The following is a 115,343-nucleotide window of genomic DNA, read 5'->3' on the forward strand; positions in this document are numbered from 1 at the left end:
CGACTTGTTAGATGTAAGCAGGACTGTGCGGATTAAATACCGCCTCAGCAGAGGCACTCAATGTGATATGACATCGCATCTGAGTATAAAGTGAGTGTTGTTACATTAGGCCTAAGGAGATCTAAGCCACATGTTGTCAGTGAATGATTTAGTGATTACAAATTTTATCTGCTGCTGTTGTAATACCACCTTCACTAGGGATGAACTTACCTTTGCCTTCTAAAAACTCAATAAGCATCTCAGCGTCCATCTCCGCTGCAGAGCAGGTATGATAACGAGTATCAGCACCAAAGTTAGTATGCATTAACGTTTTAAGCTCTTGCTTTGTTAACGCAGAGCCATGGGTTAGCATCAATTGCATAACTTGATGGCCGTGTACTGATCCAGACATTGTATCTCCAATTAAGGTGTAAATTTATTATACTTTATAGCTTATTTTTTTTTCATAAATACAGATCTCACCCACAAGATCCGAAAAAATATTTTTTTGATGCCCGGATTAAAAAATGATACGGCATACCCACTACATCTGTATAAACGATACCCGTAAAATAAAAAATTAATATTCAACTTAGCATAGCTTTGCGAATAAATATTCGATGAAATCAGCCGTCAGAGTGATGATAAATTTAGCGGCATCTGTTGATTTATTAACGGCCTTTTGCATGGCTTTCGCTTTCTTTTGAGCTTTTTTCGATCTCTGCAAGTGCTGAATAAATTGCTTGAAAGATAAGCCTGTCAGCCTCCACAGTGTCATTATCAGGAACATCCCAGGCCATAATTTCGCGATATTTTTCGACGACTTTACGAATATCTTCAGTGATATTGTCTTGGTAACGTTCAATTTCTATATTTTGTATATCAGACATATAAATACACCTTAACCATAATAAGTTAGAACACAGGAGCTTGAACCGGAACGATTAATATTTCACAACGACTATGATTTTGAACATAATGCGCCACTGAGCCCAATAACTTGTTTATGCCTTTTTTCTTTTTTGCCCCAAAAATGGCTAAATCAACATCTTGTGCTTCCAAAAAAGACACAACGCCATAATTTATCTCACCACAAATTACTTTGGTCTCTATGGGAAAATCGGTATCCAAATCGTTTACAAACGCTTTCATCTGAAACTGAGCAGCATCAATAGCTTTTTTGTTTTGATCTTTGATGATATCTAGATCAACAACGTTGTAGCCCACTGGATCGCCATAGAGTGTATAAGCGAGTACTTCTGGAACAACATTGAGTAATGTTAACGAAGCTTGATAGTAGTTAGCTAATTCTATTGCGCGTTTGCATGCATGCTTTGAATACAAGGAAAAATCCACCGCAACCACGATATTTTTATAGGGGTGTAATTGTTCCACCGCCTTTTCAAACTCTTGTTTTTCACGTAACCAGTCCCATGCTTGTTGCAGATTTTCTCTGTTAAAATAACGCACTTCACTAGATATTAAAAAAGGCTTCGCGATTAACGCCATCCAATGTTCCCAAGACTTATCGCCAACCATCGCAATGCGATCAAAATCACTAAGATGTTTCATACCAAACTTAACATCATCTATGGCGGCATCTAAATCCCAGCCGGAAAAATTATCAAACTCAAAAAGTAATGAGATTTTGCCTAATCGTTTAATTTGCGTTTCAAGTTGAGGTAAAAAATTCTGATAATCTGCATCAGTTAATTGTCCTGAAGCTCGTACAGCAATGATATTAGCATCAAATACAGGGATAAATTGCAACATAGGATTTTCCTTCTTTTGCGGATAGTTCACATCCAGAATCAGTTAAAACACACTACTCACTAACTTCATCTTAAAACCTTTTTTTATAGAGCTTATTGATCAATGACAACATTTCAGAATGAAACGTTTCATGATGTTACAATTTAGTGTATTGAATTTGCTCTTACCTTTCCTGATTATATACCAGCTTCAAAAACCTCACGGCCTTGGGTCTTGCCCTGTCTTTGCCATGAGCTCTTCGTGTTCATCATCACGCGCCTCATGGGCCAGGAAACTCGGAGGACCCATCTAAGCCATTGAAAGAATAATTAATTGCATTTTAATTTTAGCAACTCTATCAAGGCTTCAGCAAGTTCTTTTCCTAGAGTCTTATTTAAGCTAATTATAGCGCATGTTCAGCATTTATTTATGCCTGTTGCTGATGCTCAGAGAGATGTTCATCCGTTGTATATTCTTGTCGTTGTTATTTAATTTTTTTTCAAACCCATAAATTGAGCCATGTTTGAATCCATAATATTTGGTTAATCACATCAATGGTAAACCTAGAAAACGAAGCAAAACGAAGCAAAACGAAGCAAAACGAAGCAAAACGAAGCAAAACGACGAAGCCTAAAACACCCATCGCACTCATCCTATAAGATAACTTTTGATACTTTTATTTCGATAGCTTTTATCTTTATTCAAACGTACAAATTGAACGGGATTTATCAATAGGTTGGGCTCTGAAAAGTTTAATTTAAGCAATTAGGTAGATTCAAAGCAGCACAAACTGTTTGATAACAATAAAGGGGGGAGTAAGAGGTATTATTTGAAAATTAAGTTTTCAGCACCCAACCATCGTTGCCGGTTTGTTGAGCCTTATCGTGGTTTCCGCTCTCGATTTTCAAACAGTGATCAACATACGTCATACGCACTAATGCTGCAGCTTGGCGAGTAATGTTGGATTATTTTAATAGAAAATATCGGGATAATCTATTGTGGTGTTTTGGGTTTTATTAGCCTAGGGTAGAGATATTGTATTTGTTGTTTCAACATATAGCTGATTTTTAGCAACTGTTGAATGAATGTTAGGAAGTTCACATCATGCCCCATCCGCAGTTACTGCAACAACTTCAAGACGTTGTAGGTCAAAATCAAATCATTATAAATAAGCAAAAATCACGCCGATTTCGCTTTGGTTGGCGAACTGGCGGCGGTGATGCGCTTGCGGTGCTCAAACCGCAGTCTCTGCTGGTGTTATATAAGGCCTTGCAAGTGTGTGTTAACCACAAAGTTATTATTATTATGCAAGCGGCTAATACAGGGTTAACAGAGGGCTCCACACCCAGTGGTGATGATTATGACCGACCTATTATTATCATCAATACGTTGGCAATGGATCAAGTTTCTTTATTGGAACAAGGTCAACAGGTTTTAAGTTTTCCAGGGGCAACCTTGTTCAGCCTAGAGACGTTGCTAAAACCAATTAAGCGTACGCCTCATTCGGTGATTGGTTCTTCGTGTTTAGGAGCATCCGTGGTCGGTGGCATAGCCAATAATTCGGGCGGCGCGTTAGTCAAACGAGGTCCAGCGTATACTGAGATGGCGTTGTTTGCGCGGGTTGATGAACAGGGTGAACTACAACTGGTTAATCATTTAGGTATTGAGCTGGGTGAGACTCCTGAAGAGATATTAACCAATTTGATGACGGGTAATTTTGCTAAGGAAAACTTGGCGCCAAGCGATGCTCAGCGTTCAGATACAGAATATCAGCACCGTGTCCGTCAGGTAGATGAAAACAGCCCTAGCCGCTACAACGCCGATCCAAGGCGTTTATTTGAAGCCAGTGGCTGCGCAGGCAAGTTAGCTGTTTTTGCGGTCAGGTTAGATACTTTTGCCGTTGCTGAGCAAGAGCAAACATTTTATGTTGGCACTAACGATCCCTTAGTATTGGGCAGGCTCAGACGGGAAATTTTACAACAATATAAGCATTTACCAGAGGTGGGCGAATACTTACACAAAGATATTTTCGATATCTCTGCCCAGTATGGCAAAGACACATTTTTGAGTGTGAAACACTTAGGCACGGATCGTTTACCTAAGTTGTTTGCATTAAAAGGCCGAATAGATGCCGTGTGTAAATCGTTACCCTTTGTGTCTTCTCATTTAAGTGATTGGCTTATGCAACTTGCCAGTCGATTTTTTCCGCAACATTTACCGCCGCGTATTTTGCAATATCGAGCCAAATACGATCATCACTTAATTTTGAAAATGAGCGAGCAAGGTATTGCAGAAGCGAGAACTCATTTGACTGGCTTTTTTGCCGAGCAAGAAGGTGACTTTTTTGAATGTGATGCACAAGAAACACAAGCTGCCGTTTTAAACCGTTTTGCAGCCGCAGGTGCTGCTATGCGCTACCATACCTTATATCAAAAAGACGTAGGTGATTTATTGTCGTTAGATATAGCACTAAGACGGGATGATATTGACTGGTTAGAACAACTTCCGGAAGCATTGGAACAACAGCTTGAAATGAAGCTCTACTATGGGCACTTTTTCTGTCACGTTTTTCATCAGGATTACATTTTGAAAAAAGGTGCAGATCCTAAAGAAGTGAAGAAAAGCATGCTTGAATTGCTCAATAAACGCGGCGTTAAATACCCTGCTGAGCATAATGTGGGCCATTTGTATGAAGCAGAGCAAACTCTTAAAGACTTTTATTTAACTCTCGACCCAACCAATACATTCAACCCCGGTATTGGTAAAACTGAAAAAAACCAGCGTAATTGTAGTTGCCAACATTAATCTGTTGCCAAGATCCCGTTCCTTATGCAAAACAGCCCTCTACACAAAGGGGGCTGATATTTACCTAAGAATTGATGTCTGTTCACAGAGTCTAACTATTACAACGACTTTCGCATTGGAATACAATCCAAACGGATCCCCCGCGGTGAATGATAAGTTGACACTTCATCACCAACAAAACCACAGGCGCGATAAAATGATGCGGCATTTAGCGTGGATTCGAGTTGTAATAATTCAAGACCGTTCTCCAAGGCTCGGCATTCAAGAAATACCAACATTGACTTTGCAGCCCCTTGTCCAAAATTGTCAGGGTCGACAAAAATAGCGTCTATCATGCCCGTTTCAAGATTAACTTTACCGCATCCGATAACACGATCCTTGAATAGCGAAACATAGAAGTTCGCTACAATATCATTAATCAATGCCTCAGAGATGTCGCCTTGTGTCCATAATGCCAACTGCGATGAGCTGTAAAATCCGATGCATTTTTCAATAATAGCTCGGTTTCTCATGGTGTAAATAGATTGAACGTCAGACTCTAGCGCTTTCCTGATTATCATCGTAAATGACCTTGAATTAATGATCTCATGAATGTGATTTATTGACTTGATAACCGGCATCAATAATTGAATAAATCACATTCCAGCATTAACAACATAACGCTTAGCGCTTGTTTTAACAACTGTATTACTCATTAGAACTAGTCTGCGTTATCTAAAACTAAACCAATAGATTAATCGCGTTACAGCCAAGCTTAAAGCTGCAATAATAATGCTATGCGCAGTAACAGATTGATTATTCGACTACGTTATCCGCTTCATGTTTAATTTACTTCTAATAGGATTTACCGATGCGCGCTTTTGTAGTTCGAGCCAGAGCGGCTCCAGTTGATAGTCAGCAGTTTGTGGCGAGTATAGGCCAAGAGGCCCATACTGAAATTTTAGCCCATACCTTAATGAACACCATCTTTGTGGCCCAGTCTCATCGGGATGATGTTATTGTTTATTTAGTATTAGAAAGCACCCAAGATTTTTCTCGCACCATCTGTTTCCGTTCAGGTGAACTGGGTCATATAGGCGGCTTCCATGAGCAAAATTTAACCAATAAAATTGCCAAAGCCTTAACCGCGTCAAAGGGCATGACGAAAGAGCAATTGCGTGTGGTTGAGCCCGGCATTACGGTACGCACTGTGAGTTTTGAAAAGCTAGTGCAAGAGTTAGCCGAAGAATATCAACTGTATATGTTGGAGAAAAAAGGCACCCCAGTGCGTGACATAGAGTTTGCACATAATCCTTGTTTTCTACTCACCGATCATATTCCTATGCCTAAAAAGAGCTTTAATAGCTTAAAGCGACTCGGTACTCAACATATAAACTTAGGGCCAAAAATGCTATTCGCGTCTCAATGCGTGGTGTTAATCCATAATGAGTTAGATATACGGTTGTAAATCAATACGATTGGATCAAGGACCTGCAGTTGATGGATAATTTACGTCAATTAACGCTAAGCTTGTTGAGCTTACATAACAGACAAATCCTATCAATAAAGCTTAAACCTTAGTCTCCGTCGTCCTTGCTTTCTAATGGATGTCTTACCTTTTTGGCAATTTATTATGCCCTATTCCGCTACCTTGTGGATTGCCGCAGGTATGCGGTGACTTATGGCTTCCGACATCACTCAGTGGCATTACGATATGCTCATACCCGCTAATTTTTTCGTCAAGAATGCAAAATTAGATTTTGACGCCTCTCAAATAACCCGCCCAGGTCCCAAACAACACCGAAAGCCGACGAGATAAAACACTAAGTCGAAACGAGATTTGCGGCTGATGTTAAACGCTAACTTTTTAGAATGAGTCCGTGATGAAGTGGTTGATGTTCAAGACCCACACATTCGCAACCGTGTTATATTTATTGATGGCCAAACTCTTGAGCTAAACTGATGAGTTAAATGTTAATGTTGCGCAAAAGATAGCAGAAATGCGCCGGGTTATAATCTTTAGCGTAATGAAGGTTATGGTTTATTTATTGCTTGAAAATTCCACGCAAGTAGCGAGTTTGATAAGGGTTTATTATCCCTTGAGATAGCCAAGTGATCAGCCACGTTAACAACCTTTTTATCAGCTTGTACCATAATGCCGTTGTTGATCAAATCGGCATTAATGTTTAGGCTTAAATAAAATAAAATCTTGTTAATTCAAGGCTGTTTTGTTACAAATGCACTAGATTAAAAAAAATTAACGTTAAGGAATAACGAATGGATTGGTATGTAAAGGTTTTAAAACAGTATTTCGATTTTAGCGGCCGAGCACGTCGTAAAGAATACTGGATGTTTGCACTGATCAGCATGATCATTAGTATTGTGCTGACCTTATTGGATATGGGTGTGGGCTTATACAGTGAACTTTATGGTGCTGGATTATTGAGTTCTATTTATTCACTCGCCATCGTCATTCCAAGCATCGCAGTGAGTGTTCGTCGTCTTCACGATACTGACCATTCTGGTTGGTGGTTATTATTAATGTTTATCCCGCTGCTTGGTGCATTAATTCTGCTCGTCGTGATGTGCTTTAACAGTAAAGATGATAACGAATACGGCCCGAATCCAAAAGCAGAACCAAACCTTGGTGAGAGTGATGACTTAGCCGTTTAATCTTAAGTGATTCACTAACAGAGATTAGCATCACTCATTAAAAAAGAGCATGGTCATTGACTATGCTCTTTTGGTATCTGCAGCCAGCTTTATCACTATAAAACTAGGTTTTAGAGGGCATTAGCTTAGTCACACCATTGATCACTAATACCGCTAAACCACCAGCAACAACACCAAATAGTGCATTCAACACGCTTGGGGTTAATAACCCTAAAAAGCCACCTACAACACTCACTTGGCTTACCAGCGTTTCTGCATGCGCAATCCATTCAGATACCAGATGAATACCGTGAGTTAAAATACCGCCACCAACCATAAACATGGCAATAGTACCGACAAATGTGAGAATTTTCATTAAGTAAGGGGCTGCAGATACTAATCCTAATCCCAATTTATGCCCTATTCCACTGGGCTTACGTTGAGCAAGATACAAACCAAGGTCATCAATTTTAACAATCCCTGCCACTAGGCCGTATACGCCTATCGTAATCACAATGGCAATAACGCATAAGGTTAAAAATTGCCCCATTAGGTCCATGTGTGCAGCAACACCTAAACTAATTGCGATAATTTCAGCGGATAAGACAAAGTCGGTGCGAATCGCCCCTTTTATTTTTTCTTTTTCGAATGCTGCTAAGTCTTCGATATCAGCTTTTGCTTTGGCAACCACCGCATCGTCATCGACCACTGGTACACGCTTATGTGTTAGTGAATGATAGACCTTTTCAAAGCCCTCATAACATAAAAACAAACCACCAAACATCAATAAAGGAGTAATAGCCCATGGAATAAACGCACTGATCAGCATGGCCATCGGCACCAAAATGACTTTATTGCGAAACGACCCCATGGCGACGGCAAACACGACAGGAAGCTCTCGCTCAGAGGCAACACCCGATACTTGCTGCGCATTTAACGCTAAATCATCACCCAGAACACCAGCGGTTTTGCGTGCCGCCACTTTGCTCATTGCCGCTACATCATCCAAAATAGTGGCAATATCATCTAATAGGGTTAATAAACTGGCACCTGCCATAAAAAGACTTATCCTTTTAAATCAATCAGTTGGTTGATTTTTACTTATGTCATACATCGTTTAGAGTAAACACATGGGAACACTTAAACCCGTGATATTGACCTAGTGTTGATACTCAAAATACTACTCAGTACACGTTAAGTCAGTGAGTCGTCTTCTACCATCACACCACAAGAGCTATGTAACACTAAATGGTTTTTGATTAATCGCTGACAGGCCTCTTAACCACAAGTTAATAAGGCTAATATATGCCTATTTTGAGTACTTAAGTTACTGGCATTTTTATCAACGTTAGCATTAAGCTCTTTGGCAATAGCTTGAAATGGCTGACGCGTGTCTAAATTTACCAATGGACTATTCATTAACGCACCAGACACGGTCAACTAAAACACGCCATCACAGTAAGTTATATCAATAGAAGTGGCTTTAAATGCCATTTTTATAGCTAACCTTCTATGAATAGTGCATTTTGGTAAACAAAACAACCAAGATAAATAACTTAACATGGTTGTTTTCATTATATCCCTGACGTTATAACCCAAGCTCGCTGAGTAAGTCATCAGCATCGTCGACAACAAGGCCTTTTACATTGGGATCATTGAGTACATCTTGTGATTTATCTGATTTAGCTTGCGCTTTTTGACCGTGAGTTTCGATTAATGAGTCAAGATCAAATTCCTCATTCATTTCAAAGTCTGCAGATCGAAGAAACTCTGTTTTATCCATGGCAAATTCAAGATAAAAAATATGGTTATTTTCAGTCCTAAACGACACTCTTCTCGCGACGGCGTTATCGAGGTTAGTATCGACTGAAATCGTTAATTCTTTATTAATCGTCAACATTTTAGGCTGACTTTGGCTAATGGATGTTTGTAATTCTTTTGATATTTTACCAATAAAATCACCCAAAATCTGGTTCATTAATTCGCCCATTACATTGCTCACATCATCAGAAGTATGTGAAAACGCTAATTCCGTTTCAGGCATTCCCATGTTGAGCATATAACGGCGATAAATTTCAATAGCCGCTGCCGCAGAAAAGTTGATCACAACCAAGCCAGAAAAACCACCATCGAAAATAGAGAAACAACCCAAATCAGGTTTTAAGCGGGTGCGAGAAATACTTTGAATCATCCCAGCATGACTAATTTGGCTAGCACTCGTGCTAGAAAGAACATGAGACACTGAATGACAAAGCTTAAGTAGAATATCGTCATTGTTGACGATAGAAGATGAATTCATAGCATTAATACCTTTTCGTTAATTACACTAATCTTGCGGGTAAACCGTAAAAAAATCAAAATTAAAACAATTGCTTAGCACATTAATTAACCAAACAACGTTAATATTCAACTAACCAGTTGATAAAAAACAGCTTTAACCAATTCACTACCTTATGCTTACAAATATAAAATATGCAGTTTGTTCACAAAAACAATCTTTTACGCTTATTTTTTTTAATATTTTCATTATAATCCCATTACTTTGTATTGATAGTTTAAAATAGGACTGATAATGATTAGATTATTGAGACGCCTAACCATTTTAAAGCGATTATTTATTATGTTAGCTTTAGCCGCTTTAGGTACAGTGGTTTTCGGTTCTTTTTCCATTAATGAACAATACAATCATTTAATAGAGCAAAAGTTCAAACAGCTCACCGGACAAGTCAACCAATTAAGTAGCACGCTTGATGCCTTTAAGCTTGTTAATCCTGATGCAACGGTCGAATTATTAAGCCAGTTTGTTAGTGACATTAAGGTCTCTGAGCATCAAGCGTTTATTGTTGTCGATAATCAAAATAATATTATTGTTAATCCACTAAACCCAAGATCAATCAGTAAATCCATCAACAACTTGGCGGCAAATGATGCTTCAACGCCTTATCAACAGCTAATCACCACGGCAAAACAACACCAAACAGCCCAAGCAAAGTTTGCGGTTGTCGATCAACAAAATCAACCGCAAACGGTACTTGCCGCAGCACAATATTATCCAAAACTTGAATTAACGCTAATCACCCAAGCAAACGTCAACGATGTCAATAACAGTATGACAGGTATCATTATTGACTATTTCATTATTATGATGATGATTGCAGTGCCTATTTTTGCGTTCTTTTTATTGCTTAATCATTCCATTACCCAACCTCTTAACGTCACAATCGACGCGATGGAACAAATCGCCAAAGGTGAAGGCGATTTGACTCAACGCTTGTCGACAGAAGGCAATGATGAAGTCGCCAAACTAGCCGATGCGTTCAATCAATTTGTGATTAAAATAGCTAATATGGTTGCTAATTTACAACCTCTTGGGCATACCTTAAATAATGAAGCTGTGCATTTATTAGATACTGTAAAATTATCGAATCAAAGCGCGAACCAAGTGCACAGCGAAACTCAAAGTGTCGCCGCTGCGATTAACCAAATGCTATCGACGAGCCAAGAAATGGCTCGAAACACTCAAGATGCGGCAGACGGTGCCAGCAATGTGAAACATCAAGCCGAACAAAATCAACAATTGATGCAACAAACAGTTGAACAGACAGAAAGTTTAGTCGGTGAGCTACAACAAGCAGAAACGGTGTCGTTAACCCTCAGTCAATCATCTGCTGAGATTGGCAGCATCCTTGACGTGATAGGTAGCATTGCAGATCAAACTAATCTACTTGCACTGAATGCCGCCATTGAAGCTGCACGCGCAGGTGAACATGGCCGAGGTTTTGCTGTAGTCGCTGATGAAGTGCGTGCGTTGGCAAACAGGACTCAGTCTTCAACCAATGAAATCAATAAAATTATTAACCAGATCCAGACAGGTATTCAATCGGTTATTAACAGTATTACTAACACACAGCAACATTCTGCTCAGCTGCAATCAAAAGCTGTGCAATCAAGTGATGCGATTATCGCAATTTTAGCGCTTATCGAAAATATTAGTAGCATGACAGCGCAACTCGCCAGCGCCACAGAAGAACAAGCACTCGTCACCGAAGACATTAACATTAATGTCAGTACGATTTCTGAACTCACCGAACTATCGTTAACAGCTAACGAAACCCACAGTCAGGCAGCACAATCGTTGCAAACTATTAGTGTAGATATGAGTCAGACACTAGGACAATTTAAAATATAATTTAATTCGATCAACTCATTACACAAACAAAGGCTTTCCACGGTTGATATTATACCCATCAGCATGGAAAGCCTTAATGTTACTACCCTCACCCTCGCCGTCTTATCGACAAACAATATTGGCTTATAGCCATGGTCTATATCAACATCACAGCTCATTTCGAGTCGAACATCGCTTTTAGCTATTATGACTTTAGGGTATATTATGCCTATTAGATTAAATAGCTGAGTTCTACAAGGTATCATTTAACCAATAAGCTAGTGGATATTTCGACTAGCTTATTGAAATATTGATATTTAATCCGATGAGTATTTAGTTGTCATTCATTACAGAGTATGTTGTCTATGTATCAAAAAACGGTCACCATTGTTGCTCCTCACGGTATTCATACCCGCCCAGCGGCATTACTGGTTAAAGAGGCAAAAGAGTTTGATTGCGACGTCATAGTCGAATGCAATGGTAAGCAGGCCAGCGCCAAAAGTTTATTCAAGTTACAAACATTAGGTCTATACCAAGGTGTGTCAGTGACGGTATTTGCTTCCGGTGAACACGCCCAAGCAGCCGTTGACAAAATTGCCTCACTGCTGATGACTCTGAGTTAATTAGAGTTAATTAGAGTTAATTAGAGTTAATTAGAGTTAATTAGAGTTAATTAGAGTTAATTAGGACAACCATAGTTAATAGGACAGCGATATGTCAATCAACGGAATAGTAGTATCTGCAGGCATCGCTTTTGGTAAAGCACTGACTATCACCACTCAACTGCCACCACTGGATTTTAAACTTCTCTCTATTGAACAAATTGACCAGCAGCAACAACAGCTAACACAAGCCATTAATCACCTTATTGCTCATTTACAACACTGCCAACATCACCTGTACCCAGATGGTGATAATTTCCAACTTATTGATAGCGATATTATGTTGCTTGAAGATGAGGAACTACAACAGCAACTTCATCAACATATTCGTCAATTTAAAGTCGGTGCCGCCGTTGCTGTTGATCGCATTTTTAATCAACATGCAGCAGAAATGTCGGCATTAGATGACCCTTATTTGGCTAATCGCAGTGTTGATATTATGTGTTTGGCTAAGCGCTTAACCAGTGCGTTGCACGGGCACTTACAATGGGATTTATCGACCCTTGCCGAAGACACCATATTACTGGCTGATGATTTAACCCCTGCAGAATTTGCCATATTGCCACTAACTCACATCACCGGGCTGATCCTAGAGTCTGGAGGTCTAACAAGCCATACTGCTATTTTGGCTCGGGCAGCAGGGATACCTGCATTACTCAATTATCAATTTTCACAAACCAAAGACGTCATTGACGATGGCACTCAGCTTATTTTAGATGGTATGTCAGGTGAATTACATGTTGCCCCGTCAGCTGACGTTTTTGATCAATTAAAGCAGAAACAACAACAAGAATTGCTGCGTCGCCAAGCATTGATGATTTATAAAGATAAACCCAGTCAAACTCGCGACGGTCATAAGGTCACTTTGCTGGCCAATGTGGGCAACCTGAGTGAAATATCTCATGTCACCGATGTTGGAGCCCAAGGTATTGGCTTATTTCGTACCGAATTTTTACTGATGAATGCCAAAGCTCTGCCAGATGAACATCAACAATATAAACTTTATTGCGATGCCCTTCATAGCTTACAAGGTGAAGTGCTTACCATTCGAACGTTTGATATTGGCGCCGATAAAGAAATTCCTTTCTTGCCTCAAAACAACGAAGATAACCCTGCCCTTGGCATTCGTGGCATTCGCTATAGTTTGGCACACCCAGAGACCTTTATTACTCAAGTGAAAGCCGCCCTTCGCGCCGCTAATCATGGCCAAGTTCGATTAATGTTTCCGATGGTAAGCCAGGTAGAAGAACTTGACGCCGCCTTTTTGTTAATTGAACGCGCTAAATCCGAGTTGAACGAGCAAGAAAAAGGTTTTGGGGCTCTCAGCTACGGCATTGTGGTTGAAACCCCAGCAGCAGTTCTGAACCTGCCAAGTATGTTGCCATTACTCGATTTTGTCAGTATCGGCACCAATGACTTAACCCAATATACCTTAGCGGCCGATCGCACCAATCCGCATTTAGCTAAACAATACCCACCACTGTCACCGGCAGTAATACAACTTATTGCCTTAACGATTTCCCACTGTAAACACACTCATGTCAGTGTTTCATTGTGTGGTGAACTTGGCAGCGATCCACAAGTTCTGCCCTTATTGGTAGGACTTGGGCTTGATGAGTTGAGTATCAATCCTGCTAATTTATTAGACGTAAAAGTGGCATTGATTGAAGGTAACTACACCCATTTTGTTAACCATGCACAACACATCGCTTTGTTAACTCGCATTACTGATATTCGTGAAGCCATTAACGCTTTTTCACTCGATTGCGACCAATCACACGAATAAAGTAGGTAAAGCTGGCAGAGCCGTTTACACTTAACCGCATAAAAAAATGACTAACAGGGGCTTGTTCTTATGGGATTTTTAAGCCGAATACGGCGATTGATTTCTGGCCAACCACCATTGACGGGCGGTATAGCTATTTATGCACCAGTATCGGGTGATATTGTTGCAATTGAAAAAGTACCCGACGTGGTATTTGCTGAAAAAATTGTTGGCGATGGTATTGCTATCGACCCTAAGGGCGAATTTATGGTTGCCCCAATTGATGGCACCATTGGTAAAATTTTTGAAACCAATCATGCGTTCAGCATCGAGTCACCCCAGGGGCTAGAATTGTTTGTTCACTTTGGTGTTGGCACCGTTGAGCTCAAGGGTAATGGTTTTAAACGTTTAGCCGAAGAAGGTCAGCAAGTCAAAGCAGGTGAAGCCATTTTGGCTTTTGATCTGGCCTATTTGCGCGATAAAGTCGACAGTCTATTGACCCCTGTGGTGTTGGCCAATATGGAAGATATTAAGCAATTAGATAAAGCCCAAGGTAGTGTCATTGCCGGTAAAGATATTATTTTTACTGTGCAAATGTAACATCATGTTGGCCCGATCTATTTTAACGACATAGTTCACCGACATAGTTAACTGCCATAGTTAACCGATAATGCTAATGGTTATTGCTAATGGTTAGCGACACATTAATATGCAACCGCACGCTTAAATTAGCCTAGGTTGCAAATTATGAAATCGCCCCAAAACGCCGTCTTAGGCTTGTTCAAGCCGCTTCACAATGCCACAATGTTGTTAAATGCATTCACTGATATCCATCTTACATAAGGCACTTTTCAGGCTTATTTTGAAAGCCAAACCTTACTATTACAATCCAATCGACATTAATGGAGTATTCTTTTGACCTTATACGGCATAAAAAATTGCGATACTGTTCGTAAAGCGCGCAAATGGCTTGAAGCCGAAAAAATTGATTACACGTTTCACGATTTTCGGGAAGACGGTCTAAGTGAAACCACGGTAGCGCTGTGGGCTAATATCGTCGGTTGGGAAACCCTGTTTAATAAACGAAGTACCAGTTTTCGTGGCTTAAATGATGCCGAAAAAAACGATCTCACTCAAGACAAGGCTATCGCATTGATGGTGCAACACCCTACGCTGATCAAGCGCCCAGTTTTAGTTAACAAGGATAAATTGCTGATTGGCTTTAAAGCAGCAGAATATCAAATGTGGTTCGCATAATGAATAATGACGTAGTTGAATTAGCAAAAGATCTGATTTCACGCCCATCGGTAACGCCATTAGATGAAGGTTGCCAAACGTTGATGGCCAATCGTCTTGCCGCCATTGGCTTTAACATTGAGCCAATGGTATTTGAAGACACCACTAACATGTGGGCAAGACGTGGCAATAGCGACCCTGTTTTTTGCTTTGCTGGCCATACCGACGTGGTACCAACAGGCGATCTCAATCGTTGGCACACTCCACCGTTCGAACCCACCATTATTGATAATTATTTACATGGTCGCGGCGCTGCCGACATGAAAGGCTCATTGGCGGCGATGATTATTGCTACCGAACGATTTATCGCCAAACATCCAGATCACAATGGCTCTATTGCTTATTTAATTACCAGTGACGAAGAAGGTCCGTTTATTAACGGTACTACGCGCGTGATTGATACCCTCGAAGCCCGTAATGAAAAAATGACTTGGGCGTTAGTCGGCGAGCCCTCTTCAACGCATAAATTGGGTGATGTGGTCAAAAATGGTCGCCGAGGCAGCTTAACAGGCAACTTAACCGTCAATGGTATTCAAGGTCATGTAGCCTATCCACATTTAGCCGATAATCCTATTCATAAAGCGGTTCCTGCACTAACTGAACTCGCACAAATGCATTGGGACAATGGCAATGAGTTTTTCCCACCCACCAGTTTTCAAATCGCTAACATCAATGGCGGTACGGGCGCATCAAATGTGGTTCCAGGTGAGCTAGCCGTCATGTTTAACTTCCGTTACTCCACTGAGGTGACCGCAGAAGAGTTGATCCAACGGGTAGTGAGTATTCTTGATGCACATGGCTTAGATTATGATATCAACTGGATTTTTAATGGCTTACCGTTTTTAACCGGTGACGGTCCATTACTTGACGCTGCGCGTGAGGCAATTCGTGAAGTCACAGGTTATCAAACCGATCCACAAACCACAGGTGGTACTTCAGATGGACGTTTTATCGCCCCAACGGGCGCACAAGTGTTGGAATTAGGCCCCGTAAACGCCACTATTCATAAGGTCAACGAATGCGTAAATGTGGCCGACTTAGAGATATTGGCCAATTGTTATGAACGCATTTTGGAAAAACTACTGTGCAAATAAGTCCACGGCAGCCCTTGGTCGATATTGCTTGCGAGCAAGCGTCACTTTATGGTTTAGATGATGAAAATCTAGTTGCTATTGGGCAATATTTACTGGAACAGCGCACTGCAGCTGCATTTAACCAGCTGCAAAATGCGGCATCAGCGGCAGGGTTTGATTTGCAAATATGCTCGGCATATCGACCATTTGATCGCCAATTGAGTATTTGGAATGCAAAAGCTTGTGGCCAACGTCCTTTACTCGATAAAACCTCAAATCCCGTAGAGTTTACTACCCTCACGCCACAGCAACTAATTGATACTATTTTGATATGGTCTGCATTACCTGGTGCCTCGAGGCACCATTGGGGTACAGATATTGATGTATATGATGCCAATAGTATTACCCAGCAAGCGTTACAATTAATCACAGCAGAATACTCAGGCAATGGTCCTTGTGCTCCATTGCACCAGTGGCTCAATTTACACGCTGCTCAATTTGGGTTTTATTTCCCGTATCAGCCTCATTTAAGCGGTGTTAGCCCAGAGCCTTGGCATATAAGTTATTTCCCCGTTGCTAATGAATTGTTAGCGCAATTTAGCGCGGTTGAATTAGCAAAAGTGTTGTCTGCTGCAGAAATATCGTTAAAATCATCATTACTTGAACGACTAACCGAGTTAGTTAATCATTACGTTTTTTTTGTTGCGCCCTCTCCGGCTTAATGCCTGTGCGTACGTTCCCTTTGAATGAGTCTGTTATGTCCACTTTAATGCCCCATAAAATAATTGATAATCAGCCACTGTATTACTCGGATGAAGGCCATGGACCTGTGGTTATTTTTTGTCATGGCTTACTCGCAAACAGTCATATGTGGCGAGCACAGATCGATGAATTATCAACACAGTATCGTTGTATCGCCATCGACTTTTGGGGCCATGGTCAAACGACGACTATCCCAGAGACGACTCAAAATTTGCAAGATGTGGCCCAACATGTATTAACACTAATGGATATGCTCAATATTCATTCGGCCGCCATCATAGGCCATGGCAGTGGCGGCGCCATTGCGGCAGAACTGATTTTACATGCCCCAGTTCGTATTAATGGGCTGGTGATGTTAAACAGTTTTGTTGGATTTGAACCGCAAGTCAATTGCATTAAATATCAAGGGTTAATGGCTGAAATAGCCAACAAACAAGCAATATCATCGGAGCTTGCACAGACTATTAGCGGCTTATTTTTCAGTAAAGACATTGAGCAATTAATCACCCAAGATGCCACGCTTACGGCCGAGATAGAGCAATTCAGCACTGAATTAACCACTTATTCCAGCGCGCAAATTGCCGCGTTACTTAAATTTGCCAACATGGCCATCTTTAAACGCGATACCCTCGAATTTGTCGAATCGCTAACATTACCCACATTAGTGACGGTTGGATTAAGCGGCCATTTGCGTACCGCACTGGAAAGTTATTTAATGCATGACTCCATCGATGGCAGTCAATTAGTCCACATAGAACAAACGGGTCACTTAGCTAACATCGAAAAACCGACTATTTTTAATCAGCATCTTATTGATTTTTTGAGTAAAATTAATTTTAATTAATCACTTAAATGGATAGACCAGATCCACCGATATTGCTGATATAATCGAGACAAATGACATATAGTCTGTAATGCGTTACCGGCGAAAACGACCTAATTTGAGCACCAATGAAACTTCTTCAACCTTTATTTGAAAATAATCGCCGTTGGGCTGAACGGATCAACAAAGAAGATCCCACCTTTTTCGAAAAATTAGCAAAACAACAAAATCCTGAGTACCTGTGGATTGGTTGCTCTGACAGTCGAGTGCCTTCTAATCAAATTATCGACTTATTACCGGGTGAAGTATTCGTTCATCGTAATATCGCTAATATGGTGATCCACACTGATTTAAATTGTTTATCGGTGCTGCAATACGCTGTTGATGTGCTGAAAGTAAAGCACATTATGGTCGTTGGGCATTATGGCTGCGGTGGTGTGCGTGCGGCAATGAATCAAGAGCGATTGGGGCTGATTGACAATTGGCTTGGGCATTTGCGTGATATTCATCGTTTTCATTGTGCAGAACTTGAACCCATGACTGAGCAACGGCGTTTTGATCGTCTTTGCGAACTTAATGTTATAGAACAAGTGTCAAATGTCGTGTCGACCAACATAGTCCAAGAAGCATGGGATCGCGGTCAGGATGTAGCAGTACATGGTTGGATTTACGGGGTTAATAACGGATTACTCACCGATTTAGACGTGACCATTGACCGTCTTCATGGCCGAAATTTCGCATAACGGCTCCTTCTATCTGCTTTTACACTTTATCAATAGGTCGTTTATTTAGTAGGCCTTTGTTTATTGTTATTAAAAATATGCAATAAAAGTCGCGAACCACCACTGAAGGACGTTATAATCATCCCGTTTATTTAGCGCTACTATGCGCAGAATTTTTAGGAGATGATTTCCATGCCTGGTTTTGAATTATTTGGTCCTGAAGAAAAGCAGGAAGTTGCTGACGTGATGGAGAACGGTTTTACCTTCCGTTACAATTTTGACCATATGCGCAATGATCGCTGGAAAACCCGCGACATGGAGCAATTACTTTGCGAAAAGATGAACGTTAAACACGCTCATCTAGTATCAAGCGGTACCGCTGCATTACAAACGGCAATGGCAGCAGCGGGCATTGGTGCTGGCGATGAAGTCATTGTTCCTCCATTTACCTTTGTCGCCTCTGTTGAAGCCGTGTTTATGGCCGGTGCTGTACCCATTTTTGCTGAAATTGATGAAACATTGTGTTTATCTCCAGAAGGTATTGAAGCGGCAATCACACCACGTACCAAGGCGATTAACCTGGTTCACATGTGTGGTTCAATGGCTAAGATGGACGAAATCAAAGCAGTATGTAAAAAGCATAACTTGGTGATTTTAGAAGACGCGTGTCAAGCCATCGGTGGCAGTTATAAAGGCCAAGCATTAGGCACAATTGGTGATGTGGGTTGTTACTCTTTTGACTCAGTCAAAACCATTACCTGTGGTGAAGGTGGCGCGATTGTGACCAACAACAGCGAGATTTATAACCATTCACATATGTTTTCAGATCACGGTCATGACCATGTAGGCAATGATCGCGGTGCAGAATCGCACCCAATGATGGGGTTGAATTTCCGTATTTCTGAAATGAATGCGGCAATGGGTTTAGCACAGTTACGTAAGCTTGATAAAATCATTGCTATTCAACGTAAAAACAAGAAAACCATCAAAGATGCTATGGCTTCTATCGCAGAAATTACATTCCGTGAAATTCCTGATCCAGAAGGTGATTCAGCAGGCTTCTTAACATTTATGATGCCAACGGAAGCTCGCACTCAAGAAATTAATAAAAAGCTCGCAGCCAACAAAGTTGATGGTTGTTTTTACTGGTATGTTAACAATTGGCATTATCTTAAAAATTGGAAGCACATCCAAGAGCTTAACGCTCCTGCTGCGTTACCCATTATGTTAATAGCCGATCGCCCAGATTACACTAAGGTGCTAACGCCTAAGTCTGACGCTATCATCAGCCGCACCATTTCGATGCTGATAAAATTATCTTGGACCGATGAGCAAATTGCTGAGCGTATTGAGAATATTAAACGTGCTTTCGCCTAGCATTAATGTCTCTTGGTCAGTGATAGCTGAGAGCACTTTTTACAGAATTTATCTCAATGGAGACACTTGTAATGAGTTTTAAAAATTTTAAATGTGTACCAAAAATGATCTTTGGTCGTGGTTCATTTGTACAACTTGATGTTGTATTAGGTCAAGAACGACAAGACGTAAACGATTTTGTTGTTTTTCTTGTCGATGATGTCCACCAGGGCAAACCACTGGCTGACCGCGTGCCAACTAAAGCACACGACTTAGTTATCTACGTTAACGTAGATGATGAGCCAACCACAGAACAAGTTGATGGTTTAACGGCACAAGTTAAAGCATTTAACAGCCAATTACCTGTGAGCGTCGTCGGTTTAGGTGGCGGTTCAACCATGGATTTGGCTAAAGCGGTATCGTTAATGCTAACTAACCCTGGTAGTTCTTCTGAATACCAAGGCTGGGATTTGATTAAAAACCCTGCGATACATCATATTGGTATTCCAACGGTATCGGGTACTGGTGCTGAAGCGTCACGTACTGCGGTATTGTGCGGACCGGTACGTAAGCTAGGGTTAAACTCTGATTACACCGTATTTGATCAAATCATTATGGACTCTGAATTAATTGCAGGGGTTCCAACAGATCAGTGGTTCTATACCGGTATGGATTGCTTTATCCACTGCGTAGAGTCATTACAAGGTACTTATCTTAACGAGTTTGCTAAAGCCTTCGCTGAAAAATCGATGGATTTATGTCGTCAAGTGTTCTTAAACGACCACCCAGAAAAAGATGACAAATTAATGATGGCATCTTACATGGGCGGCATGAGCATTGCTTATAGCCAAGTAGGTGCATGTCATGCTGTATCTTACGGTCTCGGGTATGTGCTGGGTTATCACCATGGTATTGGTAACTGTTTAGCCTTTGATGTGTTAGAAGAGTTCTACCCTGAAGGCGTGACTGAGTTCCGTAAAATGATGAAAATTCACATCATCACTCTGCCGAAAAATATCTGTAAAGATTTACCAGATGAAACTATCGCTAAGATGGTTGCCGTCACCAAGAGCATGGGCCCACTTTGGGACAATGTGTACGGTAAAGGCTGGGAAGAAAAAGTTACTGATGAAATGCTAACGACGTTATTCCGTCGTATATAATAAACGATACATTTAGTCATAAAGGGCTCTTATGAGCCCTTTTATTTATTGTCTACACCATTGTCACAACCACAAGTAGGTCATATTAATGAACGTTACTCTATTAATCCCTGCACGTTATGGTTCAAGCCGTTTCCCGGGTAAACCACTCGCCCCGATTAATGGTAAACCCATGATCCAACACGTTTATGAACGAGCCTCATTAGCAAGAGGGGTAGATAATATTTATGTCGCTACTGATGACGACCGGATCAAAGACGCGGTTGAATCTTTTGGTGGTAAAGTGGTAATGACCAGCCCAGATGCGGCTTCAGGTACCGACCGTATTAACGATGCCATCGAGCAACTTGGTCTTAGTAATGACGATTTAGTGATTAACTTGCAAGGCGATCAGCCGCTGATTGATCCAATATCAATTGAACAAATCATTACGCTTTTTGAACGTCACCCTAATGAGTTTGACATGGCGACCTTAGGTTTTGAAATTGTCGATAAAGGTGAGTTAGACGATCCATTGCACGTTAAGATGGTATTCGATAATCACCATAATGCATTATATTTCTCACGAGCCCGCATTCCTTTTGGTCGAGATACTAACGACTACCCTGTTTACAAACATTTAGGTATTTATGCATACACTAAGCGTTTTGTGAATGCCTTTGCTAAGTTGCCTTTAGGTAAACTTGAAGACATCGAGAAATTAGAACAGTTACGCGCACTGGAATATGGTTACAAAATTAAAATCGCCATCAGTGCATTTGACTCACCAGAAGTTGATACCCCAGAAGATATTCGCAAGTGTGAGCTACGTTTGGCCGTCGACTAAGCAATAGATATGGATCTAGCCTGCGCTGGCTTAACAGCAAGGCTATAAAATATCAATATTAAACAGGAGTTTACAATGAGTTTAGAAGGCTATGAAGTATGGCTAATTATCATTTTAGTCCTAGGTGTTATCGCGAGTAATATTGCAGTGTTGAAATATTCGGCCAAATTTAAAATGCCTCAATTTGGTGAGCATAAAGGCAAAGAGCTTAACCCTGAGCAAAAAAATAGTTCAGAAGAACTTGATAAAGAATCTTCTACCAAAGAAGGCAAAGACAGTAAAGACAGTAAAGACAGTAAAGACAGTAAAGACAGTAAAGACAAAACACTATAGTGGCCGATTGTCGTATGCCTCAGCAAGCACTGTACAAATAGCATATTGTACATATAAACACTTATACATCTCACACCTAAACCACATAATAAAAAAGCTAACACCATAATAGGGTTAGCTTTAATTTTTATACAACGGGTTAGGCTACTGTATCAGGATTAATGCCCCCATTCGCAAGCGCTATTCAGAGTCGAACTTGACTCGTCGTTGCTCTTGGTTATTCGGCCAAGCATTTATCACCGCTTTCACTAACGACGCTAGCGGTATGGCAAAAAAGACTCCCCACACGCCCCATAAGCCACCAAATACCAACACAGCGGCAATAATCACTACCGGATGTAAATCCACTGCATCAGAAAACAATAGCGGTACCAGCACATTGCCGTCTAACGCCTGAATAATGCCATAGCCTAATATTAAGTATCCAAATTCAGCACTGAAACCCCATTGAAAAAAAGCCACTAACGCAATTGGTAATGTAACCAACGTGGCACCAACATACGGGATCAATACAGACAATCCAGTCAACACACCTAGTAACGTAGAATAACGCAGCCCCATGATGGCAAAAAAGATATAGCTGGCTACGCCTACAATGACAATTTCAATCACTTTACCACGAATATAGTTGAAGATTTGTTGGTCCATTTCAAACCATACTTTTCGCGCTAAACCGCGGTTAGTAGGGAAGAAACGTTTGCTACCTCTCAGCAAAAGGTCTTTGTCTTTTAAAAAGAAAAAAACCAATAATGGCACTAAAATGGCGTACACCATTAACACTAGTAATGACGCAGAATAACCCAGAATTTGTTTACCTAAATCAATAAGATGCTGTGTATCTAGCATTTTATTGATTTCTTCCATCATCGAATCAAGTTGCGATGCACTGACAAATTTAGGATAATCTGCACTAAACTCTCTAACGATTAGCATTCCCTTATCGATCATAGAGGGTAAATCAGTGACCAATGACACCCCTTGACGCCAAATACTGGGTACCAAACCTAACATCAAAATGAGCATCAAACTTAAAAAAACCACCAACACTATCGTTGCGGCGGCGGTTCGACTGATCCTCAGCCGCGACATTTGTGCCACCGGCCACTCAAGCAAAAAGGCTAACACCAAAGCAACGAGCAAGGGCGCAAGTAATCCGGCACCAAAGTACAATGCAAGACCTATCCCAATAATGATAAACATTAACGTTATGGCTTGTGGATCACTAAAACGGGTTTTGTACCAATCAGTTAAAAATTCCAGCATTGAAAAACCTTTTATATAAACAATATCAATTTGTTTTGGTGATGATAAATGACAAACAATGCGATTGATCTGCAATGATTTCAATACCAAAACCCATTTTTTTTATCAACAAGGGAACATCTCGGCGTGAACCAGGGTCAGACAAGAGTACATGTAATTTTTCATCCAGATCCATTTGCTTCAGTAAAAGTTTTACTTTTACCAAAGGATAAGGACAAACATAGGGTGTTAAATCAATTAAAATCATTATCAACTTGCTTTAAACAATCTAGGGCTATTATCCTAGTTTGGACAATAAACCACAAGCAATGTAAATTAAGCATTCTTGTTGGTTAAGATTAAATTTTCGATTCAATCATCATAAAGGTTCCGTTTGCGTAAATTATCATTATTGACCTTTTCAAAAACACTGGCCGCTAGTGCTATTAGCGTTTTGTTTGCTGCCAGTATTGGCCACAGCTTTGCCAATAACGATCTTCCTGATCTTGGCACCGCAGCGGTCAATACTTTTAGTTTAGAAAAAGAAACCGTTTACGGTGATGCCTATATGCGCGTTATACGTTCTTCGGCACCCGTGCTCAGTGACCCGGTGCTGAATCAATATTTATCAGAACTGGGAAATAAGCTGGTTGCTAATGCCACTGGAGTAAAAACACCCTTTTACTTTTTTTTACTGCGCAATGATGAAATCAACGCTTTTGCTTTTTTTGGTGGTCATGTTGGAGTACATAGCGGATTATTTTTAAATGCCGATACCGAAAGTGAATTAGCATCGGTATTAGCCCACGAAATTTCTCACGTCACCCAACGACATTTAGCTCGCTCACTTGAAGCACAAGAAAAGAGTTCGACGGCGACTATTGTGGGGATGTTAGGGGCTATTTTATTAACGATTGCCGCACCTCAAGCCGGTATGGCTGCGCTAGCAACAACTCAAGCATTAGCCACACAATCTAAAATTAACTATACTCGGTTACATGAAAAAGAAGCCGACCGTATTGGAATGCAAATTCTTGTAGATGCTGGATTTGATCCCAATGCTGCCGCTACATTTTTTGGTCAACTTGCTATTCGCTATCGCTTTACCACGACGCCACCGCAAATGTTACTGACACATCCGTTACCAGAATCACGTATTACCGAGGCGCGTAATCGCGCGGCTCAGTACCCTAAACATAATGTTCCTAATAGTTTAAACTTTCAGTTAGCTAAAGCCCGTATCCAAGTACGCTTTTCCAGTTTTAGTGATGATGCAGCGTTATCTTTGTTTGATCAACAACTAAAAAAGAACGAATACTCTTTTAAAGAGGCTGCACTCTATGGCAAAGCCTTAGCACTTTTCCGTTTAGAGAAATTTGATCAAGCTGAAGTCATTATTGATGGGTTACTTAAACAAGATGACAATAATCTGTTTTACATCGACACCAAAACAGACTTATTAGATCAGAAAAAAGATTTTGCGGGGGCGATAGCATTATTAGAAGCTCAACGGAAATTAAAACCGACCTCACAAGTGGTCAACGCTAACTTAGCCAATATTTATGTTCAGGCAGATCAGCCTAAAAAAGCTATCCCGCTGTTAGAAGAACTGATATTTTTCGATAAACAGAACATGTTGCCATATCAAATTATGGCTGATGCATACCGTAAGCTAGACAACAAAGCACTTGAGTATTACAGCAATGCTGAACTGATGGCCTTATCGGCGAACTATAAAGGTGCGATTGACCAACTCAATTATGCCTATCGCTATTCCGATGGCCAAACCTTACAACTGGCGCGAATTGAAGCGAGAATAAGGCAGTTTAGACAAGCGGATAGAGCTATGGAGGCATTAAAATAGCTGCGATAATCTAACCTTATAAGCAATTCTTTGATAGAATAATGACAAACAATAAACCCACTTATTGTTTGCCATTTTTTTAATGACGGACTATGACCATGACAACCACAAAAACGACGATACTACATAACCCGCGCTGTTCAAAAAGTCGTGAAACATTGGCATTGCTGCAAGCAAATAATGCCGATGTCACTGTTGTTGAATATTTAAAGACGCCACCCACTACCGCAGAAATCCATACAATATTACAGCAACTTGGCTTAACGGCTCGCCAACTTATGCGCACCAAAGAAGACGAATATAAAGCTCAGAATTTGGCGGATACATCGTTATCGGAAGCTCAACTTATCGCTGCAATGGTAGCAACACCTAAATTAATTGAGCGCCCTATTGTGTTAGCGAACAACAAAGCTGCCATTGGTCGTCCACCTGAAAATGTTTTGTCTATTCTTTAACGAGTAAAATAATGACTTCACAAACCTTGTTTCAACTAAGTCGAATTGGTTACCTTGCATTACTCTTGTTGCTCAGCGGCTGGTTTATTCAACAAGGTATAAATGGAACTTACTCGCTAGGATTCAGCTTAATATGGATTTTACCTTTATTGTTGCCGCTAAAAGGTATTTTAACGGGTAACCCATACACTTATGCATGGGCGAGTTTTATTCTGTGTTTGTATTTATTACATGGATTAACCCTAGCTTATGTCACCACTGACGCCCTTGTTTTTGCCCTAATTGAATCGGTGCTTATTTGCGTACTACTTGTCAGTTTTCCGTTTTATGCCCGCATACGTGGCCGAGAGTTGGGATTAGGGTTAAAGAAAAAATCTGAGCAACAATAACCAACCTTCATTTTTGTTGCCTCACTAAGCGCCTTCGGGCGCTTTTTTGTTAGTTGCATTTATACAAAACAGCATGCTACATTATTTTGCTAACAGGGTGTTATAAAAATGTATTTTTAAATAATAATAAAATAGACAGGGAGGTTTAATGAAGTTATCGCAAAATTTAGGGATCTACAGTCTTTTAGCCAGTGCCATACTAGTTAGCGCCTGCGGAGGAGATTCAGACAATAACAATCCAGGTGTACCTACCTCATCCACTTTCGAAATCTGCAGTGAAAATATTACTTATTCCATTGCCGACACAAACTCTCAACTGACTTTTATTCTTGAACACGATTATGCCAAAGACAAACCAGGTAGCATTATTGCCAGTATCAATGAACAAGACAGTATTGGAAAAACATTTTTGTGGCAGCAGATTTCAGGACCCAGTCTTGAACTTGCTGCAGTTAATAGCCAAGTATTAGCATTCACACCCACAAGTAACCAAGATTACGCTTTTAAAGTGACGGTCTCTGGCGATAACATCAACATTGAAGAAACGGTATCAATTACTGCCGATTCTAATGACAATCTTTTACGCATTAATAGCGATCATCAAATGGTGAATAGAACTGATGCGAGTTTGCGTATACAGAATATAAACGGCCAAGTACCTGAAAATATCAGTTGGTGCATGTATCCGAGTGCTAATAATAAAGCCTTTACCAACGTGGATTTAAGTGACATAAATAGGCCGTTTTTTGTTGCGCCAAACGTCGATACCGATCAACTATTCAGTCTTAAAGCTACTGCCACATTTGACGGCCAAACCATTAGTGATGACGTCAATTTACTCGTAACCAAAGAAAAAACCACCCCATCGGACGCCTACTTCAGCTACCCCATTGCACGAATGCACCCTTACAAGCCTGACTCACCATATGCAAACCAACTAATCTCTTGTGTTTACTCGAACCAATTCGTTGATCCATGCAACATCATTAATGAGTTGCCCTTTATTAGCCAAGATACCAATCTCGATCCTATCGATACGATTATGGACAGAGTGGTCGTGTCGCACGACTGGATGGGGGCAAACTTTGAAGCCTATTTACGTACACAAACTCATAATGATTTTGTAGAATTGTTGCAATCAGTGACTGCTGTCGTCATCAGTTACGATATCAGACCAGCCTTTTATACTGGTTTTATAGGAGCAATATATCTTGATCCTGAATACCTGTGGCTAACTTCTGCCCAGCGAGATACGATTAATGAAACGCCTGATTATCGCAGCAACTTTGGTGAAGACCTGAATTATTTATCTCCCTATCGTTATGTTAAAGATAATGCTTATGCAAGTGAATACATAGAAAAAGGTAATCGCATCAACCGCACGATTGACAGCATGTCTTATGATTTAGCTGATTTGCTCTATCATGAACTGGCTCACGCAAATGATTATTATCCACAAAGCATGCATGCAAATTTGCAAGGTCCAACCTTAGAAAATGATTTTAATCGTCGGTATGATGGTAAAGAGATGACATCAGACCAACTTAACATTCGCTATCCATTAACCAGTAATGAGATGTATGGTCTTGCAAAAGTAAATTATGCCGGTGAATCTGCAAATAACACCCAAAAAGCCTATACTCCAAGTGATGTAGCACTATTTTTCTCAAGTGACCTCGCCAACGATGATTATGCTTATTCGTCAAGACGAGAAGATGTTGCCATGCTATTTGAAGAAGTGATGATGAGCCATCGATATGGTATTTTGCGTGATATCGCCATTACTGACAAACCAGAAATTGAGACAAGCTCGACGATTGTGGTTGAATGGGGCCAACGTGGTCGAGTCGGTCAACCAGAGTTATACGATCGTGCTAGTTACGTCTTAAGCCAAATGTTACCTGAAATAGAGGTAAAACAAGTGATGGATGGTTTACCTGCGCCAGTAGCGTTAGTTAAAGGCCAAACCTGGGCACAAAACTTGCTACTAACAACTGATCCATCAAAATCTCCACAGAAAATCTCATCACAAACTGAACAAAATACTGTTGACACTAGGGGCTGTTGATCTTTCACATTGGCAGCCAAATTATAGAGCAAGCTAGAGCCAGCAGGCTTTCAAAATTAATTTTCAATTTATCATAGCGGGTAGCTATCGCTCTAAAATGCTTGAGCCGAGCAAAAGCATTTTCAACTAAATGCCGATATTTGTATAAACACCAATCGATATCGCCATTTCCTTGCTTCGAATTTTGTCTTCTAGGGATCACTGGCTTTGAACCACATTCACGCACTTTATCTCTAATCGCTTCACTGTCGTAGCCTTTGTCTGCAATAATAAAATGACTTTGTGGCAATAGTTCAATAAGGGCATTAGCTGCTTTGCTATCATGAACTTCTCCACCTGTAACAATGAATTCTATCGGTAAACCATAGCTATCTACCGCGAGATGGATTTTGCTTGTATTACCACCACGACTTAACCCAATTGCTTGATTTTCATCAGATGATGCACCTGAACTGTGTTGATGGGCTTTTACATAACTTCCATCAATAAATTCCCATTCAGTATCACTATTAGTCGATAATGTTTTGAACAGCCTAAGTAAAATACCTTTTCTTGACCACAGTAAAAATCGACGGTAAATGGTATTCCATAAGCCAAAATATTCAGGTAAATCTCGCCAAGGGCAGCCAACACGCAATCGGTAAAGGATACCTTCCATCGTAAATCGATGCTCTTGCTTGTTATAAACTCTATCATCAAGCAGAATAGCTTTTAGCTTCGACCACATCTCATCAGTGAGCATTAATCGGGGCATGGTAATCTCGTTGTATTTGTTTTTGGCGAAGTGAATTATACGAGATTACCTTCTTCGCACAAAATTCAAACAAAGATCAACAGCCCCTAGACCATTGCAATTTAGTGGCAGTGATCACGTGAAGCAATAAGCCATTGACTCACGCAATAAAAAACGCCAAATGAATGCATTTGGCGTTTTTTATTGTCTAATCGGATAGACTGATGGCGATAATTTTATGTCTAATGAATTAAACCCTAAGGCATTAAAGGCTCAGCATCTCTTTAATAAACGGGATGGTTAACTTACGTTGATGCACCATCGAAGCTTTATCTAATTTATCGAGTACATCAAACAAAGAACGTAAATCACGCGCCATTCGAGTCAGTAAAAATCGTCCTACGTCATCTGACAACTGCAGTCCTCGCATTGCCGCTCGGCGTTGCAAAGCAACTAGTTTTTCGTCGTCTGCCATCGGTTGAAGTTGATAAATTAAGCCCCACTGCATACGAGAAACCAGATCTGGCAACAAAAAACCCGTTTCAGAAGGTGAAGCTTTGCCGCTGACAATCAGGCGGCAATCTTGTTGTTCAGCAATACGATTATACAAATGAAAAATCGCTTCTTCCCATATAAGGTTACCCGCTATCGCTTCTATATCATCAATACAAATCAATTCAAGAGATTCTAGGCCCTCAAATAATGCCGGTGAAATGCTTGCGTGGATACCTAATGGAATATAGAGAGTGCGGCGTTCCGAGTCATTAGCATGGGCGCAGGCAGCATGCATTAAATGTGTTCGGCCTGATTTTTCAGGACCATAGACATATAAAGAAGAAGCCAACCTCCCCTCAGCACTGGCTTGAAGTTTTTGGATCAACTCGTCGTTACCCGAAGCCGGGTAATAACTTTGGAAGGTTTCATCGTCAGGTAAATAAACGGGTAAAGATAATTGTCTTGGTGAGTTTTGTGTCACTCAGATAGGTCTCAAAATCATAAACGAACTAACACTATTATATACCTAAGTCGCTCAATTATGCGAGTTTCAACGACAAACCTGCACATAACGAGTCTTGGTACAGTATTTAACCCTGCACTATTACAATGTACCGCGCACCAGTAATACTTATTAGCCCAACCATTGATAAATCAATTTAGGTTTGGTGTTGTCAGTCTTAGACTCATAAAATGACTCTACACTGCCCTTTGTATCTAATTGTGATAGCCGACTATCAATATTAAGCAGCCGCTGTAAATCGTCTACACTACTAAACAACGCTATCGAGTAAGTAGCAGAATCCCCCTTGAACTGGCTAAGCTTAATCGACTTTACTGCACTGAGCTGACGAAGGTAGGTCTCAACATGCACCACTTGAGTAATGTTATTTAACCCAGTAAAGCTGACTTGTGTTGCAACATCATTACCTGTAGAGGCGATTGCATACTGGCTAATATAATAATCGGCCAGAATGTTCATCATTTGTTTAGTCGCTTGTTTATAATCAGCAGCATTACCTTGTTGTGAAATTAATGCTTGTAACACGCCATTAGTTCTATTTTTATCAAATAATTTAAAGGAGAAATGGACATTACCGCCTTGAGTGTCCACATTCGCAACGGCAAAGTAATCCGCTTGATAACGCGCAGATGCATTGGCTAATACATCAGTAAACATCCCTCGTACATCAGTGATACTCACTTGCATAACATCATCCAAGTCCATAATCGGCAGCAATAATGGTATGCCTTTATTAGTAGACTCTTGAGCCAACTCAATACGAATATCTGCCGAAGAAGCATCAGCTAACACAGTCGGTTCATTGTTCTCATTGACAGACATCCATAACAGGGTCAAGGGTCGCTGACTACCCCAAACAGGTAAACCTGCTTGACGTAACGTTGAAATAATCCGTTGATGGTCAAAACTGGCCTTGAGCATTAGCTCGCCATTTTTCTCATAATAACCATATTGAGTCAAAATGACTTCTGGTGTATTAATTTGAGCCTTAACCAATGGATTTAACACCACGCTAGGCAGACCAGAATTTTTTATGAAAACGGCAGCTAATGCCTCTTTGAGGCCGTGATCTTTAACATCGTTTGCGCGTGAGCTTACCGCAATATCCGCTTCATCAAGCTTGCCGACTTCTGCAGCTTGCACGAGCGCGATTGAGGTAAGCGCAAACAGGGGTAACACAATGAGATTAATTAGTTTTTTCAGCATCTGATAACATAAACGCAGCAAATAAAAGTAGGCAAATTATATCATAATAAAATTTCATCGAGTAATAGATAACGAAAACTCTTTTTTGCACAAACATATTGAAAGGAAGTGATTGATCTTTTGAGATAAATTTTACAACAGTTTATGGCCGTTTTATCCAAGGCAACGTTTATGGTGTGTCGATGTTCGAGATGAATAAGTGATAATGCAGTAGAAAGAAGCCACAAACGCTGCCGGAGGGTTCGGCTAAACCGCGGTAATGATGTTAAGCAAGTGTCTTTGTAAGCTAGGGTCTTTGTTACAAGAGACAGGCTTACTTAGAGACTTTGTCTCTAACACTTGCGCCGCATCATTTTAAGCAAAGAGCTAACTCGCTTATCGCGAAAAAATTTTGACAGCTCGAGTTCAACAAGACCTGGGTATTGTAGCCATATCGAATAACAATAATCGCTACAGCGCCCTATAAGTTGTTATGCATATGATCGCTTTTATGTGACAATTCGCGCCGTTTAATCACACGCTAACTTTCTAATCAAAGATGGAGAAAAATATGAAACGCGTGTTAATTCCGCTACAAGGCGCACAAATGTTATTTGTCGCTTTTGGTGCACTAGTGCTAATGCCGTTATTAACGGGCCTAGACACAAGTGTTGCCTTGTTTACTGCCGGTTTCGGTACCCTACTGTTTCAATTAGTCACCAAACGTCAAGTCCCCGTCTTTCTCGCTTCTTCCTTTGCCTTTATCGCGCCGATTTTATATGGCGTACAAACATGGGGTATTCCTGCCACCATGGGCGGATTAATGGCTGCAGGTGGTATGTATATGCTACTTGGATTAACAGTAAAGTTACGTGGCACAAAATTTATTCATACTCTATTGCCTCCTGTTGTCGTTGGCCCAGTCATCATGATCATTGGTTTAGGCTTGGCACCGGTTGCGGTCAATATGGCGTTAGGCAAAAGCGGTGATGGCAGTCTCATCATCGTCGAGCCAAATATCGCATTAATCATTTCTCTTTCTGCATTAATGACGACTATCATAGTCGCGGTATTTGCCAAAGGGTTAGTCCGTTTAATGCCTATTCTCGCCGGTATTTTAGTGGGTTATTCTGTCAGCTTAGCTAATGGTATTGTCGACTTTACGCCTGTCAGTGAAGCGCCTTGGTTCGCGATGCCAAACTTTGTGGCCCCTGAGTTTAACTGGCACGCGATATTATTTATGATCCCAGTCGCTATTGCCCCCGCGGTAGAACATATTGGCGATATTTTAGCGATATCAAATGTCACTAGAAAAGACTTTTTCAAAAAGCCTGGTTTACATCGCACCCTAATCGGCGATGGCATTGCTACGATTGCTGCATCGGCACTGGGCGGTCCTCCTAATACAACATACAGCGAGGTCACCGGCGCAGTTACACTGACTAAAAGCTTTGACCCGCGCATTATGACTTGGACTGCTATCACCGCGATTACCTTAGCCTTTATCGGCAAACTGGGCGCTATGATGCAAACCATTCCCGTTCCGGTCATGGGTGGCATTATGTGCTTACTGTTTGGCTCTATTGCAGCGGTGGGATTAAATACATTAATTCGTAATCAAGTCGATTTATCAGAACCACGCAATCTGAGTATTGTCGGGGTAACATTAGTGTTTGGTATTGGCGGAATGGCTTTTGGTATTGGCTCGTTCAGTTTAACAGGTATCAGCTTGTGCGGTATCGTGGCTATTTTCATGAACCTGATTTTACCTGCCGTGAGAAAGCCACAAACAGACGAGTAATATCCTTTTACAGCATCGTTAAGTAAACACATATAAAATGTAAAATAAAAAAGCCCCAATAGCGATTAGCATTGGGGCTTTTTATTGAACGCTTAACGCACTCAATCAATAGCAATTATTCTGCAGAATCTTCTGTACGGAACTTATCAGCTGTCGCTTTGATGATTGGCTGAAGTTCACCTTTTTGGAACATTTCAGTGATGATGTCACAACCACCAATCAATTCGCCTTCAACCCATAATTGTGGGAATGTTGGCCAATTAGCAAATTTTGGTAATTCAGCACGAATATCTGGGTGCTGTAAAATATCTACGAAGGCAAATTGTTCACCACAGTTGATCATCACTTGAGCAACTTGAGATGAAAATCCACAGCTTGGTAGTTTAGGCGAACCTTTCATGTACACAATAATTGGGTTTTCGCTAATTTGCTGTTTAATCTTTTCTACAGTTTCCATTTGATTTCCTAATTACAACGACTGAACATATAGTGACTATTGTACGACACCTAGACAAAGAACAAAATGCCACAGTTTGTAGGGTTTTTTTAAAATCGATAAAATCGATTACTGCAATCCACATAATTCCCTAAACAATGATTCACATCACAAAAATAATCAGTACAATGGTTCTAAATGAATGTTACCTGATGGGTAAACAAAACGATAACCTGAATCCATGGAGAAATACTAATGGCTTTCGAACTACCAGCATTACCTTATGCAAAGAACGCACTTGAACCACACATTTCTCAAGAAACCATTGAGTTCCATTATGGTAAGCATCACAACACCTATGTGGTAAAACTAAACGGTTTAGTTGAAGGAACTGAATTTGCTGGCAAAACACTAGAAGAAGTTGTTAAAACTTCAACTGGTGGTATGTTCAACAACTCAGCTCAAGTTTGGAACCACACTTTTTACTGGAACTGCTTAGCACCTAACGCTGGCGGCGAAGCAACTGGCGATATCGCTGCTGCTATCAATGCTTCTTTTGGTTCTTTTGAAGAATTCAAAGCTAAATTTACCGATTCTGCAGTAAACAACTTCGGTAGCGCTTGGACATGGTTAGTGAAAAAAGCTGACGGTTCATTAGCGATTGTTAACACTAGCAATGCTGCTACTCCATTAACTGACGAATCAGTTACCATTCTATTAACGGTAGACGTATGGGAACATGCTTACTACGTTGATTACCGTAACGCACGTCCAGAGTATTTAGCTCACTTCTGGCAACTTGTTAACTGGGAATTTGTTAACAACAACTTTGCTGCTTAATGTTAATTAATAGCAAAAATCAAAGGAGCCGTTAAGGCTCCTTTTTTATGCATTAAAATCCACCAAAAGTACCACGACTCTGACAGCTTTATTTTTGCAACTATTGCAAATGCTACTGTTTGTCTTTGTTTTTATTTAATTTATTTTTCATTAAAACTTCGCCAAGTTATTTTTCCTGTCCTACACTTTAGTCGTAAAGCCTAATATTGCGCCACCGACTCATCACCACATTATAGACCATCGCGTTAATCACTCTGGCTTTTTAAGCAATACAACTGCACGTTTTTAAGGGGTTACTATGGGCATTTTTGAGCATTATCAACAACGTTATCAAAAAAAACGCGACGAAGAATATACCTTAGAGCAATTTCTCGCTATCTGTAAACAAGATAAAAGTGCCTTTGCATCTGCTGCTGAACGTTTATTAATGGCCATTGGTGAACCGCAGATCATCGACACAGCAAAAAATCCGATCTTAAGTCGAATATTTTCTAATCGTGTTATTGCAAGCTATCCATCGTTTAAAGATTTCTATGGCATGGAGGACGCGATTGAACAAATTGTGGCCTATTTAAAACATTCTGCTCAAGGCTTAGAAGAATCAAAACAAATATTGTATCTATTAGGCCCTGTCGGTGGCGGTAAATCATCGCTAGCCGAAAAACTCAAAGCATTGATGCAGCAAGTGCCCATTTATATATTAAGTGCCGATGGCATTCGCAGCCCTGTCAACGACCATCCTTTTTGCTTGTTTGACCCAGAAGAAGATAGCGAATTACTTAAAAACGAATACAACATTCCCAGCCGTTATATTAAAACAATTATGTCTCCTTGGGCGGTAAAACGTTTACATCAATATGGTGGTGATATTGCTAAATTTCGAGTGGTTAAAGTTTATCCGTCGATATTAGACCAAATTGGTATCGCCAAAACAGAACCCGGGGATGAAAACAATCAAGATATATCAGCACTAGTGGGTAAAGTTGATATTCGTCAGTTAGAACATTTCTCACAAGATGATGCCGATGCCTACGCCTACTCTGGAGCATTATGTCGAGCCAACCAAGGATTAATGGAGTTTGTCGAAATGTTTAAAGCGCCGATTAAGGTGCTCCATCCATTATTGACCGCTACACAGGAAGGCAATTATAACAGCACTGAAGGCTTGTCTGCGTTACCGTACAACGGCATTATTTTGGCCCATTCCAATGAATCCGAATGGTCGACGTTTAGAAACAATAAAAACAATGAGGCGTTTTTAGATCGCGTCTATATCGTTAAGGTGCCCTACTGCTTACGGGTTTCTGAAGAGATGGAAATTTATCAAAAATTGTTAGCCAACTCCGAATTATCAACTGCATCTTGCGCACCAGGCACACTTGAAACCCTGGCTCAATTTAGCGTGTTATCACGTTTGATCGCACCTGAAAACTCATCGATTTATTCAAAAATGCGCGTCTATAACGGTGAAAGCTTAAAAGACACCGATCCTAAAGCCAAATCCTACCAAGAATACCGAGATTACGCCGGCGTAGATGAAGGCATGCAAGGTTTATCGACTCGTTTCGCCTTTAAGATTTTATCAAGAGTATTCAATTTTGACAGTGCAGAAATAGCGGCCAATCCGGTTCATTTATTTTATGTACTCGAAAAGCAAATTGAACAAATGCAATTTCCCAATGACATTAGCGAAAAATATCTAGAGTTTCTGAAAGGTTATTTAATCCCTAAATATGTTGAATTTATTGGTAAAGAAATTCAAACCGCCTATCTTGAGTCTTATTCAGAATACGGACAAAACATTTTTGATCGCTATGTCACCTATGCAGATTTTTGGATCCAAGATCAAGAATATCGAGATCCTGAAACCGGACAATTATTTGATCGTGGAGCACTCAATGCTGAACTAGAGAAAATAGAAAAGCCAGCGGGGATAAGTAATCCAAAAGATTTCCGTAATGAGATTGTCAATTTTGTCTTACGTGCGAGAGCCAATAATGAAGGCAATAATCCGTTGTGGACCAGCTATGAAAAGCTGCGCATTGTCATAGAAAAGAAAATGTTTTCTAATACAGAAGATCTGTTACCGGTTATTTCATTTAACGGCAAAACATCCAATGATGATCAGCGTAAGCATGACGATTTTGTTAATCGCATGATGGAAAAAGGCTACACCAAAAAACAAGTCAGATTATTGTCAGAATGGTATTTACGAGTGCGGAAATCATCGTAAAAACCCAATATTGGCAGAGTAGATAGTCAATGACTCTGGCAGAAATATGACTTGGGAGAGGCGTATGGCTAATTTTATTGATAGACGACTCAACGCAAAAGGCAAGAGCACCGTTAATCGGCAGCGTTTTATTGAACGTTACAAAAAACAAATCAAAAAAGCCGTCGGTGATGCGGTAACACGTCGCAGTGTCACTGATATTGATAAAGGAGAAGAGATCAGTATTCCGACTCGAGATCTCAGTGAACCGCTGTTTAGACAAGGTCAAGGCGGGAAGCGTGATCGTGTTCACCCGGGTAATGATCAATTTAATCGCGGTGATCAAATTCAACGCCCTAAGGGCGGACAAGGAAATGGATCTGGACAGGGCGAAGCTTCAAACTCTGGTGAGGGAGATGACGATTTTGTGTTTCAAATATCAAAAGATGAATATTTGGAACTGTTATTTGAAGATTTAGAATTGCCCAACTTGCAAAAAAACCGCCTCAATAAACTGATAGAGTACCAAACTTACCGTGCAGGCTTCACCAATGATGGTGTACCAGCCAATATTAATATTGTCAGATCGATACGTTCATCACTTGCAAGGCGCATTGCCATGAGTGGTGGAAAAAAGAAAGCGCTCAAACAATTAGAAGCCGAATTAGCGTTACTTGAAGATACGCCAGGGGCCAAAGCTGAGATAATTTTAGCCATTAAAGAACAAATATCAGTACTCAAGCAGCAAATCGCTAAAGTGCCCTTTCTTGATACCTTTGATTTACGTTATAACAACTATGCCAAACGTGAAATCCCCTCCAGCCAAGCGGTAATGTTCTGTTTAATGGACGTATCTGGCTCTATGGATCAAACAACCAAGGATATGGCTAAGCGTTTTTATATTCTGCTGTACCTATTTCTTACTCGCAGTTATCAAAACCTCGAGGTGGTCTATATTCGCCACCATACACAAGCCAAAGAAGTTGATGAACACGAGTTTTTTTACTCACAAGAAACCGGTGGAACTATCGTATCAAGTGCGTTAAAACTGATGCACGAAATACAACAAGCACGTTACCCCGAAACTGAATGGAATATTTATGCTGCTCAAGCATCTGACGGCGATAATTGGTCTGATGACTCCCCAACTTGCCATGAAATACTGGCGAAACATATTTTACCAAAAGTGCGTTACTTCAGTTATATAGAGATAAGCCATCGAGCTCATCAGACGCTGTGGGACCAGTATGAACAACTACAACAGCAGTTTGATAACATTGCGGTACAGCATATTCACCAAGTTGAAGATATCTACCCTGTATTTCGCGAACTTTTTAAAAAACAAGCTATATAGGGGGCTATCATGGTTCAAAAAAAACGTAACCCGTTAGATGATGGACCCGAGTGGACATTTGATTTACTAAAACAATATCAACAAGAAATAGAAAAAGCAGCGGCTTTTTTTAAGCTTGATACTTACCCGAATCAAATTGAAATCATTACTGCAGAACAAATGATGGATGCATATGCAGGTATTGGGATGCCGATTGGTTATACTCATTGGTCATTTGGAAAACGTTTTATCCAAACAGAACAAGGCTACAAACGTGGTCAAATGGGCTTGGCGTATGAAATTGTTATCAATTCAGACCCCTGCATTGCCTATTTAATGGAAGAAAATACCATCACCATGCAAGCGTTAGTTATGGCTCATGCTTGTTATGGACATAATAGTTTTTTTAAAAATAACTATTTGTTTAACACTTGGACTGATGCAAGCTCTATTATCGATTACTTAGTATTTGCTAAAAATTATATCCGTGAATGTGAATTACGTTATGGTGTTGAACAAGTCGAACTGATCTTAGATTCTTGCCATGCATTAATGAATTACGGTGTTGACCGCTATAAGCGTCCTGCTGAAGTGTCATTTAAAGAAGAACAAGCAAGACAACAAGAGCGAGAGAATTATTTACAGAGCCAAGTAAATGACTTATGGCGAACGCTGCCGACATCACCACAAAAAGACAACCTTAAAACGACAGCCATTTTCCCCAGCGAACCCCAAGAGAATATTTTATATTTTATTGAAAAAAACGCGCCATTATTAGCCTCTTGGCAACGTGAATTAGTGCGCATTGTACGTAAAATGGCACAGTATTTTTATCCACAAAAGCAGACCCAAGTCATGAATGAAGGTTGGGCGACTTTTTGGCATTACACTATCCTGAATCACTTATATGATACAGGTAAAGTCACCGACCGTTTTATGCTCGAATTTTTACAAAATCACACCGCGGTAGTCGCACAACCGGCCTACAATAGTCCTTCTTACAACGGAATTAATCCTTATGCATTAGGGTTTGCAATGTTTATCGACATCAAACGAATTTGTGAAACGCCAACGGATGAGGATAAAAAGTGGTTCCCAGATATAGCAGGTAGCGATTGGCTCACTACGGTTCATTTTGCCATGGAGCACTTTAAAGATGAGAGTTTTATTAGCCAATATTTATCACCCAAAGTGATCCGTGACTTTAAATTATTTGGCGTTTTAGATGACCAAAAACGCAGTCAACTTTCAATATCAGCCATTCATGATGATCAAGGTTATCAAGACATTCGCAACATTTTATCGCAACAATATAACCTGTCGAATATAGAGCCCAATATTCAGGTGCAGAAAGTGCAAGTTGACGGTGATCGATCTATTATCTTACGGTACATTCCATTTGACAACATTCCGCTCGCAGACAACCATCAAGAGGTATTAAAACATTTGCATCGGTTATGGGGGTTTAACGTCACATTAGAACAAATTGATGACTCAGGCGACGTTAGCACACTCTCTACTTGCCCTGAAACAAAAGAGTACAGCATATCCACCTGACCTAACTAAGCACAGATATTGAGCCATAATTAACAGATAAAAAAACCAATCAATGTGATTGGTTTTTTTATATCTATGATTCGATATCCCAAGCGGATTAAGCAAGGATCATGATTCACAACTAACGTTAATTAGCTATTATCATGACCCATTTCAGCGGGCAAATCATCGCGCAGCTTTTGCCACATTTTGCCACTTTCAATACCATTAATACGCATTAGCGAAGGCACATCAGTATAATTTTTGTCTTTAGCTAGCGTTTCAAGTTTAAGATAAAAACGCATGGTTAATTCACGCGCTTCTTGGCTTGAAAAGTAATAGCGTCCAACACGATTGTAAAGGCCTTTGAATCCATTTAAAATCAAAACATACAATGGGTTGCCTGATGCAAAGGCTAATGTATGATGCAACTGATAATCAAATTCAGCATACGCTTCAGCCTCATTTTCTAAGCTGTGAATACCGGCCAAGACTTCAACCACTTTTTCGGGATTGTGACGGATTGATGCCCGAAAATATATGTTACTGACGTTACCACGAGCAGCCATTAGTTGATCGACTAATAATGGAAAACCATCAGGATTTAAATCAGCAATCGTCCCTAAAATATTCAACCCAGACGTTTCCCAAAAGTTATTCACTTGGGTAGGTTTACCATGTTGGATTTTCAACCAACCATCTCGAGCAAGACGTTGTAGCACTTCTCTTAACGTCGTGCGAGTAACACCGATAAGTTCAGAAAGCTCACGTTCAGCAGGTAAAATGGAACCAGGTGGAAATTTGTTTTCCCAAATGGAACGAACAATATATTTCTCGGCAAAACTTGCTGGCCCTTTGGCATTGATGATCATCAGCCTTCATATCCTATTGCTAAACAATGACGAAACTATTATTACTGATCATACCAGAGCGGTGGAAAATAAAAACCATTGTTTAATCACCACTCTCTTAACGATTGATTTTCGAACAACTCTAGTCTATTCAAATGTCATTAATTGAATGCACATCACATTAAACCACTGTAATCATGAACATATCAGCAATTTAAGTCATAAAACCAAACAGATTTAGTATATACTGATGTAGATATTTTATTATCTTTATGTTGTTTTTTTTACCAAATAACAACGTTACAATTCGATTTTTTTTAGGCTACACTATCGATAAAATAACAGCCATGCAGCGTTAGCCACATACATTCTTGTACTAACTCATTGTTTGCTATATCAAGATATCGTTATTAAACAGAAAATAATGGGTCATAATCCTCTATTTATCGAATGGCATTTTAACTCAATTAACCAAAAATTGATTTTTATCAAGTTTTCGAATGTGAGTTGCCTCTATTCTTCCGAATCTGTTAAACATAATGATGTGTTGTAAGCTATCAAATATGGTATCCATACCGTCACAATAACAATATCGGAGAGGCTACTATGCCTGTAACCAGAGGTAAGGCGTTGTTTGTCAATTTTTTAGGCAAATCACCTAAATGGTACAAATACGCAATTTTGGCGTTTTTAGTAATTAATCCCCTGCTGTTTTTTTATGTCAGTCCATTTTTCGCCGGCTGGGTTTTAGTGGTTGAATTTATTTTCACCCTTGCCATGGCGCTTAAATGTTATCCATTGCAACCCGGTGGTTTGTTAGCCATACAAGCCGTAATTATCGGTATGACATCTGCCTCACAGGTTCTTCATGAAATTGAAGCCAACTTAGAAGTTTTATTACTCTTGATCTTTATGGTCGCCGGTATTTACTTTATGAAACAGTTACTACTGTTCGTATTTACCAAAATGATCACAAAAGTGCGTTCTAAAATTATCGTGTCCTTGATGTTTTGTATTGCATCAGCTTTTTTGTCTGCGTTTTTAGATGCCTTAACGGTCATCGCGGTTATTATTGCTGTTGCAGTAGGTTTTTACTCTATCTATCACAAAGTCGCGTCAGGCAAGAGTTTTAGTGATGGTAACAGTGACGATGCTAGTCATGACCATACTTCTGAAACAACTGGACAGCTTGACCACGATGAATTGGAAGCGTTCCGAGCCTTTTTACGTAACTTATTAATGCACTCAGGTATTGGTACCGCGTTAGGTGGTGTATGTACCATGGTTGGTGAACCACAAAACTTGATCATTGCTGCGCAGGCCCATTGGCAATTTGGCGAATTCTTTCTACGAATGTCCCCAGTGACCATGCCTGTATTGGTTGCGGGTATATTGACTTGTTTTCTTGTCGAAAAATTCAAAGTTTTTGGTTATGGCGCTCAATTACCCGACGCTGTACACCGTATTTTATCTGATTATGCAGCCCATGAAGACTCGCACCGAACAGATCAAGATAAAATGAAACTGGTTGTCCAAGCCTTAATTGGTGTTTGGTTAATTGCAGGCTTGGCACTTCACTTAGCTTCTGTTGGCCTCATTGGTTTATCTGTTATTATTTTAACCACTGCATTTAATGGCGTTACTGATGAACATGCGCTCGGAAAAGCTTTTGAAGAAGCACTGCCTTTCACTGCATTATTAGCGGTATTTTTTGCCATTGTTGGTGTGATCATTGACCAGGATCTGTTTGCACCAGTTATCCAGTGGGCATTAGGTTATGAAGGAAATATGCAGTTAGTGATTTTCTACATTGCTAACGGCTTATTGTCTATGGTCAGTGATAACGTGTTTGTGGGTACTGTTTACATTAATGAAGTAAAAGCTGCATTGATGAGTGGCCAAATCACTCGAGACCAATTTGACTTGCTTGCGGTGGCGATTAATACCGGTACTAACCTGCCTTCAGTAGCAACGCCGAATGGACAAGCTGCATTCTTGTTCTTGTTAACGTCGGCTATAGCACCGTTAATTCGCTTGTCTTATGGCCGTATGGTATGGATGGCTTTACCTTATACCATTGTATTATCTATTGTCGGTGTATTGGCTATTGAAACCGGTTTCTTAGTCGATATGACTAATATGCTCTATGAAACTCAATTATTAATCCACCACTCAGCCAAAGACATCACTGGTGCTGCAATGGGTCATTAATTAAATCTCGTTATTGGACTTAGCAGTTAAATTATCTTAAAGTCTCTACAGTCTATTAGAACACCCTCATTTGAGGGTGTTTTTTTCTATCACAACGTTTATTAGGAACTGAAATTGTCGCAATTACAGCAGTTTTGTCGTAGCCGTATTTCTTGGGGTTTATTGTTATTATCCGCTATTGGGCTAGAGTTAGCGGCCCTATTTTTTCAATATGGCATGGATCTAGCGCCTTGTGTGATGTGCATTTACATCCGAGTTGCGGTACTCGGTATTTTTCTGGCTGGGCTTATAGGCATGCTACAACCTGAAGTGTGGTTTTTACGCCTAGTAGGTATGGTCGGTTGGGCAATCTCTGCTGTGTGGGGCTTACAATTAGCGTATGAATTAAATGATATGCAGGTTAATCCGTCACCTTTTGCTACTTGCTCTTTTTACCCTGAGTTCCCCAGCTTTATGCCATTGGACACATGGTTGCCTTCAGTATTCTCGCCGACAGGCATGTGCAGTGACTCACCATGGTCATGGCTTTCTGTTAGCATGGCCCAGTGGATGATGGTTGGTTTTGCTGTTTATTGTGTAATCTGGTTATTAATGTTGTTGCCGGCGCTTAAACCAGCAAGATAAACCAGCAAAAGTAAGCGTGAAGAGTAAATTAAGCATCAAAAGACCTCATTGAGGTCTTTTGGCTTTTATAGCCTTTGCTGGGCTTAAGATAGGGCGGATTAGGTTATAACCGGACTATTTCAGCTATTTATATCCCGAACAGGTGTTTTATTGCACTTATTATTCAATGTCCAATAATGGCCACAATACAATACAGTCTTCTAAATATTTCACTTTCATTTCATTGACGGTTTTGCCTTGTACCGAAATACCCGCGCTGTGCATGGCCTCTTTACTTCCTGTCAGCAACGGATGCCAACTCGGTAAACCTTTACCAAGATGCAAGCGACGGTATGCACAACTGTCAGGTAACCAAGTCAACTCAGCGATATTTTCTGGAGTAATAGCTGTACATTCAGGAACATAAGTAAAGCGATCAAGGTAACTACGGCAACCACAGGTGTCGTTGTCTAATAGATGGCATGCTGCCTTAGTGTAATAAAGTTCATCGGTATCATCATCGATGATTTTATTTAAACAGCATTTACCGCAGCCGTCACAAAGTGACTCCCATTGTTCGGGTGTCATGTTTTCTAAAGGTGTGGTTGTCCAAAACTGAGTCATCATTTTCTATCTATAGTAACTTTTTATCGAAATTTGACCGCATTTTACACCGAAAACACCTCAGTTTACTGTTTAATTCTCTCAGAGAGGTAAGTTATCGCTAAGGTATCGTACAAAGTGTCATTGAATTGATGCAATAAACGGAAGTTATCGTACACCAAATATAAGCGCCCTTTCGGTCCATCAGGCACAATTAATGACACATCCATGTCGTTTCGTTGCGGTAAGTCATTACCATTGAAGCGTCTGACACCGTAGGCTTGCCACTGTGGGAATGTGTGATGAGTGCTTAAACCATGCAAATTAGGATCTAACATCATGGTGGCTTTTACCTGTCGCCCCCATGTAGAATCATATTGCCACCCTTGTTGGTGCAACATATTCGCCGTTGATGCAAAGGCATCATCCATGCTGTTCCAGACATCGATTATACCGTTATTGTCGGCATCGACACCGTACTTTAGTAATTGGCTCGGCATTATTTGCATCTGTCCCATCGCCCCAGATGAGGAACTGAGCAATAAATCCTCAGTTATATTTGTCTGCTCGATTAACTTAAGCGCAGCAATAAATTCGTTAATGTAGAATGCTTCTTTATCACCTTTATATGCGAGTGAGGCTAATACAGATAGTCCAGGGAAACGACCCGGACGCTCTCCAAAACGAGAGTTCATGCCCCATAACGCCATAAGGAAACGAGGCTGAACTTGATAAGTTCGACTCAAGTCATTTATTTGGGGTTCATGCTGCTGAAACATCGCTCTAGCGGTGCTGACAGTAATTTCTGGAACAGCTTGGGGGATAAAGTACTCTAAGGATGTCGATGGTTGTAAGTCGGTGCTGAAATTGGCTTTTTTGAATATTTTAATATTAGCAATATAGCGTTCTGCTGTAAGTTGATTAACGCCAGCGGCTATCGACTTCTGTTGAAGCTGTAACAGGTAGTCAGTAAATTCACGATGGCTGTATTCAGCCATCAAGATATTAGAACAAAAGAAGTAAAAAAATACGCTTAAAATGATTTTTTGAATCATATTAGTCTTGATTACTCCTTTGAGAATGAGCTTATTTCTTAAGGGCTACTGTCTTAAGAGCTAATTCTTGTTTGTGTTGTTCGAGTAAATTAACTTGCGGTGGCGGTATTTGTAAGTAAAAGCCTTGTTCAGCCAATGCAGACTTCACTTTGTTAATATCAGCGATACCTAAGTGAGTTCGTTTAGATAATGGGACAATCATTACTAATGTAGGCGTGCCGAACATTTCCATTAACGACTCAGGAACCTCATCAAAAACATCACGTTTTTTAACAAAAAGGTAAGTATCTGCTCTTCGACCACTTTTATATACTGCACATATCATTTTAGTGTAAATTTCCAAAGGTTCAAACTTGATAGTCAACTGAGCACACTATAACATGGTGAGACAAGAAAATAATTGTAAATCAGTTTATCACTGAAGTATTGGAGAATCACGCCGAGATGGCTAAAGAAAATCTCGAATTAAAGGCCACGTCTTTTACATTGTCAGTGCTGCATATTAATCATAACGATCTCGATATCATAGCATCTGAATTAGACTCAAAATTGGCTCAAGCTCCTCAGTTCTTTTTGGGCGCACCCTTGGTATTAAATTTATCTGCCATTCAGCATTCCCACATAGATTTCAATGCGCTAAAACAATTATTAATTGACCGAAATCTTATTATTGTTGGCATTACCGACGCAAGCCCAGCGCAAATTGAACAAGCAAAGTGCATGGCTATTGCCGTGGTAAAGTCGGGCAAACAAGCCCGTAAAGCAGAGTTGCCTAAACGGGCAACCAAAATTATTAAGCAAAATGTGCGTTCTGGACAACAAATATACGCACAAAATGCTGATTTAATCATTTTTGGTGCGGTTGGTAATGGCGCAGAAGTCATTGCAGATGGTAGCATTCATATATATGGCGCTCTTCGTGGCAAGGCCATGGCTGGCGCAGCGGGAGATAATCAAAGTGTGATTATCGCTAACTCGTTAGAAGCAGAATTAGTATCGATTGCTGGACAGTATTGGTTGACTGAACATTTGCAACAATACGATCTAAGCCAAAGAGGCTGTGTTCGCCTTGATGGCGCATCCCTCACTGTTGAATCATTGCCCCAATAATCGGCAAATACAAGGACATAAAAATAAATGGCACAAATTATTGTTGTCACATCAGGTAAAGGCGGTGTGGGTAAAACAACATCCAGTGCAGCAATTGCCACCGGATTGGCCTTAAAAGGAAAAAAAACCGTTGTTATCGATTTTGATATCGGTTTACGCAACCTTGATTTGATAATGGGTTGTGAACGCAGAGTTGTATATGATTTTGTCAACGTTATCAATGGTGAAGCCAATTTAAACCAAGCATTAATTAAAGATAAACGCTGTGATAAACTGTTTATTTTACCCGCGTCTCAAACACGCGATAAAGATGCGCTAACGAAAGAAGGCGTGGGTCGAGTACTTGACAATTTAACAAAAGATTTCGATTATATTGTGTGTGATTCCCCTGCGGGGATTGAACAAGGTGCAATGATGGCACTTTACTTTGCTGACATTGCGATTGTGACCACCAATCCAGAGGTTAGCTCAGTACGTGACTCTGACCGTATTTTAGGTATGCTACAGAGTCGCTCACGTCGTGCTGAATTATCTCTGGAACCGATTAAAGAATATTTACTGTTAACTCGCTACTCTCCTGCCAGAGTCAGAACAGGTGAAATGCTCAGCGTTGAAGATGTGAAGGAAATCTTAGCCATTGAATTGCTAGGTGTGATCCCTGAATCTCAATCGGTACTGAAAGCATCAAACTCAGGAGTACCAGTCATTATTGATCAAGAAAGTGATGCAGGTTTAGCATACGGCGATACCGTTGCGCGCTTATTAGGTGACGATGTGCCGGTTCGATTTATCACAGAAGAAAAAAAGGGATTCCTTAAAAGGATATTTGGGAGCTAATTATGTCGATACTTGATTATTTTAGAAGCAGTAAAAAGCCCAATACCGCATCATTGGCAAAGGAACGATTACAAATTATTGTGGCTCATCAGCGTGGAGAACGCGGTATACCTGATTATTTTCCAAAGATGAAACAAGAAATCATCGAAGTTATCCGAAAATATGTCCAAATATCAGAAGACCAAGTGTCTGTGCAGTTAGACCAAAATGACGACAATTTATCGGTTTTAGAGCTTAACGTCACCTTACCTGATACTAAGTAACTATCACTGGTTGAGATTAAATCGCTAGGACAAAATAACAAAAAGGATACTTGCAGCAATGCAAGTATCCTTTTTAGTTTGATGATCTTATTGCATTAATTGAAACGTACTCGCGCTAGCAAATCACCGATCAACATTCCTCGCCAACCACTTAGTAGCAAAGGTGTTGAGGTCGTTTTATTATTGAAAAGCCATAACAAAAACTCATGAATATGGCGTTTAGAACCAACAAATTCTAATGCAACATTTTCTCGCTCACATAATTCAGTCAAGACGTTCTTAACCTCTTTAAAAGCTGATTTATAACCAGGTTTAAGCGCAACAATATCAACTTCTTCAGGTAGATTAACTAAATCTGCAGTCGCCATTACCGTTAATAAGTCTTTGCCATGAATACGTTTTTCTTGATCCGTTAAATCATTTAATTGAGCTAATTCTGCTAACGTGGTCGGTTGTTTTTTGGCTAATGCAATTAATGCATGATCTTTTACCACAAAACCGAGCGCAAGATTACGGCTTACCGCTTTGTTTAAGCGCCATTTAGCCAATACTTTTAAATAGGCTAATTGCTGACTCGATAGCTGAAAGGCATTTTTTACTTTAAGGTAAACGCTGTCGCCTTCTGGCAATGACAAACGCCCTTCAGTCATGCGCTGACCTTCTTCAAACAACCATTCAATACGATTGTTTGCCGCAAGTTTCTCTTGGAGCTGTGGATATAATTGATACAAATAAAACACATCATTGGCTGCATAGTGTAATTGTGCTTCAGTGAGTGGACGTTTCATCCAATCGGTACGTGACTCGCCTTTATCTATTTCAACTTGCAAGCATGCATCGACTAGTTTGGCATATCCTAAACCGTGGCCGAAACCGGCAAGACTAGCAGCTATTTGGCTATCAAATAATGGGCTAGGTTGGCATTCACCGTAATGAGCAAACACCTCAAGATCTTCACTGCATGAATGCACTAACTTAACAACATTCGGGTTAGTTAATAATTGCCAAAAAGGGCTTAAATCGGTAATCGCGACCGGATCAATTAATGCTAAGGTCTTGCCATCGTAGGCTTGAATAAGACCTAATTTAGCATAATAGGTTCGAGTGCGGACAAACTCAGTATCGAGCACCAATAAGGTGCTTTGTTGGTATTGTTCAACTAATGACAATAAGCTGGCATCATCATTGATATATTCAAACGTTAACAAAATAGGCTCCGCTAAAAAGAGATGTGGGCCATGGCAGTCAACTGAGAATAGCTAAGCATAAAAAAAGCCGGCTCAGTTGCCGGCTTTGATTTTACGCTTTGGTAACTTCATCTCGAAGTTGTCGGCGTAAAATTTTACCCACATTGGTTTTCGGTAATTCGTCTCTAAATTCTACCAGCTTAGGAACTTTATATCCCGTTAAATGATGACGGCAGTGCTTAATCAGCTCTTCTTCGGTTAATGATTTGTCTTTTGCGACCACAAAAATCTTTACTAACTCGCCACTGGCATCATTGGGAACGCCAACAGCAGCGACTTCAATCACTTTAGGGTGTAAGGCAACGACCTCCTCCACTTCATTCGGGAATACGTTAAAACCTGACACTAAAATCATGTCTTTTTTACGATCAACAATGAAAAAGAAACCTTTTTCATCCATGTAACCAATATCGCCTGTTGCTAACCAACCATCTTTATCAATTACAGTAGCTGTTTCTTCCGGACGGTGCCAATAGCCCAGCATGACTTGAGGGCCTTTAGCATATAACTCGCCAGTTTCGCCTTGAGCCAATACCTTTGAATCTTCATCCCTGATTTGAATAAAGGTCGATGGTGCAGGAAAACCAATCGATCCATTATAACCACTGAGGTTATATGGGCAGCAAGTCACTAAAGGCGATGCTTCTGTTAAACCATAACCTTCTAATAAACGTGTCTTAGTCAGATTTTGCCATTTATCGGCGACCGCGCGTTGTACGGCCATACCACCGCCAATCGACAGTTTTAAGCCAGAAAAATCAAGTTGGGTGAATTCTTCATTGTTCACCAAAGCATTGAATAAGGTATTAACACCGGTCAATACGGTAAACGGGTACTTTTTCAATTCAGCCACAAATGCGGGAAGATCGCGAGGATTGGTGATAAGTAAATTTTTGCTGCCTTTGTGCAAAAACAGCAAACAGTTAACCGTAAGGGCAAAAATATGGTACAGCGGCAAGGCTGTCACCACAAACTCAGTGCCATTATCAAGGGCTGGAGAGTAAGCACCATTGGCCTGTAAAACATTACTCACCACATTTTTATGGCTTAGCATTGCGCCTTTAGATACCCCGGTTGTGCCACCGGTATATTGTAAAAAGGCTAAATCAGCACCCGTAATATCCGCTTTAATATACTGCAGACGACGACCTTTTGATAAGGCATCGCGAAACGATAATGCATGAGGTAAATGGTATTTGGGTACTAATCTTTTAATGTATTTAACGACAAAATTCACTAAGGTGCGTTTCGGTGCACTAAGTTGATCACCAAGATTGGTAATAATGACCGATTCAATAGGTGTTTGAACGACAATCTTTTCTAAGGTATGAGCAAAATTTGACACCACTACAATAGCTTTCGCACCTGAATCGACTAGTTGATGCTTTAATTCCCGCGGAGTATAAAGTGGATTAACGTTAACCACCACCATACCCGCGCGTAAAACACCAAACAGAGCAATAGGATATTGCAACAAATTGGGCATCATCAGGGCAACACGATCACCTTTTTTTAAATGCAGTTCGTTTTGTAAATAAGCTGCAAAAGCTCGACTGCGTTCTTCGAGTTTACGGTATGTGATCGTCGCACCCATGTTAATAAAGGCAGGTTGGTCGGCATATTTTGCTACTGAATCTTCAAACATATGTACTAAGGAACTGAATTGAGATGGGTCAATTTCGGCCGGAACATGTTCAGGTAAATTATTAATCCAAGGCTGGTCCACAAGTGTCTCCTAATAATACCCACTGTGCTAAGACGTGCATACCCCGTCAGTGGTAAAATATTTTATTGTCTGCGTATCATTAATATTGTTATCGCAGGCTTTATTATGATGCTTATCGTGACCGAAATCATACAAGCGTTTTAATTTTCGACTATAGTCACATAAATAATCGAAAAATAATAGCGATTTCAACCAGTGTTAACGGCTATTTAGAATAAATGCTCCAATCGATTCGGCCACCTGTTGGGCATTTCCCATATGAAGGTGATGGTCTCCGGATAAATGTACTATTTCAATATGGGTAAACCATTTATTGGCTTGATCTGTTGATGCGGTTAATTGTTTATAGCCATCATGGCCAATAATCAGTAAAGAAGGCGTGTCACTGGTGGTCATCAGCGCATCTACCTGATCAAACGTAAATCGGTTCAGCGAATCTAACTTTAATCTAGGGTCACTGCGCCAATGATATTGTCCATCAGTGAGCGCCATATTACGCTTGGTGATCAGTGCACACCATGGCAATGCCAATCCAGTCAGTTGATGGCGAGCTTGAACCGCAACGTCCATAGAGGAATATGTCGGAGCGGGTCTGGCTAATTGACGATTAAAACGTTGTTGTTGCAGTAAACCTTTACGTAAGCGATCTTTAGCTTGGCTGGAAGACTCTGATAATGGTGCAAGTGCTTCTATTAATATAAGTTTATGGATGTTTTCAGCAAGACAAGCATTATAAGCTGACGCCACTATGCCGCCAAGCGAATGACCCAATAAAATAATCGGCCCGGTATCTTGTGCGATAGCATGGATCACGGCTTGCAGATCATAAATGTAATCGACCCAATGCAATGGATAGCGCCCTGGACGGTGATCTGATAATCCATGTCCAGGCCAATCAATGCACATTAGTTGAAATGTATCGAACAAACCTTGATCGGCAAAAGCCTGTGCTAAGGGAATAAAACTGTCTGCATTGTCAAGCCAGCCATGCAAAGCCAATATCATCGGCTTACTAGCATCACCATAGCGTTTCGCAGCAAGGGTTATATGAGCCAACGGCAATTGAATCTCGGCGACGTTAACGTTCAACATGATGGGCTCACTTTACAAAACGAATTGATCTAAATTGGGAGCGGAGACGGGGTCATGGCTTAATCATCTGCTTAACTATCCACTTACAGGTCAGCTTTTCACAGCAAACGTGCACTTTGTACCGCTAACATGCCGAATTACCATGACAATAGTGAATCTATTGCATGTACATTCAATATGACTCAAAGTGCTATTTTAGATGCGTTTACTATTTCGTGTTCAGATTATTTAGCCGCAGTTTTGGTAAACTTAAGTGTCATACGATCACTTTCACCAATATCAAGGTATTTTTGTTTATCTTGATCGCCCATCGCTAAACGGGGTGGTAATGTCCACACACCTTTGGGATAATCTTTGCTGTCTTTAGGATTGGCATTTAATTCTGAGTTCGCAGTCAGTTCAAAACCGTATTTATTGGCAAGTTCAACCATTTGATTTTGTTCCATATAACCACTTTCTGCAGCCATCCCCACGTTTGCTCTGTGCTCGACGACCCCTAATGAACCTCCGACTTTTAACACGTCATAAGCGGCTTTAAATACACCTTCTAACTCACCTTTCATGGCCCAATTATGCAAATTACGGAATGTTAATACGTGGTCTGCAGAGTTATCTTTGCCTAATGAAAATTTAGCCGGTGGATCGAGGGTTACAAACTGAACATTGCCAACGCTCGCTTTGTTGTCACTCACCCATTTTTCAAATTTAACACCGGCTGATTTATAATAAGCCGTCTGACGGTTATCTTCTGCAGGCTTAGTTTCAAAATTGGCGGCAACATATTGACCTTTTGAGGCTAAATAAGGCGCAAGAATTTCAGCATACCAACCACCACCCGGCCATAACTCAATAACCGTCTGTTCAGGCTTTACATCAAAAAAAGCTAATGTTTCTGCAGGATGACGATATTGATCACGCAGTTTATTTTCTGTAGACCGAAATTCGCTGGCCACCGCCTTAGCAAGCGCAGCATTGACCTGCGGCGCCGTCACTTTTTTATCGGGCATACTATCGGCTGCGTATATTGCGGTCGACATACCTAAACTTGATAAGCCAATTAAGGCTCCTAACATCATGTTACGTTTCATTTTGACACTCCCTTTTTTCGACCCACTTTACGCCAGCAGAGCCACAACATATAGCCACTAAATGCTAGCCATGACATTACCCACAACCATGCTGGTAGCCAAGTCATTTTAGCTAACAAAACCGCATCGCCTTGGCTGCTTAACCCCAATAACACCATTGGACTGGCCATGGCGTTTAAAATAATCATCAGGCCTAATATACGCAGCAAGGTGTTTAATAGGCTACTATTTTTTAATTTAAGTGGTAACAAAAAAAGTATTATCAAGACGCTAAGAATAATAATTGTTAACAGATCACGAGCCCAGAAAAGTAACGAAGCCGCCACTGTTATGGCTAACAGGGTGAGTGTAAACCGGATAGTCTGTTTTTGAGTAGCCATGAGGAAGATTGTATATCCCCACAATGCGGCACCAAAATAACCGGCATAAGCAATTAATATGCTACTGCCGCCTTGACTAAAACAAAGGCCTGCACCGTTTGGAAATAATTGAATATGACTGACCGAGCCACCCGTCATTAACGTCGCGATGCCATGAGATAATTCATGGAAATAGCTTTCAAACCATTTAAAAGGAATAGAGATATACGGAAATCGAGTTAATAAAAAAGCCAGCAGTAATTCAATCATAAAACGGCTGCGACTGGGTATTGCAGACCACGATACATTAGGCATATAAATCAATACCAACCATTTGTTGAATTTCGTCTCTTTTAACAAAATGCTGTGTAGACAAATATTGCGCTATGGCACCACGTTGACTATGGGTATCACGATCATATTCAACACGTGCCTGCTGTTTAGCCGACAAGGTTAAATCATCAACAATGACCAAGTTACGGGTTTCAATGCCTTTAACTTCACGGTCTGAAGCAAAAGGGTTGATAATAATAGGTTCGCGGGCCGCAATGATCGGTCGATTTCCGGCAACAGTTTGACTCAGACTGATAGGGCCTGATTGATTATTGACCATTAATAATGCTGCATTTATCGTCATTAACGATACCGTTTACCTATATTTGTCTCTTATACTTTATGTCAAATAACGCCGAATGGCTATTCTCGGCCAGGAAGTTTTTTCCATGTAACCGTATCACGAAGGTACACTGGCGAAAGTTCATCGACAGAGGTATGTAAACCTTGTTGGTAACCTTGCTGCGCAAGCACGATCATGGCTTTTGCATCTGGGTAAGTTGCTTGACTGCATGGAGTAATGTGCGGCGCAATATTCAATAATTGTGGATAGGCTTCAAATCCTGTGCCACAAACACTAATGGTTTGTTGAGTATCGAGTGTCAATTCAATCGCTTCTGGCGCGCTAACGTGTTCTTCACCCACTAAGGTGGCAATACCATCTTTGGCAATATATTGTCCCCAATACACTTCTTTCATGCGGGCATCAATACAACACAATACCTGTGAAGCTCCGAGCTCAATCGCCATTTGCGCCATGGCAGTAAGCGTAGAAATACCAATAACGGGTAAATCTAGCCCCAGTGCTAAACCTTGGGTCATGCTAGTACAAATACGAATACCGGTAAAGCTGCCGGGGCCGCGGCCATAAGCAATTAAATCAATATCGGCTAGTGTCACTTTAGCTTCAGCTAAGACGGCGTCGACCATAGGTAACAAACGTTGGCTATGTTCGCGCGGAGCATCTTCAATACGAGCATAAACGTCGCCGTTAATGGTTAATGCTACTGAGCAAGTTTCAGTGCAAGTATCAAGCGCGAGGATATGTAACTGCTTAGGCATTTTGATGGGTTACTCGGTAATCACGACAAATAAGCCCATTATGATAACTGATGGGCGATGTTTTAAAAAGCTTAAGGGATCTGTTTTAAAAATTGTAATGCGTGCTCTAAGTCGCGAGTTCGCTGCATTGGCGGCAATGAATTAATAAACGCTTGCCCATATGCGCGATTCACAATCCGATTATCGCACAAGATAAGCACACCACGATCTTTTTCATCACGGATTAATCTCCCTACGCCCTGCTTTAAACTGATCACCGCTTGCGGCAATGAAATAGTGGCAAAAGGATCGAGTCCTTGACGCTCAGCATTAGCCGCTCGAGCCTTGTATAATGCGTCATCTGGAGACACAAACGGTAATTTATCAATAATCACACAACTGAGTAATTTACCGCGAACATCCACTCCTTCCCAGAAACTGCTGGTTCCCAACAACACCGCATTACCGAGTTGTCGAAATTTATTCAATAAACTTTGTTTACTGGCCTGCCCTTGCACTAAAAGCGGATACTTGACTTTACCTTGCAACATTACGGCGACTTGTTGCAGCATATGATGACTGGTAAATAAAATAAATGTCCGTCCTTGTGCGGCATTAATGGCTTGAACACACACATCAACCAGTTGTTTTGCTGAATGTTGCGACTGCCCCACCTTGCCTAAATGACGAGGTACGCAAAATACGGCTTGATTGGGATAGTCAAATGGACTGTCTAAAATGAGTTGCTTTGAGTCAGCCAAGCCTAACTCTTTAGCAAAATGCGCTAAGCTGCGATTCACTTGCAATGTCGCGGAAGTAAATATCCAACGCGTATCCTTAACAAACAATTGCTGACATTGTTTGGCGACATTAATCGGGCTCATGCGAAGCATAATAAACCGAGGGCCAAGTTCTACGCTGTAAGCCGCTTGCAGGTCTTGGCACTCAAAATAATGACGTAATGTCTCAGCCAGCGCCTGTAATTGCTCAAAGGCAATATCGAGTTGATCATCTCGACCCAGATGATATTGCATATTATTGGCTAAATCGACAAGCGCCTGGTGTAAGCTCCAAGATGTGCTGGCAAGTGTTTTATGGGCAAGCACTTTGCGCCAATCAGAGACTTGATGTTCAAACATCAAGTTGTGCCATTCACTGAGGGCAATTAAGCCACGCTGAGCCAGTTGTTCAAGTTGAATGCTGTCGCGGATCACTTCTTTATGCAGTTTGATCACCGCATTGAGTCGTTTATCAATTTCGCGACTTGAAATGTGGCTGCCAAAGTAACTGATACAGATATCAGGCACTAAATGGGCTTCATCAAAGATGACAACATCTGGGTCCGGCAATAACTCCGCAAAACCAGAGTCCTTCAATAATCGGTCTGCAAAAAATAAATGATGATTGACCACTACCACTTTAGCGTCCATAGCTTTAATGCGTGCTTTACGGGTAAAACACACATCATAATGATCACATTTTTTACCGGTACAACTTTCTTTGGTGCTGACGACGGTGGGGATCACTTCAGAATGTTCAGCCACCGAGGTTAAATTGCCGATATCGCCATCTTTACTTAAATGTGCCCACTGGTTAATTTTTAATAAATCATCAATGTAAAATTCAGTAAACTTATTGGCCATTTGCATCTGTTTTTCAAGGCGTAATTGGCATAAATAATTATTACGCCCTTTGAGTAATGCAACAGGGACATGAATATCAAGCATGGTTAGCAATGCAGGTAAGTCTTTGAGAAATAACTGTTCTTGAAGATTTTTACTGCCAGTACTGATGACCACTTGCTTACCACTGAGCAAGGCAGGGATTAAATACGCGAAGGTTTTGCCCACGCCCGTACCCGCCTCTAAAATCAGATTATGCTTTTTAGCAATAGCCTCACTCACCGCAACCGCCATATCTGTTTGGGTCTGGCGATTGTGATAATGATGTACATGTTTTGCTAACGCACCGCGCTCGCTAAATTCGTGGGTAACGGATTGGGTAAGTGTCGAGCTCAAAGCATCCTCAAATTATCGCGCTAATGCTGATGTGATATGGTTTGGGCTATTATGCTTATAACAGCTTCATGTTCCAACTGTTTATCATCAAAAGTACAAAAGGATGTCGATGTAACAGCAATGACGACTGGATTCAATTATTGTAAACCGAGCATTAAAATATGCTGGAACCTGTGTGACTCAGCATTTATTCGAGCAACATAAAGGGATCATTGCTTTATGGTTATTGGGGGAAACTCGTTGGGAAGGATTATTTGCCTAGCATTCTCAAAGGAGAGTTGAAACACCCTTTTGGGGTCTGTCGCTTTACATTTTTCCGTCATACTGATGACTTTTCCTGCTGGCGATTGACCAAATAAATCAAACGAGAATGTCCAATCCGTCACCTTACGATCACTAGTAAAACGCCCGATGACAATCAACTGAGATGCGGTATCAGGATTGTGATAACCGTCGCCCAATGAAAACATAAGTCCTTTTATGGGCGTAAGCCTTTATTATCCTTTAATTGCACCTTTGCTAATGTTTGAGTCATGATTTCAACGCGATGGTGGTTAAATTCAGCAATCGATGATGTCATTAATGTCATCATCGACATGATCACATGCACTGAGGGTGCATTAACATTACAATAAAAGCCTGTCGGCGACTTATTCGTCCACCCTTTTATTATTTCAAATGGCACTCGATTGCGAAGGATCCGAACTGATGACCCTTAAGCTTTTAGATAAACATGAGGAAAGAAACGTTACTGGCAAGATTTCAATGTCTCTGTCCGCTAGAGTCAATAACAATCTAGCACAATGCCAAAGAGGCTATCGGCTTATTTACTGCCAATAGCCCCAAGCAACTTATCGCTACAGAGGCAAATTATATCCACTCGGCTATTTTATCTCTAGTGGGTTTACTGCCTTTATGAACCACTTTTTCATCTACCACCACCGCTGGCGTGCTCATAACGTCATAAGCCATGATTTGCGCCATCTCGGTCACTTTTTCGATTTTGATTGCGACACCCTTTTCATCTGCAACGGCTTGGACCAATTCGGCAGTTTCAAGGCATTTTTTACAACCAGAGCCTAATACTTTAATGATTTTCATTTTTATTCCTTAATAATTAATTTTTTAAATTGAAGATGACAAGGTTGGCGCTAGTGCATTAAAAATCCAACCGACCAGTGTAAACGCGACTAATAAAAGACAGAATAATATCGCCAGTAAGCGCCATTGCATAACTTGTTTTAGCAAAATAAATTCAGGAAAACTTGCCGCCACTGTACTCATACAAAATGCCAATGTGGTGCCTATAGGTAGACCATTGATAATCAGGCTTTCCATCACAGGAATAACCCCTGTCGCATTGGAATAAAGAGGAATACCCAGCAACACAGCGGCAGGAACAGACCACCATTGTCCGTCACCCAAATGCGCCGCAATCCAACCGTCGGGAACAAAACCATGTAATGCAGCACCTAAACCGACACCAATAATGACCCATTTCCATACCCGGCCAAAAATATCCAGCATCTCAGTTTTGGCAAATTGATGCCTTTGTGGCAAAGACAAGGGGTCTGCACTGACGCCATCATCAACCTTATCTTCGCCGCCCTTTTGTTGACCACGTTTTAACGCTTCTGCCGCAAACGATTGCAACCAACGTTCCGCTTTAATCGTGTCAAGAAATAACCCTCCTAACATGCCCACACTCATGCCGACGGCGACGTACAAAAGAGTAAACTTTATCCCCAATAAACTCATCAGCAGTAATATTGCCACTTCGTTGATTAAGGGCGAAGTGATCAAAAAACTCATGGTGATCCCCAAAGGGATCCCCGCAGACGTGAAGCCTAAAAACACCGGAATACTCGAACAGGAACAAAATGGGGTGACGACACCAAATCCAGCTCCCATCAAGTAACCTACGCCTCGATGTTTACCGGCTAAATAATCCCTGACTCGCTCCACATTTAACGACGCCCGCATTAGGGCAATGAGATAAATCATCACTAAGAGCAATGCAAAAATTTTAGTGACATCTTCAACAAAGAAATGCAGCGCATCACCGAGCTTTGTCTCTGCCGACAAGCCCAATACACTGTAAATAAGCCAAGATGCCAAATCAGAAAAGATTTGAAACATAAATAAAATACTCAAGAAATCGCTTAAGCTTAAGATAACTGATTTTTCAGATAAAATTTAAGACATAGATCTCGATTTTATCGAGACTGCATTAATGATCAACTCAGGTCACCCAATTTCAGTTAATGAGGCATTACTGAGTAAACATAACCACATTAGTATTTGCGAACAAATAACCGTGAGCGCTAAACAGCGATATGCAAAGCTGAAACAGAAATGGATCAAATTTCATTTCCTGATATGCCAATGAATAGCAACGAATTAGTTAGGCTACAGATCGTTATAAAAGATCATGAGCAGCTTGTCGTTGTTATACTTATTGAAATAAGATTGAATATTTTATAAAAATGTATCGACAACAAAGATCCTAATTGGGTTGTCTTAAACGTCAATAATGCACATGCAACTATCAAAAATTGAGGCTAAACAATGCAACGTAGACAATTTTTAAAAGTGGGTGTAGCGAGCGCAGCCATCGGCTTAGGGGGGGCGAGTGTGATGTGGTTAAACCAAGGCAAGGATACTAAGCTACTTAATTTAAACGCATTGTTATCGATCCTGAATAAAATGTCATTATTACCGCCAGAGCAATTAGCAAGCCTAAGTACTGGCCAATGGAACACTGCCCAGGTATTCAGCCACTGTGCCCAAAGTGTTGAGTTTTCGATGACCGGGTTTCCGCAACATAAATCTGCCGTATTTAAGCACACGGTTGGCACACTAGCGTTTGCGGTTTTTGCCACTAAAGGGGCGATGTCGCATAGCTTAAGTGAATCTATTCCCGCGGCACCAATACTAGATGAACATGTCGACGTTAACGTCGCCTTGAACCGTTTGATACAATCCTTAGGTGATTTTCAGCAATATGAGGGTGAACTCAAGCCACACTTTGCTTATGGCGCATTAACTAAATCAGAATACGAACTTGCCCATGTATTACATTTTTATAATCACCAGCAAACTTTTACCTAAGTCAGTTAGTCGTTAATCTTTGCTTGGGATAATAAACGGTTATCAAACAGCCTTTCCCTGTTAATTATCTTGTATTGACTTACGAACAAAACCAATGCCAACTTTGATATAATATTAGGTGTAATAGTATGATTCTAAATTACTTATTCTATCTCACATCCCCAGTTGAGATTCGTTAATTTAGAACGAGATAAGTATTAGCAGGTTAAATCAGCCTCCACGCGACATTGAGTGCAGCTTAGAGCGACCATTGTTTGCCATGCTATTAGTTTCACTTAACCGCAACGCCCAATTACCCTGATGTTGCTGCTCGCAGGCAGTTTCGGTATCAAAGCTAACATGCTGATTGATGTCTTTGAGGTTAATATCGTATTGAGCAAGGGTGCGTTGAATTAAGCTTAACAATATCGCTTTATCACCGCGTTGATTAAATTGCATTAGCTGTGATTCAGTATCAAATATGCAAATAATCCGTAAACCTTTAGGAAATATAGCATAATCAACCATATGGGTAATCCACGCAAAACCTGGATAGGCCGCTATTGCTTGTTGGCATACAGAGGTTAATCCCTCTCTTAATTGATTGTCTCTTTTTTTGTCAATTTTACGCATACTAAAAATGTTCTTCCTAAGTCAGTATAACTAACCTCATCTCGGGATAATAAGCGGTTATCAAACAGCCTTTTGTTTCTCTATCTGCCTTACATTAACGTTCAATAGGCCAGCTATTGACGCGTCAATACGCCTCGATAGCAACACAAAAGACCAGCTTGATATTGATGACTTAACGATAGACTGATTTTTATCCGTCTATCCCATCTCTATATCCCGAGTTGAGGCTAAGCTAATAAATCATCTTGTTAAAACATATTTAGCGCATTGTTTTTATGCAGATAAAATATCGGAAACAATGACACTACTTAACCTTATTATCTCAATCGGGGTTAATTATAACCCACTATTTTACTAGCAAGAGCATTGTTCAAGTTTAAGACAATGGCTAAGCAATAAAACGACTTTAGATTATCTCAACTTGCATTGACTCGATTTCCGCCAGCATTTTTTGCTCTATACATTGCTTGATCTGCATGTTGAATTAATTGCTGCTCATCATCACCGTTTTCAGGGTAACGAGCAACGCCAATACTCGGTGACAGTTGCAAATTAAGACTGTCAAATTGATAAGGTTTCTCAAGCTCAATACGTATGTTTTCAGCAATAACAAGCACATCATCAAATAAATCAATTCCATTTAACACAACTAGAAACTCATCCCCACCAAAGCGCCCAACCGTATCCGATTTACGGACACAATCGCGCAAACGTTGAGCTATATTCTTGAGTAGCTTGTCACCGACAAGATGACCATAACTATCATTTACATGCTTAAACCCATCAATATCGATAAATAACAAGGAAAGATCAGTGCCTTCGCGGCGCGCTAATCCAAGTGAAGTTTGTAAGCGCCCAAACAATAATGTCCTGTTCGGCAATTCTGTTAATGGATCATGTCCTGATATGTAATGCAGTTGCCGTTCCATTTGCTTGCGTTCAGTAATATCGTGAGCAATCGCGATTCTAAATTGGTGATACTCTGACCATCGAGCAGACCAAAGAATGTCGACGATTTCTCCATCCTTGCGGACCCAGCGATTTTCAAACCGAGGTTGAAGTTTCCCACTCATTAGTGTGTCAACAACGTTAAGCGTTCTTATGCCATCCTCGGGATAGACAAAGCCAATCATTGGTTTGCCTATCACTTCGTCAGGAGAATATCCAAAAATATCTTTAAACGCAGCACTGACAAACACAAAACAGCCTTTTCTATCAACGACACAAACTGCATCAAGCATTAAATCCATAACATCTCTAAGCGCCACTAAGTCAATGGTCTTCATACAGTGCATACCTCGAGAAGTTAGATTTATTGTTAAAGGCTAATATATGCCAGCTTATAAGCAGAGTAAAATAAACTCAACGACTTATGGGAATATCATTTATTCATATCGATGAGGAAAGGCCTGAGAATTAACCTTGTATTAGTTATAGTGTAGTTTATCCATTGAATGAACAAACAGCACAAGTGATTTATTCTATTAGCATTCTGCTCACGACCATAAAAACATCGCCTACAGACAAAGCGAAGCTCGAACGAGTCATACTGATGCGGATCGAGCGTTCAGCCTTGCTGAGGAAATAACCGATGCAGCGATGTCATTAGACTCTGTTATTCAAACCGTTAATGTTTAGGGTCAATATGATAGATGTGCAGCCCTCGAACGAATTAAATGCTTCAGTGGTAAGCAAAAAATATTACATTATCATTTAAGCCAAGGTACCATTCACTTTATAGAGTATAATTTATCCGTAATCCATGACCATGTTGTTGGCTTTATTGAGCATAAAAAAATAACAAAGCATAACTTATGCCATTAATATGCTCATTAAATAATATAAATGCTTTATCCGCGCTTGCAAACTAGCATAAATGCGGTTAAGTTAATTGCAAGTCGATACACACGACATTCAATGAGAGTATAATTCCTCATTAAACTAATTAAATAAGATTACATAAAGAGAATTACCATGAACATCCAAGTGACTACAATCCACCATCATCACCATATGCGGTAGCCTTCGGATGCTAACTGCCGAAGGACGATATCCTTCTGGTGGTGAACAATATTTCACATAAACCCCTGGAAGGAATTTCAGGGGTTTTTTGTTGTTCTAAATTTATATTTTTATTTAAGCTGTTAAATTTACACTATTTTATAGTTAATACATTAAGGAAGTATCACATGAGTGAATCAAAGCGTTTACGTATTGCCATCCAGAAATCAGGTCGTTTATCAAAAGAGTCTCAACAGTTATTGAAAAGCTGTGGCGTTAAATTTAACGTTAATGAGCAACGCCTGATTGCCCACGCTGACAACATGCCAATCGACTTATTACGTGTTCGTGATGATGATATTCCAGGCTTGGTAATGGATGGTGTTGTTGACCTCGGGATTATCGGTGAGAACGTGCTAGAAGAAGAGCAAATTGAGCGCCAACTAGCAAACAAACCCGCTGAATGTACTAAATTACGTGAATTAGATTTTGGTTCGTGCCGTCTATCATTAGCGGTACCCAATGAGTTTAAATACCAAGATGCTAACTCACTTGAAGGTCTGCGTATCGCCACTTCTTACCCCAACTTACTGCGCCGCTTTATGCAAGAAAAAGGCATTAACTACAGCGACTGTATGTTAAAAGGTTCAGTTGAAGTAGCACCACGAGCTGGATTATCTGACGGCATTTGTGATTTGGTGTCGACCGGAGCCACCCTTGAAGCTAACGGCTTGTATGAAACCGAAGTGATTTACCGCTCAAAGGCTTGCATCATTCAATCAAGTAAAACTCAATCTACTGAAAAACAGGCACTCATCAACAAAATCTTATCGCGTATTAATGGCGTTATCCGTGCCCGTGAAAGTAAGTACATCTTATTGCACGCCCCAATTGAAACCTTAGATCAAATCGTGGCCCTACTCCCAGGCGCAGAAAACCCAACAGTATTACCTCTTAATGACGACACTAATCGCGTTGCCATTCACGCAGTGAGTACAGAGGATTTATTCTGGGACACAATGGAAGAGCTAACGGCATTAGGTGCCAGCTCAATTCTAGTCATGCCTATTGAAAAAATGATGGGGTAACACAAATGCAAATTCTCGATTGGGCCTCTTTATCGACCAAGCAGCAACGACAAACCTTAGCACGGTCGCCATTGATTGGTGATGCCAGTGTAGAGCAAGGTGTTCGCGACATTATTGAGCAAGTTAACGCTCAAGGTGATAGCGCGTTATTGGCTTATAACAAAAAATTTGACGGTGTTGAACTGACAGAGTTAGCGTTATCAACTGACGCTATTGCCGCCGCTTGTGCGCGAGTGGGTGACGACGTTAAGCAAGCTGTAGCGCAAGCAGTCAATAACATTGAAACCTTTCACAAGGCGCAAGTGTTTCAGGGTGTAGATATTGAAACTCAAGCGGGAATTCGTTGCGAGCTTAGAAGCGAACCTATCGAGCGTGTCGGCTTATATATTCCTGGCGGCACAGCACCATTAATCTCAACGGTAATGATGCTCGCCCTGCCAGCAAGAATAGCCGGCTGTGGCAAACGCGTATTGGTCAGCCCACCGCCAATTAATGATGCGATTATTTATGCAGCCAATGTGTGCAGCATTACCGATATTTTCCAAGTCGGCGGCGCCCAAGCTATTGCGGCAATGGCGTTTGGTACTGAATCAGTACCAAACGTAGACAAAATATTTGGTCCAGGTAATCGCTATGTGACCGAAGCCAAGCGCTTAGTGTCACAAGACAGCCGTGTTAGCGTGTCTATTGACATGCCAGCAGGCCCGTCTGAAGTGCTAGTGATTGCCGACAAAGATGCTAATCCTGCTTTTGTGGCGTCCGATTTACTGTCGCAAGCTGAACACGGCGTTGATTCACAAGTGATGTTAGTCACTGACTCATTAACTCTTGCCGAAGATGTAAACCAAGCTTTAATTGAACAATTAGCCCAATTGAGTCGTAAAGACATCGCCGCGCAAGCACTAGAATGCAGCCGCAGTATTATTGTCAGTGATATGGGGCAAGCCACCAAGGTGTCTAACTTATATGGTCCAGAGCATTTAATTATTCAAACTGCAGCGCCTCGTGAAGTACTGAAACATGTGCGCGGTGCGGGGTCTGTGTTTTTAGGGGCTTACACACCAGAATCTGTCGGTGATTATGCCAGTGGCACCAACCACGTGTTACCGACATATGGTTATAGCCGTTCGGTATCCAGCTTGTCATTGGCCGATTTTAGCCGCCGCTTTACGGTGCAAGAACTCAGCAAGCAAGGACTACAATCCTTAGGCCAAAGTGTGATGGTATTAGCTGAAAATGAACTGTTAGATGCGCATAAAAATGCCATCGCCATTCGTTTAGCCAGTTTGCAGTAGTTGTTATTGTCTAAGCTTTGATCTAGAACAGAAGTGATGAATTAACACCTTTATAGCGAAGAAAGTAGAGAACACAGCCATGAGTCAGACCCAAGTAGCGCCTTTTGATCCAAACACGTTGGCCAGACCCGAGTTACTTACGTTAACACCGTATCAAAGTGCCAGACGTATCGGCGGCAGAGGGGATATTTGGATCAATGCCAACGAGTCGCCATTTAATAATAGCCCGCTTGATAAAGTGAATCGTTACCCAGAATGCCAGCCACCTGAACTCATCAATGCTTACAGCCGGTATTCTGGCGTAAAAGCAAGTAACATTATTGCCAGTCGTGGCGCTGATGAAGCGATTGAATTACTGATCCGCACCTTTTGTATTCCAGGTGTCGACACCATTGCTTGTTTTGGACCGACTTACGGCATGTACTCCATTAGCGCGGCGACCTTTAATGTTGGCGTCAACGCACTAAGCTTAACGGATAACTATCAGTTACCTCAAAATTGGCCAGCACAAATCGGCAATGCCAAAATTGTGTTTATTTGTAACCCAAATAACCCAACTGGCACTGTGATAGCGAAAGACAAAATTGAACAAGCAATTCAAGCGGCGCCAAATTCAATTGTGGTGGTAGACGAAGCCTATATTGAATTTTGCCCTGACTACAGCGTGGCCGATTTACTGGGTAAGTACCCTAACCTTGTCGTGCTGCGCACTCTATCAAAAGCGTTTGCCTTAGCGGGCGCCCGTTGTGGTTTTATGCTTGCCAGTGATGACATTATCGATTTAGTGATGCGAGTCATCGCCCCTTATCCGGTGCCATTGCCAGTATCAGACCTTGCGATAAAAGCCTTAAGCGCAACGGGTATCGACACTATGCAAGCCCAAGTGGCTAGCTTAGTTGAGCAAGGAAAACGCTTAAGCAATGCACTTACAGCCTATGGCGCCAAGGTGTTACCGGCAAACGGTAACTATGTGCTGGCTAAATTTGCCGATGTCAACGCTGCCGCTAAACGCTTAAGTGATTCAGGTGTAGTCGCCCGCGCCTATAAAGATCCGCGTCTTGCTGATGCCATTCGCTTTAGCTTTACCAATGAACAACAAACAAATTTAATTATCTCTTTGTTTACAAAAAACCTGTCTGAGTCGGTAGCAGAAGTGGGCCAAAAGTCGCTTCGATAGATAACCTGATGAACAGATTGATAGGCACATAGATTAACATTAATAGATTAAAACGAATAAAATTACACCCTATTGAAGGCATTGAACATGAAACAGAACATATTATTCATCGACCGTGATGGCACTTTAGTTGAAGAGCCGGCAATCGATAAACAACTCGATAGTTTGGCTAAATTGGTGTTTGAGCCACAAGTGATCCCAGCGCTGCTTAAATTACAAAATGCGGGTTTTCGCTTGGTGATGGTCAGCAATCAAGACGGTTTGGGTACCGATTCATTTCCAAAAGCTGACTTTGATGCTCCGCACAATATGATGATGCAAATATTTGCAAGCCAAGGGGTGAAGTTTGACGATGTGGTGATTTGCCCACACTTTAATGATGAAAATTGCAGCTGCCGCAAACCGAAACTGGGCCTTGTAAAAGACTACCTGACTCAAGGCAAAGTGGACTTTACCACTTCAGCGGTGATTGGCGATCGCGAAACCGACGTTGAGCTTGCCAATGCTATGGGTATTAAAAGCTATAAATACAATCGTCAAACGCTGAATTGGGATGACATTGCTAATGTATTGCTTAGCAAAGGCCGTATTGCAACTGTGGTACGCACCACCAAAGAAACAGACATCAAAGTCACCATTGACCTAGACAGTCAAACTAAGGGTAAGATTGAAACTGGCATTGGATTTTTTGACCACATGTTAGATCAAATTCAAACCCACGGTAATTTTAAAATGGACGTGCACGTTGATGGCGATTTAGACATCGACGATCACCACAGCGTGGAAGACACCGCCCTAGCCATTGGTGATGCTATTCGCCAGGCATTAGGCGACAAGCGCGGCATCGCCCGTTTCGGTTTCAGTTTACCCATGGATGAAGCCAGCGGCGAATGCCTAATGGACATTTCAGGTCGCCCATTTATTAAATTTAATGCTGATTTTGAGCGTGAAATGGTCGGCGAAATGGCCATTGAGATGGTGCCACACTTTTTCCGCTCGTTTGCCGATGGCCTGCGCTGCACCTTACACATTGGCTCCAAAGGCGATAACGATCACCACAAAGTAGAAGCACTGTTTAAGGTACTCGGTCGTACGCTTCGCCAAGCGGTGAAGGTCGAAGGTGACATACTGCCATCAAGCAAAGGCGTGCTGTAAGGAGTTCATATGACAGAACTATCGGTTTCATCAAGCACGTCTACTACGGCTTCGACAAGCATGGCCAATGACCTTACCGTTATTATAGATACCGGCTGCGCCAATTTAAGCTCAGTACGGTTTGCCTTTGAGCGTCTTAACGCTAATGTCATTGTCAGTGCTGACTTTGATGTTATTCGCAGCGCGGCACGAGTGGTATTGCCAGGTGTTGGCACCGCAGGTGCGGCCATGGACGCCTTAAAACAAAAAAACTTAGTCGAGCTGATTAAAAGCTTAACTCAACCTGTGATGGGCGTGTGTCTTGGCATGCAAATGCTGGCATCTTTATCGAATGAACATGGCGGTCGCAGCGAGCAAAGTATCACTTGCTTAGGCCTAGTACCCACTGACATCGGCGACTTAGACAGCAAAGGCTTGCCTTTACCTCACATGGGCTGGAATCAAATTGAGGTCAGCGATCATCCTTTGTTTGTTGGGATAGAAAATGGCAGCTACGTGTATTTTGTTCACAGCTACCGCGCGCCAATCAGTGAATACACTTTAGCCCGCAGCACCTATGGCGAATCATTCAGTGCCGCTATTGGTAAAGGTAACTTTTTTGGGGTGCAATTCCACCCAGAAAAGAGTGCCAAAGTGGGTGCAAAGATTTTACAAAACTTTTTAAATATGGGGACACCACAGTGATTATTCCTGCCATTGATTTAATTGACGGCCAAGTGGTGCGTTTATACCAAGGTGACTACGACAAGCAAACCACCTTTGACTTAAGCCCATTGGCGCAATTGCAGTCTTATCAAGCCCAAGGGGCAAAATTGTTGCATATTGTTGACTTAACGGGTGCAAAAGATCCTAATAATCGTCAAACCCAATTAATTACTGAACTTGCTGCGGGGCTTGATGTTGATATTCAAGTCGGCGGCGGTATTCGAACTGAAGAGCAAGTCGCGGAATTATTAGCTATCGGAGTTAAGCGCGTGGTCATTGGCTCGCTTGCCGTTAAAGAGCCTGAACGGGTTAAAAGCTGGCTAAACAAATACGGCCCTGAGGCAATTTGTTTAGCGCTAGATGTCAACATTAACGACGCCGGTGAAAAAATCGTTGCGGTATCGGGTTGGCAGTCTGGTGGCGGTAAGTCACTAGAATCACTGGTGGCTGAATTTGAAACTGTCGGCCTTAAACATGCTTTAGTGACCGATATTAGCCGTGATGGCACCCTAACTGGCGCTAACACTGAACTCTATACTGAACTTGCTTCCACGTATCCTGACATCCTTTGGCAAGCCTCTGGTGGTATTGCCACGCTAGACAATGTCGCCGCAGTACGCGACAGTAAAGCATCGGGGATTATTATCGGCAAAGCACTGCTAATTAACCAATTTACCGTTAAGGAGGCAATCCAATGTTGGCCAAACGCATAGTTCCTTGTCTTGATGTACGCGAAGGTAAAGTGGTTAAAGGAATACAATTTCGCAATCACGAAATTGTCGGTGACATAGTGCCGCTGGCGGCTCGTTACGCCCTTGAAGGTGCTGATGAATTAGTATTTTATGACATTACTGCCAGTGCTCACGATCGGGTGATTGATAAATCTTGGATCAGCCGCGTCGCGGAGCAAATTGATATCCCCTTTTGCGTCGCCGGTGGCATTAAAACCATCGAACAAGCACGTGAAAAATTGGCTTTTGGTGCCGATAAAATCTCGATAAACTCGCCAGCATTAAGTGACCCTAGCTTGATATCCCGTTTGCAAGACGAGTTTGGCCGCCAATGTATCGTTATTGGTATTGATTCATTTTATGATGCTGCCAGTGACAGCTATAAAGTCAAACAGTTTACCGGTGATCAAGCCGCCACTAAAGACACCCAATGGTATACTCAAGATTGGGTTGAAGAAGTGCAAAAGCGTGGCTGTGGTGAAATAGTACTTAACGTCATGAACCAAGACGGCGTGCGCGGCGGTTACGATATCAAGCAATTAAGCATGGTTAGGGCAATATGCGATGTACCGTTAATTGCTTCTGGCGGTGCTGGCACCATGGCGCACTTCAAAGAAGTGTTCGAACTTGCCAAGGTCGACGCTGCATTAGCGGCAAGCGTATTCCATAAAGGCATTATTGATATTGGTGAACTCAAGCAATATCTGCACGCCAATAGCATCGCAATTCGTTTATAATTTTGCAAAAAAAAGAGAACACCTATGACTGATATTGTATTTGATAGCACAAGCGTGGACTGGGACAAACAACAAGGCGCTACTTCGGGATTAGTTCCAGCGGTCGTGCAGCATCACCTGACCGGTAAAGTGCTTATGCTAGGTTACATGGATAAAGCCGCCTTAGCCAAAACCTTAGCCACTAACCAAGTCACCTTTTTTAGCCGCTCAAAACAGCGTTTGTGGACCAAAGGCGAAACCTCTGGCAACACACTTGATTTAATTGCTATCGATAAAGACTGCGATAATGACAGCTTTTTAGTACAAGTTATTCCTAACGGCCCGACTTGCCATACCGGCACAGAAAGCTGCTGGCCAGATGGCAACGCCCATCCTTTTATCGATAACCTGACTAAGCTGATTATTTCACGTAAAGGTCAAAGTGCTGATTCAAGCTACACAGCATCATTATTTGAACGTGGTACAAAGCGTATTGCACAAAAAGTCGGTGAAGAAGGCCTTGAAACCGCCCTTGCTGCAGCCACCCATGATAAAGAAGAGTTGGTCAATGAAGCGTCTGATTTAATGTATCACTTAATTGTGTTACTTGAAGATCAAGGCTTGTCGATGGCAGACATCAATAAAAACTTATTAGATCGTCACACCAAAGCCAACAAATCTGACACGAATAAGTAACGCTTTAGCTGGTTAAATTAATAATAAAAAAGACGCCACGGCGTCTTTTTTATTGATGCAAAAATCGGTGTTAATTAACTTTTATGACTTCGGTTAATCGTCAAATTACCATCAACATGTAAATCACGTTGTGGATAAGCAATCACCACATTATGCTCGTTAAATAGCTCGTACATTCTAAAACGAATTTCGCTACGACGGCGGCGGATATCAGTTTCTGACACTGCGCTGACCCAAAAAATTAAGTCAAAAATCAATGCATTGTCGCCAAAATCTTCAAATAAGACGGAGGGTTCAGGTTGCGGCAAAATATCATCTCGCTCACCAATAACTTGATAAATTAGCTCACGAACTTTAATCACATCCGAACCGTAAGCCACGCCAACACGAACAAATGTTCGGGCATTTTTATCAATCAAGGTCCAGTTAGTCACGGTGTTTTCGAGTAACAGACTGTTGGGCACTAGCATGTGCACTCCGTCATTACGGCGTATCAAGGTTGAGCGAGTGTTAATACACTCTACAACGCCTCGCGCCTCACCTACTTCTAAAAAATCACCAATGCGGATGGGACGTTCCCACATTAAAATCCAGCCACTGATAAAGTTATTAATAATGTTTTGCGCACCAAAACCCACACCAATCGCTATCGCACCTGACACAAATGCAAACGCAGTTAAGGGAATATTTAAAATTTCCATACAGGTAAAAATGAGTACTGCGATACTAATAATAAAATACATGCGAGTGAATAAATGGATCGCATCGGCACCAACATTACGACGTTTGAGTGCTTTAACAATCAAGCGCCCAACACGAGTGATAATAAACCAGGCTAAAAATATGTACAAAGGCACTTGTAACAACTGCAACAAAGTAATTGGGCTATCGTCGTAGGTAAATACCACCAAAGACAAGGCCGATAACAATTCGTTAAAATCCATATGAACCTCTTATTCTTGTGATTACATCAAGGTGATGGTTATAATTTAGTAAAACTCTTGCTCTCCTGGTGGACGAGTTTTGAGCAATTTCAAAAACCACATATATTGTTCTGGATAAGCATTAATCACTTGCTCAACCACTTTGTTTAACGCGATGGCTTCATTCTCTTTGCCAATCATCTCATCAGGATTAACCGCTGGCAGCACCGTCATAATAAATTGTTTAGCCTGCTGGTCGTAACCAATCTTAACGGGCATGACTTGTGCATTACCGGCTTGGGCTAAGCGACCGACAACCGGTAATGTGGCTTTAACTGTGCCCATAAAAGGCGCAAATATACTTTTTTCAGGCCCTAAATCTTCATCAGGCAAATAGAAAAAACTGTTGTCATTTTTTAACTCGGCCAATAAAGCTCTAATCCCTGCTTCACGCATATACACACGACCACCTTGACTACTGCGCATGCGATTACTAAACCAATTAAATAATCCATTGCGATGGGCTTTAGCCATGGTCACTAACGGAATTTCCATGTTAATTCGCAGACCTGCATATTCCATTGGCCAAACATGCGGCATGATAAAAATTATCGGTTGTTTTGCCTCTCGGGCAGCTTGCACATTTTTAATGCCATTAAGTTGAATGCGGCGTTTTAAGTGCGCTTTAGAACGAATAAGCAACTCAGCTTGCGACAATAAGGTAATGACAAATGTTTCAACATTCTGTTTGATTAACGCATCTACATCTGCAGGTGACTTATCAGGAAAACAGTGCGTAATATTCACCTTTGCGATCCGCAATGGTTTCTTGGCAACTTTCATTACTATTCGGGCAAATAATCTCGCAATGGGATCTCGAATGCTTGCAGGAAGTGCACCAAATAAAAACAGCACAGCAATGGCTAACCATGTCCCCCAGTGACGAGGATGTAATAGTGATTTATTAAAACGAGTATCAAAATATTTTGCTTGTCGTGCCAAAAGAAACTCCAAATAAACTGACCCTGATCCGCAGGGAATAATCATATTATAACAATGGCATTATACTAAGGATTAATGAGTGTGGAACAGTAATTATGCCCGACAACATCAAAACATCACTCTCTCTTAGTGCTATACCCATGTTTATAAAACTAGCTTGCTCACGATTTCTCTGACGGTAAGGATAATGTTATAGATCATGTGGATATAATGAAATGATAAAATAAATTTACCAAATTCAAAAACAAAAGAGCCACTCAATTAAGAGTGGCTCTTCGTAATACAGATCCGATCGGATTGGCGTATTAACTAGTGAACTACTTTTTACCCGAGTTTGCTGCTTCAACACGTGACTTTAACTTCTGTCCAGGACGGAAGGTAACAACACGGCGTGCAGAAATTGGAATATCTTCACCAGTTTTCGGGTTCCTTCCCGGTCTTTGATTCTTGTCCCTAAGGTCAAAGTTGCCAAAGCCAGATAACTTGACCTGCTCACCACTTTCGAGTGCTTCACGAATTTCTTCAAAAAAAGACTCGACCATCTCTTTAGCCACACGTTTGTTAATACCTAATGTTTCAAAAAGATGTTCTGCCATTTCGGCTTTGGTAAGTGCCATACTTTAATCCCTCAACGATGCGTTGAACTCGGTCTTTAGAGCCGATACCACTGCAACCATAGTTTCAGTAATATCTTTATCTTCAAGTGTACGAGTAGTGTCTTGTAATGTAAGTGCGATGGCGAGGCTCTTTTTGCCAGGCTCAACACCCTTACCTTGGTATACATCGAACAAGTTTAAGCCAACCAACTGATTTTCGCCAACTTTTCTTATCAAATTCATAACATCAGTTGCAGAAACGGCTTCATCTACTACTAACGCTATGTCACGACGGTTAGCAGGAAACTTAGATACAGCTTGGGCTAGCGGCAAACGGGCGTGCAATAATGCATCCAGTTCTAACTCGAAAATAATTGTTTTGCCATTGAGTCCAAAAGGCTTTTCCAACTTTGGATGGATAGCACCGATATGACCAATGACGCGATTATTTCGTAATATTTCAGCACATTGTCCTGGATGCAGCGCAGGATGTGTTGCCCCTCTAAAGCTAAATTCTGTAGAGGCAACTGTCAAGCCGATTATTGCTTCTAAATCACCTTTTAAATCAAAGAAGTCGACGATTGTAGACTCCATTGACCAATGCTCATCGTTTTGAACACCAGAAATGACCGCGCCCAGCATAGCTTGTTGACGAACACCAGAATCTGCTTGTGCATCAGGGATAAAGCGTAAACCCGTCTCAAATAAACGCACTCGATTTTGCTGACGGCTTTGGTTATAGCCTACGGCTGTCAATAATCCAGTAAACATTGATAAGCGCATGGCTGACATTTCGACTGAAATCGGGTTAGGCAACACCATGGCCTCTTCGCCAGGGTGAACAATATTTTGCATTTTTGGGTCAACAAAACTGTAGGTCACTGCTTCTTGGAAACCACGAGCAACAAATATACTGCGCACACGCTTAAGCGAAATATCAGCTTCTTGGTGATCAGGCATGCTTAACGCTGCCATTGGCGCAATATTAGGGATATTGTTATAACCATAAATACGCGCCACTTCTTCGATCAAATCTTCTTCAATCGCCATATCAAAACGATATGTTGCCGTGGTGACAATCCAATCATTGCCGTCAACGTTCACGCTAAAACCTAAACATTCAAGAATTTCCGTCACGTCAGTATCAGAAATAACATGCCCTAATGTTTTGTCTAACTTGCTACGACGCAAAGTGATAGTTGCTGCTACGGGTAAATGCTCAATCGATACCGCTTCAACAACTTGACCGGCTTCACCACCACAAATATCTAATACAAGGCGAGTAGCGCGGTCCATGACCTTATGTTGTAGCTCAGGGTCAACTCCACGCTCAAAACGATGTGAAGCGTCTGTGTGTAAGCCTAAACGACGTGATTTACCCATAATGGCCAATGGAGAGAAAAAAGCACACTCCAAAAGAATATCTTGGGTGTTTTCATTTACACCGGTACTTTCACCACCAAATACCCCCGCAAGCGCAACAGCTTGTTTGTCGTCGGCAATCACTAAGGTATCGCTTGGTACCGTAATTTCATTGCCATCAAGCAAGGTTAGCTTTTCAACACCATCAGCTAAACGCACGGTAATGCCGCCGTTTAAGGTATTTAAATCAAACGCATGCATTGGCTGACCAAATTCAATCAACACATAATTGGTAATATCAACAATGGGATCAATTGAACGAATACCACTGCGACGCAATTTTTCTTGCATCCATAATGGCGTGACGGCCTTAATATTGATGTTTTTGACTACGCGGCCTAAGTAACGAGGGCAAAGATTTGGCGCTACCACACTGATGCTAAACGGCGCATCTATCGTGGCGGTTACGGCTTGCCAAGAAGGCTCTATTACCGCTTGACGATTTAATACGCCCACTTCACGAGCAAGACCGGCCATGCCTAAACAATCGGCTCGGTTAGCGGTTAAGTCAACATCAATAATGGCATCATCTAATTGCAAATATTCACGCACATTCAGGCCTATAGGTGCATCTTGCGGTAATTCAATAATGCCATCGCTTTCGATGTCTATACCTAACTCGCCGTAAGAACACAACATGCCCATTGACGGTTGGCCGCGTAATTTGGCTTTTTTAATTTTAAAATCGCCTGGTAATACTGCGCCCACCATCGCTACTGCGACTTTTAAGCCTAAACGGCAGTTTGGTGCACCACAAACGATGTCGATAAGCTCATCGCCGCCAACATTGATTTTAGTGACGCGTAATTTGTCTGCATCTGGGTGTTGGCCACATTCAACCACTTCACCGATGACCACGCCGCTAAAATCGCCAGCGACGGCATCAATACCGTCAACTTCAAGACCAGCCATGGTGATTTGGTGTGATAATGCGTCACGACTTACTGATGGGTTAACCCACTCACGAAGCCAAGATTCACTGAATTTCATCTACTTTTTGCTCCGTTATTTGAATTGCTTAAGAAAACGTAAATCGTTTTCAAAGAAGGCACGTAAATCATTTACGCCATAGCGCAACATGGTTAAACGCTCAACACCCATACCAAAAGCAAAACCAGAGTATTTCTCAGGGTCAATACCCACACTGCGCAGTACATTTGGATGTACCATGCCGCAGCCTAATACTTCTAACCACTTACCGTTTTTACCCATAACATCCACTTCAGCAGAAGGTTCTGTAAATGGGAAGTAAGATGGGCGAAAACGTACTTCTAAATCTTGTTCAAAGAAGTTACGTAAAAAGTCATGCAAAATGCCTTTAAGTTCTGCAAAATTAACGTTTTCAGCAACCATTAACCCTTCAACTTGATGGAACATTGGCGTATGAGTTTGGTCGTAATCGTTACGATAAACACGGCCTGGAGAAATGATCCGAAGTGGCGGTTTTTCATGTTCCATGGTGCGAATTTGCACCCCAGATGTTTGCGTGCGTAACATCACTTTGGGGTTAAAGTAAAAAGTATCATGATCGGCACGAGCTGGATGATGCTCAGAAATATTTAGCGCATCGAAATTATGGAAATCATCTTCGATTTCAGGTCCTTGTTTAACAACAAAACCAAGCTCACCAAAGAAGGTTTCAATACGTTCGATAGTGCGCGTAACCGGATGTAAGCCGCCAATATCGAGCGTACGACCCGGAAGAGTGACATCAATATTTTCAGCAATTAATTTTGCTTCTAATTCAGATGCTTTCAATCCGTCGATACGCACAGTCAACTGTTGTTGAACGGCTTGCTTTGCTTGATTGACTGCGGCACCAAAGGCAGGCTTTTCTTCTGCGCTTAATGATCCCATCATTTTCATCATGTCAGTAATTTTACCTTTTTTACCAAGGTAATCGACACGGATATCATCCAATGTTTTTAGATCACAGGCCTTATCAATGACCTCTAAGGCTTGTTCTACGATCTCGGTTAACTGCTGCATGTTATCATCCACTGCATTTTTGCATTTAAATGCGATTGAGCGTCTAGTCGACTATACGAGTTCACCATAGTGGCAACCCAGTAAGTGACGACGCGGTAGTTTGACGCTTATTATGATAACTAAACAGTCAAGACTGGGGTTAAAATAAAAGATTGGAATTTTACGTTAGCAAGTACAACTTTACTAGTCATTATTGGTATTTTTAATAGCAAATAGTTGTATTTACCTACAATTAACCCACTTAGCCTGTAACCGTGGCAACAAGTGTTAACTCAGGAGTCTACCCAACCGAAATCGTCAGTCTGTTGATGATGGGGTCTGGTTAGCTTACAGCAAGGTTACCTGTCCCGATTTAGTGCGGTTGAACATGTCGCGGTCAAGGGTATTTACTCCTAAATCGGTCAGTAAAAAAGACGCAACCTGCGTGTTTTATGTGGTCACGGGTTAATGAGTTAAATCAGCGTTTACTATATCGATGACCGATGAAAACGAGGTTGCAGAGTCGCGTCAATACCAAAGCCATTACTGGCGGTGTTCAACTCAAACCAACGTACACCTTTCAATTTAGCCCCTCCGAGGCTAATAATCATTATACTTTATTAATACGAGCACAAAACAGACAAAAAAATACCGCTCATATTGAGCGGTATTGTTAACCGATTTTATTGACCGATATTGTTAACCGATATTATTGACCAATAATAAGGAATTAATGTTTTTTAAACGCATCAACCATATAGTGATCCTGTAACCAGTTTCGGCTAATTAATAATTTATAACCCATTTTGGTACGGTCTTTAGATCCATATCGACTAAGAACTCAGACTAGGTTCACCAACACTTAATCAAGCCATGTAACGCGCTTCAGTACCTTACGCATGACGAATTAACCATGTACCTCAAATGTTAGTCCACACCTTGTGTTCTTTCTCGACGCTAATATTGGCAGCATGTAATGAGCGTTCTACCGCACCCGAGTTAATGCGGGGTATACATCAATCCTGTTTGCTTAATACTCAACTAAAGGACCAAAGTACTTTTTTGTGATACATCCACAATGTAGTTATGCTTTAAAAAATTACGCCCAATGAGTAATTTGTATTTCATATGGCTACGGTCGCGTAAATTAACATAAATATGATGCAACTTATCCGAAAAACCGACATCGAGCTTCACCATGTAGCGGGTTTCAATGCCTTGTGAATTCTTCACCCTTAACGTACTGACAATTTCGGCTTGAATACGTTTTTTCTCACCACGTTCATTTTCTGTGGTGAATTCAACAATTTTACCGACATTACTTTTCATTTTTTTGAATGCGCCGCCAATGATTGTTAAATCTACCGCATGCAGAGAAGTCTTCCCCGCACCAGTATCAATGCGAGCATGATAGTGTAGTCCAGACTTAGCGACTGTCATGGTTTCAACTTGACTTAAAATGGTTTTATCACTCGCAAACACAGATATAGACAGCAAACACGACACAACAGAAATCACAATTTTTTTAAACATGATCGATCCCAAAAAAAACTAAACCAGTTAAATAACTGCCTGAACTAAGTCACTCAGCTCGGGATAATAAACGGTTATAAAACAGTTTTTTGTCCTGCTAACTGCATTGTATTGACTTGTAATAGGCTAGTTATTGACGCCGTAAGTCACAAGAGCTGCACCTTATTAGCAAATCAAATCACAAGTTCGATATTAAATAGCTCAAATATTCTGATTTTGGCATATTTATTCCATCTGTTAACCCGTGTTGATGTGATGGTCTCCTCCCAATACGGCATCGATGTGCCATGATTGAAGTTGTTACACACAATCAAAATGGGAGGAGACCAAAATGAAGATTACAACAATAGGGCTTGATATTGCAAAAAGATTTTTTCATGTTGTTTGCTGTAATAAGCAGGGTTGGTTAATTAACAAGAAAATGTTAACAAGAGCGCAAGTATTAGCTTTCTTTCAAACACACCCATCCTGTTTAGTTGCTTTAGAAGCCTGTGCAACGTCTCATTATTGGGCAAGAGAAATACAACAGTGTGGGCACCAGGTAAAACTTATTCCACCTCAACATGTAAAAGCCTTTTTAATTGGCAACAAAAATGACTATAACGACGCCTTAGCCATTGCTGTCGCGGCTAACCAGCCACATATTAAAAGTGTGGGAATAAAGTCGATAGAGCAACAAGATAATCAAGCACAGCATAAAGCACGCGAGTTGGCGGTTAGGCAAAGAACGGCATTATGCAACCAAATAAGAGGATTAATCGCTGAATACGGTATTGCGTTAACCCAAGGTGTAAACAATATACGTAAAAGTATCCCTCTCATGCTAGATGATGAGGCCTCGCCATTATCAGGGGCGTTTAAAGCCATACTTAGGCAGCTACAAAGCCAATTAACTGCATTAGATACGTGTATCGAAGCCTATAGCCAATTGATTGTTGAAGCAGTAAAGCGCAATGATATTTGTCAGCGAGTTCAAACCATACCAGGATTTGGCCCTATGGTATCGAGTGCTTATTTTAATGAAGTGGGTAATGGCAGTCACTATCGACGAGGCAGGGATGTTTCTGCTTCCTTAGGTATCGTTCCCCGCCAGCACAGTAGTGGGGGTAAAGAGACGTTGCTAGGCATAAGTAAGCGAGGGAATAGTTACTTACGGTGTCTGTTAATCCAAGGAGCAAAGGCTGTGGTATCAAGAGCTGGAACGAAAAAGGATAAATTAAGTCAATGGATAAACCGGCTTGTTCAAACTCGGGGGCATAACCGAGCCTGCGTTGCTTATGCCAACAAAATGGCGAGAATGGCTTGGGCTATTACCGTCTCAGGAGAAGATTATTCAGCAGAATAAGTAAACCGCTCTTCAAAGAATTGCGTGGGTAGAGCAAAACGATGACATAACAGGTAAAACCTGCATATTGAAAACCTGATAACCTCAAAGAGCGAAAAGCCCGACGAGCTGATAAGGACGATATGCGCGTAATACATCGAGGTCAGAAGCCAATAGCTTCATTAAAAGACCGTATATATGACAGCAATCCTGTCCCTGTTATCGATGAGTTATACCTTGCAATACGGGAGGAGACCATATATGAGGTTAAGTAGATTTATCGCAACAGATGAGCAACTTCTTGATCAAATAAATTTTTAATCAAACCTGAAAACTCAGTAATAAAGATACTTTGTTCGGGTGTGGCTTGATGATTAGCAACAGAGGCTAAAATCTCTTCTAAGTCGTATACTATTGCATCAATTTCACGGATCACTATATTACGCTGAGCAAATGATAATTGCGGGTTTTGACCACATACCATAATGATCTGAGCAGATAACTGATCTTCAAACAGTTCCATAACAGTTTCCGTTGTATTTACGGTATTTTCAGACGACTCAAACAGCCCTAAATGTTCAGTTAAATACTGAATTAAATGCATGTAGCCGTCTTTGTCGGTAACCATTGTGCCCCACCTTTCTTAAACACTACTTAGCCGAAAATGGCTCTCAATCTTGATGATTGAAAGTCATTAACAACCACAGGTAACTATTGCGCTAAGGTTAGCACAAATGACACTGGCACTGCCAAGCTGATACTCGGCAAACCCGCCATTTCTTTAAGTTTTTCGACACCCGACACAAGGCCAAATTCATTTGCTTGAATAATCACTGGCGCTAAACTTGAAATCACCATTTTCTTGTCAGATAATTTAGCCACTAACACTTCAAAACTTTTTTGTTGTTTCTGACCATGTAGTGAAATGGTTGCTTCAACTTGGGTCGTTAGCGTGTCACCGACTTTTAATCCTGCCAACAATTTGGGATTAACCACCGCATCCAAGGTTAACTTTGGAAACTGCGCAACTTCAAACAACACAGTCTGCATTCGCTGATCACGAATTTCTATTCCGGTATCAACACTGGTTAAATCAATCGATAAAGAAAATGCACCCGCATCCGTTAATTCACCTGCAACTTGTTTAAAATGATGTACTTCGGCAATATCGGCTTTCTTAATCGAAATAAAGCTCACCCGAGAATGATCTTGATTGACTTGCCAATCGCCTGCCATCACAGATGTACTCAGCAAGCTCGCGGCTAAAAAAGGTAACCATTTTTTCATCATAAAGTCCTTTGTATAGAAAGTCAGATTAAGTATAGAGTAATATTTCGTTATATCTTGCTGGGGATCAATTTAGCCAACCATTTATCTAACGCTTGTGCAAACGCATGCTTATCCGTTTGCGAAAAACTATTCGGGCCGCCAGTATGTATGCCACTGCTACGCATTTCTTCCATAAAATCACGCATAGTCAGTATCTGTTTGATATTCTCAGCGGTATACACGGTACCACGAGGGTTCAATACTAGTGCACCTTTATCAACCGCATCTGACGCGAGAGGAATATCAGCGGTGACCACTAAATCCCCTTTGACAACTTGTTCAACAATGTAGTTGTCTGCTTCATCAAAACCGGAACTCACTCGGATCATGCTAATTAACGGTGATCTTGGCACGTTAATCATTTGATTAGCCACTAACACCAATTGAATCGACTTACGCTCAGATGCCCGAAACAACATCTCTTTCACTGGATTGGGACAAGCATCAGCATCAACCCAGATTTTATTGGTTATCACCGCTAAAGGCTCCACTTCATTAACATTCATTAAGGTGCCAACCGATCAATATTCCAATCAGCATCGGTTTTGGTATAAATAAATCTGTCATGTAAACGATGCTCACCTCCTTGCCAGAACTCGATACTGCTTGGACGGACTAAATATCCGCCCCAAAACTTAGGTAATGGCACTTCACCCTGAGCATATTTGGCCTTCATTTCGGCAAATTTCCCTTCCAGTGCTTGCCGCGCAGAAATCTTGCTCGATTGTTTGGATACCCATGCGGCAATTTGACTGTCTTTGGGTCTGGACATGAAGTATTTAGCCACATCCAATATAGATAATGGTTCCGCTTGCCCTAATACTGCCACTTGGCGATCAAGAGCATGCCAAGGAAACAGTACACTGATTTTACTGTTAACGGCTAATTGTTTTGCTTTGCGACTTTCTAGATTGGTAAAAAACACAAACCCTTTATCGTCAAATTTCTTCAGCAACACAATACGTTGAAATGGCTGACCATCCTCATCAACCGTTGCGATAGACATGGCTGTCGGATCGGTAAGTTGTGCCTCTGTGGCCTGTTGCATCCATTGTTCAAACAGATCCATCGGGTTAGTAGGCAAATTGGCCCGTCTTAATCCACCTTGGGTGTATTCACGGCGAATATCACTTAAATCACTCATATTGGCTCCTCATTAACCTTGCGAGATCTATTCTACGCTGAGCAGGCACAAAAAAGCCAACGTCAGCACGTTGGCGAATGTGCTTAATGATAAAGTTGAAATTACTTTTTAATTAAGCCCTTACCTTCTGCCCAGACATGCAGCATTTCAAGGCCCAGAGTCGCTCCTGCAAGCGCAGAATTTCAGCCGAATCGTATGATGGCGCCACTTCAACAACCATACCAACAACCTTCATACCACGTAATCCACGAATAATTTTCATTGCTTTATCACTGGTTTATCCGCCACAAACAGGCGTGCCATTGCCCGGAGCATTAGCCGGGTCTACACAATCAATGTCGAACGTGATGTATAACGGCATATCAACGACGCGAGCACGCACTTGTTCAACAATGTGTTGCGCCGTTGCGGCATCAACCACCTCAAAGCCGTGGCCTTCTTTGTGGTATTCGGTACGAATACCACTTTGTATTGAATGCTCAACATCAATCAATCCTTCACGCGGTGCACACTAAATTTACCGATGCTTGGCGAATGGCATTAGGCCCCATACGACCACCTGAACGACCTGTTGTTGCCATATAAAAAGGTAAACCAATCACTACCACGTCGGCATCAGACTCCGTTGGTTTAACATTCAGTGGCTGGCGTAAATACCCGAATGCGTTTGAAGAAAGCAAATAATCAGGTTTTTCTGCAAAAGTAGTCATAGACTATCAAAAAGATGGCAAATGCCGATAATTACAATAATGTAGGGTTCAGTACTTCTAAGCAATCTTGCTGATAGTGGCTGAAGTGTATGTTAAAACCTTGTTCGATTGTCATTGCGCACTGGCTTAAACACAAGTACTTTAAAAACTGCTTATTGGCAATATTACTATTAAAACCAATAATGTCGCAGCTGTTTGGCTGCAATAATCTTACTAGCTCAGCAAAGATATCAACCTGAGTTGTGGTGAGATCAATGTTGGTTTCAACACTCACATAAGAACTATTTTCTTGTGGTGTAATGTGTATTGTAAAATATTCACAACCCCGAATACCGTTGATTGAATAGCCTAGCGGGCTGAATAAATACTGATCAATACTAAAACCATTAAATAATTGTTCCAGTTGCAGCATCAGCCCAATTTGAACCATTGATTGCTGATCACCCCGTAAATAATCCGCTATCGGACCCGAAATATGATACATCAGCAGTTCATTGGTGGTATCAAACCGACTGGCTTGATACTCTTTATCGGTAGTAAAAGTATAGTGATGATGGCTATCTAAATGACCCATTCGGTGGGCCTGCCCCGCAATAAAATGCCTTAACCTAAGCACATCGTCGCCAAAAGAACTTGCTTGTAAATGGGCATAGTATTCGTTTTTGCGCTGATAACAAACATATGCAATAGCTTGTTCACCTAAACGTTCAATGCAGTAGCATGCTGATTCTACTAGCGAGCTAGTGCCGCAAGTGAGCATAACGAGTCGATCATCCCAAACAAATAAACTCGATTCACTCAGTAAATAAGCATCGCAATATTCATTACTTATGCTAGATAAAATATCTGCATTTGAGGCAGCAACAAGCCCCACCCAAAATGTTCGATCTAATGACCGTAATTTAGGGGCTGATGCATTAACGATAATCTCTAACTTTTTCTCTGAACCTTCAAAAAACATCTTAGCAACTTAAAAGCCTAGCGACCTGCGGTAACTAGGCTTTTTGAATAACAAGTTAATGTAGTAAATAAGATTAAAAATCTTCTAGGTAAGTGTAGCCTTTAAGCCCTAACTGTAACTCTTCTAGGATACTGGCGCGCTCTTCTTCAACAATATGTTGATTCACAAGCTCTTCATAGGTGCGCATAAAGTCTACCGCATCTAAATTCACATAACGTAGCACATCAGCTACCGTGTCGCCTTGTAAAACAGACTCAATCTGGCTTGATCCACGCTCATCGATACGCACAACAGCTGAGTTGGTATCACCGAACAAGTTATGCATATCACCCAAGATTTCTTGGTATGCCCCCACCATGAAAAAACCAATCAGGTATGGGCTGTCTGCGCTCCACGCTGGGACGGGTAAAGTTGTTTCAATTCCCTGACCGTCAACGTATTGATCAACAATACCATCAGAGTCACAGGTAATATCTAACATTACCGCACGGCGCTCTGGTGCTTTATCTAAACCCGATAAAGGCAACACAGGGAACACTTGATCAATACCCCATGCATCAGGTAATGACTGGAATAATGAGAAGTTAACGAAAAACTTGTCTGCTAATTTTTCATTCAATTCGTCAATCACGGGACGGTGATAACGATTATTGTTACTTAATAATCCCTTCACTTCATGGCAAACACGTAAATTGGCTTGTTCTGCCCAAGCTCGGTCAGCCAAACTTAATTGACCCACAGCAAACAATGAGTGTGCTTCAGCAATATCACTTTGGCTATCATGATAAATTTCAATAATCGCACGCTGATCATATCGACCGCTGATTTCTAACCAAGATTGCCACATGTTGTGCAATAATTGCGGCGCCTCTTCACTTGGTTCTTGAATATTTTCTGGTTGATACGCTTCAGTACCAATCACATCAGTAATTAACACCGCATGATGCGCCGTTAAATGGCGACCAGATTCAGAAATAATACGCGGCATTGGTTGCTCGTACTCATTACATAAATCGGTTAATACGTTGACGATATTGTTAGCATACTCATTTAAACCATAGTTCATTGAGTTATTGCTTTGGCTTCGTGTACCATCGTAGTCAACCGCTAACCCGCCGCCCACATCGAAACAATCAATGCTGGCACCGAGTTGGCGCAATTCACAGTAAAAACGGCCTGCTTCGCTTACACCTTGGCGAATGTCACGAATATTGGCAATTTGCGAACCTAAATGGAAGTGTAATAACTGGAGAGAATCCAGCATATTAGCACTTTTTAATTCAGCAATAACTTTCAACACTTGTGCTGCAGACAAACCAAATTTGGACTTTTCGCCACCGCTGGCTTGCCATTTGCCTTTACCTTGAAAAGCCAAACGCACACGTAAACCTAAACGTGGAGTGATCCCTAGCTTTTCAGCTTCAGCCAATACCATTTTAAGTTCCGACATTTTTTCAAGCACGATATAGACTTTATGGCCTAGCTTTTCGCCGATTAATGCTAAGCGAATATATTCTTTATCTTTGTAACCGTTACATACAATAACTGAACTGGCTTTTTGCGCCATCGCAAGAACTGCCATTAACTCTGGCTTACTGCCGGCTTCAAGTCCCAACTGTGGAACTTCTTTCGATTTTTGGCTGGCTAGAATTTCTTCAACCACCGTTTTTTGTTGGTTTACTTTAATCGGATAAACTAACAAATAATCATTTTGATAATCGTATTTCTTAATTGCATCATTAAATGCTTCGCATAGACTTTCCACTCTATGGTGTAAAATCTGCGGGAAACGGACTAGTACCGGTAACGAAACGCCTGCTTCAACCATACTATTGGCTAATTCATTTAAGCCAACTTTATGATCCGGATTTTGTGGGTTAGGTGACACTGTCACTTCACCATCTTCACTAATACCATAAAAACCTTGGCTCCAGTGAATCACGTTATAACCAGAGCGAGCATCTTCGATAGACCAATCAGACATAATTATTTTCCGTATTTGTATCAACGTTAGCAGCGCCCCCATCGGTAGCCACTGCTTGTTAAATAATCCAGATAACGCCGTAACGTTAACTCAGAAATTAACAGGTTTACCAGCACTTTCATCATGGCTGTATAACCTGTGACAGACGAAATAAGCACACAGCTAACGAGTTTTAGACTGCGCCGTATTGTTATCGTCTTTAGCACCTTTTACTGTCGAACATCTTACGCAGATATTTGCAAAGCATGCAAATATTGGTTGCTGAGCATGGGCTGAAGACTGTAACAAGTATTTTACTCATTAAGGGGTTCATTAGTTCACTTTTCAGCTCATACTTAACACATTTTCGACCTTTTTAAAAACGGCGCAATTAAAACCTGCAATCATGTGTAATGCAAGTTAATTACCGATTAATTTTGATAATAATTTGCCAACAATTCCCATGGTAAACATCGACAAAGACAGTGATAACAGCAAATGATTTTAGATAGCGATTAATTCACACAACGTGAGCGAATTTTACGTGTATAATTAAGTGTTTTTATTAAGATCATCTTTTCATTTTTATTAAAGTAGAGTCATTCATGATACAGATCGGTAAACGTTATTCATTAGAAGTCGTTAAACAAGTTAATTTTGGGGTTTATCTAAATGCTCAAGAGCTTGGACAAGTCTTGCTTCCTAATAAATTTGTCCCTACCGGTTGTAATGTCGGGGATATGGTCGATGTGTTTCTTTACCTAGATTCTGAAGACATTGTGATTGCCACCACCCAAAAATCTCTGGCCCAAGTAGGTGAATATGCTTATTTAAAAGTGATTGCCACTGGGCCTTTCGGTGCATTTTTAGATTGGGGTTTAGACAAAGATTTATTATTACCCTTTGGTGAGCAACACAAACCGGCAGAAGAAGGCCACTCATACTTAGTCTATGTCCATGCCAACCATGCCGATGAACGCATTATGGCATCCTCTAAACTGGATAAGTTTGTCGACAAAACTGAAGCACACTACACCCAAGGCGAACAAGTTAACTTGATCATCGGCGGCACGACAGATTTAGGTTATAAAGCCATTATCAATCACCTGCATTGGGGCGTTATTTACCAAAATGAAGTGTTTCAAAAACTTCGCTTTGGACAAAAGGTCACTGGTTTTATTAAAACCATCCGCAGTGATGGCAAAATTGATCTTGTACTGCAAAAAGGTGATAAAGACGAGCTGGATAAAAATGCCCGTTTGATCATCAATAAACTGCGCAGCGCGAACGGTTTTTTACCCTTACATGACAAAACAGATGCTGATGTCATTTATGACAAACTCGGCATGAGTAAAAAAGCCTTTAAAAAATCCATTGGCGGCTTATTTAAAGCCGGTGAGATCACCATCGAAACTGACGGTATTCGGTTAACTGTGTGAACAATATTCGATTAACTTGAGTAAACTAGTCCAATCCTTTGAGAAAAAGCATGCCTCTGTTATAAAAGTAATAGAATCATGCTTTTCATTAAAAGGATACTGTGTATGGAATTAACCCAACTAGAAGCTAGAGTTATCGGATGCTTGCTCGAAAAAGAACTCACGACTCCTGATCAATATCCTCTGTCATTAAATTCACTCGCCTTAGCATGTAATCAAAAAAGCAGTCGCGAACCGGTTATGTCACTGAGCGAATCTCAAGTACAAACGATAATAGATGAACTTACCCAAAAACGCTTAATCAGCGAGCAATCGGGTTTTGGCAGCCGAGTCGTAAAATATAAGCATCGCTTTTGTAATACCGAATTCAGTGAATTACAGTTAACCAGTGCTGAAGTCGCATTAATCTGTGTGTTATTACTTCGTGGCCCACAAACACCAGGGGAACTAAAAACCCGTACCAACCGACTCCACGAATTTACTGATATGTCGCAAGTTGAGACCGCATTGCTGGCGTTAAGCCAACGGGAAAAACCGTCAGTAGTGCAACTCGCTCGAGAAGCTAATAAACGTGATTGCCGCTTCCTTGAGTGCTTTAGTGGCAACGTCGACGACTATCAAGTGAATAGTAGTCACGCCATTGAGGTTTCTACTCACACTCAGCACTCTTTACAACCAAACGATCGGGTCACAGAGCTTGAGCAAAGAGTTGATTTACTCGAGCAAAAAATCGCGCAATTAGAGACGCTATTAAACTAATTTATGCTTTCCATTAACGGGTTAAGCAAGGGAATAGATATGGACCGTACCACCTCTCCGTCGACACTTACTCATATTGGGTTATTAGCCAAATATGAACTCACCAAACGTTTTAGTAATAAAAGCGGCATGATTTCATTAATTGCCTTTATGTTAATTTGGGCCATTTTATTGCTTTATCCTATTAAGAGTGCGTCTGAATTTATCATGCTGCCCAGCTTTAAAAACGTTACCGAAGCACTGTTTGGGCCTGGGAGTTTACGTCATCTCTTCGAATGGCCTGTGGCAGAATTTGCCGTGTTCTGGTTGGCGGCACTCTATCTGTTTCCAATGTTTAGTATTTTTATAGCAGCTGATCAATTTAGTTCAGATAAACAACGTGGTAGCTTGCGATTTCTAACATTAAGAGTCAGTCGTACTAGTTTGTTTTTTGGTCGTTTCTTAGGTCAAATGCTTATTCAGTTTATGTTGATCATCTTAACGCTATTAGCGACCATAGCACTGGCATCATCTCGTGATATATCATTATTATTGCCATCAATAACAACCAGTCTTTTAGTGATGGTTAACCTAGTGATTATATTACTGCCTTATACTGCTGCCATGGCGGTGCTATCATTACAAGCAAACTCAGCCAGGCAAGCAAGTATTTTTGCGATCATCTTATGGGCTGTTGTATCGATTGTTATCGCCATAGTGAATATGAATTTTCCACAACTCAGCTGGTTAAATTGGTGTCTTCCTGGCTCGCAAATTGCGAGTTTGATCAACACCCAAGGATTAAGTTCATTGGCACTTGCTCCCATTCCTTTACTGCAAACTGCAGTTATTTTATTTGTCGGTAAAGTCTTGATGAGTCGGAGCGCACTATGAGTATTATTCAATGTGACAACCTTTCTAAACAATATGCCAATAAACTTGCACTCGATAACGTATCGTTAACCTTGACTGAAGGTGCTCCTATCGCATTAGTGGGTCCCAATGGTGCCGGTAAAACCACCCTATTCAGTTTATTGTGCGGTTATATTCAACCCACCACAGGTAGTATTAGGATTTTTGGTCATAAGCCTGGTAGCAAAGCGCTACAGGGGCTGTTATCGGCATTACCACAAGATGCCGCATTAGACCCTAATTTTACGATTGTGTCGCAACTGCAGTTTTTCGCTCAATTGCAAGGCATGACAGTCGCGGCTGCCAAGCAAGAAGCGTTAAGAGTGCTTACTCTTGTGGATTTAACCGATTCCGCTGATGCCAAACCTAAAAGCTTAAGCCACGGCATGGGTAAACGGGTATCAATTGCTCAAGCACTGATGGGTTCACCCAAAATTGTATTACTCGATGAGCCGACAGCCGGACTTGATCCTGCCAATGCGAAAAAAATTCGGCAGATTGTTAAAGACTTATCCGGTAAGACGACTTTTGTGATCAGTTCACATAATCTTGATGAGCTTGAAAAACTATGCGACCAAGTTGTCTATCTTGAACATGGAAAACTGCAACAATCCGTCTCTATAAACGCCAGTCAAGCCACAGACTTCCTCACACTTACCATGAAACAGTGCGACATGGACAGTCTACATCAGCAGTTATTAGGCCTTAACGACATTATTGAAGTAAGACGAATTAGTGATGAGCAGTATGTAATCGAGTATCAAAAACAATCAAGCTTTACCCTTGAAATGCAGTTATTTGAGCTATTTACCACCCATCAGTGGCAATATAAGGCATTGCTTAAAGGCAGAACCCTAGAGGAAACTTTGTTTTCTTAAGCCATCGTCATGGGTAAAACAACGCTTAAATACTGATGAGAAATGGATTAGCATTACCAAAAAGAGACTGAATAACCTGATGGCCCTAGTCAATGCCATTGCTTATTAATCTGTGATGACTCACCTAATTAATAAGCGATGGTATCCTTGTGCACATCAGTAATGCATCTGGTCAGCATAATGCAAAACGATTTACACTCCCATCACTGAACACTGTAAATTCATTAACAATATTACCGCTAAGCCACTGCACAGCAAGTTCTGTCACCGTTAAATCCCCAGAACTGTATTTACTCTAAAACGAAAAAAGTTCTCAAACAAATTATCTAAACAGCTACCCCCCTCACGGCAAGTGTTCTAAAACAATCAGTACTCTAACAACAAGTGCATTAAACTGAAAAGCCTCTTCACTCGCCCCCAATGAATATCATTAATGCAAATAACCTCAACGTGAGCAAGAAGTAACACTGCTCGATATAAGTCAAAATAGTTTCAACGATTTGATCTCAAACTTGCCCACTTTTTTTCGAGCAGAGCATTGCCCCCCCCCTCAATAGCCTATCCATTACAAGCCAATTACTACAGACGTCAAAGCCATTAGCAGGACAAGCTTTTTGACCACCGTTGACATATCCCACGCTAAGGTTAACTAGCTAACGGCCCCTTGCCGTCATGGCGCACGAACAATCGCCAATTCCCTTGGGTAGTTATGTTTATATCGCCAACACTCCCTAGGACAATCAAATAACGAGTGATGTTATTGAGTCGATGCTAATTGGAGGGAGCAATCGTGTTCAGTAATCTTGTTGTTCTACGGGAGTTCAAAGCGCTACAACGAAGGATAAGGCTTAAATGCCAATGTAGAGAGAAGGTAATAGGTTTCAGATTTACATCATGGCGCTGGCAAAAAAACCTCTTTAGACGCTAAATATATGCTAGTGAACCGATTAATCAAAAGTGTTATAAAAGCTTAGGGTCCATATATGGCATGGCTATTTTATGGAATAGTTATTTTGGCTACCTTGAACTAACAAGCGTAAGCGACGTAATATTTAATGTAATTGCTACGCTATTCATAAGGATATAAATGAGATTAATAACTTAGACAATGAGGTGAAACTGATGATTATATGATTTAGATGATTTAGATGATTTAGATGATTTAGATGATTTAGATGATTTAGATGATTTAGATGATTAGATGATTAGATGATGGCAACACACATAAAAAATGCAAAAAAAAACTGCAACAATAAATTGTTACAGTTTTAAAGTCCTAACATTTAGCTAAAGCTAAATATTAACCAACTACTGAAACGTTCTCAGCTTGAGGACCTTTCTGACCTTGAGTCACAGTGAAAGAAACTTTCTGACCTTCGTCAAGAGTTTTGAAACCGTCTGAATTGATAGCACGGAAGTGAACAAAAACGTCTGGACCAGACTCTTGCTCAATAAATCCGAAACCTTTATCAGAGTTAAACCACTTAACAACACCAGTAACTTGAGACATAATATATAAATCCTGTAGAAAAAAATAGTTAAAGCCTTAACGGCAGTAAAGCTGGAAAATGCCGGTATTACTTATGTTTACAGGACGAAACTGGTCGTATTGATAAATATAAGCCCAACCTTCAAGCTGAGTAGACTATAAACCATTCTCGAGATAAGTCAACAAACATCAATCAAAAGATAGTATTTAATTGGTGATATGACAAAATGGTTTATCTTTGAGCATCAGATAGTTATTTATATCAATGATCTGATTGTTTCTTGTTCCCGTTGATGAATTTCGATTTTAAAGTCTATCTCACACTCAAGCCCTTGCTCTATTATTTGAGACTTCTGTGAATCACTCAACTTCCAGGCGTAAGGTGTCATATTAAGAAAATGATCAATATCGTCTGCACGGGTTAGCGACAATGAGTAGCTCAACGCTTCGTGAGCTAAGTATGTAAAACCATCCAATACCAAGGGGCCTTGTGGGTGCAGCTTGGGCTCACTATAAATTTTCTGCTTTAAAGCATAATGATGTGTAGGACCAGGTGAAACCGTAATTAATATTCCACCCGGTTTTATCACTCGCTGTAACTCTTCAATCTTAGAGGGCGCATAAATACGGATCGCTAAATCAAAACTGTTATCTGCCAAAGGCATTTCAAACGCACTCGCCACACAAAAATGCAGATCCGAATAGCGTTTGGCTGCATAACGAATCGCAGATTTAGAAATATCTACCCCGAAAAGCTCACAATGGGATTGAGTGACAGATTGCAGCGCTTCAAACAATCGATGACTGTAATACCCTTCACCACAGCCTATATCGAGTATCTTATTAGCATCTGGAGCATATTCAAGCGCCAACTGGTTAACCTTGTCGCTTAAGGGCTGATAAAAGCCTTGATTAAGAAACTCTCTTCTAGCGAACATCATTTCTTTGTTATCACCAGGGTCTTTGGTTTTCTTTTTTTGTACAGGCAGTAAATTAACGTAACCTTCTTTGGCACAATCAAATTGATGACGTTGTTCACATTGCCAAGCATTTTGTTGTTTCACTAACGGGGCGCTGCAAATAGGGCAAATATAAGACATGGGTGGACTCTAGAGTTACTGAAAAATTAAAGATCGTCATCACACAGTTTAGTGACCATTTCCGACACATCTTTAGGGGCTAATAGTTCAAAACAATCTAATTTACGTTGTAATTGCTCATTATTATAAAGTTGTTCATTGGATGAACGCCCCAAATTAGGACGCTCTAATGACTGATGATAGGTTCGCAACAACCATTGGTGCTTATTTTGCAATAAATGATCAAGTTTTAATAGTTCAGTTGAGACACCAGGGTGGATTTTGCCCGACTCACCACTGAGGTAATCACGTAATTCTCGTCGGACTTGCTCTAATTCACTAATATGAACGGCCAGCATGTTAGAGGGCTCATTATAATCAAACTTACGCCCTAATATCGCTTTAGCCATAACGAGTGCTTGAGGTTCACTCAAAATCCGTAAGTCATTTTCTAAAGTCACCAGTTCAAAACGAGCTTCGGCTGATAACCTAAAATACATATCCTCATCAACGTTAATATTAATCGTCACTCCTCTTCTAAGTTGCTCGATACACACGCGAGGAGCCACTCCCATTGAAGGATATAATTTAATCCCCTGCCCCACGGATCGTCGTTGAGCTGGCGTTTGGATTAATGGCTGCGTATGCTCAAAAGCAAAAGTCAAAAACGGTTGGATACGTATAATTAGTGTCGCTTGGGTATGATTAACTTGGCTCACCACAAACTCAACCAAAGGATTACTCATCGTTGATAACACTAATAAATCACTCACACTTTCAGATAAGCGCAGTGTCAACGCAGTAGGTTGATTAATTTCGCAAACACTTGGTTGAGTAAAGAGATGGTGATCCATAGAATATTCCTTAATTACTTCGTTAAATTGTAACCAGCAAATCCCCATTAGTCACCAGTAAACAAGGCTATATTAGAAAATTTTTATTGAACTTTATCTCATTATCATTTTTTTATGCTGATAAATGTTAACATGGATTTAATCGCGAAAAGGATCTTATATTTACTATGGCTAACGCAATTCAACCCACTTTATTCTGGCACGATTATGAAACTTTTGGGGCAAATCCAAGCAAAGATCGCCCATCACAATTTGCGGGTATTCGAACCGATCTAGAGTTGAACATTATTGGTGAACCTGAAACCTTTTATTGCAAACTCGCGCCTGACTACTTACCGTCTCCCGAAGCCATATTAATTACCGGTATCACTCCGCAGCTTGCTAATCTTAAAGGCGAACCTGAAGCTGAGTTTATGAAACGTATCAATACGTTATTTAGCCAGCCTAACACCTGTGTCGTGGGCTATAATTCATTACGTTTTGATGATGAGGTCAGTCGTCATGGTTTCTATCGTAACTTTATCGATCCCTACGCACGAGAATGGCAAAACGGTAATTCGCGTTGGGATATTATTGATTTAGTTAGAGCTTGCTATGCATTTCGCCCTGACGGTATTAATTGGCCAAAGAAAGAAGATGGCTCACCCAGTTTTAAACTGGAGTTACTCACCCAAGCGAATGGCTTAAGTCATGAAAAAGCCCATGATGCCATGTCTGATGTTTACGCCACCATTGCAATGGCGAAACTGATAAAGCAGAAACAACCTAAACTGTACCAGTATTATTTTAATTTAAGACGTAAACAAGCGGTTGCTGACCACGTTGATGTATTAAAAATGCAACCTTTGGTTCATGTCAGCTCGAAAATTAGTGCGCTTCAAGGCTGTACTACGTTGATTGCACCCGTGGCGTATCATCCAACCAATAAAAATTCAGTGATCTGCATTAATTTGGCCATGGACATCTCACCTTTGATAGAGTTGTCCGCGCAAGAAATTAACCATCGTATGTACACTCCTCGTCAAGAATTATCAGAAAATGAGCTGCCAATACCGCTCAAGCAAATTCAGCTTAACAAATGCCCTTTTGTTGGTTCGCCAAAATTACTGGATGACGAGGTCGCGGAGAAATTACAGTTTGATAAAGCATTTGCACGTGAGCAATATAAACGCTTAAAAAACCATCCCGAATTACGTGAAAAGCTTAACCAAGTATTTGAACTTGAATCAAATCGCAAACCGATTACCGATCCTGATTTAATGCTTTATAGCGGTGGATTTTTTAGCCATGCAGATAAATCTAAAATTGACATTATTTGTCATACCGAACCTCGTAACCTAGCGGCGTTGGCATTGCAGTTTGATGATCCTCGTATCGATGAAATGTTGTTTCGTTTCCGGGCCCGTAACTACCCAGGAACATTAACAGACAGTGAAGCTCGTAAATGGCGAGATTTCTGTCAACAACGCTTATCTGATGCCGATTATGTGATTAAACTCGAGAACCTGGTCGAAGAAACCAGCGAGAATGAACACAAACAAAAGCTATTAAAAGCCCTATATCAATATTTACAATCATTATAGTGAATTTTCACTTTGCTCAATTTATTTCATTTAAGGATTAAGGGAATGCAAAATCGTTTTTTAAACAGCATTACTCAACTAGACAAGCCTTTGGCTACAGCACTTGTGCCATTATTACATGACCAATTTTGTGGTCATATTGATGCCAGCCAATTTGCAGGCCTTGTCAAGGCAAGCGGTAAACCAGAACAGCAAGTGCTCATGGACTTATTGCCCATTGCAGCAGCACTTGCAAACCCACCAATAAGCGAGTTTTACGTCGGCGCCATTGCAAAAGGAGCCAGTGGTGACTTGTACATGGGCGCCAATTTAGAATTACCCGGTGAAGCGTTATTCCACAGTGTACATGCAGAACAAAGTGCCATCAGTCATGCGTGGTTAAGTGGTGAAACAGAAGTTGTTGATATTATTGTTAATTTCAGCCCCTGTGGCCATTGCCGTCAATTTATGAACGAACTGGTCAATGGCAGTAAGATTAACATTCACCTACCAGAGCAAGAAACCCAAACGTTAGCCCATTATTTACCCTATGCTTTTGGACCGGCAGACTTAGATGTCACCATGCCACTATTAAGTAAACGTGAGCTAGAATTTAATTGTGATTCAGATGACCCAATGATCATCGAAGCCATTGACCAAATGGGGCTAAGTTATGCGCCATACACCAATAGCAATGCAGCTGTTGTGTTAGAAACCAACGATGGCGCCACTTTCTGCGGCCGCTATGCTGAAAGTGCGGCATTTAATCCATCAATGCAACCGATGCAAATGGCTTTATCCAATCTAATTCGCAACAATCGTCAATACAGTGAAATAAAGCGGGCAGTATTAGTGGAATCATCTGTAGGAAAGATTACCTTAGTCGGTGCCGCAATGGATGCCCTGCATGCCATTGCCCCAATTGAACTTCAACACATGGTTGTAGAACCTTTGCTGAAATAAATAACATCATATTGGTTATCTTAAAACGGTAATGACGATGTTTTGACAAAAAAAGGCGCTAATCAGCGCCTTTTTTATTAGGATTAACACTAGATTACACCTAGATTAATAATGTAATAGATTTTAACAAATTGATGTTAATACCATGCTAAGCTAATCAATTTGTGGGTATAACATTTAATAAGTCACTCTTTGTTAGTCACTAATTATTAGTCACTTACTGATGAATTGAATTGTTTACCCCCCATATGTTTTCATCTTAAGTTGCACTTGATAAACAATGTTTAATACCACTTACAAAGTGTTTGTCAGAAGCTAAGATAATGAATAGCATTGTTGTAATGAGTGATGTTATGAACCTCATACAACCAAATTATTATAACGAGCACCTTGTTACCATTGAACAAGCAAACGTAAAGCGAGTTACTATTGCGCATATCTAGCCTTAACAAGATCTTACTCTTTATCCTGTTTTGCACAGTCGCTTTAGTGTGGGCCATCATCGAAAATGCCAAGCCTCTTGCGGTCAAAATACTGAATAACTTATTGGCTGATAACCATATCGAAGTCCTTAACTTTGATGCGGAATATGTCTCATTCAATCATCTTTATATTCCTAGACTGGTATTGAAAATTGAAGACAGTCATATCGCGATTCAAGAGTTTAACCTTGAACTGCGAGACAGCCTGCAAATCCTTAAAAACCAACAAATCAGCGCTGACGATATTGTAAGTATCAAAACACAAAGTGTTTATGTTGATTTGGGTGACAGTTTTTTCATTCGTCAATCACAACAAACTGAAGAATCACCGGCTGCAATGCAACTCAACCTGGCTAAATTGCCGATGATTGAGTTAGGTGAAATTAACATTAAGCTTCCTGTGCTGGATAAAAATACCCCACAGCAACACACTTTAAAAATGGACCAGCTCACATTGACCCAAAAAGGTCAGCTAAATACTTTGTGGCGTTTTAATGACTTCCCGCTATTTAGTCTCAATGCCACCTTAGACAAACGTGTATGGCAATTTACCACCCTGGTTGATTTAGGCTTAAGCTATCAGGGGCTTGAGTCGTTAGAGCAATATTTAAGCTTATTAACCAGCAAAGCGCACTCACAACAAGCGCAAACCAATAATATGCTTCATGGTTTACACAAACAGTTGTCACAAATACTGCAACCCATTCGTCAGCAGCAAGTGACCATTGACGGCCTGTGGACTGCCAAGAGTAAAATAGATTTAATCAGCGGCGAGATGAGCAGTCAACAATCGATAGACGAGTTCTCCCTGCACTCTCCACTGTGGCCCAGTGTCTATTTTGCGCCGCAGCAACCGGTTAACGTCGTGCTTAATGTGGGTAACTACCCAATAACGGCATCATTAGACGACAACAAAACCACTGACACATTCGCGATAAAAATCGACATTGCCCCAATAAACTATCAACTGTCACCCTCTGAGCACGACAGAAACCAGTTAATTGCATTATTAGCCGATGATCATGCTAGTCAAATAGTTCACATCATTGAACAATTAACCCCTAAATCGGCTTCCCAGCCAGCCCACATTAATGTGCAGATGGCCTATCCTATTGAAGTTGTTCTTCCTCTGCAAAATGATGTGTTACCGCTGCAGATGTCAATCCCTGATCTGGCGGTCAGCATTGAAGGGTTATTGCTACAAAGCAAGCTGAAACTGGCACATACTATATTCAACAGCCATCAACAATTTCGCAGTGATGTCGACTGGGATCTAACCTTAGCGACGAGTAAAACGGCCAACAACAAGAGCGAACAACAACTAGTACAAAAATCTACCACCGACAAGGCTACGGTCATAAAACCAGTAACCGCCAGCGTAAATAAAAATGCATCCATACTAGTTGCCACGCCTGCGCCAAGTGCTATAGATATTAAAGCCTTATTCCCTGAGCTCCCCTTAGATCAGCTTTCGTTGTCAGATGCAAAAGTGCATTTAGTCGGTCAAATATCACAGCAACAACATCAATTAACACTGTCATTACACCCGAGCTCCAGCCTAGCCGTCAACCACACAAGCTTTTCGCGAAGCATATCCAGTGATAATGAACAACACACCAAACAGACCAAAAACACCTCGACACAATTGGGTTCATTCGGGTTTACTCTCAACGACACTTCGACCATGACATTCAAACAACCTAATACTCAAATCAACCTATCACCGTTTACCGTGCAAATTAGCCAACTTATCGCCCAACAAGCAATCCATTCGGACAAAAGTAAACTATCGACCACACAGGCCTCGGTGAGTAAAGCCGATATTAGTATCAACCAAGGTTTATCCCTAGCGTTAAATCAACATGATGCCATCGAAAAGTCGCTAGCACATTGGCTACAAATCCCGGCGACTAATGACATAAGCTGGCGCATCAATAAGCTCGACATAACAAAACAACTGGGCAAAAATCGCCGCCAACCTCTGCTTGCGCTGGATAAGCTTAACGTCACTCAGCAGCTTACCTTGTCCAAAGGATTACTGGTGGGTAGTGAGCAATGGCAACTCGATACACTTAACTTAAGCAGTTATCACTTACTCAAATTTGCCGATAAAAAAAGTCCATTATCATTAGCGGGTCAATGGACGTTTGATACCGACATTGAAGCAGCAATGAAGACATTACAAAAAGTCCAACCGTTACCCAGTGATTTGTCTATTCAAGGCCACAGTAAACTTGTAGCAGGCTTTGCATTAAGTGAAATAGACAACACCAGTCAGTTTGAAATGAAAATTCAACAGCAGTTATCATCCTTGTCAGGTCAATGGCAAGATAAATCATTTACCGGTGGAGACGTGTTTGCCCAATGCCAATATAACTGGCAACAAACTCACGATGGTCCTAATACTCCTGCTGCTGAAAAACACTTTGCCCACAGTCAATTAGTCTGCCCACAAACCGCAATCAGTTTACAGCAAGCTAAGCTTGGGTTATCGCTAACAAACTTGAATCTAAATGCCGATATCGAACTCAATAAAGATGGCAACAAAACGCCGACCAACTGGTTACAGCAAGTCACAGGGTTAAGCGAAACCAACATCAATCTTACCGCCAGCGGTGACATGCTTGATGGACGCTTTTTATTACCTGAGTTTGTGCTAAAACTACATGATAAATCTTATGGATACTTGTTATTACAAGGGCTCAGTTTAGAGACGTTTTTACAAGAACAACCGCAAGTGGGTGTTAAAGCCAATGGCTTATTTGATGGCGTATTACCTGCTGAGCTCGTTGACGGTAAAGTGACTATCGAAGGCGGGAAACTCGCCGCACGAGCACCTGGCGGATTAATTGAAGTTGCCGGAAATCCTGCAATGGATCAGCTAGAATTATCTCAACCTTATCTTGGATTAGTCTTTACCGCACTTGAGCATCTTAACTACAGTGAATTGGCGAGTACATTTGATATGACGCCAAGCGGAGAAGCGGTAATAAATATTGGTGTAAAAGGTAATAGCCGTGGAATTGAGCGCCCTGTTCATCTCAATTACACTCACCAAGAAAACTTAATTCAATTATACAAAAGTACCCAGATCAGCAATCAACTCCAAAACAAAATTGAAACAAAAGTCCAATAGCAGCATAAAAAGGATAGTCCACGTGAAATATTCATCGATATATTTAGTTAGTCTTAGCACCATAATGGCATCGTTATGGCTCTCAGCCTGTACGCCCACGGTAAAGATAGAACCACCCGATAAGCCTATTGTAATTAATTTAAATGTTAAAATTGAGCATGAAATTAAAATTAAAGTGGAAAAAGAGCTTAATAATCTACTTGAAAATGATGAGTTATTTTAAGCTGAGGTGATCAACATGAAATCGACATTCACTCTAGCAACTGCAATATGCTTAACCAGTCTATTATGGTGTGCCACCGCGTGGGCAATGACATTGCAAGAGGCCAAAACGGCCAGAATAGTGGGTGAGCAACCCAATGGTTATTTAGGCGTTGTCATTGAATCACCCGAAACGCAACAGCTAGTACTCACCATTAATGCCAAACGCAAACACTATTATCAAATCATCGCTAATCGCCATAATATTAGCCTTGATAAAGTCGCGACACTCGCGGCACAAAAAGCCATTGAAGCAGCCGAACCTGGGCATATGATCCAAACACCACAAGGGCTGTGGCTAAAAAAATAACCACGCGAGTTACCTCAACGTGGTTATGTCTTTTTACAAAAAATAAGCGGATTACATGGTCGCCATGGTCCAATAATCTAAGCGTTTTTGTGGGTTGGTTACAATCGATTTACAGCTATCTTTGTATTTTGACATCAATGCGCCTAAATTATTCGACCCAGCTAATTTATCAATTTGCTGTTGTTTAGCTTCGCTAACATCTGTTTCAACTTTTGCGGGTGCACGATACTTGCCCGCTATAGCGACAGCATCAATTGCAGATATTTTTAAACGATCTCCCACCGCTTTCATTTGTGGAGCGTTCATCGCACCAATCGCTTCTGAACTTATTTGATAATAAGCAGCACATTCTATTAACTCATCAGTAAATGCTTTTTCTGCAGCATCTTCTGCATATGCAGACATACTCACACACATAGCCGAAGCAGTAAAAATCCACATAGCAGATTTGTTCATGGTTGTTTCCCTTCATTTTTAGAAATTTGTAGATAATGTTAACGATTGATAATGCGCTAAACGAGAGCTTAAAAACTGTTCAACTTGAGGCCATTCCGTTTCAATAATCGAAAACACGACCGTGTCGCGAATGGTACCATCTGCTTGAATTTTATGATTTCGTAATATGCCATCTTGCTTGGCGCCCATCCGCGAAATAGCATTTCGAGAGGCATGATTATGCCAGTGAGTCCTAAATTCAACCGCAATGGCATCTAAGGTATTAAATGCATAACGCAGTAACAATAACTTGGATTCTGTATTAATAGCACTTCGTTGATAGGATTTAGCGTACCAAGTGTAGCCAATTTCAAGCCTACGATGGGGTTGTTCCCAATGACAAATACGAGTACTACCAATGATATTGCCTGATATTTTATCACGCACCGCAAACGCGACCGCTTCACCTCTTTTTTCACAGGCTAGAGCATACTCGACATACGCTTTCATACCCTCGAAATTGGGGATTTGTGTATACCATAATTTCCACAACTCACCATCGTTAGCCGCCAGAATTAAGCCTGGAACATGCTCTAAAGATAATGGCTCTAAGATGACATGTTCACCCATCAAGCAATCTTGCCTATTAATCCAGCTCAAATTAACGCTCCTTTCGTTAAAAGGTTACATTACCTTAACTGCATATAGATTTACAGTCAGTACCAACAATGTTTATATCCATCCCCAAAAAACATTGTTTTGGGTTTGTTGCTAAAATGCGAGCTAAAAGCGCTTGCTAAATGCGGCGTTCATCACAATAGAGTGATTAAAAACCGTGATTGGCGTTACTCACCCTAAACCATCCGGCAATACTATTACGGGTTTTCATTGTTGGCCTGACTTCATGGGGGAAGCGTTCACTTAAAAACAGTACTAAGGTACCAATATTCGGATTAACGACTTCTAGTGGTAAATCAGACTCATCATAAAGAATCAATTCACCGCCGTCGTTTTCTTGCCAATCAGGGTTTAAGAAAAATACTGTCGATAAAATACGATTTTGGCTGCCATGAAGTGAATCAAGGTGTTTTTTATAAAACGCACCCGGCTCATACACGGCATAGTGACTTTCAAAATCAAATAGTCCCATAAACAAACGTCGATTTAGGCCATCTTTCAATTGGTTCATAACCAATATATATTCTCGGTCAATATGATCTTGATTGTCCAGCCAGCTAATTTTATCGCAACGAACTTCAGTATTGATTTGCTGTTCTATACCTCGACCGATAGCCGCTTTTTTAAATTCAATATTTTGCTCAGCTTGCATTTTTTCAAGCAAGGCTAAACTTACATAATCAGGAATGATATCTGATAAAAGGATATACCCTTTATCGACTAACGCATCGGCGATCACATCCAGCATTGCTTCACTTATTTGCGAAACCATACATGCCACATCCAATAGAAAGACTACGCTTTTTACTTTACTCAAGGGCCCATAAATAAAATTAAGGCCATTATTTTCGAGGGGGCGTCATTACAAAGTATGATTACCATACCCTAGTTATTTTGGCGATGTTATAGAACAACATCGTCGTCGACACTATTTGTAAACATAAATAATTTGTAAAAAATTAAACAAAAAACCACAAGAGTATTTAACCCAAAAGGATAAATTTAATTGTGTGTCAATACGATCTCCGTTGATTCATCAGTATGACCACTATCGAGCTTTTGTGCTTCATTAGCCGCAATATGGCTTTGATGCATCTTCAATGCAAGATATAAATCAGACCGAATAGTGATCCCCTCATCCCCTGACACCATCTCTGTTTGTTCAAACCAACTCAATAATTGCCTTTTACGCCCAGCCAACACTAAACTAACCCCGCGCTTTTTGAGCAACACGTCAATATCGGATAACATTGCCATCACACTCAAATCTAAATGTGTAAAGCAAGGTACAGCATCGATAATCACGCAATCGACCGTTTCAAGCTGATTTTGTCGTGCAAAACGCTCCAATAAGCGACGCTTAAAATAAGTAGCATTAAAATAGGTTAGTGGAGAATTAAATCGATAAATAAATATCCCGGGGATGGGAGCCGCTTTATCACTGCTGTCTAGGCTACGGATAATGCCTTTAGAATCAAGTCCAAGCACTTGGTCTGTAGGCCGCATTACCGTGCGAAGGAACTGAAACAAGCCTAATAAAACCGCCAGAGTAATCCCAGGGATAACCCCAATAAAAAGTACCGCAAGGAAAGTCGTTAAGGCTAAATAAAATGCTTGGCGATCGCGTAAACGTAAACCCCAAATAGCGTTTAGATCAATGAGGTGTACTGACGCAATCACTAACACCACCCCCAATGCTGCGCTGGGAATAAATTCTAATGGCGCCGTTAAAAACACTGCAACAATGGCAATCAATACTGCGGCAATCACGGACACTAATTGGGTTTTACCGCCATTGGCATCGTTTACTGCGGTGCGGGAATCTGCACCACTCACGGCAAATCCTTGCGATAAAGCGGAAGCAAGATTGGCTAACCCTAGTGCTTTAAACTCTTTGTCAGCATCAATGTCGTAACCGTTTTTGGCCGCAAAACTGCGGGCTGTCAGCATCATACTCACAAAACTGACCATAGCTAAATTGAGTGCCGGCATAACTAACTCACGCACAATACCGAGATTAAATACTGGAGCTTGAAATGATGGCAAGCCTCCAGCCACGCTACCAATCACCGCAACATCATAATCGGTTAAATGAAAAAGCCACACCAATCCACCGCTCACAGCAATAGCAAACATTGATGCTGGCCATGTTGGTTTTAAGCGTTTCATCAAAAAATAAACTATCACAGTGAGAATGGCCATCAATAACGTCGGAACATGAGTTTGTGATAAATAACTCGGCGCACCGCCTAAACGCTCAAGTAAGTATTTTTCATCAAAGGTAAAGCCGAATATTTTTGAAAATTGCCCAACAATAATGGTAATCGCGACACCGTTTAGTAACCCCATTAATATCGGTTTTGACAAAAAGTCCGCTAGCACACCTAATTTAAACCGACTCGCAATCAAGCACCAAAACCCCGTCATCACGGTCATGGTCATGACTAATTGCCAATGCTTAAGACTATCCCCAGCCGCAAGAGGTGTGACAACAGCAGCAATAACCGCACATGTTGCGGCGTCAGGCCCAACGATAAGTTGTCTTGATGTGCCAAATAAGGCATAAATTAGCATAGGTAACACACATGAATACAAACCTACCGCAGCATTGACGCCCGTCAACTGCGCATATGCAATTGCCACGGGCAAAGCGACGGCGGCAACAGATAAGCCTGCGCGAACATCATCTTTAAGCCAGCTTCGCTCGTAACGAGAAAAAGTCTCTAAACCAGGCATAAATCCATATAACCGACTCAGTAGCACAGTAACCTCAATAAAAATAATGTAGGCATTTATCATAGTTTTATTTCAAATTAATTACGACATATTCACGAGTGATAAATAAATATTTTGTAAACTAAAAAACGCCAAGCGAATTAGGCTTGGCATTATGTACAACAAGTTAGTCAGTAAACTAAAATTCGGTTACTCACCAAAGTGAGTGATTGGACCCATTAGAGTGGCGGGGTAATGACCTAAATACTGCCCCTATGTATTCAAAAAAATTCCCTATTTGACTCTAATGCAAACACCATCCACCTATATTATTCATTACAAAATCAGCCTCAGTAAATGCCTAATAGCATGGTAGACTAATGTTGATTTAGCATTATCTGCAGCAACACCTAAAGTACACGAGGTTCACGTGGTATCGCCATCAAAGTTTAATTCATCTCCTGTATCAGCGGGTATCCCCCATTTAGCGATGCTAATCCCCATGCTTGCCGCCATTGTCGCCATTACACCTCTCGCTATCGACATGTACTTACCGGCAATGTCCACATTGGCATTAGGGTTTGATACCGACATCACCACGGTGCAACAATCACTCAGTATTTATTTGGCGGGCTATGCATTGGGCATGCTGATTTTTGGTCCACTGGCCGATAAAATTGGTCGTCGACCACTGGTTATTTTTGGGTTGTTAGGCTTCACATTGATAAGTTTGTTAATTGCACTGAGTACCAGTATTGAACAGTTTTTGATGCTGCGCTTTGCCCAAGCATTCATTGGCGCGGCGGCCACGGTTGTGGTTCCGGGCTATATTAAAGAAATTTATGGCGACAATACGGCCAAAGGTATGTCGTATGTCAGCCTCATCATGATGTTGGCACCATTACTCGCCCCGACGATGGGCAGTTTGATTATGGAACTCGGCGATTGGCACCTGATCTTTTTAAGTCAAAGTTGCTATGCCATTACGCTACTGGCTTTAGTGTTATTTAAACTTAAAATGCCCAGCGATAAGGACTTAGGCGGGCGCAGTCAAAAATCATTTTTACGCGCCTACTACACCGTATTTTCCCGTAGTGGGGTCAAACTGAATTTATCTAGCGGCGTATTAACCTCATTTGCCTTCTTTTGCTATTTAACCGCTTCGCCATTTATTTACATGGAAGTGTTTCATTTAGATAAATCGTTATTTGCTATTTTATTTAGCACCAATGTGGGCGCCTTGATGCTGGCTAACATTGTTAATTCCAGAATTGTGACTCGGTTCGGGTCAAAACGCATGTTGCATGTAGCCACCTTTTTTTGCTCCATTGCCGCAACAGGCTTGTTAGCGGTTAATTTACTGGAGTTAAGTTATCACTTTACCGTGCTGATGCTAATCCCATTAATGGGCTCCCTAGGTGTAATGTCGGTCAATGCTGACGCCATCGTATTAATGAAATTCAAGCAAGAAACTGGCACAGCAACAGCCGTTATCGGTACCCTCAGATTTGGTTTTGGTGCTGTCGCGGGGCCATTACTGGCGTATTTTTATGACGGTAGCGCAGTGCCTTTTTCGGCGTTGATGCTTAGTGCAGTATTATTAGTTGGGGTGTGCCAGTTTTTTCAAAGTACCTTACCGAAAAATGATGCCGGCTAACTAACACTGCGGTAAACAAGGATAAGGCCATTAATATCGATGGTCTTGTCCTTATGTGAACGCCAAAATATTGAACCCTACCCTTCACTTAAATCAGTCCCATGAATAGCTTATCTAACGCTACAAATCACTTATCAGAACGACTTACTAATACGGAAAATCTACCCGTTACTCTGTGGCCTTTTTGTTTAGCACATATTAGTGAATAAATAACAAACGAAATCGCTGAACTAATCAAGCTGGTAATAAAAAAGCCTACAAACATGTAACCCATTATCCAGGTGTCTAATGTTGATCCGTCAATACCCGGCTCTGCGCCAATTATAACCACGGCTCGAAGTAAAATCGTTATCACAATAGCAAAGGTAAAACTAATCAATGCGGCTATTTTCATGTAAGAATTGAAACTCAATTGAACTCGAGCTTCATATCCATAAACTTGATTAAATTTCTGCGATTCCATGTCCGCCCTCTTAGTAACATTGCCACCCCCCCCCCTTTCACAGCAGTTCAGAGGCAGAGTTCATTAACCGACCTCACCCTACATTTGCAGTTTATCTAGGGGCTGTTGATCTTTGTTTAAATTTTGTGCGAAGAAGGTAATCTCGTATAATTCACTTCGCCAAAAACAAATACAACGAGATTACCATGCCCCGATTAATGCTCACTGATGAGATGTGGTCGAAGCTAAAAGCTATTCTGCTTGATGATAGAGTTTATAACAAGCAAGAGCATCGATTTACGATGGAAGGTATCCTTTACCGATTGCGTGTTGGCTGCCCTTGGCGAGATTTACCTGAATATTTTGGCTTATGGAATACCATTTACCGTCGATTTTTACTGTGGTCAAGAAAAGGTATTTTACTTAGGCTGTTCAAAACATTATCGACTAATAGTGATACTGAATGGGAATTTATTGATGGAAGTTATGTAAAAGCCCATCAACACAGTTCAGGTGCATCATCTGATGAAAATCAAGCAATTGGGTTAAGTCGTGGTGGTAATACAAGCAAAATCCATCTCGCGGTAGATAGCTATGGTTTACCGATAGAATTCATTGTTACAGGTGGAGAAGTTCATGATAGCAAAGCAGCTAATGCCCTTATTGAACTATTGCCACAAAGTCATTTTATTATTGCAGACAAAGGCTACGACAGTGAAGCGATTAGAGATAAAGTGCGTGAATGTGGTTCAAAGCCAGTGATCCCTAGAAGACAAAATTCGAAGCAAGGAAATGGCGATATCGATTGGTGTTTATACAAATATCGGCATTTAGTTGAAAATGCTTTTGCTCGGCTCAAGCATTTTAGAGCGATAGCTACCCGCTATGATAAATTGAAAATTAATTTTGAAAGCCTGCTGGCTCTAGCTTGCTCTATAATTTGGCTGCCAATGTGAAAGATCAACAGCCCCTAGTCTGAAACCGTTAGATTTTGATTATAGGTCTTATGGCGCCTTGCGATTACTTGTACATCTTATATACCGCCCCCAAATAAGTTCATAAACATGAAACTATTTCAAGCTTGAAAAATAATTAACTAAAGTAGTTGCAGTAAAAATAAATTTACATAAGATGGAAGGAAGAGCTAAGTCAGTCTCTGATGGACAAGTTGTTGAATTTAACTGCTGTTAATTCAATCCTCGAGTTTGAATTACCCTTCAAACTTATTTATTCAAACGATTACCGTCGTTGTATACAAGATACTGTTTACCATACGGTAACTTAACAAGGATTTATTTCATGGAAAAGCTTTCTGGCGCGAATATGATCGTGCGCTCATTAATTGATGAAGGTGTCAGCCATATCTTCGGTTATCCCGGCGGTTCAGTATTAGACATCTACGATTCTCTGCATACAACATCTGGTATAGAACACATCTTAGTTCGTCATGAACAAGCTGCGGTGCATATGGCTGATGGCTATGCACGAGCCACGGGTAAAGTGGGCGTAGTGTTAGTGACTTCCGGTCCTGGTGCAACCAATGCCATCACAGGTATTGCCACCGCTTACATGGACTCCATTCCATTAGTGGTGTTGTCTGGTCAAGTGCCAAGTAATTTAATTGGTAATGACGCCTTCCAAGAATGCGACATGATTGGTATTTCACGCCCTATCGTAAAGCACAGTTTTTTAATAACCGATGCTAAAGACATTCCAGAAACGGTCAAAAAAGCCTTTTTCATTGCCGCGACAGGTCGTCCCGGACCAGTCGTTATTGACTTGCCAAAAGACTGCTTAAGCCCAGATATACTGCATGAATATGTTTACCCAGACAGCGTTAAAATGCGCTCGTACAATCCAACGACAGCAGGTCATAAAGGCCAAATTCGTCGAGGCTTGCAAGCTCTACTGGCCGCTAAAAAGCCGGTGTTATATGTCGGTGGTGGCGCGGTTATCTCAGGTTGTGATGCACAACTCCTTGCCCTTGCGGAACGCTTGAACATTCCCGTAGTCAGCACCCTAATGGGATTAGGCGCCTTTCCTGGCACCCATAAGCAGAGTTTAGGCATGCTAGGAATGCATGGTTTATATGAAGCCAATATGGCGATGCACAACACCGATTTAATTTTTGGTATTGGGGTCCGTTTCGATGACCGCACCACCAACAATGTTGAAAAATATTGCCCCAATGCAACCATTTTACACATCGATATTGATCCATCGTCTATTTCTAAAACCGTCAGAGTCGATATTCCAATTGTTGGCTCTGCCGATAATATTCTAGATGGTATGTTAGATCTACTTGATGAGTCTAAAGCCACTAATGATGTTGCCGCTATTACCGCATGGTGGGGCGATATCGAAATTTGGCGCTCACGTAAGAGTTTAGAGTTCGATCGTACAACCGATAGGATCAAGCCACAGCAAGTTATTGAAACATTGTACAAACTCACTAATGGTGACGCTTATGTGGCGTCTGATGTAGGTCAACATCAAATGTTTGCCGCCTTGTATTATCCTTTTGATAAACCCCGCCGTTGGATTAACTCAGGTGGATTAGGCACCATGGGCTTTGGTTTACCTGCGGCGATGGGCGTTAAGATGGCCTTCCCAGAGGCAACCGTAGTGTGTGTCACCGGTGATGGCTCTATCCAAATGAATATTCAGGAGCTTTCAACGGCACTACAATATGATACTCCTGTTAAAATCATCAACTTAAATAACCGTTTCCTTGGTATGGTAAAACAATGGCAAGACATGATTTACTCTGGTCGTCATTCCCATTCTTATATGGATTCTGTGCCTAATTTTGCCAAAATTGCAGAAGCCTATGGTCATGTTGGTATGAACATTAATCATCCAGATGAACTTGAGTCTAAGCTGGCTGAAGCGTTAGCGATGAAGGACAAATTAGTGTTTGTTGATATCAGCGTAGACGAGACCGAACACGTCTACCCTATGCTCATTCGCGGCGGTGCGATGAGCGACATGTGGCTAAGCAAAACGGAGAAAAGCTAATGCGTCGTATTATTTCTGTATTACTTGAAAACCAACCGGGCGCATTGTCACGAGTGGTGGGGTTATTTTCTCAGCGCGGTTACAACATTGAAAGCTTAACCGTTGCGCCCACTGAAGATATTACCTTGTCACGCTTAAATATTACCGTGATTGCCGATGCAAATATTCTTGAGCAAATTGAAAAACAATTGCATAAGCTTATCGATATTTTAAAAGTGGCTAACATTACTGAGTCGCCCCACATCGAACGTGAAATTGCCTTAGTTAAAGTTAAAGCTCAAGGCGATCAACGTGAAGAAGTTAAACGCACGGCGGATATTTTTCGCGGTCAAATCGTCGATGTCACCGCCAATATTTATACTATTCAAATGGTCGGAACCAGCGATAAAATTGATGCCTTTATCCATGCGATCACCGATATGACCAAGGTGATTGAAATATCACGTTCAGGTGTGGTCGGTTTAGCCCGGGGGGAAAAATCAATGAAAGCTTAATGGCAGCTTGGCTAATAGAAAAGCAGAGTCCTTTTGGGCGCTGCTTTTTTATTGACGATAAAGCGAAGTTACCGATAATATTTCACTGACTTCGCTTTAATTTGTACATTAACCTTCAATCAAACATTTGGCTTCAACGCTAAAGACTTTCATGCCTCTGAACGTCCAAAACCGTCAAACTTTCCAGTCTCCACTATCAGCAAGTCATTAACCGCATTATCGTTAGCTGTATAACGGTTTTGCCTCCAAGGGTTTAGCTTCAACAATATATCGATATTCAGCATTACCGCTGAGTTGATCAAATGGATAACAGGTTATCAAGGTTAAGTGACTATCTGGCGTGGGGGCAAGCACCTCAATGTCGGTTTCATGTACTACTTGTGTCGCGGTTATTTGATATAACACCCGTTCGCCAGCAGTACTATAAAGCTCAATAATATCGCCTACTTTAACGTATTGTAAACGCATAAAATGGCTGTCACGATGGCCCGCAATGATCATATGTCCCTGATCCCCCAACGCCGCGCCGCCTAACATCAACCCAGGACCAAAGGCTAAATTGCGCCCAGATGCCCCCGCTAACACATATAAGTCACTCCCCAATGGTTGTAAACCATCGGTTTGTTGTTGCAACACGCGCATTTTAGCCACCGGGTGGGTGTCAGCCCAAGACCAAGGTTTATGCGGTTGATTATCCACCAAGGTTTTTTCAAATGCTCGCTCAATCAAAAATTGGGCAAAATGGGCCTTAGCTTGCATATAACCTCCCTGTATCAATAGTCCACAACCCAACACACTTGTCAGCACAATAACAATCCAGTGCTTGGCCGGTGATATTGTTCGCTGCATATTCTACCTCCAACTTACTCATTTGATTCAATCACTAACAATTGGCCCGGTAAGCATTGTCTTAACCATAAATAGTGCAGTAATCCTAAGCTCAGCAGGCTAAAACCAATTAATAACCATAACCGACTGCTGGTCCCCGTTTGTGGCAACACTTGCGAAGAAGACGGTGCAGCTTGTAAACCATGGGGCATATGAGGCTGCAATTTGACATCAATGGGGCTATCAATCAATGGATTCACCGGAGTGACATCCACTGCGACTAAACTCGTTTGGCTGGTCACTAAGTGATACAAGATCCCTAATGCTTCCACTTGTTTATTGACGCGGTCGCGGCTGGCATTGTCTTTATAAAGCTCAAGTGATGTTATTTGCGCATTTGCCCATAACAAATCAATGCCCTTAGCAGCTTGGTTATTTTCAAAATCAAGCTGTTGCTGCCAATACTGGCCATTAATATTGCCCGACACTATGATGGGTTGCTGCTGATGTGATGCTGATTTAATGCTTACCCAAAGCGGTTCGTTTTGATATAAATCGCTAATCGTCGTCGGCCAATAATCTGGCACGCTGCCATCAAGGTAGTGCAAGCCAATATTGGTCAACACCGGCTGCTCAATTTTATTCAGCAATTGCTCAATTTTTTGCTGCACTTCTGACTCATCACCAATGTAGGTAAATGTGCCACGTCCCATAGTCGCGGCTCGGCGCATAAAATCTGAATTTGGCGCCGAGCCAATACCCACCGTGAATAAGCGGCTGTCACCCAATTGATCGTTAATAAGCTGATACAACTCATGTTCGTTGCCAACAGCACCGTCGGTCATAAAAATCACTTGGCGCAACATATCACTGCGTATATCGGTTTGATTAGAATCTTGCTGCACACTATCCACCAGCGCGGTTTGAAGTGCACTGCGCATTTCGGTGCCACCATCAGCCTCTAATGCATAAATAAACCGCTTGGCTCGATCAATATTACGACTATTGGCTGGCAATGGTGTCGCTGACAACATGCTCACGTCACTATTAAATTCGATAATATTAAAGGTGTCGATATCACGCAGCCCCGCAAGCGCAAATGGCAACGCTTGTTTGGCTTGAGTGATTGACTGACCTGACATTGAACCTGAGGTATCGATCACCAAAATCAGTTCTCGAGCAATAAGATGTTGCTCACTGACCTCGACACTGGGCGGCATTAACATCACCAGCGAGTACAAACTGTTGTCGACGGGATGGGATTGTCCTTGCAATGGATCGGTGCCATTAACCTTGTTGATTTCAAAATAGCTTTTAACATCGGCTTCAACATGGGTTTTACCGGTTTGATAAAAGGTTGCCGCTTGCGGTAATGCGCCAACATTGGCTTGCCATTGCAACACAAAATCGCGATCGGCAATTTGCTTACCAGTAAAACTCACACTGTATAGATGACCCTTGTTAGATTGTTTAATCGGATGATACAGACTGCTAAGGGATGTCAATTCAAAACCAGCATCAATGCTCACTTGCATATTGACCTGCGTATCGATCTGCGTGTTGGCCATTAATTCAGGCTGAGCTAGCGGCTCTACGCCATGATTATCTTGCGGGTTATAACGCGGGGTAATCGCTAATGGGAAACGTAAACTAAACACTCCATCGCTATATTCAATCTTTTGCTGATAACTGATCTCAACCACTAATTGTCCGTGCGGCGCTAAGTTAGCCACCTCTGATATAAACAAGTTACGTCGCTGTTGCTGTAACAAGCTAGCCTGTTTGCCTTGCTTTTTTGCGGTTTCAAAAGTGTGTAACGCTTGTTTTTTAGGTTGGATTTGTCCGTTAATGACTTTGTCACCGATGCGTAATGCCATGCTATCGACTGCTGCCGTTTCAGGTAACGGAAATAAATAGCGCCCATTAACCCATAGATCCGAGTCATTAATAAAAACTTGTTTAACCGTGACTCGATTAAGTAAGCCCGATACTTTCATACTGACTTGCGTGTCCAAAGCCAAGGCTTGTATCACCTGGCCTTGTTGAAAATACACTAAGCTGCCTTGGGTGATATCGTCATCTTGATATCCTGCCGGTGATGCATGCACAGTTGTAACACTGGCATTAACAACAATAAATAGACATAAGTACAGCAACTTACCGACATGATGTACAGACAAACGTGTTACAAAAAAAAACGGCTGCATAGCGGATCCTTACCCATAGGCTGCAACACCATTGTTTGCGCCTATGGGTCATATTCAAAACAACAAAGAAAATTGACTGGGTATTTAACTCGTGGTGAGTTTAATTCGCGGCTAATTCAGCACCCGGCGCCATTAACTTGATCGTGACGCGACGATCAAAAAAGTCATTTTCAAAATTTTGTTGTTGGTGCATTGGCAAACTAGCGCCATAAGCTTGTCCGTGCAGACGTTGCCGTTCAATGCCCTGTGCAACCAAATATTGAGTTACTTCAGCCAAACGCTGTTCAGACAAAGCTTGGTTAAAATCATTATCGCCACGGCGGTCGGCATAACCGGTTAAATCAATGGTCAGTTCTGGTGACAAGTTCATCATGTAAGCCACATTATCTAACTGCTGCTCGAATAACGGTTCAATATGGCTCGATCCTGTCTTAAACTGCACATGCATCCCAATAGTTAACTCATTAAGTGTTCGTTGTTGATTGGCTTTTTGTTCTGCTAAGCTCGACTGTAATTGATAGTATTTATCTGACACCTGCTCCAATGTTTGCTGTTTAGTGTTGAGTGCTATTAATTGCTCGTTGGTTTGAGCCAACTGTTGATTTTTCGCCACTAACTGTTGTTTTTGTTGGGCTAATTCGGCATCGTCTCCAACCGTTTTACCAATAAATGTGCCAGTTAATGCACCAATAAAGGCACCTACAGGGCCGCCAATCACAGCACCCAGTACAATCCCAGAACTTAACCCCACCAGTTCTTCAGTGTGTTCACGTTCAGCAGAAATGTCAGCGTCATTCGCCCAGCTCATATTTGAAACCATCATAGTGCTGATCATTGTTGCGGCAATAAGTTGCTTTTTCATAAAGAATCCCTTTTAGCGGTAGTTTAAAAATGAATGTCATCATCAATACATGAGTTAATGTGTGGCTGATTAACTCTATGTCGCTATTAAACACCCCATACATGGCTTTATTTGGGTTCAAAAATGGCAATGTGGCGATCAAATGTGGCAACAATATGGCAATTGCCGCTGACGGCTTTTTTGGTCGATAAAATCCTGTATAGTCAGCACTGTATCCATTTACCAGCTTATTGATTGAAATCAACTCATGAAACGAATTGCCATTGTTGAAGACGAAACCGCTATCCGCGAAAATTACAAAGATGTCCTGCAACTGCAAGGGTATAGCGTGCAAGCCTATGCAAATCGGCCAGCAGCCATGCTCGCCTTTAATGCACGTTTACCAGACTTAGCCATTATTGATATTGGTTTAGAGCATGAAATTGACGGCGGTTTTACCCTATGCCAAGCATTACGCGCGATGTCGAGCAGCTTACCGATTATCTTTTTAACCGCTAGAGACAGTGACTTTGACACCGTTTGCGGCCTACGTTTAGGCGCCGACGACTACTTATCAAAAGAGGTCAGCTTCCCTCATTTAATGGCCCGTATTGCAGCCCTATTTCGCCGTTCTGAATTGATCGGTTCAAGCCTAGTTGAAGACAACTTACTCGAGCGCGGTCACCTCACCATTGATGGCAACCGTATTCAGGTATATTGGAAGTCGCAACCGATAGAACTGACGGTCACCGAATTTTGGATGGTTCACGCAATGGCAAAACACCCAGGCCATGTGCGTAGCCGGCAAGATTTAATGCAAGAAGCCAAAATTTACGTCGACGACAGCACCATTACCTCACACGTTAAACGCATTCGAAAAAAGTTTATCGCCATCGACCCTGAGTTTGACTGTATCGATACCGTTTATGGCATGGGTTACCGCTGGGACAATATCTAACAGATGAATTTACCGATAGGGCTGCGTGCCAAAGTCGTCATTTTATCGCTGTTTTTACTCTGCCTACCATGGCTTGGGTATGAATATGTATGGGAAATGGAAAAGTACCTCCGTTATGGTCAAGAAAAAACACTCGAAGGCACCACCCAAGCCCTTGCGACTGCCCTGCATGAACGGCCTAAGTTATTTGACAACCAAGCCAGCTTTTTAAACCAAGTTGAAAAAGGTCGCGACTTATATGCCTACCCTCTCGCAGGTCCTATTCAACTCGATGGCAAACTAGCTGACTGGGATTTATATCAACATCGCACCCTTAACTACTCTGATGAACATGTTATTTATCAACATAATGAAGCCGACCCTATTGAGATTAATTTTACTCACATGGTGGGAAAATATGGCGGTTATCTCTATGGATTTTTTAACGTCAGTGACCAAAGCCTGATTTTTCGTAGTCGTAATAGTTTGCGGATTGATAGAAATGATCACTTAGTGATGGCAACTCAATCACCCGATGGTCAGTTCAGACGCTATATCATTGCCAATAGTAAAAGTGGTTGGCTAAGCGCATTTGAATTACCCGCCGATCCCAGCCAATCGATGCCCGTCAGCCCAGAAGTCCGCATTCAAGGCCAATGGCTAACAACAAACAAAGGTTACAATATCGAATTTAGACTGCCACTCGATATGGTTGGCAGTAAATTAGGGTTTGCGATTCATAATGTTAACGATGCTAACACCCGTCAACTGGTCAATGTTATTGGCACATCCGCCACCGATTCAGTCGCCAGTTTAGGCACGGTATTAGTGCCCTCTCCTGAAATTGAAAAAATCATTAAAGGCATGAGCCATAACAGCTCACGGATCTGGGTGGTCGACAATCATGGCCGCGTATTGGCAAAATCGGGCGATATTCGTTCATCATCTAACACCTGGGCCGATGACCTTAACGTCAATCAACCAGACTCACTTTGGCTGCATTTTAAACAGCAATACATATTGCCGCTTTACTACAAAATATTGACTCGTCCACCGCAAAATTTTATTGATTCACTGCAAGACTCAACCGAGCTCACTGGTAGCCACATTGAAAAAGCCTTAAGCGGTAAACAAGGCTCAACATGGCGCCTAACCCCAGACAATAAAGCCGTGGTACTGGCGGCGGCTAGTCCTATCTGGATTGACGATAAAGTGATGGGAGTGGTGATAGCAGAAGAAACCACACACGGTATTCGTAGTTTACGTAATCGCGCGCTGGAAAAGCTGTTTAACGTCATTTTGACCGTGATGAGTATGGGCACATTAGCCTTGTTTATCTTTGCCTCGAGCATTTCAAGCCGCATTCGTCGTCTGCGCGACCAGGCCGAATTAGCTATCGACAGCCAAGGCCGAGTAAGACAACAAATTGTGGCATCAAAGAACCGCGATGAAATTGGCGACTTGTCACGCAGCTTTTCAAGTATTGTCAGCCGCTTAGGTCAATACACTCATTATTTAGAAAACATGTCGTCACGCTTGTCACACGAACTGCGCACCCCCGTTGCCGTAGTACGTAGCTCGCTTGAACATTTAGGCTTGCAGCAACTTGACGAGCAATCACAAAAGTACGTTAATCGTGCGCAAGAAGGCGTGAGCCGATTGCACCTTATTTTAAATAATTTAAGTGAAGCAACCCGTCTAGAAGCCAGTTTAACTCAAGCAGAAAATTGTCGTTTTTCATTAAAAAAAGTCATCAGCGGTTGCATCCAAGGTTATCAGATCACTTACCCAGACCAACGCTTTAGCGTCCACATTGAAGATAAAGCCATGTTTTGCGATGGCGTAGCTGAATACATTGCCCAATTAATGGATAAACTGATCAACAACGCGATTGAGTTTCACCAACCCGATAGCGCCATCACCGTCAGTCTGAGCCAATATCAAAAACAAGCGATATTAAAAGTCAGTAATATTGGCCCTTTACTGCCCAAAGACATGAACAGCCAAATTTTTGAATCTATGGTGTCAATCAGGCCTCAAGGCATTAATGGCAAGCCCCATTTAGGCTTAGGACTGTATATTGCGAGATTGGTAACCGACTTCCATCATGGCACCATTAAAGCAACCAACATCATAGAGGATGGCATCGAAGGGGTCGAAATGTGCCTCAGTTTACCGCTAAGTGATGAAAAATAATCAACCTCAGCATTTAGGCGCTATTAAATGTGCTCGTTGGTGCTAGGATGACAATCAATCGCAAACCGCTCACCGCAGCGCATTTATCCATGTCATTGATATTTGGTTAATAAATATTAGCTAAAGCACATACCATAGACGCTGCTAAAAAATGGAAATAACGATATGAGTAAAGACGATAAATTAGCGACCAAAATTGTTAGCCTAGGTCGTGATAAAAAATTCACTAAAGGCATTATTAACCCACCGGTTTTTCGTGCCTCAACCGTGGTGTTCGACACTATGGACGAGATGCGCTTTGCGATTAAAAACAAAACCAATGGCGAAATGTTTTATGGTCGTCGTGGTACCCCAACCCACTTTTCGTTTCAACAAGCCATAAGCGAACTTGAAGGCGGCGCAGGCACCGCTTTGTACCCTTCTGGTACAGCCGCTATTAGCAGCGCATTATTATCATTCTTAAAAAGTGGCGACCACTTATTAATGGCTGACACGGCTTACGAACCCACTCGCGATTTATGCAACAAAATGCTGGCAGGGTTTGGCATCGAAACCACCTATTACGACCCCATGATTGGCGAAGGCATTAGTGATTTAATCCGCCCAAATACCAAAGTATTATTTCTAGAATCACCGGGCTCAATCACCATGGAAGTGCAAGATGTGCCTACGCTCAGCCGCATCGCCCACCAACATAATATTATTGTGATGCTAGACAATACCTGGGCATCACCGATTAACTCTCGCCCATTTGATATGGGTGTCGACATCTCCATTCAAGCAGCCACCAAGTATATTGTTGGCCATTCCGATGTGATGATGGGCACCGCCACAGCCAATGAACAATACTGGCCACAGCTACGTGAAAACAGTTATGTAATGGGCCAAACCACCTCACCTGATGACGTCTATTTAGCCGCTCGCGGTTTACGTACCTTAGGGGTTCGTATGGCACAGCATGATAA

At 41.2% G+C, this 115,343-nt stretch carries 108 protein-coding genes and 2 pseudogenes (1 of these 110 cut by a window edge); 56 read left to right on the plus strand and 54 right to left on the minus strand.

The features are described from left to right. Window positions 1-148: 148 nt before the first annotated feature. The 3 genes from EGC80_RS17860 to EGC80_RS17870 form a co-directional block, all read right to left on the minus strand. Window positions 149-391, minus strand: a complete 243-nt coding sequence (locus EGC80_RS17860; RefSeq protein WP_101031891.1) for a YecH family metal-binding protein — start codon at window positions 389-391, stop codon at window positions 149-151. Between the two features lie 259 nt (window positions 392-650). Further along, complete coding sequence (locus EGC80_RS17865) at window positions 651-869, minus strand: hypothetical protein (protein WP_124011636.1); 219 nt, start codon at window positions 867-869, stop codon at window positions 651-653. Between the two features lie 25 nt (window positions 870-894). Next, the gene (locus EGC80_RS17870; RefSeq protein ID WP_124693503.1) at window positions 895-1,752 is read right to left on the minus strand and encodes an STAS/SEC14 domain-containing protein; all 858 of its coding nucleotides are present in this window, start codon (window positions 1,750-1,752) and stop codon (window positions 895-897) included. A gap of 1,083 nt (window positions 1,753-2,835) precedes the next feature. Between EGC80_RS17870 and dld the strand changes: the two genes are divergently transcribed. Next, window positions 2,836-4,536, plus strand: a complete 1,701-nt coding sequence (gene dld, locus EGC80_RS17875) for a D-lactate dehydrogenase (protein ID WP_124011638.1) — start codon at window positions 2,836-2,838, stop codon at window positions 4,534-4,536. Between the two features lie 98 nt (window positions 4,537-4,634). On the opposite strand, the gene EGC80_RS17880 is transcribed toward dld, so the two are convergent. Further along, window positions 4,635-5,096, minus strand: coding sequence for a GNAT family N-acetyltransferase (locus tag EGC80_RS17880; RefSeq protein WP_124011639.1), 462 nt, complete (start codon window positions 5,094-5,096; stop codon window positions 4,635-4,637). A 290-nt stretch (window positions 5,097-5,386) separates the two neighbouring features. Here EGC80_RS17880 and trmY point away from each other — a divergent pair, with 290 nt between their 5' ends. After that, window positions 5,387-5,983 (plus strand): tRNA (pseudouridine(54)-N(1))-methyltransferase TrmY, encoded by a 597-nt coding sequence (gene trmY, locus EGC80_RS17885; RefSeq protein WP_124011640.1) that lies wholly within the window; start codon window positions 5,387-5,389, stop codon window positions 5,981-5,983. A gap of 809 nt (window positions 5,984-6,792) precedes the next feature. Next, window positions 6,793-7,188 (plus strand): DUF805 domain-containing protein, encoded by a 396-nt coding sequence (locus EGC80_RS17890; protein WP_124011641.1) that lies wholly within the window; start codon window positions 6,793-6,795, stop codon window positions 7,186-7,188. 103 nt (window positions 7,189-7,291) lie between these two features. Here EGC80_RS17890 and EGC80_RS17895 read toward each other — a convergent pair whose 3' ends face one another. From EGC80_RS17895 to EGC80_RS17905, 3 genes and pseudogenes are all read right to left on the minus strand, one after another. Next, window positions 7,292-8,224, minus strand: coding sequence for a DUF808 domain-containing protein (locus tag EGC80_RS17895; protein WP_101031896.1), 933 nt, complete (start codon window positions 8,222-8,224; stop codon window positions 7,292-7,294). A gap of 227 nt (window positions 8,225-8,451) precedes the next feature. Continuing rightward, window positions 8,452-8,607: pseudogene (locus EGC80_RS17900) on the minus strand (LacI family transcriptional regulator); the annotation flags it as partial. Between the two features lie 148 nt (window positions 8,608-8,755). Next, window positions 8,756-9,466 carry a DUF3334 family protein gene (locus EGC80_RS17905; RefSeq protein WP_124011642.1) on the minus strand — a complete coding sequence of 237 codons (711 nt, stop codon included), beginning with the start codon at window positions 9,464-9,466 and terminating at the stop codon, window positions 8,756-8,758. 273 nt (window positions 9,467-9,739) lie between these two features. Here EGC80_RS17905 and EGC80_RS17910 point away from each other — a divergent pair, with 273 nt between their 5' ends. The 13 genes from EGC80_RS17910 (at window position 9,740) to EGC80_RS17970 (ending at window position 22,116) form a co-directional block, all read left to right on the plus strand. After that, window positions 9,740-11,356 (plus strand): methyl-accepting chemotaxis protein, encoded by a 1,617-nt coding sequence (locus EGC80_RS17910; protein ID WP_124011643.1) that lies wholly within the window; start codon window positions 9,740-9,742, stop codon window positions 11,354-11,356. Window positions 11,357-11,700: 344 nt separating this feature from the next. Then, window positions 11,701-11,958 carry an HPr family phosphocarrier protein gene (locus EGC80_RS17915; RefSeq protein WP_101031899.1) on the plus strand — a complete coding sequence of 86 codons (258 nt, stop codon included), beginning with the start codon at window positions 11,701-11,703 and terminating at the stop codon, window positions 11,956-11,958. 91 nt (window positions 11,959-12,049) lie between these two features. Further along, entirely contained in the window at window positions 12,050-13,783 is a 1,734-nt protein-coding gene (gene ptsP / locus EGC80_RS17920) for a phosphoenolpyruvate--protein phosphotransferase (RefSeq protein ID WP_124011644.1), read from the plus strand. Between the two features lie 69 nt (window positions 13,784-13,852). Next, window positions 13,853-14,362 (plus strand): PTS glucose transporter subunit IIA, encoded by a 510-nt coding sequence (crr, locus tag EGC80_RS17925; protein WP_124011645.1) that lies wholly within the window; start codon window positions 13,853-13,855, stop codon window positions 14,360-14,362. A 315-nt stretch (window positions 14,363-14,677) separates the two neighbouring features. After that, complete coding sequence (locus EGC80_RS17930; RefSeq protein ID WP_124011646.1) at window positions 14,678-15,019, plus strand: ArsC family reductase; 342 nt, start codon at window positions 14,678-14,680, stop codon at window positions 15,017-15,019. Continuing rightward, entirely contained in the window at window positions 15,019-16,152 is a 1,134-nt protein-coding gene (gene dapE, locus EGC80_RS17935) for a succinyl-diaminopimelate desuccinylase (RefSeq protein ID WP_124011647.1), read from the plus strand. Before EGC80_RS17930 ends, dapE begins: the two co-directional genes overlap by 1 nt. Beyond that, window positions 16,143-16,853, plus strand: coding sequence for a M15 family metallopeptidase (locus EGC80_RS17940; RefSeq protein ID WP_124011648.1), 711 nt, complete (start codon window positions 16,143-16,145; stop codon window positions 16,851-16,853). The genes dapE and EGC80_RS17940 overlap by 10 nt, the downstream gene beginning before the upstream one ends. A 35-nt stretch (window positions 16,854-16,888) precedes the next feature. Then, on the plus strand, window positions 16,889-17,737 hold the full coding sequence (locus tag EGC80_RS17945) for an alpha/beta fold hydrolase (RefSeq protein WP_164839494.1): 849 nt from the start codon (window positions 16,889-16,891) through the stop codon (window positions 17,735-17,737). Between the two features lie 107 nt (window positions 17,738-17,844). Then, entirely contained in the window at window positions 17,845-18,459 is a 615-nt protein-coding gene (gene can / locus EGC80_RS17950; RefSeq protein WP_101031906.1) for a carbonate dehydratase, read from the plus strand. A 171-nt stretch (window positions 18,460-18,630) separates the two neighbouring features. Beyond that, a complete protein-coding gene (gene kdnA / locus EGC80_RS17955; protein WP_124011650.1) occupies window positions 18,631-19,815 on the plus strand; it encodes an 8-amino-3,8-dideoxy-alpha-D-manno-octulosonate transaminase KdnA in 1,185 nt (394 codons plus the stop codon). 71 nt (window positions 19,816-19,886) lie between these two features. Next, window positions 19,887-20,957 carry a 3-deoxy-alpha-D-manno-octulosonate 8-oxidase KdnB gene (gene kdnB / locus EGC80_RS17960; protein WP_124011651.1) on the plus strand — a complete coding sequence of 357 codons (1,071 nt, stop codon included), beginning with the start codon at window positions 19,887-19,889 and terminating at the stop codon, window positions 20,955-20,957. An 88-nt stretch (window positions 20,958-21,045) separates the two neighbouring features. Beyond that, window positions 21,046-21,783 (plus strand): 8-amino-3,8-dideoxy-manno-octulosonate cytidylyltransferase KdsB, encoded by a 738-nt coding sequence (gene kdsB, locus EGC80_RS17965; protein WP_124011652.1) that lies wholly within the window; start codon window positions 21,046-21,048, stop codon window positions 21,781-21,783. Between the two features lie 75 nt (window positions 21,784-21,858). Continuing rightward, window positions 21,859-22,116 carry a DUF2897 family protein gene (locus tag EGC80_RS17970; protein ID WP_124011653.1) on the plus strand — a complete coding sequence of 86 codons (258 nt, stop codon included), beginning with the start codon at window positions 21,859-21,861 and terminating at the stop codon, window positions 22,114-22,116. A gap of 180 nt (window positions 22,117-22,296) precedes the next feature. On the opposite strand, the gene EGC80_RS17975 is transcribed toward EGC80_RS17970, so the two are convergent. Further along, complete coding sequence (locus tag EGC80_RS17975) at window positions 22,297-23,379, minus strand: AI-2E family transporter (protein ID WP_101031911.1); 1,083 nt, start codon at window positions 23,377-23,379, stop codon at window positions 22,297-22,299. A gap of 25 nt (window positions 23,380-23,404) precedes the next feature. Next, window positions 23,405-23,626, minus strand: coding sequence for a sulfurtransferase TusA family protein (locus EGC80_RS17980; RefSeq protein ID WP_101031912.1), 222 nt, complete (start codon window positions 23,624-23,626; stop codon window positions 23,405-23,407). Between the two features lie 126 nt (window positions 23,627-23,752). On the opposite strand from EGC80_RS17980, the gene bepA reads away from it, so the two are divergent. The 4 genes from bepA (at window position 23,753) to EGC80_RS18000 (ending at window position 28,134) form a co-directional block, all read left to right on the plus strand. Further along, complete coding sequence (gene bepA / locus EGC80_RS17985) at window positions 23,753-25,222, plus strand: beta-barrel assembly-enhancing protease (protein ID WP_101031913.1); 1,470 nt, start codon at window positions 23,753-23,755, stop codon at window positions 25,220-25,222. Window positions 25,223-25,320: 98 nt separating this feature from the next. Then, complete coding sequence (gene arsC / locus EGC80_RS17990; protein WP_101034680.1) at window positions 25,321-25,677, plus strand: arsenate reductase (glutaredoxin); 357 nt, start codon at window positions 25,321-25,323, stop codon at window positions 25,675-25,677. Between the two features lie 11 nt (window positions 25,678-25,688). After that, a complete protein-coding gene (locus EGC80_RS17995; protein ID WP_124011654.1) occupies window positions 25,689-26,066 on the plus strand; it encodes a DUF2069 domain-containing protein in 378 nt (125 codons plus the stop codon). Between the two features lie 148 nt (window positions 26,067-26,214). Further along, window positions 26,215-28,134, plus strand: coding sequence for a hypothetical protein (locus EGC80_RS18000; protein ID WP_124011655.1), 1,920 nt, complete (start codon window positions 26,215-26,217; stop codon window positions 28,132-28,134). A gap of 4 nt (window positions 28,135-28,138) precedes the next feature. Here the strand turns inward: EGC80_RS18000 and EGC80_RS18005 are convergent, their stop codons facing one another. From EGC80_RS18005 to EGC80_RS18015, 3 genes are all read right to left on the minus strand, one after another. Continuing rightward, window positions 28,139-28,888 carry an IS5 family transposase gene (locus EGC80_RS18005; protein WP_124011573.1) on the minus strand — a complete coding sequence of 250 codons (750 nt, stop codon included), beginning with the start codon at window positions 28,886-28,888 and terminating at the stop codon, window positions 28,139-28,141. 244 nt (window positions 28,889-29,132) lie between these two features. After that, window positions 29,133-29,843, minus strand: coding sequence for a DnaA inactivator Hda (gene hda, locus EGC80_RS18010; protein ID WP_101031916.1), 711 nt, complete (start codon window positions 29,841-29,843; stop codon window positions 29,133-29,135). A 153-nt stretch (window positions 29,844-29,996) separates the two neighbouring features. Further along, complete coding sequence (locus EGC80_RS18015) at window positions 29,997-31,091, minus strand: DUF2066 domain-containing protein (protein ID WP_124011656.1); 1,095 nt, start codon at window positions 31,089-31,091, stop codon at window positions 29,997-29,999. A gap of 550 nt (window positions 31,092-31,641) precedes the next feature. Between EGC80_RS18015 and EGC80_RS18020 the strand changes: the two genes are divergently transcribed. Continuing rightward, on the plus strand, window positions 31,642-32,871 hold the full coding sequence (locus EGC80_RS18020; protein ID WP_101031918.1) for a uracil-xanthine permease family protein: 1,230 nt from the start codon (window positions 31,642-31,644) through the stop codon (window positions 32,869-32,871). 115 nt (window positions 32,872-32,986) lie between these two features. Here the strand turns inward: EGC80_RS18020 and grxD are convergent, their stop codons facing one another. Beyond that, window positions 32,987-33,328 carry a Grx4 family monothiol glutaredoxin gene (gene grxD, locus EGC80_RS18025; RefSeq protein WP_124011657.1) on the minus strand — a complete coding sequence of 114 codons (342 nt, stop codon included), beginning with the start codon at window positions 33,326-33,328 and terminating at the stop codon, window positions 32,987-32,989. Window positions 33,329-33,562: 234 nt separating this feature from the next. On the opposite strand from grxD, the gene sodB reads away from it, so the two are divergent. The 4 genes from sodB to EGC80_RS18045 all read left to right on the plus strand — a co-directional run bounded on the left by sodB (window position 33,563) and on the right by EGC80_RS18045 (window position 39,249). After that, entirely contained in the window at window positions 33,563-34,147 is a 585-nt protein-coding gene (sodB, locus tag EGC80_RS18030) for a superoxide dismutase [Fe] (protein ID WP_101031919.1), read from the plus strand. A gap of 298 nt (window positions 34,148-34,445) precedes the next feature. Further along, window positions 34,446-36,380 (plus strand): PrkA family serine protein kinase, encoded by a 1,935-nt coding sequence (locus tag EGC80_RS18035; protein ID WP_101031920.1) that lies wholly within the window; start codon window positions 34,446-34,448, stop codon window positions 36,378-36,380. Window positions 36,381-36,444: 64 nt separating this feature from the next. Further along, window positions 36,445-37,713 (plus strand): YeaH/YhbH family protein, encoded by a 1,269-nt coding sequence (locus tag EGC80_RS18040; protein WP_124011658.1) that lies wholly within the window; start codon window positions 36,445-36,447, stop codon window positions 37,711-37,713. 9 nt (window positions 37,714-37,722) lie between these two features. Beyond that, complete coding sequence (locus EGC80_RS18045; RefSeq protein WP_124011659.1) at window positions 37,723-39,249, plus strand: SpoVR family protein; 1,527 nt, start codon at window positions 37,723-37,725, stop codon at window positions 39,247-39,249. Between the two features lie 131 nt (window positions 39,250-39,380). On the opposite strand, the gene fadR is transcribed toward EGC80_RS18045, so the two are convergent. Further along, the gene (gene fadR, locus EGC80_RS18050) at window positions 39,381-40,100 is read right to left on the minus strand and encodes a fatty acid metabolism transcriptional regulator FadR (RefSeq protein WP_101031923.1); all 720 of its coding nucleotides are present in this window, start codon (window positions 40,098-40,100) and stop codon (window positions 39,381-39,383) included. Window positions 40,101-40,685: 585 nt separating this feature from the next. Here fadR and nhaB point away from each other — a divergent pair. Together nhaB and dsbB are read left to right on the plus strand one after the other, a co-directional pair. Further along, entirely contained in the window at window positions 40,686-42,290 is a 1,605-nt protein-coding gene (nhaB, locus tag EGC80_RS18055) for a sodium/proton antiporter NhaB (RefSeq protein ID WP_124011660.1), read from the plus strand. Window positions 42,291-42,404: 114 nt separating this feature from the next. Then, window positions 42,405-42,914 (plus strand): disulfide bond formation protein DsbB, encoded by a 510-nt coding sequence (gene dsbB / locus EGC80_RS18060; RefSeq protein ID WP_124011661.1) that lies wholly within the window; start codon window positions 42,405-42,407, stop codon window positions 42,912-42,914. A 159-nt stretch (window positions 42,915-43,073) separates the two neighbouring features. Here dsbB and EGC80_RS18065 read toward each other — a convergent pair whose 3' ends face one another. The 3 genes from EGC80_RS18065 to EGC80_RS18075 form a co-directional block, all read right to left on the minus strand. Next, window positions 43,074-43,520, minus strand: a complete 447-nt coding sequence (locus EGC80_RS18065) for a YcgN family cysteine cluster protein (RefSeq protein ID WP_101031926.1) — start codon at window positions 43,518-43,520, stop codon at window positions 43,074-43,076. 62 nt (window positions 43,521-43,582) lie between these two features. Further along, window positions 43,583-44,551, minus strand: coding sequence for a lytic murein transglycosylase (locus tag EGC80_RS18070; protein ID WP_124011662.1), 969 nt, complete (start codon window positions 44,549-44,551; stop codon window positions 43,583-43,585). Between the two features lie 31 nt (window positions 44,552-44,582). Then, window positions 44,583-44,876, minus strand: a complete 294-nt coding sequence (locus tag EGC80_RS18075) for a YcgL domain-containing protein (RefSeq protein ID WP_101031928.1) — start codon at window positions 44,874-44,876, stop codon at window positions 44,583-44,585. A gap of 119 nt (window positions 44,877-44,995) precedes the next feature. On the opposite strand from EGC80_RS18075, the gene minC reads away from it, so the two are divergent. The 3 genes from minC to minE are packed head-to-tail and all read left to right on the plus strand — an operon-like array spanning window position 44,996 to window position 46,761. Then, on the plus strand, window positions 44,996-45,661 hold the full coding sequence (gene minC / locus EGC80_RS18080; RefSeq protein WP_101031929.1) for a septum site-determining protein MinC: 666 nt from the start codon (window positions 44,996-44,998) through the stop codon (window positions 45,659-45,661). 27 nt (window positions 45,662-45,688) lie between these two features. Further along, window positions 45,689-46,498: a septum site-determining protein MinD gene (gene minD, locus EGC80_RS18085; RefSeq protein ID WP_101031930.1), complete on the plus strand. Its 810-nt coding sequence runs from the start codon at window positions 45,689-45,691 to the stop codon at window positions 46,496-46,498. Between the two features lie 2 nt (window positions 46,499-46,500). After that, window positions 46,501-46,761, plus strand: a complete 261-nt coding sequence (gene minE / locus EGC80_RS18090) for a cell division topological specificity factor MinE (protein WP_101031931.1) — start codon at window positions 46,501-46,503, stop codon at window positions 46,759-46,761. A gap of 95 nt (window positions 46,762-46,856) precedes the next feature. On the opposite strand, the gene rnd is transcribed toward minE, so the two are convergent. The 11 genes from rnd to EGC80_RS18145 form a co-directional block, all read right to left on the minus strand. Then, the gene (gene rnd / locus EGC80_RS18095) at window positions 46,857-47,969 is read right to left on the minus strand and encodes a ribonuclease D (RefSeq protein ID WP_124011663.1); all 1,113 of its coding nucleotides are present in this window, start codon (window positions 47,967-47,969) and stop codon (window positions 46,857-46,859) included. Between the two features lie 91 nt (window positions 47,970-48,060). Continuing rightward, window positions 48,061-49,734 (minus strand): long-chain-fatty-acid--CoA ligase FadD, encoded by a 1,674-nt coding sequence (fadD, locus tag EGC80_RS18100; RefSeq protein ID WP_124011664.1) that lies wholly within the window; start codon window positions 49,732-49,734, stop codon window positions 48,061-48,063. A 198-nt stretch (window positions 49,735-49,932) separates the two neighbouring features. After that, window positions 49,933-50,826: an alpha/beta hydrolase gene (locus tag EGC80_RS18105; RefSeq protein WP_124011665.1), complete on the minus strand. Its 894-nt coding sequence runs from the start codon at window positions 50,824-50,826 to the stop codon at window positions 49,933-49,935. A 224-nt stretch (window positions 50,827-51,050) separates the two neighbouring features. Then, window positions 51,051-51,914: a class I SAM-dependent methyltransferase gene (locus tag EGC80_RS18110; RefSeq protein ID WP_101031935.1), complete on the minus strand. Its 864-nt coding sequence runs from the start codon at window positions 51,912-51,914 to the stop codon at window positions 51,051-51,053. Beyond that, complete coding sequence (locus tag EGC80_RS18115; RefSeq protein WP_124011666.1) at window positions 51,911-52,588, minus strand: M50 family metallopeptidase; 678 nt, start codon at window positions 52,586-52,588, stop codon at window positions 51,911-51,913. Before EGC80_RS18115 ends, EGC80_RS18110 begins: the two co-directional genes overlap by 4 nt. Beyond that, window positions 52,581-52,910 (minus strand): hypothetical protein, encoded by a 330-nt coding sequence (locus tag EGC80_RS18120; RefSeq protein ID WP_124011667.1) that lies wholly within the window; start codon window positions 52,908-52,910, stop codon window positions 52,581-52,583. Before EGC80_RS18120 ends, EGC80_RS18115 begins: the two co-directional genes overlap by 8 nt. A 59-nt stretch (window positions 52,911-52,969) precedes the next feature. After that, entirely contained in the window at window positions 52,970-53,668 is a 699-nt protein-coding gene (tsaB, locus tag EGC80_RS18125; RefSeq protein WP_124011668.1) for a tRNA (adenosine(37)-N6)-threonylcarbamoyltransferase complex dimerization subunit type 1 TsaB, read from the minus strand. Between the two features lie 71 nt (window positions 53,669-53,739). Continuing rightward, on the minus strand, window positions 53,740-55,665 hold the full coding sequence (locus EGC80_RS18130) for an ATP-dependent DNA helicase (protein ID WP_124011669.1): 1,926 nt from the start codon (window positions 55,663-55,665) through the stop codon (window positions 53,740-53,742). Between the two features lie 209 nt (window positions 55,666-55,874). Then, window positions 55,875-56,135, minus strand: a complete 261-nt coding sequence (locus EGC80_RS18135; RefSeq protein WP_124011670.1) for a hypothetical protein — start codon at window positions 56,133-56,135, stop codon at window positions 55,875-55,877. Between the two features lie 400 nt (window positions 56,136-56,535). Next, entirely contained in the window at window positions 56,536-56,766 is a 231-nt protein-coding gene (locus EGC80_RS18140; RefSeq protein ID WP_124011671.1) for a thioredoxin family protein, read from the minus strand. Between the two features lie 24 nt (window positions 56,767-56,790). Continuing rightward, window positions 56,791-57,804, minus strand: a complete 1,014-nt coding sequence (locus EGC80_RS18145) for a permease (RefSeq protein ID WP_124011672.1) — start codon at window positions 57,802-57,804, stop codon at window positions 56,791-56,793. Between the two features lie 429 nt (window positions 57,805-58,233). Between EGC80_RS18145 and EGC80_RS18150 the strand changes: the two genes are divergently transcribed. After that, complete coding sequence (locus EGC80_RS18150; RefSeq protein ID WP_124011673.1) at window positions 58,234-58,776, plus strand: DUF1569 domain-containing protein; 543 nt, start codon at window positions 58,234-58,236, stop codon at window positions 58,774-58,776. Window positions 58,777-58,986: 210 nt separating this feature from the next. Here the strand turns inward: EGC80_RS18150 and EGC80_RS18155 are convergent, their stop codons facing one another. Together EGC80_RS18155 and EGC80_RS18160 are read right to left on the minus strand one after the other, a co-directional pair. Beyond that, window positions 58,987-59,388 carry a Fis family transcriptional regulator gene (locus tag EGC80_RS18155; protein WP_124011674.1) on the minus strand — a complete coding sequence of 134 codons (402 nt, stop codon included), beginning with the start codon at window positions 59,386-59,388 and terminating at the stop codon, window positions 58,987-58,989. Window positions 59,389-59,804: 416 nt separating this feature from the next. Next, the gene (locus EGC80_RS18160; protein WP_124011675.1) at window positions 59,805-60,674 is read right to left on the minus strand and encodes a sensor domain-containing diguanylate cyclase; all 870 of its coding nucleotides are present in this window, start codon (window positions 60,672-60,674) and stop codon (window positions 59,805-59,807) included. A 903-nt stretch (window positions 60,675-61,577) separates the two neighbouring features. Here EGC80_RS18160 and hisG point away from each other — a divergent pair. The 8 genes from hisG (at window position 61,578) to hisIE (ending at window position 68,952) form a co-directional block, all read left to right on the plus strand. Next, window positions 61,578-62,477 carry an ATP phosphoribosyltransferase gene (gene hisG / locus EGC80_RS18165; RefSeq protein ID WP_124011676.1) on the plus strand — a complete coding sequence of 300 codons (900 nt, stop codon included), beginning with the start codon at window positions 61,578-61,580 and terminating at the stop codon, window positions 62,475-62,477. Between the two features lie 5 nt (window positions 62,478-62,482). Continuing rightward, entirely contained in the window at window positions 62,483-63,772 is a 1,290-nt protein-coding gene (hisD, locus tag EGC80_RS18170) for a histidinol dehydrogenase (RefSeq protein WP_124011677.1), read from the plus strand. Window positions 63,773-63,851: 79 nt separating this feature from the next. After that, a complete protein-coding gene (gene hisC, locus EGC80_RS18175) occupies window positions 63,852-64,949 on the plus strand; it encodes a histidinol-phosphate transaminase (RefSeq protein ID WP_124011678.1) in 1,098 nt (365 codons plus the stop codon). Between the two features lie 87 nt (window positions 64,950-65,036). Next, the gene (gene hisB / locus EGC80_RS18180) at window positions 65,037-66,104 is read left to right on the plus strand and encodes a bifunctional histidinol-phosphatase/imidazoleglycerol-phosphate dehydratase HisB (RefSeq protein ID WP_101031947.1); all 1,068 of its coding nucleotides are present in this window, start codon (window positions 65,037-65,039) and stop codon (window positions 66,102-66,104) included. 9 nt (window positions 66,105-66,113) lie between these two features. After that, window positions 66,114-66,788: an imidazole glycerol phosphate synthase subunit HisH gene (gene hisH, locus EGC80_RS18185; RefSeq protein ID WP_198554734.1), complete on the plus strand. Its 675-nt coding sequence runs from the start codon at window positions 66,114-66,116 to the stop codon at window positions 66,786-66,788. After that, window positions 66,785-67,522: a 1-(5-phosphoribosyl)-5-[(5-phosphoribosylamino)methylideneamino]imidazole-4-carboxamide isomerase gene (gene hisA, locus EGC80_RS18190; protein ID WP_124011679.1), complete on the plus strand. Its 738-nt coding sequence runs from the start codon at window positions 66,785-66,787 to the stop codon at window positions 67,520-67,522. The genes hisH and hisA overlap by 4 nt, the downstream gene beginning before the upstream one ends. Continuing rightward, window positions 67,504-68,277, plus strand: a complete 774-nt coding sequence (hisF, locus tag EGC80_RS18195; RefSeq protein ID WP_101031949.1) for an imidazole glycerol phosphate synthase subunit HisF — start codon at window positions 67,504-67,506, stop codon at window positions 68,275-68,277. The genes hisA and hisF overlap by 19 nt, the downstream gene beginning before the upstream one ends. Before the next feature lie 24 nt (window positions 68,278-68,301). After that, on the plus strand, window positions 68,302-68,952 hold the full coding sequence (gene hisIE / locus EGC80_RS18200; RefSeq protein ID WP_101031950.1) for a bifunctional phosphoribosyl-AMP cyclohydrolase/phosphoribosyl-ATP diphosphatase HisIE: 651 nt from the start codon (window positions 68,302-68,304) through the stop codon (window positions 68,950-68,952). A 74-nt stretch (window positions 68,953-69,026) separates the two neighbouring features. Here the strand turns inward: hisIE and EGC80_RS18205 are convergent, their stop codons facing one another. From EGC80_RS18205 to EGC80_RS22775, 6 genes are all read right to left on the minus strand, one after another. Continuing rightward, on the minus strand, window positions 69,027-69,896 hold the full coding sequence (locus EGC80_RS18205) for a mechanosensitive ion channel family protein (RefSeq protein WP_101031951.1): 870 nt from the start codon (window positions 69,894-69,896) through the stop codon (window positions 69,027-69,029). 45 nt (window positions 69,897-69,941) lie between these two features. After that, window positions 69,942-70,877, minus strand: coding sequence for a lauroyl-Kdo(2)-lipid IV(A) myristoyltransferase (gene lpxM / locus EGC80_RS18210; RefSeq protein WP_124011680.1), 936 nt, complete (start codon window positions 70,875-70,877; stop codon window positions 69,942-69,944). 317 nt (window positions 70,878-71,194) lie between these two features. Further along, the gene (gene ihfA, locus EGC80_RS18215) at window positions 71,195-71,494 is read right to left on the minus strand and encodes an integration host factor subunit alpha (protein WP_011637176.1); all 300 of its coding nucleotides are present in this window, start codon (window positions 71,492-71,494) and stop codon (window positions 71,195-71,197) included. Between the two features lie 3 nt (window positions 71,495-71,497). After that, window positions 71,498-73,885, minus strand: a complete 2,388-nt coding sequence (pheT, locus tag EGC80_RS18220; RefSeq protein ID WP_124011681.1) for a phenylalanine--tRNA ligase subunit beta — start codon at window positions 73,883-73,885, stop codon at window positions 71,498-71,500. Between the two features lie 15 nt (window positions 73,886-73,900). Beyond that, window positions 73,901-74,884, minus strand: coding sequence for a phenylalanine--tRNA ligase subunit alpha (gene pheS, locus EGC80_RS18225; RefSeq protein WP_101031954.1), 984 nt, complete (start codon window positions 74,882-74,884; stop codon window positions 73,901-73,903). A gap of 1,020 nt (window positions 74,885-75,904) precedes the next feature. Beyond that, window positions 75,905-76,396 (minus strand): ATP-dependent zinc protease family protein, encoded by a 492-nt coding sequence (locus EGC80_RS22775; RefSeq protein ID WP_233768542.1) that lies wholly within the window; start codon window positions 76,394-76,396, stop codon window positions 75,905-75,907. Window positions 76,397-76,727: 331 nt separating this feature from the next. On the opposite strand from EGC80_RS22775, the gene EGC80_RS18235 reads away from it, so the two are divergent. Beyond that, the gene (locus EGC80_RS18235; protein ID WP_124011682.1) at window positions 76,728-77,741 is read left to right on the plus strand and encodes an IS110 family RNA-guided transposase; all 1,014 of its coding nucleotides are present in this window, start codon (window positions 76,728-76,730) and stop codon (window positions 77,739-77,741) included. Window positions 77,742-77,997: 256 nt separating this feature from the next. Here the strand turns inward: EGC80_RS18235 and EGC80_RS18240 are convergent, their stop codons facing one another. From EGC80_RS18240 to speA, 7 genes and pseudogenes are all read right to left on the minus strand, one after another. Next, on the minus strand, window positions 77,998-78,348 hold the full coding sequence (locus tag EGC80_RS18240; RefSeq protein ID WP_101031956.1) for a DUF3802 family protein: 351 nt from the start codon (window positions 78,346-78,348) through the stop codon (window positions 77,998-78,000). 83 nt (window positions 78,349-78,431) lie between these two features. Continuing rightward, a complete protein-coding gene (locus tag EGC80_RS18245) occupies window positions 78,432-79,007 on the minus strand; it encodes a YceI family protein (protein WP_101031957.1) in 576 nt (191 codons plus the stop codon). A 50-nt stretch (window positions 79,008-79,057) separates the two neighbouring features. Then, window positions 79,058-79,555 (minus strand): YaiI/YqxD family protein, encoded by a 498-nt coding sequence (locus EGC80_RS18250; protein ID WP_101031958.1) that lies wholly within the window; start codon window positions 79,553-79,555, stop codon window positions 79,058-79,060. Then, window positions 79,555-80,193 carry a pyridoxamine 5'-phosphate oxidase gene (gene pdxH / locus EGC80_RS18255; RefSeq protein ID WP_124011683.1) on the minus strand — a complete coding sequence of 213 codons (639 nt, stop codon included), beginning with the start codon at window positions 80,191-80,193 and terminating at the stop codon, window positions 79,555-79,557. The genes EGC80_RS18250 and pdxH overlap by 1 nt, the downstream gene beginning before the upstream one ends. Before the next feature lie 101 nt (window positions 80,194-80,294). Further along, window positions 80,295-80,903: pseudogene (locus EGC80_RS18260) on the minus strand (arginase family protein). Between the two features lie 31 nt (window positions 80,904-80,934). Continuing rightward, window positions 80,935-81,864 (minus strand): adenosylmethionine decarboxylase, encoded by a 930-nt coding sequence (locus tag EGC80_RS18265; protein ID WP_124011684.1) that lies wholly within the window; start codon window positions 81,862-81,864, stop codon window positions 80,935-80,937. Window positions 81,865-81,937: 73 nt separating this feature from the next. Continuing rightward, entirely contained in the window at window positions 81,938-83,848 is a 1,911-nt protein-coding gene (speA, locus tag EGC80_RS18270) for a biosynthetic arginine decarboxylase (protein WP_101031961.1), read from the minus strand. A gap of 584 nt (window positions 83,849-84,432) precedes the next feature. Between speA and EGC80_RS18275 the strand changes: the two genes are divergently transcribed. The 4 genes from EGC80_RS18275 to EGC80_RS18290 all read left to right on the plus strand — a co-directional run bounded on the left by EGC80_RS18275 (window position 84,433) and on the right by EGC80_RS18290 (window position 87,794). Next, on the plus strand, window positions 84,433-85,266 hold the full coding sequence (locus EGC80_RS18275) for a CvfB family protein (protein ID WP_101031962.1): 834 nt from the start codon (window positions 84,433-84,435) through the stop codon (window positions 85,264-85,266). Window positions 85,267-85,371: 105 nt separating this feature from the next. Next, a complete protein-coding gene (locus EGC80_RS18280; RefSeq protein ID WP_124011685.1) occupies window positions 85,372-86,025 on the plus strand; it encodes a YceH family protein in 654 nt (217 codons plus the stop codon). A gap of 39 nt (window positions 86,026-86,064) precedes the next feature. Beyond that, window positions 86,065-86,898: an ABC transporter permease subunit gene (locus EGC80_RS18285; protein WP_124011686.1), complete on the plus strand. Its 834-nt coding sequence runs from the start codon at window positions 86,065-86,067 to the stop codon at window positions 86,896-86,898. Further along, a complete protein-coding gene (locus EGC80_RS18290; protein ID WP_124011687.1) occupies window positions 86,895-87,794 on the plus strand; it encodes an ABC transporter ATP-binding protein in 900 nt (299 codons plus the stop codon). The genes EGC80_RS18285 and EGC80_RS18290 overlap by 4 nt, the downstream gene beginning before the upstream one ends. Window positions 87,795-89,094: 1,300 nt before the next feature. Here the strand turns inward: EGC80_RS18290 and EGC80_RS18300 are convergent. The 3 genes from EGC80_RS18300 to EGC80_RS18310 all read right to left on the minus strand — a co-directional run bounded on the left by EGC80_RS18300 (window position 89,095) and on the right by EGC80_RS18310 (window position 91,216). Continuing rightward, on the minus strand, window positions 89,095-89,304 hold the full coding sequence (locus EGC80_RS18300) for a cold-shock protein (protein ID WP_011496716.1): 210 nt from the start codon (window positions 89,302-89,304) through the stop codon (window positions 89,095-89,097). A 236-nt stretch (window positions 89,305-89,540) separates the two neighbouring features. Further along, window positions 89,541-90,383, minus strand: a complete 843-nt coding sequence (rlmA, locus tag EGC80_RS18305) for a 23S rRNA (guanine(745)-N(1))-methyltransferase (RefSeq protein WP_124011688.1) — start codon at window positions 90,381-90,383, stop codon at window positions 89,541-89,543. A gap of 26 nt (window positions 90,384-90,409) precedes the next feature. Then, on the minus strand, window positions 90,410-91,216 hold the full coding sequence (locus EGC80_RS18310; protein ID WP_101031967.1) for a hypothetical protein: 807 nt from the start codon (window positions 91,214-91,216) through the stop codon (window positions 90,410-90,412). Between the two features lie 167 nt (window positions 91,217-91,383). Here EGC80_RS18310 and sbcB point away from each other — a divergent pair, with 167 nt between their 5' ends. The 5 genes from sbcB (at window position 91,384) to EGC80_RS18335 (ending at window position 97,930) form a co-directional block, all read left to right on the plus strand. After that, window positions 91,384-92,799, plus strand: coding sequence for an exodeoxyribonuclease I (sbcB, locus tag EGC80_RS18315; protein ID WP_124011689.1), 1,416 nt, complete (start codon window positions 91,384-91,386; stop codon window positions 92,797-92,799). Between the two features lie 45 nt (window positions 92,800-92,844). Then, on the plus strand, window positions 92,845-93,741 hold the full coding sequence (cdd, locus tag EGC80_RS18320) for a cytidine deaminase (protein ID WP_124011690.1): 897 nt from the start codon (window positions 92,845-92,847) through the stop codon (window positions 93,739-93,741). 429 nt (window positions 93,742-94,170) lie between these two features. Then, window positions 94,171-97,359, plus strand: coding sequence for a YdbH domain-containing protein (locus tag EGC80_RS18325; protein WP_124011691.1), 3,189 nt, complete (start codon window positions 94,171-94,173; stop codon window positions 97,357-97,359). A gap of 64 nt (window positions 97,360-97,423) precedes the next feature. Continuing rightward, on the plus strand, window positions 97,424-97,582 hold the full coding sequence (locus EGC80_RS18330; RefSeq protein ID WP_101034683.1) for a YnbE family lipoprotein: 159 nt from the start codon (window positions 97,424-97,426) through the stop codon (window positions 97,580-97,582). 15 nt (window positions 97,583-97,597) lie between these two features. Continuing rightward, window positions 97,598-97,930 (plus strand): YdbL family protein, encoded by a 333-nt coding sequence (locus tag EGC80_RS18335; protein ID WP_101031971.1) that lies wholly within the window; start codon window positions 97,598-97,600, stop codon window positions 97,928-97,930. Window positions 97,931-97,981: 51 nt separating this feature from the next. Here EGC80_RS18335 and EGC80_RS18340 read toward each other — a convergent pair whose 3' ends face one another. From EGC80_RS18340 to EGC80_RS18355, 4 genes are all read right to left on the minus strand, one after another. Beyond that, on the minus strand, window positions 97,982-98,371 hold the full coding sequence (locus EGC80_RS18340; protein WP_232772196.1) for a hypothetical protein: 390 nt from the start codon (window positions 98,369-98,371) through the stop codon (window positions 97,982-97,984). A 33-nt stretch (window positions 98,372-98,404) separates the two neighbouring features. Further along, complete coding sequence (locus EGC80_RS18345) at window positions 98,405-98,995, minus strand: GNAT family N-acetyltransferase (protein ID WP_101034684.1); 591 nt, start codon at window positions 98,993-98,995, stop codon at window positions 98,405-98,407. Window positions 98,996-99,191: 196 nt separating this feature from the next. Then, window positions 99,192-99,815, minus strand: a complete 624-nt coding sequence (locus EGC80_RS18350; RefSeq protein WP_101031973.1) for a 2OG-Fe(II) oxygenase — start codon at window positions 99,813-99,815, stop codon at window positions 99,192-99,194. Window positions 99,816-100,045: 230 nt separating this feature from the next. Then, window positions 100,046-101,842, minus strand: coding sequence for a SulP family inorganic anion transporter (locus tag EGC80_RS18355; RefSeq protein ID WP_372491500.1), 1,797 nt, complete (start codon window positions 101,840-101,842; stop codon window positions 100,046-100,048). A 406-nt stretch (window positions 101,843-102,248) separates the two neighbouring features. Between EGC80_RS18355 and EGC80_RS18360 the strand changes: the two genes are divergently transcribed. Then, a complete protein-coding gene (locus tag EGC80_RS18360) occupies window positions 102,249-103,415 on the plus strand; it encodes a multidrug effflux MFS transporter (protein WP_101034686.1) in 1,167 nt (388 codons plus the stop codon). A 127-nt stretch (window positions 103,416-103,542) separates the two neighbouring features. Here the strand turns inward: EGC80_RS18360 and EGC80_RS18365 are convergent, their stop codons facing one another. Then, on the minus strand, window positions 103,543-103,878 hold the full coding sequence (locus EGC80_RS18365) for a hypothetical protein (RefSeq protein ID WP_101031974.1): 336 nt from the start codon (window positions 103,876-103,878) through the stop codon (window positions 103,543-103,545). 185 nt (window positions 103,879-104,063) lie between these two features. On the opposite strand from EGC80_RS18365, the gene EGC80_RS18370 reads away from it, so the two are divergent. The 3 genes from EGC80_RS18370 (at window position 104,064) to ilvN (ending at window position 107,369) form a co-directional block, all read left to right on the plus strand. Continuing rightward, the gene (locus EGC80_RS18370) at window positions 104,064-104,813 is read left to right on the plus strand and encodes an IS5 family transposase (RefSeq protein WP_124011573.1); all 750 of its coding nucleotides are present in this window, start codon (window positions 104,064-104,066) and stop codon (window positions 104,811-104,813) included. Between the two features lie 343 nt (window positions 104,814-105,156). After that, on the plus strand, window positions 105,157-106,875 hold the full coding sequence (locus tag EGC80_RS18375) for an acetolactate synthase 3 large subunit (protein ID WP_101031975.1): 1,719 nt from the start codon (window positions 105,157-105,159) through the stop codon (window positions 106,873-106,875). Beyond that, complete coding sequence (ilvN, locus tag EGC80_RS18380) at window positions 106,875-107,369, plus strand: acetolactate synthase small subunit (RefSeq protein ID WP_101031976.1); 495 nt, start codon at window positions 106,875-106,877, stop codon at window positions 107,367-107,369. Before EGC80_RS18375 ends, ilvN begins: the two co-directional genes overlap by 1 nt. Window positions 107,370-107,591: 222 nt before the next feature. On the opposite strand, the gene EGC80_RS18385 is transcribed toward ilvN, so the two are convergent. From EGC80_RS18385 to pdsO, 3 genes are all read right to left on the minus strand, one after another. Beyond that, window positions 107,592-108,218: a class GN sortase gene (locus EGC80_RS18385; RefSeq protein WP_124011692.1), complete on the minus strand. Its 627-nt coding sequence runs from the start codon at window positions 108,216-108,218 to the stop codon at window positions 107,592-107,594. A gap of 14 nt (window positions 108,219-108,232) precedes the next feature. Continuing rightward, complete coding sequence (locus EGC80_RS18390) at window positions 108,233-110,404, minus strand: marine proteobacterial sortase target protein (protein ID WP_124011693.1); 2,172 nt, start codon at window positions 110,402-110,404, stop codon at window positions 108,233-108,235. Between the two features lie 100 nt (window positions 110,405-110,504). Further along, complete coding sequence (gene pdsO, locus EGC80_RS18395) at window positions 110,505-111,266, minus strand: sortase-associated OmpA-like protein PdsO (RefSeq protein ID WP_101031979.1); 762 nt, start codon at window positions 111,264-111,266, stop codon at window positions 110,505-110,507. Between the two features lie 247 nt (window positions 111,267-111,513). On the opposite strand from pdsO, the gene pdsR reads away from it, so the two are divergent. From pdsR to EGC80_RS18410, 3 genes are all read left to right on the plus strand, one after another. Continuing rightward, the gene (pdsR, locus tag EGC80_RS18400; protein ID WP_101031980.1) at window positions 111,514-112,203 is read left to right on the plus strand and encodes a proteobacterial dedicated sortase system response regulator; all 690 of its coding nucleotides are present in this window, start codon (window positions 111,514-111,516) and stop codon (window positions 112,201-112,203) included. Window positions 112,204-112,206: 3 nt separating this feature from the next. Then, on the plus strand, window positions 112,207-114,378 hold the full coding sequence (gene pdsS / locus EGC80_RS18405) for a proteobacterial dedicated sortase system histidine kinase (RefSeq protein ID WP_124011694.1): 2,172 nt from the start codon (window positions 112,207-112,209) through the stop codon (window positions 114,376-114,378). A 165-nt stretch (window positions 114,379-114,543) separates the two neighbouring features. Continuing rightward, window positions 114,544-115,343, plus strand: the 5' portion of a protein-coding gene (locus EGC80_RS18410; protein ID WP_124011695.1) for a cystathionine beta-lyase. 391 nt of this gene lie beyond the right edge of the window; only the first 800 of its 1,191 coding nucleotides appear in the window; it begins with the start codon at window positions 114,544-114,546; its stop codon lies off the right edge, out of view.

This window comes from Shewanella psychromarinicola, assembly GCF_003855155.1.
Taxonomy (GTDB): domain Bacteria; phylum Pseudomonadota; class Gammaproteobacteria; order Enterobacterales; family Shewanellaceae; genus Shewanella; species Shewanella psychromarinicola.

Coding starts and splice junctions, on each gene's coding strand:
- EGC80_RS17860 (WP_101031891.1), bottom strand. CDS start 391: ATGTCTGGATCAGTACACGGCCATCAAGTTATGCAATTGATGCTAACC.
- EGC80_RS17865 (WP_124011636.1), bottom strand. CDS start 869: ATGTCTGATATACAAAATATAGAAATTGAACGTTACCAAGACAATATC.
- EGC80_RS17870 (WP_124693503.1), bottom strand. CDS start 1,752: ATGTTGCAATTTATCCCTGTATTTGATGCTAATATCATTGCTGTACGA.
- dld (WP_124011638.1), top strand. CDS start 2,836: ATGCCCCATCCGCAGTTACTGCAACAACTTCAAGACGTTGTAGGTCAA.
- EGC80_RS17880 (WP_124011639.1), bottom strand. CDS start 5,096: ATGATAATCAGGAAAGCGCTAGAGTCTGACGTTCAATCTATTTACACC.
- trmY (WP_124011640.1), top strand. CDS start 5,387: ATGCGCGCTTTTGTAGTTCGAGCCAGAGCGGCTCCAGTTGATAGTCAG.
- EGC80_RS17890 (WP_124011641.1), top strand. CDS start 6,793: ATGGATTGGTATGTAAAGGTTTTAAAACAGTATTTCGATTTTAGCGGC.
- EGC80_RS17895 (WP_101031896.1), bottom strand. CDS start 8,224: ATGGCAGGTGCCAGTTTATTAACCCTATTAGATGATATTGCCACTATT.
- EGC80_RS17905 (WP_124011642.1), bottom strand. CDS start 9,466: ATGAATTCATCTTCTATCGTCAACAATGACGATATTCTACTTAAGCTT.
- EGC80_RS17910 (WP_124011643.1), top strand. CDS start 9,740: ATGATTAGATTATTGAGACGCCTAACCATTTTAAAGCGATTATTTATT.
- EGC80_RS17915 (WP_101031899.1), top strand. CDS start 11,701: ATGTATCAAAAAACGGTCACCATTGTTGCTCCTCACGGTATTCATACC.
- ptsP (WP_124011644.1), top strand. CDS start 12,050: ATGTCAATCAACGGAATAGTAGTATCTGCAGGCATCGCTTTTGGTAAA.
- crr (WP_124011645.1), top strand. CDS start 13,853: ATGGGATTTTTAAGCCGAATACGGCGATTGATTTCTGGCCAACCACCA.
- dapE (WP_124011647.1), top strand. CDS start 15,019: ATGAATAATGACGTAGTTGAATTAGCAAAAGATCTGATTTCACGCCCA.
- EGC80_RS17945 (WP_164839494.1), top strand. CDS start 16,889: ATGTCCACTTTAATGCCCCATAAAATAATTGATAATCAGCCACTGTAT.
- can (WP_101031906.1), top strand. CDS start 17,845: ATGAAACTTCTTCAACCTTTATTTGAAAATAATCGCCGTTGGGCTGAA.
- kdnA (WP_124011650.1), top strand. CDS start 18,631: ATGCCTGGTTTTGAATTATTTGGTCCTGAAGAAAAGCAGGAAGTTGCT.
- kdnB (WP_124011651.1), top strand. CDS start 19,887: ATGAGTTTTAAAAATTTTAAATGTGTACCAAAAATGATCTTTGGTCGT.
- kdsB (WP_124011652.1), top strand. CDS start 21,046: ATGAACGTTACTCTATTAATCCCTGCACGTTATGGTTCAAGCCGTTTC.
- EGC80_RS17970 (WP_124011653.1), top strand. CDS start 21,859: ATGAGTTTAGAAGGCTATGAAGTATGGCTAATTATCATTTTAGTCCTA.
- EGC80_RS17975 (WP_101031911.1), bottom strand. CDS start 23,379: ATGCTGGAATTTTTAACTGATTGGTACAAAACCCGTTTTAGTGATCCA.
- EGC80_RS17980 (WP_101031912.1), bottom strand. CDS start 23,626: ATGATTTTAATTGATTTAACACCCTATGTTTGTCCTTATCCTTTGGTA.
- arsC (WP_101034680.1), top strand. CDS start 25,321: ATGACAACCACAAAAACGACGATACTACATAACCCGCGCTGTTCAAAA.
- EGC80_RS17995 (WP_124011654.1), top strand. CDS start 25,689: ATGACTTCACAAACCTTGTTTCAACTAAGTCGAATTGGTTACCTTGCA.
- EGC80_RS18000 (WP_124011655.1), top strand. CDS start 26,215: ATGAAGTTATCGCAAAATTTAGGGATCTACAGTCTTTTAGCCAGTGCC.
- EGC80_RS18005 (WP_124011573.1), bottom strand. CDS start 28,888: ATGCCCCGATTAATGCTCACTGATGAGATGTGGTCGAAGCTAAAAGCT.
- EGC80_RS18015 (WP_124011656.1), bottom strand. CDS start 31,091: ATGCTGAAAAAACTAATTAATCTCATTGTGTTACCCCTGTTTGCGCTT.
- EGC80_RS18020 (WP_101031918.1), top strand. CDS start 31,642: ATGAAACGCGTGTTAATTCCGCTACAAGGCGCACAAATGTTATTTGTC.
- grxD (WP_124011657.1), bottom strand. CDS start 33,328: ATGGAAACTGTAGAAAAGATTAAACAGCAAATTAGCGAAAACCCAATT.
- sodB (WP_101031919.1), top strand. CDS start 33,563: ATGGCTTTCGAACTACCAGCATTACCTTATGCAAAGAACGCACTTGAA.
- EGC80_RS18035 (WP_101031920.1), top strand. CDS start 34,446: ATGGGCATTTTTGAGCATTATCAACAACGTTATCAAAAAAAACGCGAC.
- EGC80_RS18040 (WP_124011658.1), top strand. CDS start 36,445: ATGGCTAATTTTATTGATAGACGACTCAACGCAAAAGGCAAGAGCACC.
- EGC80_RS18045 (WP_124011659.1), top strand. CDS start 37,723: ATGGTTCAAAAAAAACGTAACCCGTTAGATGATGGACCCGAGTGGACA.
- fadR (WP_101031923.1), bottom strand. CDS start 40,100: ATGATCATCAATGCCAAAGGGCCAGCAAGTTTTGCCGAGAAATATATT.
- nhaB (WP_124011660.1), top strand. CDS start 40,686: ATGCCTGTAACCAGAGGTAAGGCGTTGTTTGTCAATTTTTTAGGCAAA.
- EGC80_RS18065 (WP_101031926.1), bottom strand. CDS start 43,520: ATGATGACTCAGTTTTGGACAACCACACCTTTAGAAAACATGACACCC.
- EGC80_RS18070 (WP_124011662.1), bottom strand. CDS start 44,551: ATGATTCAAAAAATCATTTTAAGCGTATTTTTTTACTTCTTTTGTTCT.
- EGC80_RS18075 (WP_101031928.1), bottom strand. CDS start 44,876: ATGATATGTGCAGTATATAAAAGTGGTCGAAGAGCAGATACTTACCTT.
- minC (WP_101031929.1), top strand. CDS start 44,996: ATGGCTAAAGAAAATCTCGAATTAAAGGCCACGTCTTTTACATTGTCA.
- minD (WP_101031930.1), top strand. CDS start 45,689: ATGGCACAAATTATTGTTGTCACATCAGGTAAAGGCGGTGTGGGTAAA.
- minE (WP_101031931.1), top strand. CDS start 46,501: ATGTCGATACTTGATTATTTTAGAAGCAGTAAAAAGCCCAATACCGCA.
- EGC80_RS18105 (WP_124011665.1), bottom strand. CDS start 50,826: ATGTTGAACGTTAACGTCGCCGAGATTCAATTGCCGTTGGCTCATATA.
- EGC80_RS18110 (WP_101031935.1), bottom strand. CDS start 51,914: ATGAAACGTAACATGATGTTAGGAGCCTTAATTGGCTTATCAAGTTTA.
- EGC80_RS18115 (WP_124011666.1), bottom strand. CDS start 52,588: ATGCCTAATGTATCGTGGTCTGCAATACCCAGTCGCAGCCGTTTTATG.
- EGC80_RS18120 (WP_124011667.1), bottom strand. CDS start 52,910: ATGACGATAAATGCAGCATTATTAATGGTCAATAATCAATCAGGCCCT.
- tsaB (WP_124011668.1), bottom strand. CDS start 53,668: ATGCCTAAGCAGTTACATATCCTCGCGCTTGATACTTGCACTGAAACT.
- EGC80_RS18135 (WP_124011670.1), bottom strand. CDS start 56,135: ATGTTTTCATTGGGCGACGGTTATCACAATCCTGATACCGCATCTCAG.
- EGC80_RS18140 (WP_124011671.1), bottom strand. CDS start 56,766: ATGAAAATCATTAAAGTATTAGGCTCTGGTTGTAAAAAATGCCTTGAA.
- EGC80_RS18145 (WP_124011672.1), bottom strand. CDS start 57,804: ATGTTTCAAATCTTTTCTGATTTGGCATCTTGGCTTATTTACAGTGTA.
- EGC80_RS18150 (WP_124011673.1), top strand. CDS start 58,234: ATGCAACGTAGACAATTTTTAAAAGTGGGTGTAGCGAGCGCAGCCATC.
- EGC80_RS18155 (WP_124011674.1), bottom strand. CDS start 59,388: ATGCGTAAAATTGACAAAAAAAGAGACAATCAATTAAGAGAGGGATTA.
- EGC80_RS18160 (WP_124011675.1), bottom strand. CDS start 60,674: ATGAAGACCATTGACTTAGTGGCGCTTAGAGATGTTATGGATTTAATG.
- hisG (WP_124011676.1), top strand. CDS start 61,578: ATGAGTGAATCAAAGCGTTTACGTATTGCCATCCAGAAATCAGGTCGT.
- hisD (WP_124011677.1), top strand. CDS start 62,483: ATGCAAATTCTCGATTGGGCCTCTTTATCGACCAAGCAGCAACGACAA.
- hisC (WP_124011678.1), top strand. CDS start 63,852: ATGAGTCAGACCCAAGTAGCGCCTTTTGATCCAAACACGTTGGCCAGA.
- hisB (WP_101031947.1), top strand. CDS start 65,037: ATGAAACAGAACATATTATTCATCGACCGTGATGGCACTTTAGTTGAA.
- hisH (WP_198554734.1), top strand. CDS start 66,114: ATGACAGAACTATCGGTTTCATCAAGCACGTCTACTACGGCTTCGACA.
- hisF (WP_101031949.1), top strand. CDS start 67,504: ATGTTGGCCAAACGCATAGTTCCTTGTCTTGATGTACGCGAAGGTAAA.
- hisIE (WP_101031950.1), top strand. CDS start 68,302: ATGACTGATATTGTATTTGATAGCACAAGCGTGGACTGGGACAAACAA.
- EGC80_RS18205 (WP_101031951.1), bottom strand. CDS start 69,896: ATGGATTTTAACGAATTGTTATCGGCCTTGTCTTTGGTGGTATTTACC.
- ihfA (WP_011637176.1), bottom strand. CDS start 71,494: ATGGCACTTACCAAAGCCGAAATGGCAGAACATCTTTTTGAAACATTA.
- pheT (WP_124011681.1), bottom strand. CDS start 73,885: ATGAAATTCAGTGAATCTTGGCTTCGTGAGTGGGTTAACCCATCAGTA.
- pheS (WP_101031954.1), bottom strand. CDS start 74,884: ATGCAGCAGTTAACCGAGATCGTAGAACAAGCCTTAGAGGTCATTGAT.
- EGC80_RS22775 (WP_233768542.1), bottom strand. CDS start 76,396: ATGTTTAAAAAAATTGTGATTTCTGTTGTGTCGTGTTTGCTGTCTATA.
- EGC80_RS18235 (WP_124011682.1), top strand. CDS start 76,728: ATGAAGATTACAACAATAGGGCTTGATATTGCAAAAAGATTTTTTCAT.
- EGC80_RS18240 (WP_101031956.1), bottom strand. CDS start 78,348: ATGGTTACCGACAAAGACGGCTACATGCATTTAATTCAGTATTTAACT.
- EGC80_RS18245 (WP_101031957.1), bottom strand. CDS start 79,007: ATGAAAAAATGGTTACCTTTTTTAGCCGCGAGCTTGCTGAGTACATCT.
- EGC80_RS18250 (WP_101031958.1), bottom strand. CDS start 79,555: ATGAATGTTAATGAAGTGGAGCCTTTAGCGGTGATAACCAATAAAATC.
- pdxH (WP_124011683.1), bottom strand. CDS start 80,193: ATGAGTGATTTAAGTGATATTCGCCGTGAATACACCCAAGGTGGATTA.
- EGC80_RS18265 (WP_124011684.1), bottom strand. CDS start 81,864: ATGTTTTTTGAAGGTTCAGAGAAAAAGTTAGAGATTATCGTTAATGCA.
- speA (WP_101031961.1), bottom strand. CDS start 83,848: ATGTCTGATTGGTCTATCGAAGATGCTCGCTCTGGTTATAACGTGATT.
- EGC80_RS18275 (WP_101031962.1), top strand. CDS start 84,433: ATGATACAGATCGGTAAACGTTATTCATTAGAAGTCGTTAAACAAGTT.
- EGC80_RS18280 (WP_124011685.1), top strand. CDS start 85,372: ATGGAATTAACCCAACTAGAAGCTAGAGTTATCGGATGCTTGCTCGAA.
- EGC80_RS18285 (WP_124011686.1), top strand. CDS start 86,065: ATGGACCGTACCACCTCTCCGTCGACACTTACTCATATTGGGTTATTA.
- EGC80_RS18290 (WP_124011687.1), top strand. CDS start 86,895: ATGAGTATTATTCAATGTGACAACCTTTCTAAACAATATGCCAATAAA.
- EGC80_RS18300 (WP_011496716.1), bottom strand. CDS start 89,304: ATGTCTCAAGTTACTGGTGTTGTTAAGTGGTTTAACTCTGATAAAGGT.
- rlmA (WP_124011688.1), bottom strand. CDS start 90,383: ATGTCTTATATTTGCCCTATTTGCAGCGCCCCGTTAGTGAAACAACAA.
- EGC80_RS18310 (WP_101031967.1), bottom strand. CDS start 91,216: ATGGATCACCATCTCTTTACTCAACCAAGTGTTTGCGAAATTAATCAA.
- sbcB (WP_124011689.1), top strand. CDS start 91,384: ATGGCTAACGCAATTCAACCCACTTTATTCTGGCACGATTATGAAACT.
- cdd (WP_124011690.1), top strand. CDS start 92,845: ATGCAAAATCGTTTTTTAAACAGCATTACTCAACTAGACAAGCCTTTG.
- EGC80_RS18330 (WP_101034683.1), top strand. CDS start 97,424: ATGGCATCGTTATGGCTCTCAGCCTGTACGCCCACGGTAAAGATAGAA.
- EGC80_RS18335 (WP_101031971.1), top strand. CDS start 97,598: ATGAAATCGACATTCACTCTAGCAACTGCAATATGCTTAACCAGTCTA.
- EGC80_RS18340 (WP_232772196.1), bottom strand. CDS start 98,371: ATGTGGATTTTTACTGCTTCGGCTATGTGTGTGAGTATGTCTGCATAT.
- EGC80_RS18345 (WP_101034684.1), bottom strand. CDS start 98,995: ATGGGTGAACATGTCATCTTAGAGCCATTATCTTTAGAGCATGTTCCA.
- EGC80_RS18350 (WP_101031973.1), bottom strand. CDS start 99,815: ATGGTTTCGCAAATAAGTGAAGCAATGCTGGATGTGATCGCCGATGCG.
- EGC80_RS18355 (WP_372491500.1), bottom strand. CDS start 101,842: ATGATAAATGCCTACATTATTTTTATTGAGGTTACTGTGCTACTGAGT.
- EGC80_RS18360 (WP_101034686.1), top strand. CDS start 102,249: ATGCTAATCCCCATGCTTGCCGCCATTGTCGCCATTACACCTCTCGCT.
- EGC80_RS18365 (WP_101031974.1), bottom strand. CDS start 103,878: ATGGAATCGCAGAAATTTAATCAAGTTTATGGATATGAAGCTCGAGTT.
- EGC80_RS18370 (WP_124011573.1), top strand. CDS start 104,064: ATGCCCCGATTAATGCTCACTGATGAGATGTGGTCGAAGCTAAAAGCT.
- EGC80_RS18375 (WP_101031975.1), top strand. CDS start 105,157: ATGGAAAAGCTTTCTGGCGCGAATATGATCGTGCGCTCATTAATTGAT.
- ilvN (WP_101031976.1), top strand. CDS start 106,875: ATGCGTCGTATTATTTCTGTATTACTTGAAAACCAACCGGGCGCATTG.
- EGC80_RS18385 (WP_124011692.1), bottom strand. CDS start 108,218: ATGCAGCGAACAATATCACCGGCCAAGCACTGGATTGTTATTGTGCTG.
- EGC80_RS18390 (WP_124011693.1), bottom strand. CDS start 110,404: ATGCAGCCGTTTTTTTTTGTAACACGTTTGTCTGTACATCATGTCGGT.
- pdsO (WP_101031979.1), bottom strand. CDS start 111,266: ATGAAAAAGCAACTTATTGCCGCAACAATGATCAGCACTATGATGGTT.
- pdsR (WP_101031980.1), top strand. CDS start 111,514: ATGAAACGAATTGCCATTGTTGAAGACGAAACCGCTATCCGCGAAAAT.
- pdsS (WP_124011694.1), top strand. CDS start 112,207: ATGAATTTACCGATAGGGCTGCGTGCCAAAGTCGTCATTTTATCGCTG.